We start from the raw sequence: 113,212 nt of genomic DNA, 5'->3' as shown, positions 1-113,212 counted from the left end.
AAAGTAAATCGCCTGGCCGTGCATCGCACCAACCTGCATATTTACGCAAATATCATCGGACCGGACGCGACAATCCTGGCATCCGCTTCGACGCTGGAAGCAGAAGTTCGTCAGGAGCTGGCAGGCAAATCCGGCAAGGGTGGCAATGCTGCTGCTGCCGCACTGGTTGGCAAGCGCGTTGCGGAAAAGGCGCTGAAGGCAGGAATTGCAGAAGTCGCATTCGACCGATCCGGTTTTCGCTATCACGGCCGCGTTAAAGCAGTCGCAGAAGCAGCCCGCGAAGCCGGTCTGAAGTTCTAAGGAAGAATCGTCATGGCAAAAATGCAAGCAAAGACGCCTCAGGGCGAAGAGCGCGACGACGGCATGCGCGAAAAAATGATTGCGGTTAACCGTGTGACCAAAGTGGTCAAGGGTGGCCGTATCATGGGTTTCGCAGCACTGGCAGTGGTCGGCGACGGTGATGGCCGTATCGGCATGGGCAAGGGCAAGTCGAAGGAAGTGCCGGTTGCAGTGCAGAAGGCGATGGAAGAAGCACGTCGCAAGATGATCAAGGTTACGTTGAAAAACGGTACCCTGCAGCACACCGTAACAGGCAAGCACGGTGCATCCTCGGTGATGATCTCGCCGGCAAAAGATGGTACCGGCGTGATCGCAGGCGGCCCGATGCGCGCAATCTTCGAAGTCATGGGCGTCACGAACGTCGTGGCCAAGTCGAACGGCTCGACGAACCCTTACAACATGGTTCGCGCCACGATCGATGGCTTGTCGAAGATGAATACTCCTTCCGAAATTGCAGCCAAGCGCGGCAAGTCGGTCGAAGAGATCCTTGGTTAAGGTGATTCGAATGGCTAACACAATCAAAGTCAAGCTGGTAAAGGGCCTGATCGGCACACGCCAGGACCATCGTGCAACTGTTCGTGGGCTTGGTCTGCGTCGTGTCAATTCCGTATCGGAACTGCAGGACACACCGTCTATCCGCGGCATGATCAACAAAGTGGCGTATCTCGTGAAAGTGGTGTCGTAAGCCTTGCGCTTGCGAACGGAGCAAATCATGGAATTGAATAACATTCAACCTGCGGACGGCGCAAAGCACGCTAAGCGTCGCGTCGGACGCGGTATCGGTTCCGGCCTGGGCAAGACAGCAGGCCGTGGTCACAAGGGTCAGAAATCTCGTTCGGGCGGCTTCCACAAGGTCGGCTTCGAAGGCGGTCAGATGCCGCTGCAGCGTCGTCTGCCGAAGCGCGGTTTCAAGTCACTCGCAACGCCTTACAAGGCGGAAGTTCGTCTCGGCGACCTGGAGAATCTTCCTGTCGCGGAAATCGATCTGCTCGCGGTAAAGCAGGCCGGCCTGGTATCCCAACTCGCTCGCGTCGTCCGTGTCATCAAGGCTGGCGAACTGACGAAGAAAGTCACGATCAAGGGCTTGATCGCGACTAAGGGTGCTAAAGCTGCAATCGAAGCCGCAGGTGGTTCGGTTGCGTAAGCGACCGATATGTCCGGAGCAATAATTGGCGACGACACCCCAACTCGCTAAAAGCGCTGCAAGCGGATTTCCATGGGGTCGCCTGTGGTTCCTGCTCGCTGCACTGGTAGTTTATCGAATCGGAGCGCACATTCCCGTCCCGGGAATCGATCCGACACAGTTGGCTGAACTGTTCAGACAAAACCAGGGCGGTATCCTGGGAATGTTTAACATGTTCTCCGGCGGTGCACTTTCTCGCTTTACCATCTTTGCATTGGGAATCATGCCGTATATCTCGGCATCGATCATCATGCAACTGATGTCCGTCGTTTCGCCTCAGCTTGAGGCGCTAAAGAAGGAAGGCGAAGCGGGCAGACGAAAGATTACCCAGTACACGCGCTATGGCACTCTCGTATTGGCAGCTTTCCAGGCGTTCGGCATTGCAGTTGCATTGGAGTCGCAGGCTGGTCTGGTCATTGAGCCGGGCCTAGCGTTTCGCTTGACGACTGCAATAACTCTGGTGACAGGGACGATGTTCCTGATGTGGCTTGGTGAGCAGATCACTGAGCGCGGGCTGGGAAATGGTATTTCGATCATCATCTTCGCAGGTATTGCGGCTGGCTTGCCAAGCGCAATAGGGGGCTTGTTCGAGTTGGTTCGCACCGGTTCGATGAGCGCATTGTCGGCGATATTGATTTGCGTAATCGTAGCGGCGGTGACTTACCTGGTTGTGTTCATTGAACGCGGTCAGCGAAAGATCCTCGTCAACTATGCCAAGCGGCAAGTCGGAAACAAGATCTACGGCGGACAAAGCAGTCATCTGCCGTTGAAGCTGAACATGGCGGGTGTAATTCCTCCGATTTTCGCTTCGTCGATCATCCTGTTTCCAGCGACGATTACCAGCTGGTTCACTTCGGGTGAAGCAAATAATGCATTTGTTCGCTTCCTGAAGGATCTCGCTGCTTCGCTGGCGCCAGGCGAGCCGATCCATGCCTTGCTGTATGCTGTCGCAATTGTGTTCTTTTGCTTCTTCTATACCGCTCTGGTATTCAATAGCAAAGAAACCGCGGACAACCTGAAGAAGAGTGGTGCATTCGTTCCAGGCATCCGCCCGGGTGATCAGACCGCCCGGTATATCGACAAGATTCTGATGCGTCTGACTCTTGTTGGTGCGGTGTACATCACACTGGTTTGCTTGCTGCCGGAGTTTCTGATCGCAAGGTGGAAGGTGCCTTTCTATTTTGGCGGCACTTCACTGCTGATTATCGTGGTCGTAACAATGGACTTCATGGCACAGGTTCAGAATTATGTGATGTCGCAGCAGTACGAGTCGCTTCTTCGCAAAGCGAATTTCAAGGGTGGCATCCCGACACGATAGTGACGCGATAGGCGACCCAGAAGAAGAGCGAAGCGAATGGCAAAAGACGATGTAATCCAGATGCAGGGGGAAGTTCTAGAGAATCTTCCCAATGCAACGTTTAGAGTCAAGTTGGAAAACGGGCACGTTGTTCTCGGACATATTTCCGGAAAAATGCGTATGAATTACATACGCATTCTTCCTGGCGATAAAGTCACAGTTGAATTGACACCGTACGATTTAAGCCGGGCACGAATCGTGTTCCGTACCAAATAAAGTAACCAGAACTGTAAGAAAGAGGGCGAAAATGAAAGTGCTCGCATCAGTAAAGCGGATCTGCCGCAACTGCAAGATCATCAAGCGCAAGGGCGTTGTTCGTGTAATCTGCACAGAACCGCGTCATAAGCAGCGCCAAGGTTAATTAACGTTATTGATCGAGGAATAACGAATGGCACGTATTGCAGGGGTCAACATCCCCAACCATCAACACACCGTTATCGGCTTGACAGCGATTTATGGAATCGGCCGTCCGCGCGCCGAAGACATCTGCACCAAGACGGGTGTTCCGACCACGAAGAAGGTCAAGGACCTGGACGATAACGAGCTGGAGAAGCTGCGCGACGAAATCGGCAAGTTTGTCGTTGAGGGAGACCTGCGTCGTGAAGTTTCGATGAGCATCAAGCGCCTGATGGACCTGGGTTGCTACCGTGGCATGCGCCATCGGAAAGGCTTGCCGGCTCGCGGCCAGCGTACCCGCACCAATGCGCGTACACGCAAAGGCCCGCGCAAGGCAGCTCAGTCGCTGAAGAAATAATTCAGCGCCGTTTGACTGGAAGTCGGATTCAAGGAAATCACCATGGCAAAAGCCCCGAATAACTCCGCTGCGGCACGCGTGCGGAAAAAAGTTAAAAAGAACGTTGCGGAAGGCATCGCGCATATCCACGCGTCCTTCAACAACACGATCATCACCATCACCGACCGTCAGGGCAATGCATTGTCCTGGGCGACATCGGGCGGCGCTGGCTTCAAGGGCTCCCGCAAGTCCACTCCCTTTGCAGCTCAGGTTGCAGCCGAAGCAGCCGGTAAGGTTGCTGTCGAGTGCGGCGTCAAGAACCTTGAAGTGCGTATCAAGGGTCCGGGCCCTGGCCGTGAATCCGCCGTTCGTGCACTGAACAACCTGGGCATTAAAATCACCCAGATTCAGGATGTCACGCCGGTTCCGCATAACGGTTGCCGTCCGCCGAAGCGTCGTCGTATCTAAATCGGTACCGACGCGTTACAATAGCAGGTTGCAATACATAGTATCGCCCGCCAGAAACTTTGGCGGGTTTTGTTCTTAAGACCACTGTCTGCCTTCCGCTGCGGCGAGATCAGACTAGCGCCTGCCGGGGTTTCTACCTCCGGTCCGGGGCGTCATTTACAAAAGGAAATTAACGTGGCACGTTATATCGGACCCAAAGCAAAACTCTCCCGCCGTGAAGGCACCGACCTGTTTCTTAAGAGCTCGCGCCGCTCGCTGGATTCCAAGTGCAAGCTGGACTCCAAGCCGGGTCAGCATGGTCGTACATCCGGTGCACGTACATCGGACTACGGTAATCAGCTGCGTGAAAAGCAGAAGGTCAAGCGTATGTACGGTATTCTCGAGCGCCAGTTCCGCCGTTACTTTGCCGAAGCGGACCGCCGCAAGGGCAATACCGGCGAGAACCTGCTGAAGCTGCTCGAATCCCGTCTGGACAATGTTGCCTATCGCATGGGCTTCGGTTCAACGCGCGCCGAAGCGCGTCAGCTGGTCAGCCACAAGGCGTTCACCGTCAATGGTGAAGTAGTCAATATTGCTTCCTACCAAGTCAGGGCAGGCGACGTCGTCGCGGTCCGCGAAAAGGCGAAGAAGCAGGCTCGTATCATTGAAGCGCTGTCGCTGGCAGAGCAGGGCGGCATGCCCTCCTGGGTTGCCGTCGACGCGAAGAAAATGGAAGGCACATTCAAATCGATGCCGGACCGTACCGAAATCGCCAATGACGTCAACGAATCTCTGATCGTTGAATTGTATTCCCGCTAATCGTTTTTCCCCCGCCCGCCTCGCTGAGAAGCGAGGCGGGTTTCTTTGTAATGCCATCAGCCTTATCGGTGTAACGAGCCGAGGGTATTGAAGAGGACATTTCATGCAAAACAGTCTGTTGAAGCCCCGTATCATTGAAGTTGAGGCACTTGGTGCCGGTCACGCAAAGGTCGTCATGGAGCCTTTCGAGCGCGGTTACGGCCATACGCTCGGCAATGCGCTGCGTCGCGTTCTGCTGTCGTCGATGGTTGGCTATGCGCCGACCGAAGTGACCATCGCCGGTGTCGTTCACGAGTATTCCTCGCTTGATGGCGTACAGGAAGACGTGGTCGACATGCTGCTCAACCTGAAAGGCGTGGTATTCAAGCTGCACAATCGTGACGAAGTCACGCTGACGCTGAAGAAGGATGGCGAAGGCGCGGTCTACGCTTCGGACATCGATCTGCCGCATGATGTCGAGCTGATCAATCCGGAACACGTGATTGCACATCTGACTGCCGGCGGCAAGCTCGATATGCAGATCAAGGTTGAAAAAGGCCGTGGATACGTTCCCGGCAACGTTCGCCGCCTGTCCGAGGACGCGAACAAGACTATTGGACGTATCATCCTCGATGCATCGTTCTCGCCGGTCCGCCGCGTTTCCTATGCGGTCGAGTCCGCTCGCGTGGAACAACGTACCGACCTCGACAAGCTCGTCATCAATATCGAGACAAACGGCGTCATTTCGCCTGAAGAGGCGATTCGCCAGTCGGCCCGCGTGCTGGTCGACCAGCTTAACGTGTTTGCCGCCCTGGAAGGCACGGAAGCGGCCGCCGAGGCGCCGTCGCGCGCTCCTTCGGTCGACCCGATCCTGTTGCGCCCGGTCGACGACCTCGAGCTTACAGTGCGTTCCGCGAACTGCCTGAAAGCCGAGAACATCTACTACATCGGCGATCTGATCCAGCGCAGCGAAAACGAACTGCTCAAAACGCCGAACCTTGGCCGTAAGTCGCTCAACGAGATCAAGGAAGTTCTCGCCTCGCGCGGTCTGACGCTCGGCATGAAGCTTGAAAACTGGCCGCCGGCAGGTCTGGAAAAGTAATTCCGGCCCCAAGGACAGCAGGGAGCGGTTATAATCCCGCTCCCGCTGTTCCAGCAGTAATTGGTACTTGCAACATTAATCATTACCGGCCCGCATTCGACAGAGATCGATTGATAGAAGAGCTGGATTCAAACTCAAACTGAAAGGAAATAACATGCGCCACCGTCACGGTCTACGCAAACTGAATCGTACTTCTTCCCACCGTCTGGCAATGCTCCGCAACATGACCGTCTCCCTGCTGCGTCATGAAGCGATCAAGACCACGCTGCCGAAAGCGAAGGAACTGCGCCGCGTCGTCGAGCCCATCCTCACACTGGGCAAGACCGACAACCTGTCGAACAAGCGTCTGGCATTCTCCCGCCTGCGTGACCGCGAGATCGTCCTCAAGCTCTTCGCCGAACTGGGCCCCCGTTATGCAAACCGCAACGGCGGCTACCTGCGTATCCTGAAGATGGGTTTCCGCCAGGGCGACAACGCACCGATGGCGTTCGTTGAACTGGTCGATCGTCCGGAAATCAGCGACGCAACCGAAGTGCAAACTGCAGAATAATCGCCGCCCTGCACAAGGGCTGAGCATTTGAAAAAGCCAGGCATGTCTACTGCCTGGCTTTTTGCATTGGGCTTTGCCGTTTGCCTTGCATGGACCTGTCCTGGCGCTTGAGCCGCCTTCAATGTCGTTTGGACGTTTGTGGCAAGATATGCGCTTTGTGTCAGAACCCGGCGCTGCATGCTCGATTCCTCCGATGTCCTTTCCGTGTCCGATCTCCGTAAGTCCTATGGCATGGGAAAGGCACGAGCGCTTGTCGTGGACGGTGTTTCCTTCTCGCTGCGGCGCGGGGAATGTTACGGTCTGCTTGGCCCGAACGGCGCGGGCAAGACAACGACCTTGCGGCTTTGTCTAGGCCTGACCGAGCCCGATAGCGGCGAGATACGATTAGTCGGATACCCGGTACCCAAACAGGCCCGTGCGGCCAGGGTGAGAGTCGGTGTCGTACCGCAAGGCGACAACCTCGACCCGGACTTCACGGTCGAGGAAAATCTACTGGTGTTCGGACGCTATTTTGGCCTGGCGGAAGACGTGATCAAGGCCCGCATTCCGAAATTGCTGGAATTCGCTAACCTGACCGCCAAGAGAACTGCCAACATCGGCGAGCTTTCCGGTGGCATGAAGCGCCGCCTTACGCTGGTGCGCGCGCTGGTGAATGATCCGGATCTCATCTTCATGGACGAGCCGACCACCGGCCTCGATCCACAAGCTCGCCACATGATATGGGATCGCCTGAAATCCTTGCTGAATGAGGGAAAGACCATTGTGCTCACCACCCATTTCATGGACGAGGCGGAACGCCTGTGTGATCGACTGGCGGTCATCGATCATGGCAAGCTGATCGCCGAAGGCGCTCCGCATGCATTGATCGCCGAACATATCGAGGCCGAAGTGGTGGAAGTGTACGGCGACGGCGCAATCGCCTGGGGCCGCTCTGACGGTATCCGGCATGCAGGACGAATGGAAATCAGCGGCGAAACAGTATTTTGCTATACCAATGATGCGAAAGGCTTGCTGGCCAGCCTGCATGGCGCCAGCGGCGTGCGCTATCTGCATCGCCCCGCGAACCTTGAAGACCTGTTCCTGAAGTTGACCGGACGCGAAATGAGGGATTGAAAACATGCCCTCCGCCCGTTACGCGCTGCCGGTCTGCTCGCTGCGCTTCATTCCGATCTGGAGGCGCAACCTCCTTGTTTGGAAGAAGCTGGCCCTGGCAAGCATACTTGGGAACATTGCCGACCCGTTGATCACGCTGATTGCGTTCGGCTATGGGCTGGGCAGCCTGTTGCAGTCGATTGACGGCGTACCGTACATTCAGTTTCTGGCATCCGGTTCGATCTGCATGTCGGTCATGATGGCTGCCTCCTTCGAAACCCTGTATTCGGCATTCTCCCGCATGCATGTGCAGAAAACATGGGAAGCCTTGCTGAATGCACCGCTGGCACTTGATGACGTAGTGCTTGCCGAAATGCTGTGGGCGGCGACCAAGGCATTGTTCTCCGGCGTGGCGATCCTTGGCGTGATTTTCCTGCTGGGAATCGGGCTGCACGGCAAGGTGTTCCTGGTATTGCCGCTGCTGTTTTTGATCGGAATCGCGTTCGCTTCCCTCGGACTGATCATTAATGCCATGGCAAAGGGTTACGATTTTTTCACTTATTATTTCACGCTCGTACTGACCCCGATGGTGTTCCTGTCGGGGGTGTATTATCCGGTAGCCCAGTTGCCGCCGTGGCTGCAGTGGTTTGCCCAGCTCCTGCCCCTGGGTGCGGCCGTCAGCCTGATCCGACCGCTGATTCTCGGCGAGTGGCCCGCCACACCTGCGGCTGACATCGGCGTGCTGCTGGCGTACAGTATTGCCGGCTTCTATATCGCCACGGTCCTGACCCGCCGGCGACTTCTCAAATAAAATCCAGATCGTGTCAATGCATTCCGCCAGCCAACAACCGCTATTGATTATCACGAACGTGCCCGACCAGGCCACGGCCAGGCGCATCGCCGGCGAACTGGTCGGCATGCGCACCGCCGCATGCGTGAACATCCTGCCCCCCATCCAATCTGTCTATCGCTGGGAAGGCAAGGTCGAGGATGCCGCGGAGATCGCAATCATGGTGAAATCGACGATGGACCGCTATGATGAAATCGAAACGGTGATCAGGCGCCTCCACCCGTATGAGGTGCCGGAAATCATTGCGCTGCCGATCCTGCACGGATTGCCTGCGTATCTACAATGGCTGGTTGCCGAAACAAGGAAGGATGTGGATGTCTGACTCGCTCTGCGCCAGCACGGCTTATCGCGCAATGACGCGCCTGTTCGTCATTGCGACCGCGTGGCTGTGCCTGTTGTTGCCTCATGTTGCACAGGCGGAAGACGACTTTCTGCCGCCGGAAAAAGCCTTCAAATTTGCGGCGAGGATGATCGATCCCGGCACTGCCGAAATCACCTTCACCATTGCGGATGGCTATTACATGTACCGCGAGCGCTTCGCGTTCAGCGCAACGGGCGCGCAGCTTGGCACACCCGTGATCCCGGATGGAAAAATCAAGTTCGACGAGACCTTCCAGAAAGACGTCGAGACCTATCGCAAGGCGGTTGCCATCACTCTTCCAGTGACTGCGGCCTCAAGTTTTAGTCTCAAGGTCATGTCGCAGGGTTGCGCCGATCAGGGTCTGTGCTATGCGCCGATGGAGTCGGTCGCCACGCTCTCGCCCGGCGGCGGAGGGTTGCTGTCCGCGATTCGCGGCGGTCAGGAGCAGGCTGCGATATCGATTGCGGGCGCACCACCGGCATTCCAGCCCGACGGCGAGACCGGGCGTATCGAAGCCGCGCTGCAAAGCGGCAACCTGCTTGGCATACTTCCGCTGTTCCTTCTGCTTGGACTGGGTCTTTCCTTTACGCCATGCGTGCTGCCGATGGTCCCCATCCTGTCATCGATCATCATTGGCGACGGCGGGCAGGTCAGCCGCGGCCGCGGCCTTGCGTTGTCGGTCGCCTATTCGCTCGGCATGGCGCTGATCTATACCGCGATGGGGATCGCCGCCGGACTCGCCGGCGAGGGACTTGCCGCGGCGCTGCAGAATCCATGGGTGCTCGGCGCATTCGCGCTGCTGATCGCCGTTCTTTCGCTGTCGATGTTCGATGTCTACCAACTGCAGGTGCCGGCCGCGATCCAGCAGCGCCTGAGCGCCGCCTCCGGGAAACAGGTGTCGGGCAGGTTCCTTGGCGTCTTCAGCATGGGAGCCATTTCCGCGCTGATCGTCGGCCCCTGCGTTGCCGCGCCGCTGGCGGGCGCGCTGCTCTATATCAGCCAGACCCGCAACGTCGTGATCGGCGGTAGCGCCCTGTTTGCGATGGCCATCGGCATGAGCGTGCCATTGCTGCTGGTCGGCCTGTCTGCCGGAACATTGCTGCCGCGCGCCGGCGCATGGATGCAGTCGGTCAAGCTGTTTTTCGGCATCCTGATGCTGGCCATGGCGCTCTGGATCATTGCACCGGTCACGCCCGGCTGGGTTCCCATGCTGGGCTGGGCGATGCTCGGCATCGGCTATGGCATTTACCTGCTTCGTGCCGCGAGGCACGGCTGGCGGGCGAAGCTGCTGGCACTGGTCTTCGCCGGCTTGGGCCTGGTGCAGCTGGTAGGCGTGGCCACCGGCGGCCGCGATGCGCTGGCACCGCTCGCCCACCTGGACGGAGAGGCCCGGCACACCAAGTTCGTCCGCGTGACTTCGCTGGCGGACCTGGATGCGGAAATCGCGAAGGCGGGCGGCAAGACCGTGATGCTCGACTTCTATGCCGACTGGTGCGTCTCCTGCAAGGAAATGGAGAAGCTGACTTTTTCGGATCCGCGCATCCAGGCAAGGTTTTCGGAAATGCTCCTGCTTCAGGCCGACGTCACGGCGAATAACGAGGACGACAGGCGCCTGCTCAAGCGCTTCAATCTTTTCGGACCGCCGGCCATTATTTTCTTCGACAAGCAGGGCCGCGAGATTTCCGGCGGCCGCGTGATCGGATATCAGAATGCCGACAAGTTTCTCGACGTCCTTGAAAAGGCGGGGAAACTTTAGTTTGGCCGGCATCGCATACGCATATTCGGTATGGTTATAAGAAACTGACAACTTTATTCTTGAGCAGCCGAACGCAACCCACTATAGTTAAGCGTTCAATAACTGACTGGGAGAACGACATGACATTACGGCTTGGCGATACCGCACCCGATTTCGAGCAGGATTCGTCCATCGGCAAGATCAAATTCCACGAGTGGGCGGGCGACTCCTGGGTGGTACTGTTCTCTCATCCGGCCGATTTCACCCCGGTCTGCACTACCGAACTCGGCCTGACGGCGAAGCTGAAACCGGAATTCGACAAGCGCAATGTCAAGGCCATCGCCTTGTCCGTCGACCCGGCTGACAAGCATGTGCAATGGATCAAGGATATCGAGGACACCCAGAAAACCGTCGTCGGGTTTCCCATCATTGCCGATGCCGACAAGTCCGTCGCGCAGCTGTACGACATGATTCATCCGAACCAGTCGGAAAGCGCAACGGTACGCTCGCTGTTCGTGATCGACCCGAAGAAGAAGGTAAGACTGATCATCACCTATCCGATGAGCACAGGCCGCAACTTCGATGAAGTGCTGCGCGTCATCGATGCGCTGCAGCTGACCGACGGCTACACGGTCGCCACGCCGGGCAACTGGAAGGACGGCGACGATGTGATCATCCCGCTGACTGTGCAGGATGAAGCGGTGATCAAGCAGAAGTATCCGAAAGGATATACGGCGCCGCGTCCCTACCTGCGCCTGACGCCACAGCCCAACAAGTAAGCCCGTCTGCCTGTGACCAGACGCAAAAAGTAAGAATCAGTTGGATATCAATTAAAAAGCGCTCCGGGGAGCGCTTTTTGCTGTCAGCGATGCTCGTCCGTCGCCTTGTCTTCGAGATAGCGCTTGCGGTGGAAGAAAAGAAGCAGGCCGGCAACGATGACCCCCATCAGCCCAATCGTGATCCAGAAGCCCAAGGCATCCTTCAGCAGCGGCATCTCATCGAAGTTCATGCCAAATATGCCAGTAATCAATGTCAACGGCATGAACAGGGCGGTAATGACGGTCAGAGTGCGCATGATTTCGCTGGTGCGGTGCGCCATCGCGGAGAAGTGAATCTGCACCGCCGATTCAATGCTCGCTTCCATCCGCTGGGCATGGGTGAGCACCCGGGTGATGTGTTCCATCACGTCGTTGATCCTCACCAGCAGCAGGTCCATGCCGCGGTTGGGAGCGCCCTCATCCTGTGTGTCGACGAGATAGTCGCGAAGCTCCTGCAACGCATCGCGCTGGCCTTCGCACAGGTGATCAAGCTTGCGCAGTTCGACGCGTGCGTCGAGCAGCGCCATCCAGTCATTGAAGCGGCTGCGCGGATTGAGCAGTGCACGCTGCCAGCGGTCGATCTGCCCGCTCAGCGGCTGGCGCAGCGCAAGGTACTGGTCCACCATGACATTGAGGAGCCGCAGCATGAGTTCCGCCGGCGATGACGGCAGCCGGGCAACATGGAGATTGCCATTGTTATTGCCATTGCCATTGCCATTGCCGCGCGCGCGCTGCTCCAGCAAACGTGCGCGTACCCCTTCGATGGTCCGGCTCTGCGATGCATGCACGGTGACCAGCGCGCCTTCCATCAGCATGAATGTCACCGGCCGGGTTGCCAGTTTGGTCAGTGCCGGAGGAATCTTCCGTGACTGCCCAGCGGCATCGGTGTCGATGCGCGCATCGCTGCTGCCATCCAGCGCGAGCTTGCGGAACACGACCATCGCGTACTCCTGGGTGGAGTCGAAATAGGAAGGATGATTCAGATTAATCGCATCGGTCAGGTGAAGGTCATAGACATGCACGTTCGTCATGCGCTCGATCGCATCGCGCCAGGCCTGGGTATCGGCCGTGACTTCTTCATGCGTCGCATCGATCCACAGGAAGCCGCCCGGAGGCATTTGCGCATTGGGATCAGCAAGCTGGGTAATACACGAAGGGGTAATGTGAAAGATTTCCATGCACGGACAGCGAATGTTGATCGTTAAGGCCAGGCGCAGCCGATGAAGCCCCGGGCGAGGAAATCGCGATGAAGCGGACCAGGAGACCGAATCGGGCAGGGAAAAGGCAGTGGAAGGGAGGCGAGGGCAGACCCGCATCGCCGCTTCTCCTGCCTTGCATGCAAGGGAAGCGCGGCAATGCCGGAGCCAGCCTCCCGCGGTTCCTCAGCTTTGCCGGAGGTGACGCGCAATATCCCGCGCGAAGTAAGTCAGGACACCATCCGCACCGGCTCGCTTGAAGGCCAGCATCGATTCCATCATCGCCTTGTCGTGATCGAGCCAGCCGTTCTGGGCCGCTGCCTTGATCATCGCGTATTCGCCGCTGACCTGATATGCGAACGTCGGCACCTTGAACTCGTCCTTGACGCGGCGCACGATGTCCAGATAAGGCATGCCGGGCTTGACCATGACCATGTCGGCGCCTTCCTCCAGGTCATGGGCGACTTCGCGCAGCGCCTCGTCGCTGTTTGCCGGATCCATCTGGTACGTCGCCTTGCTGCCCTTGCCGAGGTTCGCGGCCGAGCCGACCGCGTCGCGGAACGGGCCGTAGAAGGCCGACGCATACTTGGCCGAATACGCCATGATGCGCGTATGAATGCGCTGCGTCGCCTCGAGCGCATCGCGGATTGCGCCGATCCTGCCATCCATCATGTCGGACGGTGCCACGATATCGACGCCGGCATCGGCCTGGACCAGCGCCTGCTTGACCAGGATGGACGTGGTTTCATCGTTGAGCACATAGCCGTCCGCGTTCAATATGCCGTCCTGGCCATGGCTGGTGTACGGATCCAGCGCAACATCCGTCAAGAGGCCGAGTTCGGGAAAGCGCTGCTTGAGTTCACGTACGGCGCGCGGCACGAGTCCTTCCGGATTGATAGCCTCAATACCGTCCGGCGTCTTGATCGAGGGGTTGATCACCGGAAAAATCGCCAGCACGGGAATACCAAGCTCGACGCAGTCTTCCGCAACGGCGAGCAGCCGATCGATCGACAGCCGCTCGACTCCCGGCATCGATGCGACTTTCTCGCTCACATTCTTGCCTTCCTGAATGAAGACCGGATAAATCAGGTCGGATGGCGTAATGTGATTTTCGCGCATCAGCGCACGGGAAAACGCATCCTTGCGCATGCGCCGCATGCGAACGGCTGGAAAACGGGAATGAGAAAAGGAATAGGGCATAGGTAGAAGTTGCTTGAAAAAGATGCGTGGGGACGGTTTTCAAAAACCAGTGAATGAACAAACTTTATACGATTCGATGAAACTTTTTCGGCGGTCGTCCCCTCATAGCGATAGGTGTTCATTCACCTCCCGCTTCTCCTCCCTGAGCGGGGCCTATCGTGGCATAAGCGATAAGGCGTTACTGCCCTGGAGATCTTCCCCTTTCTCCAGGGTTTTTTTTGTCCGCACGCTCCGCTGCAATCCGCGCATTCAGCCTTCATCGTCTTCAGTGCTAGGGCTTTCGCCGGAATTCTCTTCCTGAGGCTCCGTATTTTCCAGGCCCAGCAATCCCTGAATCTTTTCGTCCGCTTCTTCCAGGCCGATGCGTTTCAATGCCGAAAACAGCTGTACGCTGAACGGGAAGGGCTGGCCCTGTTCATCCACATAACTGTTAAGCACCGTACGGGCAAGGCGCAATGCGTTGGTCGATTCGTTCCGGTTCAGCTTGTCCGCCTTGGTCAGCAGGCAGTGCACCGGCTTTCCGCTCGGAGCAAACCATTCCAGCATCTGGATATCGAGATCGGTGAAGGGGCGGCGCGAATCCATGATAAGCACCAGGGCGGCGAGCTGCTCGCGCCGCTGCACGTAATCGCCCAGCAGGTTTTGCCAGTGCAGCTTGGCATCGCCCGACACCTCGGCATAGCCGTAGCCCGGCAGGTCGACCAGCAGCGCGCGTATTTCCTCCACCTTGGTCGGGTCCTTGCGGTGCTGCGCAACATGGGCGCCGCCGATCGAGAAATAGTTGATGTGCTGGGTGCGTCCGGGCGTCTTCGAAGCGAAGGCAAGCTTTTTCTGATTGCAGAGGATGTTGATGGCGGTGGACTTGCCGGCATTGGAGCGGCCGGCGAAGGCGATTTCCGGAACTTGCGTCTTTGGCAAATCGCGAAGATGGTTCACCGTAGTGAAGAAACGGGCTTGCCAAAGTAGGGACATAGGGAAAATGAAAAGCTTGAAGAGCGGCAGAGAAAATGCAGCAAGGGAAGTAAAAACGGCAAAAACCTATTGTACAATAAGAGGTTATGTGTGTTGCGCCGCTGCGGTGCTGCCACGAAGGTATTTTGCGCTGCAGCGCCAGCGTGCCGCCCGCAACCATCGCTTCGATGTCTTGCCGGCGGGCGTGCAAGCGGGGTGCAGTCGCCGCCACTGGCCAGAATTTTAATATCAAGTCTCAGGGTGTTTGAATGAACCGTGCGTTTTTACCGTTTGTGAAGTCCTTGTTCGTCGCAATGCTGGCAGTCTCTTCGGTGGCTTATGCAGCGGAAGAGAAAAAGGCGCCTAAGGCCGATCCTGCCAAAGGGGAAGCAATCTACACCCAGGGCGATGCGTCCCGCAACGTCACGGCCTGCCTGGCCTGCCATGGCCCTGCCGGCAATTCCACCATTGCGCAGAACCCAAAGATTGCGGGCCAGCATCCGGAATACCTGGCCAAGCAGCTCGCCGATTTCAGGACGCCGCAGCGCAACAACCCGATCATGACGCCGATCTCGAAGGCGCTGAGCGATGAAGACATGAGGAACATCGCGGCCTACCTCGACAATCAGAAGCAGCAGCCGGGCGCCGCCCGCAACAAGGATACCGTCGAACTCGGCAAGAAGATCTATCGCGCCGGCATCGCGGAAAAGAATGTTCCCGCTTGCGCCGCCTGTCATGGCCCGAACGGCGCCGGCATTCCCGCCCAATTCGCACGCCTGGGCGGCCAGCACCAGGAATATACCGCCGCGCAGCTGACCGCCTTCCGCAGCGGTGCGCGTAACAACAGCGCGCAAATGACGACCATTGCCAAGCGCATGTCCGATGATGAGATTCAGGCAGTGTCCGACTATATCGCCGGCTTGAAATAAACAGAAAACACCTAAGCTAAAGAAGCAGGAAACAAGAAACGGAGGGGGTGGCGAATGCCGCCCCCTTTTCTTTTGTTTTGTTTTGATGTCTAAATATCCATGAGCACAAGCACCTCCGGGTTACAACTGAAAACAGAACGACGCTGGCTTGCCGACGCCGTCGAACTGATTTCATCCATGCGTTTTGCGATCAGCCTGCTGACCCTGATTTCGATTGCCTCGGTCATCGGCACCGTGCTCAAGCAGAACGAGCCCATGCCGAACTACGTCAACCAGTTCGGCCCGTTCTGGTTCGAGGTGTTCGGCAAGCTGGGCCTGTACAGTGTGTATTCGACCTGGTGGTTCCTGCTCATCATGGCATTCCTGGTCCTGTCCACGAGTCTGTGCATCATCCGCAACACGCCCAAGATGCTCAGCGACATGCGCAGCTGGCGCGAGAATGTGCGCGAACAGTCGCTGCGGAATTTCCATCACAAGGCGGAATGGAGCACCTCATTTCCGCTGACCGGTTTCGCGCAGCAACTCGCGCAGCGTATCGCGGCCGGCGGCTACAAGGTCAAGGTGGTGGGCAAGGACGGTGGCGTGCTGATCGCCGCCAAGCAGGGTGCCGCCAACAAGTGGGGCTATATCTTTGCGCATAGCGCGATTGTCATCATCTGCATCGGCGGCTTGCTCGATTCCGACCTGTCGATCCGCTTTCAGCAATGGTTCGGCGGCAAAACGGCGTTCGGAGGCGGTGGCATCATTGCCGATATTCCCGCGCAGCATCGTCTCGGTGTGGGCAATCCTTCGTTCCGCGGCAATACCTTCATTCCTGAAGGCGGCACTACCAATACCGCGATTCTTCCGCAGCAAAGCGGCGTCCTTGTGCAGGAGCTGCCGTTTTCGATCCAGCTGAAAAAATTTATCGTCGAACACTACTCGACCGGCATGCCCAAGCTGTTCGCCAGCGAGGTCGTGGTGCGCGATGCCGAGACCGGCAAGACGTTTGAAGCCACCATTAAGGTCAACGAGCCGCTGATCTACAAGGGCATCGCCATCTATCAATCCAGCTTCGACGACGGCGGCAGCCGGCTCAAGGTGACCGGCCATTCCATGCGAGGCGCGGAGTACCAGACCTTCGGCGTCACCGGCGAAGTCGGCAGTTCCACGGCCCTGGCCAGCGACAAGGGCTCCGAAACCACCATCGAGTGGAGCGGGTTCCGGCCGTTCAATGTGGAAAACATGGCGCAGCGCGGCCAGGATGTGCGTGCGGTCGATCAGTCCAAGAGCTTCAATGAAAAATTCGCGGCCGGCCTCGACAAGCAACTGGGATCGGCAGCAAAGGATCCCAACAACAAGGATCTGAAGAATGTCGGTCCAAGCGTGCAGTACAAGCTGCGCGACAAGAACGGGCAAGCCAAGGAATTCCACAACTACATGCAGCCGGTAGAAGTCGACGGCGCTTATGTGTTTCTTGCCGGAATGCGGGAAACGCCGAGCGAACCGTTCCGCTACCTGCGCATCCCTGCCGACGACGACGATACCGTTCAGGAATGGATGCGGCTGCGCGCGGCGGTGTTCAACGCCGGATTGCGCGAACAGGCCGCAAAGCGCTATGCGCAGCAGGCAATGCCGGAGCAGAAGGAAAACGCAGCCAACCTGCGCGAGCAGCTCGAGCGCTCCGCGCTGCGCGGCCTGGAAATCTTTGCGGGCGACGGGCGCGATAGCGGCTACATGGCCGTCTCGCGCTTCCTGGAAAGGGTGCCACCGGCGGAACAGGAAAAAGCCGCAGAAATTTTCATGAAAATTCTGAACGGCAGCATGTGGGAACTGTGGCAAGCTGCGCGTCTGAAGGATGGCCTCAAGGAAGTCACGGCAGATGAAAAGCACGGCCGCTTCCTGCAGCTGGCAACCAATGCCATTTCCGACGCATCATTCTATGCGGCGCCGGTCTACCTTCAGCTCAACGAGTTCGAGGAAATCAAGGCATCGGTGCTGCAGGTCACCAGGTCGCCCGGAAAGAACGTCGTGTATTTCGGCTGCCTGCTGCTCACGCTGGGCGTATTCTCGATGTTCTACATCCGAGAACGGCGCCTGTGGGTATGGCTGAAGCCGGACGAAGCCGGCGGCACGCACGCGCTGATGGCGCTGAGCGCCCAGCGCAAGACCCTGGATTTCGAAAAGGAATTCGAGACGCTCAAGACGCAGCTTGTGAAACCGAATTGAGTTAGCATCAAAACAAACAGGCAGGGCGTGCGAAGCGGTCACTTCGTTTTAAGCACCCCCGGCAATGCGTAAGCAATGTATGAAATGCGGCTCGCCGTGAACCGGAAAACCGGCATGGCAGGCGCTACGGAGAAAGCAATGGATCTGACACAGACACAAATCTATACGCCGCCGCCGGGCTATTTCCGGCGTTTGAGCATGGTCGACTGGGGCTATGCCGCCATCCTGCTGGCCGGGGCGCTGTTCGCGTTCAGCCGCTTCGCCGCCTACATGGATGTGTATGAAAAGGCGATCCTGCTGCTTTCGGCTCCCACATTCGCATGGCTGGGCTGGCAATGGAAGCCGGTCCGCTGGCTGATGGCGGTGCTGGCAATCCTCTCGCTGTTCGCCATTTCCCTGTATGGCGGCTCCCTGGAGGCCGCCAATGGCAAGTTTTTCCTCAAGTACGCGTTGTCGAGCCAGTCGGCGATCCTGTGGATGAGCACGCTGTTCTTCCTGTCGACCCTGTTCTACTGGGGCGGCCTGCTGGCCCGCGCGGACTTCGGCGGCGCGATCGGCAGCAAGCTCTGCTGGTCGGCAGTGATTCTCGGATTCACCGGCATGCTAGTACGCTGGTACGAGTCCTATCTGGTCGGCCCGGACATCGGGCACATCCCGATTTCCAACCTGTATGAAGTCTTCGTGCTGTTCTGCCTGATTACTGCCTTGTTCTACCTGTACTACGAAGAGCATTATGCAACCAGGCAACTCGGCGCATTTGTCATGCTGATCATTTCGGCGGCGGTCGGTTTTCTGCTGTGGTACACGATCAGCCGCGAAGCATCCGAAATCCAGCCCCTGGTTCCCGCACTCCAGAGCTGGTGGATGAAAATCCACGTGCCGGCCAACTTCATCGGCTATGGCACGTTCGCGCTGGCGGCCATGGTGGCCGTTGCGTACCTGCTCAAGACAAAAGGCATCCTGGCTGACCGCCTGCCGGCGCTGGAGGTGCTGGACGACGTTATGTACAAGGCGATCGCGGTCGGCTTCGCGTTCTTCACCATTGCCACCATCCTCGGCGCGCTGTGGGCGGCCGAAGCCTGGGGCGGCTACTGGTCCTGGGATCCGAAGGAAACCTGGGCGCTGATTGTCTGGCTCAACTATGCGGCATGGCTGCACATGCGCCTGATGAAGGGTCTGCGCGGGCAAGTCGCGGCATGGTGGTCGCTGGTCGGCCTGCTGATCACGACCTTTGCCTTCCTGGGCGTCAACATGTTCCTGTCGGGCCTGCATTCCTACGGTTCCCTTTAAGCGCAGCTTCAGAGTCCGTAGCGTCAGAGTCGCTTCCGGGAAGCCGATGAAATTGTTGTAAGGTTGTGTCTGTCCCAGAAGACAAAGCAGCGAGCCAAACCAACGTTTCATCCTTCTTACGGAGCAACCATGTTGATCAAACGCAGCCCGAATGGCATCGATATCCCGTTCGGCTCCGAAATTACGCCGCGTTCGGTATTCGAATCGCGGCGCAGCTTCATCAAGCAGCTCGCCGTCGGCAGCATAGCCGGCGGCGCCCTTGCCGAGATGGCCATGCGCGAGGCGTTCGCCCAGGCTCCCGGCGCGCAGAAGCTGGCTGCGAAAGCCAATCCGGCCTTCGTCATCATGGACAAGCCGACGTCCTACAAGGACGCCACCACCTACAACAACTTCTACGAGTTCGGCACCGACAAGGCGGATCCCGCCCAGAATGCCGGCTCCCTCAAGACGCGTCCCTGGACCGTCGCCATCGAAGGCGAGATCAAGAAACCGATGACGGTCGATCTCGACGGCCTGCTCAAGCTGGCGCCGCTGGAAGAAAGGATCTACCGGCTGCGCTGCGTCGAAGGCTGGTCGATGGTGATTCCCTGGGTCGGCTATTCCCTGTCGGAACTCATCAAGAAGGTCGAGCCCAACGGGAATGCGAAGTACGTGGAATTCATTACCCTGGCCGACAAGAAGCAAATGCCTGGCCTGCGCAGCCCGGTGCTGGAATGGCCGTATGTCGAAGGCTTGCGGCTGGACGAAGCAAACCACCCGCTGACGCTGCTGACGCTGGGCATGTACGGTGAAGTGCTGCCCAACCAGAATGGCGCACCGGTGCGCATCGTGGTGCCATGGAAATATGGCTTCAAATCGGCCAAGTCGATCGTCAAGATCCGCTTTACCAAGGACCAGCCCCGGACTGCCTGGAATCTGTCCGCGCCGCAGGAGTACGGTTTTTATTCCAACGTCAATCCCGACGTCGACCATCCCCGCTGGTCGCAGGGAAGCGAAAGGCGCATCGGCGAAGACGGCTTTTTTACCCGCAAGCGCAAGACCCTGATGTTCAACGGTTACAGCGACGTGGCGTCCCTTTACACGGGCATGGATCTCAAGAAATTTTTCTGAGAGCGCTTCGCCCGGGGAGACGGCGCCCCGGTTTGCAAACTCATTCCGACCGCGGCGGCTATCCGGCCGCCGCAAGGAGATTTCCGGCCATGTTCAATCCCGATTCCAGGCAAATCACCGTCATCAAGTGCGTCGTATTCCTGGCTTCGCTGCTGCCGCTCGCGCGCCTGGTAGGCTACGGCTTTACCGACCGCCTCGGCGCCAATCCGATCGAGTTCATCACCCGCAGCACCGGCGACTGGACCCTGTATTTTCTGTGCCTGACGCTGGCCGTCACGCCGCTGCGCCGCATCAGCCACTGGAACTGGCTGATCAAGCTGCGGCGCATGCTCGGCCTGTTCGCATTCTTCTACGCCGTCCTGCATTTCATGACCTTCTTCTGGTTCGATCATTTCTTCGAACTCGACGAGATGTTCAAGGATGTCGTGAAGCGGCCGTTCATCCTGGTCGGCTTCATTGCACTGCTTCTGCTGATCCCGCTTGCGGCGACCAGCACCAACGGCATGATCCGCAGGCTGGGCGGCAAGCGGTGGCAATGGCTGCATCGCCTGATCTACCTGGTCGGTCCGCTCGGCATCCTGCACTTCTGGTGGATGAAGGCGGGTAAGAACGATTTCGCAGAACCCACGCTGTTCGGCGCCATCATGGCGCTGCTGTTGCTGTCGCGGGTTTACTGGAACGTGGTCCAGCCCAGAATGCAAAAGCGCCGGTCGAAGCCGGCGCCGGTTTGAAGCTGCCGAGGAATGGCTTAGGGCAGCACGGATTCCAGCGCAAACAATTCGCTCGCGGCTTCGCGCTGGCGGATCAGATGCAGTTTGTCGCCGTCTACCATTACCTCGGCGGCACGGCCGCGGGTATTGTAGTTGGATGACATCGTCATGCCATAGGCACCGGCGGACATGATGGCCAGCAAGTCGCCCTGTTCGATGGCCAGGGCGCGTTCACGCGCCAGCCAGTCGCCGGATTCGCATACCGGGCCGACCACGTCATAGGTCTTGGGCGCGCCAGCGCGCTGAGTGACCGGCTGTACGCCGTGCCAGGCCTGGTACATTGCCGGGCGCATCAGGTCGTTCATCGCCGCGTCGACGATCGCGAAATTCTTGCCGTCGCCATGCTTCAGGTACTCCACCTGCGTGAGCAGCACGCCGGCATTGCCGACAATCGAGCGCCCGGGCTCGAACAGCACCTGGATCGGCGCACCCTGGTATCGGCGCTGGCGCCACTGGTCGACCTTCTGGAACAGGCGGGTCAGGTAATCGCCGACGGCAACCGGCTGGTCATTGTTGTAATTGATGCCGATGCCTCCGCCGATGTCAAAGTGATGCAGATGGATGCCTTCCTCGCTCAGCTGGTCGACCAGTTCGGTCAGGCGGTCAAATGCTTCCAGCAGCGGGGTATCATCCAGCAGTTGCGAGCCGATATGACAATCGATGCCGACCACGCGGATATGCGGGAGGCTGGCAGCCTTGCGATAGGTGGCTAGCGCCTCGTCGTAGGCGATGCCGAACTTGTTTTCCTTCAGTCCGGTCGAGATGTAAGGATGGGTCTTGGCATCGACATTCGGATTGACCCGCAGCGATACCGGCGCCTGTTTTCCGACTTCGCCGGCGACGTCATTGAGCCGCTGCAGTTCGGCTGTCGATTCCACGTTGAAGCAGAGAATGTCGTGCGACAGCGCGAGTCGCATTTCGTCCTGCGTCTTGCCAACGCCGGAAAAAATCACCTTGCGCGGATCGCCGCCGGCGGCGATCACGCGCAGCAGTTCGCCGCCGGATACGATATCAAACCCCGACCCCATCCGGCCGAGCAGGTTCAGCACCGCCAGGTTGGAATTCGACTTCACCGAATAGCACACCAGCGACGTCGATTCATCGCGGCCGTTGGCCTTGCATGCCTGCGCATAGGCGGAGAAATTCTCGACCAGCGCAGCCTTCGAATAGACATAGGTGGGGCTGCCGAACTGATTGGCGATCTCGGTCAGCGGCGTATTTTCGACGTGCAGCACGCCGTTCTTGTAGGCAAAGTAGGACATGGGAAGATGCAGCTTACTGGGAAGTGGATGGCAAGACTGGGACGGTCCGCGGCGCCGGCAAATCCGGCGTGGCTTGCGCAGGTTTGCTAGGCAGATACAACGGCCCTTTCTGACCGCAGGCGGCGAGAACGCAGGCCAGCGCGGCGAGCAGCATGAAATGGAAAGCGGACTTCACGATTAGAATCAGGGTTTGGGAAAATTCATTGGAGTGTAGCATGACAGAAACCGAATTCCTGGCATTGGCCGACCGGACGCTGACGCGTATAGAAACCGCGCTCGAAAATGCGGTGAACGAGACCGATCTCGACATCGAATGCAGTCGCAGCGGCAATGTGCTCGAGATCGAGTTCGTCGACAATGGCTCGAAAGTCATCGTCAACAGCCAGGCTGCCATGCATGAAATCTGGGTGGCGGCGAGATCGGGCGGTTTCCACTATCGCTATGTAGACGGCAGCTGGATCAATACGCGCGACAAGACGGAGCTGTTTGCGGCCTTGTCGAATATTGCCAGTGAACAGAGCGGTATTCCGCTGCAGCTGAGCGCTTGATACCGATTCCCGTTTAAGATCGAGCCGAAAGTACTGCCAAGAAAAAAGGCCGAAGCACATCATGCTTCGGCCTTTTGTTTGTTTTTTTACTTTGTTTTTTGCTTTCAATCCGTCCGGACCGATCAGAACAATTCGTTCTTCACTTCATCCTTGGGCTTTTCTTCTTCCTCCGCCGGCTTGTCGCTCAGGCCAAGACTGCGCACGCCCATCCCCGGCGGATTCTCCGCGTAGTAATAGTCGTTCGCCACCTGGATCACGCCTTCCGGCATCGGCTTTTCCTCCACCGGTACATCCTTCAGCGCCTTCTGCATGTAGCTGATCCAGATCGGCAGCGCCAGTCCGCCGCCGGTCTCCTTGTTGCCCAGGTTCTTGGGCTGATCGAAGCCGATCCATGCAACGCCGACCACCTTCGGCTGGTAGCCTGCGAACCAGGCATCGAAGGAGTCGTTGGTGGTGCCGGTCTTGCCGGCGATGTCAGGCCGTTTCAGGCTGAGTGCGCGGGTGGCGGTACCGAACTTGACGACATCCTTGAGCATGCTGTCCATCAGGAAGGCGTTGCGCTCGTCGATCACCCGGTTCGCCTCGTTACCGGCGCGTTCCGGGTTGACCTGCGAAAGTATGCGTCCGCTGTTGTCCGTAATGCGCGAAATGATGTAGGGACTGACCCTGTAGCCGCCATTGGCGAATACCGCGTATGCACCGGCCATCTGCAGTGGCGTCACCGCGCCCGCGCCCAGCGCCAGCGTCAGGTAGGGCGGGTTCTTTTCGGCTTCGAAGCCGAAACGGGTCGCATATTCCTGGCCATACTTCGCGCCGACCTTATGCAGGATGCGGATCGAAACCATGTTCTTCGATTTCGTCAGGCCCCTGCGCATGGTCATCGGGCCTTCATACTTGCCGTCGTAGTTCTTCGGCTCCCAGGCCTGTCCGCCGGTCTGGCCGGCATCGAAGACGATGGGTGCGTCGTTGATCAGCGTGGCGGGAGACAAGCCTTTCTCCAGCGACGCCGAATAGATGAAAGGCTTGAACGACGACCCCGGCTGGCGCCAAGCCTGTGTCACGTGATTGAACTTGTTGCGGTTGAAATCGAATCCGCCGATCAGCGCGCGTATCGAGCCGTCTTCGGTATTGGCGGCGACGAAGGCGGATTCGACTTGCGGCATCTGGGTGATGCTCCACACCTTGTTTTCCTGGGTCACGCGGATGATGGCGCCGCGCTTGACGCGCTTGTTGGGCGGCGCCTTGTCGCTCAGCAGATGCGCCGCGAAGGCGAGGCCCGGACCGCTGATCTCGATCTCCTCGCCCGATGACAGCATGGCCTTGACCAGCTTGGGCGACGCCTCCAGCACGGCCGCCGCGACGATGTCGTCGCTGTCGGGATGTTCCGCGAGCTCGACTTCGATCGCATCCTCCGCCTCATCCTTGGAAGAGGGAATCTCCATGTAGCCTTCCGGCCCCCGGTAGCCATGCCGCTTTTCGTAGTCCATTACGCCCCGGCGCAGGGCCAGGTAGGCGGCATCCTGATCGGCCTTGGTGATCGTGGTGTAGACATTCAGGCCGCGCGTATAGGTTTCTTCCTTGAACTGCTCGTACACCAGCTGGCGGGTCATCTCGGCCACGTACTCGGCATGGATGCCGAATTCGCTGCTCGACGTCTTGACCTTGAGGACCTGGTCCTTGGCCGTTTCATAGTCGTCCTGAGAGATGTAGCCAAGCAGCAGCATGCGCTGCAGGATGTATTGCTGGCGGATGCGCGCGCGTTTCGGATTGGCGACCGGATTGTAGGCCGAAGGTGCTTTCGGTAAGCCGGCCAGCATGGCCGCCTCGGCAATGGTGATGTCGGAAAGCTTCTTGCCGTAGTAGATCTGCGCGGCCGCGGAGAAGCCGTAGGCGCGCTGGCCCAGATAGATCTGGTTCATGTAAACCTCGAGGATCTGGTCCTTCGACAGGTTCTGCTCGATCTTCCAGGCGAGCAGGATTTCGTAGAGCTTCCGCTTGAAGGTCTGTTCGCTCGACAGGAAGAAATTGCGGGCTACCTGTTGCGTGATGGTCGAGGCGCCCTGCCTGGAACTGCTGGTCAGGTTGTGTAGAGCGGCGCGGGCAATGCCGACATAGTCGACGCCGCCATGATCGAAGAAGCGGTCATCCTCGATCGCCAGCACGGCCTTCTTCATGATGTCCGGCACATCGTTGATGCGTACCAGCGTGCGGCGCTCTTCGCCGAATTCGCCGATCAGCACATTGTCGGCGGAGAAGATGCGCAGCGGGATCTTCGGACGGTAGTCCGTAATGGCTTCCAGCGAAGGCAGATTTGGATAGGCCATCGACAAGGCAAAGCCGACGATCAATATGCCGACCACCAACAGGCCGAGCATGCCCGCACCTAGCTTGAGCATCAGGCGGAGAAGGAAATTGTTGTTGCCCTTGGGCGGCGTGTTGGGGGTGCCGCCTGCGGCATTTGATCGGGTCATGCGAAAAGAGGAGGCAAAAGTGGATCTTCAGATTATAGCTGTGGGAAACCGGAACCGATATTATTAAAATTTCAATTATTTGTTTCCGGAAATGTTATCCTTGGCGCGCACTGCGAAGACAGTAAGTGGGCAATTGGCAACGGATTTTGGTGTTACTCCATGGAAATTACTTTACACTTCGCAAGCCTTATTGCTAGGATTTAATGTAACGTTGGATGTTTATCACCTAAATATAGGTTTTTAAACACTTTTTTCGAAACATTACACCGTATTTCGCTGCTTCGACACCCAAGTAAGTGGTGCGTTCACGCAATAAACCACATTTTCGGGGAGAAAGACCCTTGGCCATAGATCTCGGACTCTTGCTTGGTAACAAAAATCCACCGCTGGTCGGACTGGATATCAGTACTTCGGGCGTGAAGCTCGTCGAATTGTCGGATGCGGGCAAGAATGAATATCGCCTGGAGCGCTTTGCGAGTGAACCGCTTCCGCGCGGCGCAGTCGTCGATGGCAATATTGAAAACATGGACCAGGTTTCCGAGGCCGTGCGCCGGGTCTGGAAGAAGAGCGGCACACGCGCCAGGCACGTGGCGCTCGGCATGCCGCCGGCAGCCGTGATCACCAAGAAGATTATCCTGCCCGCCGGACTTTCCGAGGACGAGCTCGAGGTTCAGGTCGAGAGCGAAGCCAATCAGTACATTCCGTTTGCGCTTGAGGAGGTCAGTCTAGACTTCGACGTGATCGGTCCGGCACAGAATGCGCCGGAAGATGTCGATGTCCTGATCGCCGCAACCCGCAAGGAAAAGGTCGAGGACCGTGTCGCGGTCGCCGAGTCCGCCGGCCTGAAGCCGCTGGTGATGGATATCGAGTCCTATGCGGCCAGGGCGGCGCTTGACCGGATCACCGCGCAACTGCCCAAGGGCGGCCAGGGGCAGATCGTGGCGCTGTTCCAGCTCGGCGCCCAAATCACGCATGTGTCGGTGCTGCAGGACGGACAGGCCATTTACGAGCGGGAGCAGCCTTTCGGCGGCAACCAGCTGACGCAGGATATCGTGCGCGCTTACGGACTGTCGTTCGATGAGGCCGAATCGAAGAAGCGCAGCGGCGACCTGCCCGAAGGTTATGAGCGCGAACTGCTCGAACCTTTCATGGAAAACGCCGCGCTGGAAATCACCCGCGCAATCCAGTTTTTCTTCACCTCCACGCCTTACACCCATATCGACCAACTCTTTCTTGCCGGCGGATGCGCGATCATTCCCGGCCTGGTGGAGCTTGTCGCCGAGCGGACCAAGATATCAAGCTCCGTTGTCAGCCCGTTCAAGGGCATGCAGCTTGCGGGCAACGTACGCGAAAAACAGCTGCGAGCCGAAGCGCCTTCCTACCTGGTGGCCTGCGGACTCGCGATGCGGAGATTTGACTGATGATCAAGATCAATCTGCTTCCTCATCGCGAGGAAAAGCGCAAGCAGCGCAAGGCCGCATTCCTGCGCATGCTTGCGCTGTCGGCCGTCATGGGGGCGACGATGGTGGTGGCCGCCGGCGGCATCATTGCGGCGCAGATCGCTAACCAGACCCAGCGCAACGATTTCATCAAGGCCGAAAATACCAAGCTCGACGGCCAGATCAAGGAAATCAAGACGCTCAAGGAAGAAATCGAGGCCCTCAAGGCTCGCCAGCAGGCCGTCGAGGACCTGCAGAGTGATCGCAACCAGCCTGTGTACCTGATGGACGAACTCGCGCGGCAGGTACCTGAAGGCATCTACCTGCGTTCGTTCAAGGAAGAGAACCAGCGCGTGGTGCTGATGGGGCATGCGCAATCCAACGAACGCGTGTCCGAACTGCTGCGCAACATCGGCAACAATTCGCCATGGCTGGAGCGCCCCGACCTGATCGAGATTCGCCTCGTCAGTCTCGGCCAGGGCAAGGATGCGAAAAAGGTGTACGACTTCACTGTCAACGTCGGCATCAAGCGCCCGCGCGACAAGGATGCCGCCGCCAACGGCGCAGCCAGCAGCGCCGCGGCCGCGGACGGCAAAGTCGACGGCACATCGACAAAAAAGTCCTGACGGGATAAAGCGATGACAGATCTGAAAAAACTTGCAGGGTCGGTAGAGGCGCAGTTCCGCGGCCTCAACGGCAGGCATCCGGGACAGTGGCCGCTCATACCCAGGCTGATGTGCGGCCTCGGCACCATCATCGCCGTCGGCATTCTCGGCTGGTTCCTCTACCTTAGCGGACAGATCGACGAGCTGACCCGGGGCGAGGAAGAAGAGGTCCGCCTGCGGGAAGAATATACCGTCAAGATCCGGCAGGCGGTCAATCTCAACGCCCTGCGCAAGCAAAAGGAGCAGGTCGGCGAATATGTCGCCACACTGGAGAAGCAATTGCCCAGCAAGGCCGAGATGGACGCGCTGCTCTCCGACATCAACCAGGCGGGATTGGGACGAGGGCTGCAGTTCGAGCTCTTCAAGCCCGGACAGGTGCTGGTCAAGGATTATTACGCCGAGCTTCCCATCGATATCAAGGTCGTGGGCAATTACCATGACGTTGGCTCCTTCACCAGCGACATCGCCAACCTGCCGCGTATCGTCACGCTCAACAAGATGAGCCTGGTTGCCGGCAAGGATGGCACGTTGACGCTGGAAGCGGTCGCCAAGACCTTCCGCTACCTCGACAAGGAAGAAATCGATGCCCAGCGCAAGGCTGCGCTCGAGAAGAAGAAGGCGAAGGGGGCGAAGAAATGACATCGAAACGCTGTCTTGCACGCAGTATTTCATTATTCCCGCTGTCCGTGCTGGCCGTGCTTGCCGGCTGCGGCGACGGCGGTGTGCAGGAAGTCAAGGCATGGATGGACGAGGCGCGACAACAGGCGCCGGTATCCGTGCAAAAGATTTCCGCGCCCAAGACCTTTGCACCCTTCGTCTATGCGGCGAAGGATGAAGTCGACCCTTACAGCCCGGTCAAGCTGTCGGCGGCATTGGCAAAACTGCAGGTCAACACAAACAGCGCCATCAAGCCCGATCTCGATCGCCGCAAGGACCCGCTGGAGAGTTATCCGCTCGACACCATCACCATGGTCGGTACGCTGCAGAAGCCAGGACTGAACTACGCGTTGCTGCAGGTGGACAAGTCGGTGTTCCAGGTCAAGGTCGGCAATTACATCGGCCAGAACTACGGCATGATCACGAAGATCGGCGAGACGGAAGTGGAACTGAAGGAAATCGTGCGCGACGCGGCCGGCGAGTGGACCGAACGCAAAGCCAAGCTAGAGTTGCAGGAGGATAAAAAATGAAGCCAGTGCAAAACCACCGCGGCGGGCCCGGCGCCATCGCGCAAAAAACGATGCGGCAATGCGCGATAGCATTCCTGGCTCTCCATGCCGGCCTGAGCTTCGCGCAGGAGAACGCCATCGAATCGATCAACGCCAACCAGCAGGGATCGAACATCATCGTCAAGGTGACCATGAAAAACCCTATCAGCAAGCCGCCGATCGGGTTTTCCATCACCAGCCCGGCGCGCATCGCCCTCGATTTCGCCGGCACCGCCAACGGCACAGGCAAGTCGGTGCAGGACATCGGCATGGGCGATGTCCGGAATGTCAATCTGGTGCAGGCCGGCGAGCGTTCGCGCCTGGTATTCAACCTGCTGCGTCCGCTGAACTACGCAACCTCGGTCGATGGCAAAACAGTCGTGGTGACCATCGACAGTTCGGGTGGAGTCGCCACGCCCGTGTCGGCGGCCGGCCTGCCGGTTCAGCGTCCCGCGGCGGCCGGCAAGCAAAACATCAAGGATGTCGATTTCCGCCGCGGCGCCAACGGCGAAGGCCGCATTGTCATCGATTTGCCGCCGGATCAGGTCGGCGTCGACGTGCGCCAGCAGGGGCAATCCATCATTGTCGACTTCCAGAAGGCGGGTCTGCCCGATGTGCTGCGCCGCCGCCTCGACGTGGCCGACTTCGGCACGCCGGTGCAAACCATCACGACCACGCCGCAGGGCGAAAACGTGCGCATGGTCATCGAGCCTAAGGGACTATGGGAGCATAGCGCCTACCAGAGCGACACCCAGCTGGTGGTCGAGGTCAAGCCGATCAAGGAAGATCCGAACAAGCTGGTGCAGGGCACGCAGGGCTATCGCGGCGAGCGCCTGTCGCTCAATTTCCAGAATGTCGAGGTACGCGCGGTGCTGCAGGTGATCGCCGATTTCACCGGCTTGAACATCATTACCAGCGATACCGTCAGCGGCAATCTGACCCTGCGCCTCAAGGACGTGCCATGGGACCAGGCACTCGACATCGTGATGCAGGCCAAGGGCCTCGACATGCGCAAGAACGGCACGGTGCTGTGGATCGCGCCCAAGGATGAACTGCTGACCAAGGAAAAGCTCGAACTCGAGCAGAAGGCCCAGATCGCCGAACTCGAACCCCTGAAGACGGAAACCTTCCAGCTGAACTACCAGAAGGCCGAGGCTTTCAAGCAGGTATTCGGCATCGATAATGCCGGCAGCGGCGACAGCAAGAATCGCATCCTGTCCAAGCGCGGCAGCGCGGTCATCGATCCCCGTACCAACCAGCTTTTCGTCACCGACATCTCGTCCAAGCTCGAGGAAGTGCGCAAGCTGGTGCAGAAAACCGACATCGCCTCGAAGCAGGTCCTGATCGAAGCAAGGATCGTCGAAGCCGATGACAAGTTCAGCCGCAACCTCGGCGCCAAGCTCGGCTTTTCCGACATGCGAGGCATCCGCGGCGGCAACGTCGGCTACGGGGTTGCCGGCAGCACCCGCGCGGCGCTCACCGGCAATTACCAGGGCGTGGGCGAACAGACGGGGCAGGCGGAGATCACCGACCAGAGCTATATTCCGAATACCCAGTTCGTGAACCTGCCCGCGGCCGGCATCAACGGCGCGAATCCCGGCAGCCTCGCGGTCAGCCTGTTCTCGGCGGCCGCAAACCGCTTCCTGAACCTCGAACTGTCGGCCCTCGAAGCCGATGGCAAGGGCAAGATCATTTCCAGTCCGCGCGTGGTCACGGCCGACCAGCTCAAGGCGCTGATCGAACAGGGCACCGAATTGCCCTATCAGGTCGCCACATCGAGCGGCGCGACATCCATCGCCTTCCGCAAGGCCAATCTCAAGCTGGAAGTCACGCCGCAGATCACGCCCGACGGCAACATCATTCTCGACGTGGATGTCAACAAGGACAGCGTCGGCGTCGAGACCCGTGCCGGCTTTGCCATCGACACCAAGCACGTCAAGACGCAGGTACTGGTCGAGAACGGCGGCACGGTGGTACTCGGCGGCATCTTCCAGCAGGTCGAGCGCACCAACGACACCAAGGTGCCCCTGTTTGGAGACATTCCGGTCGTGGGCAACCTGTTCAAGAGCACGGCGCGCACCAGCGACAAGACAGAACTACTCATCTTCATCACGCCGAAGGTCGTCGCAGAACGCATCTCGGCACGCTAATCCACAAACGATACAGGGAAGATTATGGGATCTTTTTTCAAGAACAAGATAGGCAAGTATCTCGCGCCCGCGGTGTACGGCATGTGCGCGGCCTTGCTGGTGGCTTGCGGCGGCGGCGGCGGGTCGCCGGGCAATACAAGTTTTGGCGGCGGAAGCGGCACAGGCTCCGGCTCGGGCTCCACAACGACAGCGGGCAAGATCACGCTGGTGCTTACCGATGCGGCAGGCGTCCAGAGCAATCTCGTTACCGGCTCCAATGCCTTGATCGTGAAGGCGACGGTGACCAACAGTACTGGCGTGCCCGTCAAGAACACCGTGGTGACTTTCGGCATCGAAGGCGATCTCGCTGTGCTTTCTCCCGCATCCGGTACAGCGCTGACCGACGACAATGGCGTCGCGCAGGTCAGCGTGAAATCGGCAGGCAAGGGCAGCGGCGCAACCAATGTGACCGCCAAGGCCATCGTCACCGGAACAACGGAAGTCACCGGCAAGACTGCCTTCTCGATCGGCGCGGCAGCCACTGCGACGCCCATCGCAATGGATTTCGTGTCCGCTGTTCCGAACGATAAATCCATCGTTATCAAGGGCGCCGGCGGCAATGGCCGCACCGAGGTGGCCCTGCTGACCTTCCGCGTGGTGGACGCATCCGGCAGCGGCGTGGCGAACTTGCCGGTCAGGTTTTCAACCCAGAGTGCGAGCCCGGTCACGCTGGCCTCGACTTCGGGTACGACCGACTCTAACGGTAACGTCACCGTTGCGGTCAACTCCGGTACGCAACCTACTACGGTAACCGTGCTGGCGACAGTGACTGGCACCTCAATCAGCAAGATTTCCGACACGGTAACGGTCACCACCGGCCAGCCGGTCCAGACAGCATTCTCGCTGTCGGCGGAAAAATTCTTCGTTGAAGGCATGAACGTTGACAATGTGACCAACAAAGTCATTGCACTGCTCGCAGACAGCAATGGCGGCGCAGTGGCGGATGGCACGCAAGTGGTGTTCACGACCGATGGCGGCGCGATCGTCGGCGACGGCGGCGCGCGCTGCCTGACCGTCAAGGGTGAGTGCAGCGTGACCTGGCGCAGCCAGAATCCGCGTCCGGCCAGCGGTCTCGTCACGGTTACGGCAACCGCTACCAATGCCACCGGCGTGCTGTCCGCAAGCCGCAGCTTCATCATGAGCAGCTCGTTTGCATCAATCAAAGTAAACTCGCCGGCAGTCACTCCGGCAGCGGACGGTTCGGTGAGCTTCGACTTTGGCGCCAGCTGTGCTCCAGTCACCATGGATGTCGAAATCAGCGATGATCTGAATAATCCCCTGCCCGAAAGCACAACGGTTGCCGCAGCTAACCCGACTAATGCTACAGTAACCGTCGCACCGGATGCCGTGAGATACGATAACCGTCCCCTGGTAGGCGGTGCAGGCGGTACCCGGCACAAGGTTACCGTCACGCCGGCAGGCTGCACAGGCACCGGCACTCAGAAGACCGGCGGATTCGACGTGACCGCAAAGACGCCGCTGCAAACGCCGTCCAACCTGCGTGTAAAATTTACTTATATGGGTTCGTAGAGGTGTAAAACATTAAGGCGTTCGTTTTTAGCAAAACGAACGCCCATCATTATGTCGGGAAACATTTTTCTAATCGGCCTCATGGGCGCCGGCAAGACCACGGTCGGCCGCGCCCTTGCCAGGCGACTGAACAAGCGGTTCATCGATTCCGATCATGAGATAGAGGCGCGCACAGGCGCCTCTATTCCTTTGATTTTCGAAATCGAGGGAGAGGCCAGCTTTCGCCATCGCGAATCGGAAGTCATCCGCGACCTGACCGGCCTGCAGGATATCGTCCTGGCGACAGGCGGCGGCGCGATCCTGAAACCGGAAAACCGGGAAGTTCTGCGAAGCCGCGGCACCGTGATCTACCTGCGTGCCAGCGTCAACAGCATCCTCCAGCGCACCAGCCACGACAAGAACCGTCCGCTGCTGCGCACCGCCGATCCGCGCGGGAAAATCGAGCAGCTGGCCCGCGAGCGGGAGCCGTATTACCTCGAACTGGCGCACCACGTGGTGGAAACCGGCCGTCCTAACGTACAATCTCTTGTACAAACGATCATCAATCAGCTGGGCCTTGCCGCCAGTCCGGGCGACAGCGCTGGCCAGAGCGAGGTCGTGCCGAACCAACCCAAATAAGATTCTTGCCATGACGCAGCGCAGCATGCCGATCACCTTGCAGGTCGATCTGGGCGAACGCAGTTATCCGATCGCGATCGGACAATCCCTTCTCGACGACGTCGACCTGGTCAGCCGCCATGTGCGCGGCAAGCGCGTGGCCATCGTCACCAATACCGTCGTCGGCCCGCTCTATCTCGATCGCCTGGCTCGCCAGCTTGCCGATGCGGGCAAGCAGGTCACGACCATCGTCCTGCCCGACGGCGAGGAAGAGAAGAACTGGGCCAGCCTGATGAAGGTGTTCGACGTGCTGCTGGCCGAGAAATGCGACCGCAAGACCACCCTGATCGCGCTGGGCGGCGGCGTCATCGGCGACCTGACCGGCTTCGCCGCCGCTTCCTACATGCGCGGCGTGCCCTTCATCCAGATCCCCACCACCCTGCTGTCGCAGGTCGATTCGTCGGTGGGCGGCAAGACCGGCATCAACCATCCGCTCGGCAAGAACATGATCGGCGCCTTCTACCAGCCGCAGGCGGTGATTGCCGATACCGGCACCCTCAATACGCTGCCGCCTCGCGAGCTATCCGCCGGCCTGGCGGAAGTCATCAAGCACGGCGCCATCATCGATCCGCCGTTCTTCGACTGGATCGAGGCGAACATGGCCAGGCTGGTGGCCAAGGATGCCGATGCGCTATCCCATGCGATCCGGCGCTCCTGCGAAATCAAGGCCGACGTGGTGCGGCAGGACGAGCGGGAAGGGGGCTTGCGCGCCATCCTGAATTTCGGCCATACCTTCGGCCATGCGATCGAATCCGGCCTGGGCTACGGCGAATGGCTGCATGGCGAGGCCGTCGGCTGCGGCATGGTGATGGCTGCCGACCTGTCGCGTCGGCTCGGCTTCATCGATGCCGGCACCCGTGCGCGTATCGCCTCCGTGGTGCAGGCGGCCGGCCTGCCGATTGATGCGCCCGACCTCGGCGAAGACCGCTGGCTGGAACTGATGGAAGTCGACAAAAAGAATGAAGGCGGCCAGATCAAGTTCATCCTGCTCAAGCCGCTGGGTACGTCAGTCGTCATGCCGGTGCCGAAGGAAGCCTTGCTGGCCACGCTGAAAGCCTGCGTCGGGCGATGAATTACGAAGCCCACCTCGCACCCTATGCCGCGCGCTCCGAGGCATCGCGAGGCCGGCGCTTTGCGGAGGCTGCGCCCGCGTCGCGCACCGAATTCCAGCGCGACCGCGACCGCATCATTCATTCGACGGCATTCCGCCGGCTGGAATACAAGACCCAGGTCTTCGTCAATCATGAAGGCGACCTGTTTCGCACGCGCCTGACCCACAGCATCGAAGTGGCGCAGATCGCCCGCTCGATCGCACGCAATCTGCAGCTCAATGAAGACCTGGTGGAGGCAATTTCACTCGCGCACGACCTTGGACATACTCCTTTCGGCCACGCCGGCCAGGAAGCCCTGAACGACTGCATGAAGGCCTACGGCGGCTTCGAGCATAACCTGCAGAGCCTGCGCGTGGTGGACGACCTGGAAGAGCATTACGGCGCCTTCAACGGCCTGAACCTGATGTTCGAAACCCGCGAAGGCATACTCAAGCATTGCTCGTTGACGAATGCATCCAAACTGGGCGATGTGGGCATGCGTTTCATCGAAAAGAAGCAGCCCTCGCTGGAAGCGCAGCTGGCCAATCTCGCGGATGAAATCGCCTACAACAATCATGACATCGACGACGGCCTGCGTTCCGGCCTGCTGACCACCGCGCAGCTCGATGAAGTGGATTTCTATGCGCGCCACCGCCGGGAAGTCGAAATGGCCTATCCCGGCATCACGGGCCGGCGGGCGATCCATGAAACCATACGGCGCATGATCAATGCGCTCATCGTCGACCTGATCGATACGTCGCAGGAAGGCATTGCCCAGGCGGGAATCAGGTCCATCGATGATGTGCGCAACGGCGCGCCGCTGATTCGCTTTTCCGGCGCCATGGAAAAGGAAGCGGCTCAGCTCAAGCGTTTCCTGCGCCTCAATCTCTACCAGCATTACCAGGTGAACCGCATGACGAGCAAGGCGCGCCGCATCGTGCGCGACCTGTTCGACGCCTTCATGCAGGAGCCGCGCCTGCTGCCGCCGGATTACCAGGTGCCGCGCGGGGAAGGCAATGGTGCTCGGGATGATACGGAGCAGACGCAGGCGCGCAAGGTGTCCGACTATATCGCCGGAATGACCGACCGCTACGCGATGCGTGAGCATCGCCGTTTGTTCACGGTCGGCGAGATCTAGCCTCGTTCTTAACTCAGCTCACGCAGCGGATGCGCATGCGGCGGCCAGGCCGGCGCGAAGAAGCGCTCGACCATCGCCGCATCGACCTCGTCCAGCGAAGCTGGTTGCCATTTCGGCGCATTGTCCTTGTCGATGACAACCGAACGTATGCCTTCGAGCACCTCGCCGTTCTCGAAACTGCGCCGGACCATCGTCCGCTCCATGCGCAGGCATTCCGCAACGCTCAGTGCAGCTCCACGCCGCAGCTGCTCCAGGGTCACGCACATCATCAGCGGCGAACGCTTGCGCATGACCGACAGCGTCTTCTGCGCAAAGGCATCGTCATCGCCTGCCAGCGATGCGGCGATGGCTTGCACCGTATTGCCCGCGAAGTGCCGGTCCATGCTGCCACGCTGTGCGGCGAGCGTGCTTGCCGCGGGTTCGGCCTGGGCCTGGAATGGGGCAGCGAACTCCAGGATGGCATGGCGCAGGTCCGCTGCCTGACTCGACGACACCATGTCCACCAGGGTACCCAGTTCCGATGACGGTACGTACACATCCGCCAGTCCCGCATGCAATGCATCGGCCGCGCCGATGACCTCGCCAGTGACGCCGAGATAGGCGCCGATCTGGCCGGGGCAGCGCGACAGGAAATAGCTGCCGCCGACATCGGGGAAAAGCCCGATGTTCACTTCGGGCATGGCCATTTTCGTGCGTTCGGTGACGACGCGCATGCGGTTGCCTTCACCGCCCTGGGCAATACCCATGCCGCCGCCCATCACGATGCCGTCCATGATGGCGATATAGGGCTTGGGATAGGTATGGATCAGGTGGTTGAGCGCGTATTCCTCGGTGAAGAAATCCTCGAGCAATGCGCTGCCCGCAAGCGGCGTGCTGCGTCCGGCCTCGTGAAAGAAGCGGATATCGCCGCCGGCGCAGAATGCCTTTTCGCTGCTGCTGCGGATCAGCACCGCGCGTACTGCAGCATCGCCGCGCCAGGCAAGCAGCGCCTGCGTGATGGCGCGCACCATCTCCAGCGAAAGCGAGTTCAATGCCTTGGGACGATCCAGCGTAATGATGCCGATGTGATTGGTAATGGCCGTGCGGACGAAGTCTGTCATGGGATAGGATGATCAACGGTGATGAACGGTCGAATTCCCGGGCGTCAGTGAGCCCGGAGAAGGGCAGGGATATTGTATCGGCGATGCCGATTGTCCGCAGTCGCCGGCCTGACAGTTGACGCCATTCCTGACGCCATGAGCCTCCCGCCGCTTGCGGCCGTGCCAGCAAAAAGGGCGCCGAAGCGCCCTTGATCGAGTGGCTTGCCGGTGTGCGGCAAGGGACCCCCCGGTTCCTTATTCAGCAGCCTGAGCTTCAGCAGGCATGCGCTTGATGGCTTCGCATTGATGGTCCTGCAGCTTGGTCTTGTACTTCAGCACCTGGCGATCCAGCTTGTCCATCAGCGTATCGATCGCCGCATAGACGTCCTGTGCAAAACTCTCGACATGAATGACGTTTCCCCTTAGGCGCAGGTTGACTTCGGCGCGTTGCCGCTTGTCTTTTTCAGAGGGCTTTTCAACCCCGAGGATGACTGCAATATCAATGACATGATCGAAATGCCGGATTATCCTGTCCAGTTTCGTCTCCACGTATTCGCGGATGGCAGGGGTCAGATCGAGGTGATGTCCACTGATTATGAGATTCATACAGCGCTCCTATGATTGGCGTCGCTGGAGGTTCGCAACGTGCCCGCGGCGGTCACGCCGGAACACAGCAACATCGGTACTACGATGACAACTATAGAGATTTGCGCAGATTAACGGGAGGAATTTTCAAGGCTTCCCGGTATTTCGCGACGGTGCGCCGTGCGACCACCATGCCCTGTTCCCCCAACATGTCCGCAATTTTGCTATCTGAAAAAGGATTCTTGGGGTCTTCTGCTCCTATCAATTGTTTGATCAGGGCCCGTATCGCAGTGGAGGAGGCTTCGCCCCCGGCTTCCGTTGCAACGTGGCTGCCGAAGAAATACTTCAACTCAAACATTCCATGCGGGGTGAGCATGTATTTTTGTGTTGTTACCCGAGAGATAGTGCTCTCGTGTAAACCCAGTGTATCAGCAATTTCGCGCAAGACAAGGGGGCGCATGGCGACCGCGCCATGCGAGAAGAAATTGCGCTGGCGGTCGACGATGGCCTGTGCCACGCGCAGGATGGTGTCGAAGCGCTGGCGCATGTTCTTGATCAGCCACTTCGCCTCCTGCAGTTGCGAGGAGAGTGATCCCTCACCTTTGCTCTGCTTGAGGATGTTCGCATATAGCGCATTGACCCGAAGGCGTGGCATCACTTCATGATTGAGCATTACCTGCCAGCCGTTCTTGGTCTTCTTGACGATCACGTCGGGCACCACGAAGTCCGACGCATCGGACGCATACAGCGCGCCCGGATGCGGATTGCAGCTCTTGATCACATGCTGTGCCTCGCGCAGGTCCTCTTCGTCGCAGTCCAGCGCCTTCTTCAGCTTGTTGAAATCGCGCTGCGCAAATAGCTGCAGATACTGTTCGACGATCTCGAGCGAGCGGCGCCGTGTGACCAGCGGCACCTTCGGCATGCGGCGGATCTGGATCGCGAGGCATTCGGACGCATTGCGCGCACCGACGCCGGCCGGATCGAAACTCTGCAGCAGCTTGAGCGCCACGTTGAGTTCATCAAGTTCGATTTCCAGCTCTTCCGGCAGGCGCGCATGGATCTCTTCCAGCGGTTCTTCCAGGTAACCGTTGTCGTTCAAGGCATCGATGAGGAGTTCCACCAGCGCGCGGTCGCGCGGTTCCCTGACGGTGACGCGCATCTGTTCCAGCAGGTGCTCGCGCAGCGTGGTTTCGTGCGCTTCCAGCTGCGGCCGTGCGTCGTCGTCTTCCGGCGCCTTCGATGTGCGCGCGACATCGTCGAAGCTCCATTCGCTGTCCGATGCGGAACCGCCTTCGCCGCCTTCGCCATTGTCGGCGCCGCCTTCATAGGCGCCTTCGGGTTCGTCGCGCGTGGAGGAGGATGCCTCGCCCGGCGGCGCCTCATTGCTGCTGCTTGACCCGGGGGCGCTGATGGCGCCGTCGGCGAGCAGCCGCACGGAGTGATCCAGGGGATCATCCACGCGTTCGAGCATGGGATTGTCCGAGAGGATCTGTTCCAGCTCCTGATGCAGCTCGAGCGTCGACAGTTGCAGCAATCGGATCGACTGCTGCAACTGCGGTGTCAGCGCGAGGTGTTGCGATACGCGAAGTTGGAGAGTCTGTTTCATACCTGTCTGATTCTTCCCTACATCCGGAAGTGTTCGCCCAAATACACGCGCCGCACGGACTCATTGGCAATGATGTCATCCGGGCGGCCGCTTGCCAGTACCGAGCCTTGATTGATGATATAGGCACGGTCGCAAATGCCAAGTGTTTCCCGCACATTGTGGTCGGTGATCAATACGCCGATGCCACGCTCTTTCAGGAAGCGCACGATGCGCTGGATTTCAATGACGGCGATCGGATCGACACCGGCAAACGGCTCATCCAGCAGAACGAAGCGCGGATTGGTCGCCAGCGCGCGCGCAATTTCCACGCGCCGCCGCTCGCCGCCCGACAGCGACAGCGCCTGGTTTTCGCGCAGCCGCTCGATCTGCAGTTCCGACAGCAGCGTATTGAGCCGCTTGTCGATCGCTTCCTTGCTCAGCGGCTTGTTGTCCACCCGCTGCAGTTCCAGCACCGCGCGGATATTGTCTTCCACCGTCAGCTTGCGGAACACCGATGCTTCCTGCGGCAGATAGGACAGGCCCAGCGTCGCGCGCCGGTGAATCGGCATGCGCGAAATCGCCACGCCGTCGAGATCGATCTCGCCCGCGTCCGACGGCACCAGGCCGACGATCATGTAGAACGAAGTTGTCTTGCCGGCGCCGTTCGGGCCCAGCAGCCCGACCACCTCGCCGCTTTCCACCTGCAGGGACACGTCATGCACCACCTGGCGGGTGCCGTAGCTTTTCTGCAAGCCGCGAACGACCAATGTGCTTGCCATGCTATTTGCCCTTTGTTTCGGTTCGCGGCTGTATTACCGCCTTAATGCGGCCGCCGCCCGGCTTCGTCTCGCCGCTCGGCGTATTGTTGACGGTAAAAAACTCCGCGCGGCTGTCATAGGAAATGAATTCGCCTTCGACTTCATCCATGACCTTGGTTCCTTCGAGGCGCCGCATCTTCGCCCGCGAAAACAGCTTCACGATTTCTGTCTTGCCGTTGTATTCAATGCGCTCGGCCTGGCCTTCCATCCACTGGTCGGGCCCGCCGTCGCGCTTCTGGCGGAATGTCGCCAGGCCGCCCGGCGGCGCCAGCAGCGTTGCATACTGATAACCGGCCGGATCCTGCGTGACGGTCAGTTTGTATGCCTTCATGATCAGCGTGCCCCGCGTCAGGATGACATTGCCGGTAAAGGTATTGATCTGCTTGACGTCGTCGTAGGCCATCTGGTCGGCCTCGACATTCGTCGGTTTCTCGGAATCCGCCTTCTCCGCGTGCACGCCGCCGGCGGCGGTTATACCCAGCATCAGCAGCAACCACAAAAATCGTTTCATCGGAGATCTCGGAACAGTAGCATCAAGTTATATCGAATCAGCGTTGCGGAGCTTGATACGTGCCATGAACATTGCTCGACAATTGCAGCTCCCGCGTCGCATTGTTGGCAAGCATGCCGGTGCCGGTGAGCACGGATTGCCCGACGGCGATTTTCACCGGCTTGTCGGTCTTGACGATATCGTCGTCCGGCAACACCAGCATGTATTCGGAACGCACCTGCATGGCTTGGGCATCGGCGGTGGCGGGGCGGTCCAGCCTCACATTGTCGTACATGTGGATCTGGCTGTTGTCGCTGTTGACGGTGGCGCGGTCGGCGCGAACCACCATCGGACCGCGGCCGTTTTCCTTGCCGACGCTGTTGATGACGGGAAGCGCGATATCGTAGGAATCGTCCTGCGGATTGTGCGTCATCTTGGCCCCGGAGAAGTGAAACTGCGCCTTGCCTGTCTTGCCTATCTTCACGTAGCTGAAGTTTTCCACGTAAAAATCCGGTTCCTTGCGTTCGGCGGCGGGCATCGCCTCCTCGCCCGCCCGGCGCATGACTTCGAACAGCCAGAAGCTGCCGAGGGCGAGCGCAATCAGCGGCGCAATGATCGCCACCATGCGGAAACGAAAACCGCCCGGCGAGCGTTTCATGCCAGATACGGCGCAATGGCCGCCGCATAGTTGCCCTGCGCCTGCAGGATGAAATCGCACAGTTCCCGCGCGGCTCCCCGCCCGCCTTGCGCCTGCGTCACGTAATGCACGCGGGACCGCACTTCCGCATGGCCGTTGGGCACGCTGGCGGCGAAGCCCACGCGCAGCAGGATCGGCAGGTCGATCACGTCATCGCCGACGAAGCCGCAGGCGTCGGCCGCAATGCCGGTCTGCGTCAGCAACTGCTCGAACGCGGTGCGCTTGTCGTGCACGCCCTGGAACAGGTGTTCGATGCCGAGGTCGCCGGCGCGGCGCGCCACCAGCGCCGACTTGCGCGCGCTGATGATGGCGGTCGCCACGCCCGAGGCCTGCAGCAGCTTGATGCCATGGCCGTCGAGCACATTGAAGGTCTTGATCATTTCGCCATCGGCGCCGTAGTGCAGGCTGCCGTCGGTCAGGATGCCGTCGACATCGAAAATCATCAGCCGGACCTTCGCGGCCCGGGATGCGGCTTGTTCATCCATCAGATCACCTTGGCCCGTGTCAGGTCATGGATATGCAGCGCGCCGACCAGCATGCCGTCGGCATTGGCGACGAGCAACTGATTGATGCGATGCTGTTCCATCAGTTCCACCGCTTCCACCGCGAGCTGGTCGGGATTGATGGTGCGCGGATTGGCATGCATGACATCGGCCATTTTCAGCTTGCTCAGGTCCTGGGCTGCCTCGATCAGGCGGCGCAGGTCGCCGTCGGTGAAAATGCCGATCACATGATGACGATCGTCGACGATCGCCGTCATGGCCATGCCTTTCTTCGTGATTTCCAGCAGCGCCGTGGGCAGCGGCACATCGGCCTTCACCGCGGGCACCGCCTCGCCGCTGCGCATCACATCACGTACGTGGGTCAGCAGGCGCCGTCCCAGCGCGCCGCCGGGATGGGAGCGGGCGAAATCCTCTTCGCGGAAGCCGCGCGCATCGAGCAGCGCCACCGCAAGCGCATCACCCAGGGCCAGCGTCGCCGTCGTGCTGGCGGTCGGCGCCAGGTTGAGGGGGCAGGCTTCCTTGTCGACATGCGCGTTGAGATGAACGTCGGCCAGCTGCGCCAGGCGCGACTGCGGATTGCCGGTAATGGCGATCAGCTTGGCGCCCATGCGCTTGATGATGGGGATGATGGAAATGAACTCGGCCGCCTCGCCGGAATAGGAAATGGCGATGACCGCATCGTTGTCCGTGATCATGCCGAGATCGCCGTGCAGCGCTTCGGCCGCATGGACGAAGAGCGCCGGCGTGCCGGTGGAGGCGAGGGTGGCCGCGATCTTGCGGGCGATATGGCCCGACTTGCCGATGCCCGAGACGACGACGCGTCCGGAGCAGTTCAACAGCAGGCCGACCGCGTTGATGAAGCTGTCATCACCCGGGCGGGAAAACCGTTCTTTCAACACCAGCAAGGCATCGGCTTCGATCTGCAGCGTATCGCAGCCCAGTGCAAGCGCCCTTCGGGCGGTCTCTGCATCAAAAGCTTTCGGCAGGGTTTTTGCATCGGTTACACTCATGCCGGAAGTATAAACGAATTAGCAAAGCAAAAAATCTGCCAGTTCAAACAATAATTTTTGTTTTGAGCGGGCTCAAGCCGGCTCCCTGCAGGGCAAAACTTTTTCGGCTTGCATGCGCTGAACGATCGGCAACATGCGTTGTCCTGCTTTGTCCCGGTTTGCCTTGCCTGATTCCGCCGGGCTTCGCAAGTCCGCCCAGACAGCTGCAGGAGCTTGCAGGACATTGCAATGCCGCCGCTTCGGCATCGATGCGAACTCTTGCCGGCTTGTAGCCGACCACCTTGTTTCAAAAACGATAAAAAAGAATGCATTCGGCTCTTGAACTCACCCTGATTCTGCTCAGCACCGCGGTGCTCGGCGTAGTCGCCTTCCGCATGCTCCACCTGCCGCCCATGCTGGGTTATTTGCTGGTCGGTATCGTCATCGGCCCGCACGGCCTCGGCCTGGCCAGCGAAAACGCCACGACGCATACGCTGGCCGAATTCGGCGTGGTGTTCCTGATGTTTTCCATCGGCCTCGAATTTTCGCTGCCCAAGCTGTCGGCGATGCGGCGTACCGTGTTCGGCCTGGGCATGGCCCAGGTGTTGCTGACCATCGCCGCGACCATGCTGTTCGGCTGGGTCATGGCCCGCCTGCTGCCGCAGGTCATCGATATCAGCTGGCGCGCCGCCTTCGCGCTGGGCGGCGCGCTGGCCATGTCGTCGACGGCGATCGTATCCAAGATGCTCACCGAGCGGCTCGAACTGGAAAGCGAGCATGGCCGCCAGATTTTCGGCATCCTGCTGTTCCAGGATCTCGCGGTGGTGCCGCTGCTGATCCTGGTGCCCGCGCTGGCCAGCAATACCGACGACCTGATGTCGACCCTGCTGCTGGCGGCAATGAAGGCGGGCATCGTGCTGGTGCTGCTGCTGGTCATCGGCCAGCAGCTCATGCGCGGCTGGTTCCGCATCGTGGTCAAGCGGCGCTCGCAGGAACTGTTCATGCTCAACCTGCTGCTGATTACGCTGGGCTCGGCATGGATCACCGAAAAGGCGGGACTGTCGCTGGCGCTGGGCTCTTTCGTCGCCGGCATGCTGATATCCGAGACCGAATACAAGCACCAGGTGGAGGAGGACATCAAGCCCTTCCGAGACGTGCTGCTGGGCCTGTTCTTCATTTCCATCGGCATGCTGCTCAATGTGCGGCTGGTCCTGGAAAACTGGTGGCTGGTGCTGCTGCTGCTGACCGGACCGGTGCTGCTGAAATTTGCCCTGATCGCGGCGCTGGCCAAGCTCACCGGCGTCTCCACCGGCGTCGCGCTGCGCACCGGCCTGGGACTGGCGCAGGCGGGCGAGTTCGGTTTCGTGCTGCTCAACCAGGCCGGCGGGCTGCAGCTGATGGACCCGCTCATCATTCAGCTGATCCTGGCTTCCATGGTGCTGTCGATGCTGGTCGCGCCTTTCATCATCGACAAGTCGGATGCAATCGTCATGAAACTGTCCGCCAACGAGTGGATGATGCAGTCGCTGGCGCTGACCCAGATCGCCAGCCGCACGATGACGGTCCAGAAGCATGTGGTGATCGCCGGCTTCGGCCGCAGCGGCCAGAGCCTGGCCAAGCTGCTGGAAGAGGAAGGCATCGCCTACCATGCGCTCGACCTTGACCCGGACCGCGTGCGCGAAGCCCAGGCGGCTGGCGCGAACGTGTCCTATGGCGACGCGGCGCGCCGGGAAAGCCTGGTCGCCGCCGGCATCCATCGCGCCGCCGCACTGGTGATCACCTACGCCAGCACGCCGTCGGCGTTGAAGGTCCTGCATTTCGCGCACGACCTGGCGCCGGCCCTGCCGGTCATCGTCCGCAGCCATGACGACAGCGATCTCGACAAACTGCGCGAAGCGGGCGCGGCCGAAGTCGTGCCCGAAGCGATCGAAGGCAGCCTGATGCTGGCATCGCATGCTCTGGTGATGCTGGGCATTCCATTGCGTCGCGTGGTCCACCGGGTGCAGGCCGCGCGCGACGAGCGCTATGCGTCGCTGCGCGGCTACTTCCATGGCGCCAGCGATGCGCCCGACGATGCCGAGCATTTGCATGTGCGGCTGCATTCCGTCAATCTTGGTGAAGGCGCCAGGGCGGTCGGCAAGTCGCTGGCCGCGCTCAGGCTTGCCGAGCTTGGCGCGGAAGTCACCATCGTGCGGCGCGGAAAAAGCCGCATCGAGATCACGCCGGACACCGTGCTGCAGGCCGGCGATATCGTGGTCCTGCGAGGCACCACCGATGGCGTCGCCAGGGCGGAAGACCACTTGCTGAAATAGCCCTTCATCGCTGTTCGCCGGCAGTCGCGCATGCGATGCGATCTGCCGGCCTCCATCGAATTTCCCCTGAAAAACACCGGTACGCATATCTGGCTACAATGCCTGGGGTATTCGCGTCATCGAAGGTTTTTCATGCAAGTGCAAGTGCTAGAGCGCATTCTCGGCATCATACTGCCGGTCTTCATCATCATCGCGGTCGGCTACGGCTATGCCCGCCTGCGCGGCGAACGTGTCCGGGCGGACATGCTGTCGGTGAACCGCGTCAGCATGGATGTGCTCTGTCCGCTGCTGATCTTCAGCGCGCTGGCGGCAAAGGATTTCGACCTGGCGCGCAGCGGACTGCTGATACTTGCCGGCGTCATCATCTCGCTGGGGTCCGGCTTGATCGCATGGCCGGTGGCACGCCTGCTCGGTTACGACGCGCGCACCTTCGTGCCGCCGATGATGTACAACAACTGCGGCAACATGGGCCTGCCGCTTGCCGCGCTGGCATTCGGCAATGCCGGACTGGCCGCCGCCGTGGCCCTGTTCATGGCCTGTAACCTGATCTATTTCTCGGTCGGCATCAAGATCATCGAAAGCGGCCGCAACCAGCGCACGCCGTTCTGGAAATTCCTGCTCAGTCCGATGATGCTTGCCATGGCCGTCGGCATGCTGTTCGCGATCTTTCGCATTTCCCTGCCGGCGCCGCTGATGACCGCCCTGAAGATGCTGGGCGATGCCTGCATTCCCATCATGCTGTTCGCGCTCGGCGTGCGCATGCTCGATATCAATTTCAAGAGCTGGCATATCGGTCTGGTCGGGGCCATCGTGTGCCCGGTGAGCGGATTGATCGTCGCATGGCTGCTGGACCAGGTGCTGTCGATGAACGACATGCAGCGCGGCCAGATGTATTTGTTCGCGGCATTGCCGCCTGCCGTGTTCTGCTTCATGGTGGCGGAGCAGTACAAGCAGGAGCCTGACAAGGTGGCTTCGATCGTGTTGCTGGGGAATGTGGCTGCGCTGGCTTTTGTGCCGGTGGGGTTGTGGATGGGGTTGCCGGCTGCTTCGGGCTGAGGTTGGTAAGGATAGTGCCGGCCTCCGCACCTGCACAAAGGACTTTTGCTCGGAGAATGCTTGAACGTTGTGCTCTCTGTGGAAGCTTGCTTTGCCGGGACTGGCCCCGGCGGGCCACTTACTTTCTTTGCTTCGCCAAAGAAAGTAAGCAAAGAAAGGGGGCCGCCGAGGTGCGACCCCGCTGCCGCCGCCCTTCAGGGTTCCCAAAAGTATCTGAGGCAAAGCGGGAGGCGCAGAAACTCGCCTTCGGCTCGGACATCTGCGCCTCTTGTCCACTTTGCCTCAGATACTTTTGGCGTCGTCAGAAGGGGAAAATTCACAGCCTCTTCGTATTGAGTTGGCCAGTCTGGTTTCGAATCGTTTTGGCGATAGGTGCTGCAATGCCTGCATGCTGAGACAGCAAGGGTCTTACGGACGATAAGCCCGACCAAGTCGAATCAAAGAGGCTGTGAATCCCCCTTCTGACGACGCCAAAAGAGTGAAGTGCCAGGCGGATAAGAAGCGCGGACTGTCTGAGCCGAAGGCGAGTTTCCGCGCTTCCCGCCTGGTGCTGCGCTCTTTTGGGAACCCCGAAGGGGCGACGGCAGCGGGGTCGTTTTCTTGCCTACTTCTTTGTCGACACAAAGAAGTAGGTGGCCCGCCGGGGCCAGTCCCGGCAAAGCAAGTCTTCACGGAGAAGCCAACGTCCCAACCATCTCCAGACAACAACCACTTTGTGCAGGCACGGAAGCCTGCACTACCCATACTTCTCCAAGACTATTGCGTCGCCAGCACCTCGAAGCCGTCGCCAGGCAGCGCGGCATCATCGATGGACGTAATCACAACATCGCTCACCCGCGCACCCGGCGGACCGCGCCGCGACCACGCGACCATCTGCTCGACCGCCTCGGGCGCGCCGCGCACGGCCGCCTCCACCGAACCGTCGACCCGGTTGCGCACCCAGCCCGACAGCCCGAGCTCGCGCGCCTGCATGGCGAACGAAGCCCGGTAGCCGACGCCCTGGACCAGGCCGCTGATGCGCAGATGCCTCGCCGTCATTTCTTCTTCAGCATCGGAGCCAGATACTTGCCGGTGAAGCTGGCAGGCGTCTTCGCCACGTTTTCCGGCGTGCCGCTGGCGATGATCTGCCCGCCGCCGGCGCCGCCCTCCGGCCCCAGGTCGACGACCCAGTCGGCTGTCTTGATCACGTCGAGATTGTGCTCGATGATCACGACGGTATTGCCCTGGTCGCGCAGGCGGTGGATCACCTTCAGCAGCAGGTCGATGTCGTGGAAGTGCAGGCCGGTGGTCGGCTCGTCCAGAATATAGAGCGTGCGACCGGTGTCGCGCTTGGACAGTTCCAGCGACAGCTTCACGCGCTGGGCCTCGCCGCCAGAGAGCGTGGTCGCGCTCTGGCCGAGGCGGATGTAGCCGAGGCCGACGTCGAGCAGGGTCTGCAGCTTGCGCGCCACCACCGGCACCGGCTTGAAGAATTCATGCGCTTCCTCGACCGTCATCTCCAGCACTTCATGGATGCTCTTGCCTTTGTACTGCACTTCCAGGGTTTCGCGGTTGTAGCGCTTGCCATGGCAGACGTCGCAAGGCACGTACACGTCCGGCAGGAAGTGCATCTCGACCTTGAGCACGCCGTCGCCCTGGCAGGATTCGCAGCGGCCGCCCTTGACGTTGAACGAGAAGCGCCCGGCCGAGTAGCCGCGCTCCTTGGAGGTCGGTACGGTGGAGAACAGGTCCCGGATCGGCGTGAAGAGGCCGGTGTAGGTGGCCGGATTGGAACGCGGCGTGCGGCCGATCGGCGCCTGGTCGACGGCGATCACCTTGTCGAAATGCTCCAGCCCGGAAATCGATTCGTAAGGCGACGGTTCGGCCTGCGAGCCGTACAGGTGGCGCGACGCCGCGTGATACAGGGTGTCGTTGATCAGCGTCGACTTGCCCGAGCCGGAGACGCCGGTGATGCAGGTCAGCAGGCCGACCGGCAGTTCCAGCGTCACGTTCTTCAGGTTGTTGCCGGTGGCGCCGGTGATGACCAACTGGCGCTCGGGATCGGACGGCGTGCGCTTTTTCGGCACGTGGATCGCCAGCGTGCCGTTGAGGTATTTCGCGGTGAGCGATTTCTTGCTTTTCAGGATGTCGGACAGCGGGCCGCGGGCGATAATCTCGCCGCCATGAACGCCGGCGCCGATCCCCATGTCGACCACATAGTCGGCGCAGCGGATCGCGTCTTCGTCATGCTCGACCACCAGCACGCTGTTGCCGATGTCGCGCAGGTGCTGCAGCGTCGCGATCAGGCGGTCGTTGTCGCGCTGGTGCAGGCCGATCGACGGCTCGTCCAGCACATACATCACGCCGGTCAGGCCGGAGCCGATCTGCGAGGCCAGGCGGATGCGCTGCGCCTCGCCGCCGGACAGCGTGTCGGCGCTGCGCTCGAGCGACAGGTAATCGAGGCCGACGTTGTTCAGGAATTTCAGGCGCGAGACGATTTCCTTGATGATGCGATCGGCGATTTCCTTCTTGGAGCCGGTCAGCTTCAGCTTTTCGAAAAACTCCAGCGTTTCGCGCAGCGGTGTGGCCGCCACTTCGTAGATCGCGCGCTCCTGCTTGCCGTTGCCCACCTTGACATTGCGCGCCTCGACGCGCAGGCGCGCGCCTTCGCAGGCCGGGCAAGCCTTCTGGTTGATGAACTTGGCGAGTTCTTCCTTGACCGCCATCGAATCGGTTTCCCGGTAGCGGCGCTGCAGGTTGTTGACCACGCCTTCGAAGGTATGCTCGCGCACCACCGAGCGGCCGCGTTCGTTCACATAGGTGAACGGCACGGTCTGCCGGCCGGAACCGTAGAGCACCACCTGCTGGGCCGAAGCCGCCAGCTTTTCGAACGGCGTGTCGACATCGAAGCCGAAATGCTCGGCCAGGCTCGACAGCATCTGGAAATAGAACTGGTTGCGGCGGTCCCATCCCTTGACCGCGCCGCTGGCGAGCGACAGGTTGGGGAAAGCGACGATGCGCTTCGGGTCGAAGAACTCGATATGGCCGAGGCCGTCGCACTCCGGGCAGGCGCCCATCGGATTGTTGAAGGAGAACAGGCGCGGCTCGAGTTCCTGCAGCGAGTAGCCGCAGGTGACGCAGGCGAATTTGTTCGAATACAGATGCTCCTTGCCGCCGTCCATCTCGAGCGCAAGCGCGCGTCCGTCGGCCAGCCGCAGCGCGGTCTCGAAGCTTTCGGCGAGGCGCTGCTTGATGTCGGCCTTGACCTTGACGCGGTCGATCACGACATCGATGGTGTGCTTCTCTGTCTTTTTCAGTTTCGGCAGATCGTCGACTTCATAAATCTTCGCGGCGTGGGTGCCGCTCTGGATGCGGAAGCGCACGAAGCCGTGGGCCTGCATCTGCTCGAACAGATCCACATGCTCGCCCTTGCGGTTGGCCACCACCGGCGCGAGGATCATCAGCTTGGTGTCTTCCGGCATTGCCAGCACGGCATCGACCATCTGCGACACCGATTGCGCCGCCAGCGGATTCTCAGGATGCTGGGGGCAGTAGGGTGTTCCGACCCGCGCATACAGCAGGCGCAGATAATCGTGGATCTCGGTGACGGTGCCGACGGTCGAGCGCGGGTTGTGCGAGGTCGCCTTCTGCTCGATCGAAATCGCCGGCGACAGGCCCTCGATCATGTCGACATCGGGCTTTTCCATCAACTGCAGGAACTGGCGCGCATAGGCCGACAGCGATTCGACGTAGCGGCGCTGGCCCTCCGCATACAGGGTGTCGAAAGCGAGCGATGATTTTCCGGAGCCGGACAGGCCGGTGATGACGATGAGCTTGTTGCGGGGGAGTTCGAGATTGATGTTTTTCAGATTGTGCGTACGCGCACCGCGGATTCTTATTTCTTCCATGAACTGCTTTCCAGTTAGGGCTTGTTCCAGACGACTTGTCGAACTGCAATAGTGAGACGGCGGACAAACAAGGCACTGCGACCCGACAGGAGCGGCTTGCTTGATGTGGTGCTAGTGGCGCTGCGGAATTCCGCACCTGCGCCTGCATGCGTTGGCTGGGCATGAAAAAGCCATCGCGCGGCAGGCTGATCACAGCTAGTGCCGGGCGATGTTTAAACCTCAACAACCCTGGGCCTGTCGGGCTTTATACGGGTCAACCTGCTACTATAGCGGGTTTTAAAGTCCGTCGTATCTTCTGGATTCCTGCCGTGAGCACCGTGTCAGCTACCTCTCCCGCCGACGACATCAGCACCCGCATGACCCCGACCGAAATTCGTGCCAGCTTGTCATTGGCCTCGATCTTCGCGTTGCGCATGCTGGGCATGTTCCTCATTCTTCCCGTGTTTGCCGTGCATGCGAAAACACTGCCTGGCGGTGACAATGCCGCACTGGTCGGCCTTGCCATGGGCATCTACGGATTGACGCAATCCTTCGGACAGATTCCATATGGGGTCGCTTCCGACAAATACGGGCGCAAGCGCATAATAATTATCGGGCTTGTCCTTTTCGCCATTGGTTCTTTCATCGCCGCCGCGGCCGACACTCTGTTCTGGGTCACCGTCGGCCGCGCGATCCAGGGCGCCGGCGCCATTTCCGCCGCGGTCACCGCCTTCATCGCCGACACCACGCGCGAGGAACACCGGACCAAGGCCATGGCGATGGTCGGCGGTTCCATCGGGCTGACCTTCGCGTTCTCGCTGATTGCCTCGCCGGTGATGTACAGCCTGATCGGCATGGGAGGCCTGTTCGCGCTGACCGGCGTGCTGTCCATCCTTGCCATCCTGGTGGTGCTGTACGTGGTGCCTGAAGCGCCGGTCATGACGGTGGTCGAGCGCGTGCCGTTTTCCGCGATCCTGGCCGACAAGGAACTGATGCGCCTGAACTACGGCGTGTTCGCCCTGCACCTGACCCAGATGGCGATGTTCGTGGTGATACCCGCGGCGCTGGTGGAATACACGGGCCTGCCCCTGGCCGCGCACTGGAAGGTCTATCTGCCGGTAGTGCTGCTGTCCTTCGCGCTGATGCTGCCGCCGGTCTTCGCCGGCGAGCGGCGCGGCATGATGAAGCATGTGTTCCTCGGCGCGGTCGCGCTGATGCTGCTGGTGCAGGTCGGACTGTGGCTGTTCATGTCGCACGGCGGAGCCCACTGGACGCTGCTGGTCGGATTGTTGTTGGCGTTTTTCGTGTCTTTCAATATTCTTGAGGCTTGCCAGCCGTCCCTGGTGTCGCGCATCGCACCGCCGGCGGCCAAGGGCTCGGCGCTGGGCGTCTACAACACCCTGCAGGCGCTCGGACTGTTCTGCGGCGGGGCGCTCGGCGGCTGGCTGATGCAGAATGCCGGCGCCTCATCCGTGTTCGCCGTGGGTGCGGTGCTCACTGTTGTCTGGCTTATAATTGCCGCCAGCATGAGGAACCTGCCGCGCCGCGGCAGAGCGGTCTCGTCCCGCGAGGGTGCCTGAGGCTGCCTGAGGCGGACACCCGGCGCTATCGCTTTGCATGTGCATTGCATGTCGATCAATCACGATCATTATTGAGTCAGTCAGCTTGAGGAGAAATTTATGGCATCGGTCAACAAGGTCATCATCGTCGGCAACCTGGGGCGCGATCCGGAAACGCGCTACATGCCCAATGGCGATGCGGTCACCAACATCGCGGTCGCGACCACCGAAAGCTGGAAGGACAAGAACAGCGGCGAAAAGAAGGAATTGACCGAGTGGCACCGGATCACCTTCTACCGCAAGCTGGCCGAGATCGCCGGCCAGTACCTCAAGAAGGGTTCGCAGATCTACGTCGAGGGCCGCCTGCAGACCCGCAAGTGGACCGACAAGGACGGCGTCGAGCGCTACACCACCGAAATCATCGCCGATACCATGCAGATGCTGGGCAGCCGCCAGGGCATGGGCGGCGGCGCATCGATGGACGACGATTACGGCAGCAGCGCTCCGGCGCCGCGCCAGAGCGGCCCGGCTTCGAACGCAGGCAATGGCGGCGGTGGAAGCGGAGGCGGTGCCTCCCGCGGCGCCAGCCGTCCGGCGCCCAACTTCAGCGACATGGATGACGATATCCCGTTCTAAACTGCGGTTTCAACAATTTGTCGCATTCGCCACAAAAGCCCCGAAATGGGGCTTTTTTCTTGTAAATCATCAACTTGCCGCAGTTTTTGCAATATTTACTGCAAGTTTTTATGGGCACGTGAAATTTCCCGCCTACAATTTGTTAAGATGTTGCAACAAGCGGCCTAAACAAGGCTGATTCCTTATCGACGAAGACAAGGTCGATTGAAAGCTTCTTATAAAGACTAGCGTTTAACCATGTTTTCCATGCGCCGCGACCGGACCGAACTTGCCGCACAGGTACAGCTTGAAAGCCTCATGGAGGCGGCTGGCGATGCGGTGTTCCGGCTCGATGCCAAGGGCACGATTCTTCATGCGAGCCAGCGCGCCGGCGAACTGATGTCGCCGGGGGAAAGCCTGGCCGGGCAACGGCTCGAAGATTTCGTGATGCCGGCGGACCGGCCTGTGGTCGGCATGGTGATTTCCCAGGTCACCGGTTCCGGCAAGCCGGGCAAGGTCAATGTGCGCCTCAAGACCCTGTCGGCCTCGCTCTGGGTCGAATTGCAGGTCACTGCCTACACCGGCGCCGATGGCCAGCCGGAACTGCTGGCGGTGGGGCGCGACATCTCCGGCCAGCAGGCCACCGAGGAGCGGCTGCGCCACATGGCCACCCATGACGCCTTGACCGGCCTGCCCAACCGTTCGCTGCTGTCCGACCGCATCCGCATGGCCATCGCCCAGTCGCGCCGCACCGGGCGCGGGTTTGCCGTGCTGGCGCTGGACCTGGACGGATTCAAGAAAGTCAACGACGCGCTCGGCCATCCGGTCGGCGATGCCTTGCTGCGGGTGGCCGCGTCGCGCCTGGCCGAGACCATGCGCGACGTTGATACGCTGGCGCGCGTCGGCGGCGACGAGTTCGTGGCGGTGCTGCCCGGCGCCATCTCCGAGGCGGAAATCCAGATCATTGCCCGCCGCATGATCTCCACCATGCAGCTGCCCTTTGAAATCCAGGGGCATACGCTGTATGTCGGCACCTCGATCGGCGTGGCGGTGTTCCCGGAACACGGCGACAGCGAAGTCAAGCTGCTCGCGCATGCCGATACCGCGATGTACCGCGCCAAGGAAACCGGCAAGGCGCGCTGCGTCATCTACAACCACGAAAAATTCACCCAGCCGGAACATGACGTCTCGATGGAGGCGGCAATGTTCCAGGCGGTGCGCGACGGCGAATTCCTGCTGCATTACCAGCCCATCGTCGATGCCCGCAGCCGCCAGATCATGGGATTCGAGGCACTGATGCGCTGGGCCAGGCCGGGGCAGGGCATGGTATCGCCGTCGCAGTTCATCCCGATGGCCGAAAGCAACGGCCTGATCAACCTGCTCGGCGCCTGGGCGCTGAAGTCCGCCTGCGTGCAAATCAAGCGTTTCGAGGAAATCGCCGGCCGGCCGCTGTATGTCTCGGTCAACGTCAGTCCGCGCCAGTTCCGCAACGATCAGTTCCTCGACATCATGGACGAAGCGATGGCCTTGTCCGGGCTGGACGGCCAGCAGCTGCTGCTGGAAATCACCGAAGGCATCCTGATGTCCGACCCCGAGCATGCGGAAGCGCTGCTGCACGCGATGACCGCGCGCAACGTTCGCATCGCGATCGACGACTTCGGCACCGGCTACTCGTCGCTGGCCTATCTGAAGCGCTTCCCCATCGCCACTCTCAAGATCGACCGCGCATTCATCAAGGACGTGCCGACCTCGGTCAAGGATGTCGCCATCTGCAACGTGGTACTGAGCCTGGCCAGCCATCTCAACCTGAGCACGGTGGCCGAAGGCGTGGAAAACGAGGAGCAGCTCGAATTTCTCGCCGCCCATGGCTGCGGCCTGATCCAGGGCTACCATACCGGACGTCCTCTGCTGCCGGATGACATCATCGCCCTGCTCAAGTCGCAGCAGACCTCTCGTCAGGCTAGCCCGAAGCCGGCCGCAATGCCGGCCGCAATGCCGGCTGCGGCCATGCAATAGCGGGACCGACTCCATGAATGCACCCATGCAACACGAGCCGGTCAATGCCGACAAAACGATGGAACTGCTGTGGTCGCGCGTGCGCCAGCGCGGCGACCTGCCCGGTTTCTCCAAGGTCGTGAGCGCGATTCTCGGCGCCATGCGCGGCGATGACGACCGCGAATTCAACATGACGCGCACGGTCCTGCAGGACCCGGCGCTGACGCAGAAGGTCCTGCGGCTTGCCAACAGCGCCATGTATTCCGTCTTCGGGCAGGGCATCAATACCGTGTCCAAGGCGGTGATGGTGCTGGGAACCGAAGCGATCGGACATCTGGCCCTGGGCCTGAAACTGGTGGATGGGTTGTCGGCCGCTTCCTCGAACTCGGCCAATGCCCGCGCCGAAATGCAGAAGTCGGTGCTCGCCGGCCATATCGCGCGCCAGCTGGCGTCCTCGGCCAGCTCGCGCGACGCCGAAGAAGCGGTGGTGTGCTCGATGCTGCATTCGCTCGGCCGCATGATGGCCACCTTCTACTTGGCCGACCGCTGGCAGCTGCTCCTCGACTACTGCGCCCGCACTGGCGCCGATGAAGAGACCGGCGCTCGCGCGGTCCTGGGCCTGGGTCTGGACGAAATCGGCCGGCGCGCTGCCCGCCACTGGGGGCTGCCCGCCACGGTCGTCGAAACCATGCACGACATGCCGGCCAGGAAGCCGGATGAGCCGCTCGATCACAAGGATTGGCTGGTGGCGATGTCGACCGTCTCGACACGCTGCTCCAGCCTGCTGGCTTCCACCGACGACAATGCCGATATCGACGCACAGATCGCGGCCCTGGCCGCGGACTATGCCGACATGCTCGGCATCGATTCCTCCCAGATGCTGTCGGCATTCGATGCCGCGCAGCGGAAGGCGGCCACCGAAGACGCCGTCGTCGTGCGCCAGCGCCGCCGCACGGATCCGCAGCCTGCGGCCGAACCCGTTTCCGAACCCGAGCCCGAGCCGGTGAAGGCCGGCAAACCGGCCGATGCGGCCGCACTGCTCTTGCGAGGCGTGGCCGACATGCGCGGCACGCTGCCGGCGGCCACTTCAGGGCAGCTGCTCACCATGGCACTGGAGACTGTGCACCAGGGACTGGCCTTCAGTCGGACCATTGCCTTTCTGCGCGACCGGGAAAAGTCCCGCTATGCGGCGCAAATCTATTTTGGCGAAGGCGTGCAGGACCTGCTTGCGCGGCTCGTGTTCGGCGATGCCTACCAGCCGGATGTATTCCATGCCGCCCTGGCCAACGACAAGATGATTTTCGTCGAAAACGCGCAGAATTCCGCGTTCGCCAGCAAGCTGCCGCGCTGGTGGCGCGAAGCCTTGCCGACCGTGCGCAGCTTCACGGTGCTGCCTCTCACGCTGAACCGGCAGCCGATCGGCTTCATTTACGGCGATTGGGACATGGACAGGCCGCCGGCCAGGATTGAGCAGGCCGAAGTGGTGCCGTTGAACGAATTGCGCACGCTGGTCGTGCGCGGGCTGGAGCGGCGCCGTGCAGCCGAGCCGGCGTGGACCCGCAATATTCTGTAATGACGGTGTGGGCGGGCGGAATCGGTCTTGTCATCGCCTTCACAAATACCTTCGCTTGAGCCTGCATCTTCTTCCTGAGAAGAATCAATGCGGGAGGAACGCATGCGCGCCAAGCTATTGCAACTTCAACCACTCCGCCCGCGCAAGCGTACAGGCATGACTGGCTCAACATCTCCGCAAGCGCACATTTCTCCGAATTCCGCCATTACCGTCCTTCTCAATGCGCACGCAGGCGACACGAACGCCGAGGCTTTCCGCAAGGAAGTAGCGGATGCGCTCGCCGGTGCCGGAGCGTCGTTCCGGGTGCTTGCAATGACGCCGGGGAAGGAATTCCTCGCCGCTGCGCGACAAGCCGTACGGGAGGCGAAGGACAACGACGGCATCGTCGTCGCGGCTGGGGGCGACGGCACAATCAATACCGTGGCGGCGCTTTGCTGCGAGCATGATGTCAAGATGGGAATCATTCCGGCCGGTACCTTCAACTATTTCGCGCGCGACCTGTCCATACCCACGGATGCGGCGGAAGCGGCCCGTGTCTTGCTTGAGGGCAGGATCGAACGTGTTTCCGTCGGCTACATCAATGACCGCATCTTCCTGAACAACGCAAGCTTTGGGCTATACAGCAAGCTGATCCGGCATCGGGAAGAAGTGAAATCGAAATTCGGCCGTTTCCGCATCGTGGCGGTACTCGCCGCGCTGGTTTCACTGCTGCGCGGCCAGAAGCCCTTTGCCATTGCCCTGCATGTCAAAAAGGAGTCGCTGGTACGGAAAACCTCCATGGTATTTGTCACCAATAACCTGATGCAGCTGGCGCACATCGACAGGGAATTCGCGCAGCAGACGCCGGAAGACGGCATGGCCGTATTCGTGATGCGGCCGACCACCAGGCTGGACATGTGCCGGCTGATCCTGCGCGGGGCGATGCGCAATCTGGCCAGCGACTCCAATCTGGAAACCTTCTGCACCGACCGCTTCGACGTGGAAAGCCGCCGCAAGGCCGTCGATGTGGTCGTGGACGGGGAAATCGTCAAGTGCCGCACGCCGCTGTCGTTTCGCGTCGCCCGGGAATCGCTGCAAGTCATCGTGCCCGCCAGGACTGCCGCATGACCCTGATCGTCCACTTGTCCGATACCCACTTCGGCACCGAAGTGCCGGCGGTCATCAATGCCCTGCGCGAGACCGTGGCCGCACGCAGGCCGGACCTGGTCATCGTATCCGGCGACATTACCCAGCGTGCCCGGCGCGGCGAGTTTGAAGCCGCCCGGCAGTTCTTCGCCTCGCTGCCGGTGCCGGCCCTGCTGGCCATTCCGGGAAATCATGACATTCCACTGTACGATCTGCTGGCCCGCGGATTCTTCCCCTACCGCAATTATTGCGCTGCGCTCGGACGCCAGAGCGGTACCTGGTTCGGCAATGACGTCGCCGTCTTCGGATTCAACAGCACCAGTCCGCTGCGGCATACCCGCGGCAAGCTGTCGCCGGATCACTTCAGCCGGATGCTGAAGGAGGCACCGCAGGCGGCGAGCACCGGCATTCGCATCGCCTGCGTGCATCAGCCCTTGCACACGGCCTGGATGCAGGATGCGCACGAGCGTCTGATCGATGCGGAGGCCGCCGCCGGACAGTTTTCCACGCACGGTTTCGATCTGGTGCTGAGCGGCCATGTCCACGTGCCCTACATTGCAACCACCCGCGACAGCTTTCCGGGCCTGGGGAGGCATTTCATCCTGAGCGGGGCAGGCACGGCGACCTCGCACCGCACCCGCCCGGGCGCCCCCAACTCCTTCAATTTCATCGAAACCCGGGCTCACGGCGATGACATCGAAGTCGACATCACGCTGTGCCGCTTCGATGAGGAAAAACGGGAATTCTCGGCAAATCCGGCGTACCGCTTCCAGCGGGCCGGCGACGGCTGGAAAGAAGTGTCCTGACCTGGTGCGATAAAATGCGCCCACCGGCCGCATCCGCATGGCCCAACGACCGATCACCATGGCACGACTTCCGCGTCTCGTTGTCCCTAATCAGCCGCATCACATCCTGCAGAACGGCATCGACGGCCAGCCGGTTTTCCGCGACGCCGCGGATCACACGCAATTCCTCGGCTGGCTGCGCGAAGCGGCGCGGCACTTCAAGGTGGCGGTGCATGCCTATGCGCTGCTGCCGTCGCAGCTGCAGCTGCTGGCTTCGCCATCCGACAGCACCGGCCTGGCGCGCATGATGCAATGGGTGGGCAGGCACTATGTCCCTTATTTCAATGCGAAATACCAGCGCGCCGGTACGCTCTGGCAGGGCCGTTACAAGGCAACCGTCATCGATTCGGAAAACTATTTCCTGACCTGCAGCCAGTACATCGAGCTGAGCCCGGTCAGGCTTGGCCTCGTGGGCAGTCCGGTCGATTACCCCTGGTCCAGCCATGCCCATCACTTGGGGATGCGCTCGGATCCTCTTATCCATGACCATCCGCTTTTCTGGGCGTTGGGCAACACGCCGTTCGACCGCGAAGCCGCTTACCGCAACCTGATCGATCAAGGCTTGAGCGAAAGCCAGTGGCTTGCGCTGGAAACGGCAATCGCCAAGGGCTGGCCGCTGGGCTCGGAAAAATTCCTGAACATGCTTGCCAAGCAGGCAAGCCGCAGGGTCAGTCCAGCCCGCAGGGGAAGGCCGGCCAAACCCAAGGCCGAGACCGAACCGGCCTAGACATCACTCAAAAACTGTCATCAAGACAATGACTTAGCGCCCAAAAACCGGCCGTTTTCACTCTGTCCCTATTTATTTTGGTGCAAATCCAGTGAAATGGTTAATTTGACTCCGACCCCATTTTATTTCATTTGATCTATCTATTGCGCTGCACTATCCTTCTGCTTCAATACCCAAAAGTCGCGGAGAATTCTTTATGCAAGCGCAAGGTCTATACGATCCGTCCAATGAACATGATGCCTGCGGCGTCGGTTTCATCGCTCATATCAAGGGCAAGAAAAGCCATTCCATCGTCGAGCAGGGTCTGCTCATCCTGAAAAATCTTGACCACAGGGGCGCCGTCGGCGCCGATCCGCTGATGGGCGATGGCGCGGGCATTCTGATCCAGATTCCCGACCAGTATTACCGCGAAGAAATGGCGAAGCAGGGCGTTGCGCTGCCCCCTCCCGGCGAATATGGCGTCGGCATGGTCTTCCTGCCCAAGGAAAATGCTTCCCGCATCGCTTGTGAACAGGAAATCGAGCGCGCCGTCACCGCCGAAGGCCAGGTCGTCCTCGGCTGGCGCGATGTGCCGGTCGATTTCGATATGCCGATGTCGCCCACCGTGCGCGCCAAGGAACCGGTGATCCGCCAGATCTTCATCGGCCGCGGCGCCGACATCATGGTGACCGATGCCCTCGAGCGCAAGCTGTACGTCATCCGCAAATCGTCCGGCCACGCGATCCAGGCGCTCAACCTGATCCACGGCAAGGAATTCTTCGTGCCTTCGATGTCGGCGCGCACCGTTGTATACAAGGGCCTGCTGCTGGCCGACCAGGTCGGTGTCTACTACAAGGACCTGCAGGATGCGCGCTGCGTGTCCGCGCTGGCCCTGGTTCACCAGCGTTTCTCGACCAACACCTTCCCCGAGTGGCCGCTGGCCCACCCCTACCGCCTGATCGCCCACAACGGCGAGATCAACACCGTCAAGGGCAACTTCAACTGGATGCGCGCGCGCGAAGGCGTGATGAAGTCCGCGGTGCTGGGCGACGACCTGAAGAAGCTGTTCCCGCTGATCTACGAAGGCCAGTCCGACACCGCCTGCTTCGACAACGCGCTCGAACTGCTGCTGATGGCAGGCTATCCGCTGGCCCAGGCAATGATGATGATGATCCCGGAAGCCTGGGAAAACCACACATTGATGGACGACAACCGCCGCGCCTTCTATGAATACCATGCCGCGATGATGGAGCCGTGGGACGGCCCGGCCGCAATGGCCTTCACCGACGGCCGCCATATCGGCGGCACGCTCGACCGCAACGGCCTGCGTCCTGCCCGCTATATCCAGACCGATGACGACTTCGTCGTCATGGCGTCCGAATCCGGAGTGCTGCCGATCCCGGAATCGAAGATCATCAAGAAATGGCGCCTGCAGCCAGGCAAGATGTTCCTGATTGACCTCGACGCCGGCCGCATCATCGACGACAAGGAACTGAAGGACACCTACGCCAACGCCAAGCCGTACAAGCAGTGGATCGATTCGGTGCGCATCAAGCTCGACGAACTCGACGCCGAGCCGGCCGAGATCAAGGCTGAAATTCCGCTGCTGGACCGCCAGCAGGTGTTCGGCTACACCCAGGAAGACCTGAAGTTCCTGATGGCGCCGATGGCATCCGCCGGCGAGGAAGCCGTCGGTTCGATGGGCAACGACTCGCCGCTGGCCGTCATGTCCAACAAGAACAAGACGCTCTACAACTACTTCAAGCAGCTGTTCGCACAGGTCACCAACCCGCCGATCGATCCGATCCGCGAAGCGATGGTCATGTCGCTGGTGTCCTTCATCGGCCCGCGCCCGAACCTGCTCGACACCAACAACATCAACCCGCCGATGCGGCTGGAAGTGTCGCAGCCCATCCTCGACTATTCGGACATCGCCAAGCTGCGCAACATCAGCCGGCACACCGGCGGCAAGTTCAAGTCGCATGAGCTCAACATCTGCTACCCGGTCGCCTGGGGCAAGGAAGGCATCGAAGCGCGCCTGGCATCGCTGTGCGCGAAAGCCGTCGATGCCGTCAAGTCGGGCCACAACATCCTGATCATCTCGGACCGCAAGTTCGACTCGGAACAGGTTGCGATCCCGGCGCTGCTGGCGACATCGGCGATCCACCTGCACCTGGTCAGCAAGGGCCTGCGCACCTCGACCGGCCTGGTCGTGGAAACCGGTTCCGCCCGCGAAACCCACCATTTCGCGCTGCTCGCCGGCTACGGCGCGGAAGCCATCCACCCATACCTGGCGATGGATACCCTGTGCGAAATGGCCCAGGGCCTGCCGGGTGCGCTGTCGCCTGAAAAAGCGATCTACAACTTCCAGAAGGCGGTCGGCAAGGGCCTGATGAAGGTCATGTCCAAGATGGGCATCTCGACCTACATGTCCTACTGCGGCGCGCAGATCTTCGAAGCCATCGGCCTCAACAAGGCGCTGGTCGACAAGTACTTCAAGGGCACCGCGTCCAACGTCGAAGGCATCGGCGTGTTCGAAGTGGCCGAGGAAGCGCTGCGCCTGCACAAGCTGGCATTCTCGAATGACCCGGTGCTGGCCAACGCGCTCGACGCCGGCGGCGAATATGCATTCCGCGTGCGCGGCGAAGACCACATGTGGACGCCGGACGCGATCGCCAAGCTGCAGCACTCGACCCGCTCGAACAATTTCAACACCTACAAGGAATACGCGCAGATCATCAACGATCAGTCCAAGCGCCACATGACCTTGCGCGGCCTGTTCGAATTCAAGATCGATCCGTCGAAAGCCATCCCGCTGGATGAAGTCGAACCGGCGAAGGAAATCGTCAAGCGTTTCGCCACCGGCGCGATGTCGCTAGGCTCGATCTCGACCGAAGCGCACGCCACGCTGGCCATCGCGATGAACCGTATCGGCGGTAAGTCCAACACCGGCGAAGGCGGCGAGGACGAGAACCGCTATCGCATGGAATTGAAGGGCATCCCGATCAAGAAGGGCGAGACGCTCGCTTCCGTGATCGGCAAGGACCGCGTCGAAGTCGACCTGCCGCTGATGGCCGGCGATTCGCTGCGTTCCAAGATCAAGCAGGTGGCATCGGGCCGTTTCGGCGTCACCACCGAATACCTGACATCCGCCGATCAGATCCAGATCAAGATGGCGCAGGGCGCGAAGCCGGGCGAAGGCGGCCAGCTGCCGGGCCACAAGGTCTCCGAGTACATCGCCAAGCTGCGCTTCTCGGTGCCGGGCGTCGGCCTGATCTCGCCGCCGCCGCACCATGACATCTACTCGATCGAAGACCTGGCGCAGCTGATCCATGACCTGAAGAACGCCAATCCGAAGGCATCGATCTCGGTCAAGCTGGTGTCCGAAGTCGGCGTCGGCACGATTGCCGCCGGCGTCGCCAAGGCCAAGGCCGACCATGTCGTGATCGCCGGCCATGACGGCGGCACCGGCGCGTCGCCGCTGTCCTCGGTCAAGCATGCCGGTTCGCCGTGGGAGCTCGGCCTGGCCGAAACCCAGCAGACCCTGGTGCTCAACCGCCTGCGCAGCCGCATCCGCGTGCAGACCGACGGCCAGATCAAGACCGGCCGCGACGTCGTCATCGGCGCGCTGCTCGGCGCCGACGAATTCGGCTTCGCCACCGCGCCGCTGGTCGTCGAAGGCTGCATCATGATGCGCAAGTGCCACCTCAATACCTGCCCGGTCGGCGTTGCGACCCAGGATCCGGTGCTGCGCGCCAAGTTCCAGGGCAAGCCGGAACACGTGGTCAACTACTTCTTCTTCGTCGCCGAGGAAGCCCGCCAGATCATGGCGCAGCTGGGCGTGCGCAGCTTCAATGAGCTGATCGGCCGCGCCGACCTGCTCGACAAGTCGAAGGCCGTCGCCCACTGGAAGGCCAAGGGCCTGGACTTCAGCCGGATCTTCTACCAGCCCGAAGTACCGGCCTCCGAGCCGCGCTACCAGGTCGAGGAGCAGGATCACGGTCTCGAGAACGCGCTCGACCATAAACTGATCGCGCAGGCGAAGGCAGCATTGGAAAAGGGCGAGAAAGTGTCCTTCATTTCGCCGGTCCGCAACCGCAACCGCACCGTCGGCACCATGCTGTCGGGCGAGGTCGCCAAGCGCTACGGCCACGAAGGCCTGCCGGACGACACCATCCATATCCAGCTGCAAGGCACCGCCGGCCAGTCCGCGGGGGCATTCCTGGCGCACGGCATCACGCTCGACCTGGTCGGCGAAGGCAACGACTATGTCGGCAAGGGCTTGTCGGGCGGCCGCATCATCGTGCGTCCGAACACCGAGTTCCGCGGCTGGGCTGTCGACAACATCATCGTCGGCAACACCGTGCTGTACGGCGCCATCGCCGGCGAAGCTTTCTTCAACGGCGTGGCCGGCGAGCGTTTCGCGGTGCGCAACTCCGGCGCCGTCACCGTCGTCGAAGGCACCGGCGACCATGGCTGCGAATACATGACCGGCGGCACCGTGGTCGTGCTGGGCGCAACCGGCCGCAACTTCGCTGCCGGCATGTCGGGCGGCGTGGCCTACGTCTATGACCCGGACGGCGAGTTCGCCAAGAAGTGCAACATGTCGATGGTCGCACTGGATCCGGTGCTGTCCGCCGCCGACCAGGAAGCCAAGATCGACAAGTCGGTCTGGCATGCCGCCACCCGCGGCGGCGAAAAGCAGGCCGACGAGGCGATCCTGAAGGGCCTGATCGAACGCCACTTCAAGTACACCGGCAGCACGCGCGCGCGCAACCTGCTCGATGACTGGGCCAATGCTCGCAACAAGTTCGTCAAGGTCTTCCCGACCGACTACAAGCGGGCGTTGGGCGAAATGCATGCCGCCGCCCAGGCGAAGGAAAAGGTCGCAGCGTAATCAACATATTTGCTGTTTTGTCCCTTCTCCCTGGCGGAGGAGGTTAGGTAGAGGAATGTCTGTCGTCTCAACTCTGAATGACGGCAGACGCTTCCCGGCCCGAAGCGCCCCGCCAATCGCGGGAGCGCCAGGGAGACAAGAAAAAACACTCAAGGAACATCATGGGAAAAGTCACCGGTTTTCTGGAATTCCAGCGCTTGCAGGAAGCAAGCGAAGCCCCCGTCGCACGCAAGAAGCATTACAAGGAATTCGTCGTTCATCTGAGCGACGCCGAAGCCAAGGTACAGGGCGCGCGCTGCATGGATTGCGGCATCCCGTTCTGCAACAACGGCTGTCCGGTCAACAACATCATTCCCGACTGGAATGACCTGGTTTACCACGGCAATTACAAGGAAGCGCTGGACAACCTGCACTCCACCAACAACTTCCCGGAATTCACCGGCCGCATCTGCCCGGCGCCCTGCGAGGCCGCCTGCACGCTCGGCATCAACAATGATCCGGTTGGCATCAAGTCGATTGAGCATTTCATCATCGACAAGGGCTGGGAAAACGGCTGGGTCGTGCCGCAGATCCCGAGCACCAAGACCGGCAAGAAGGTCGCGGTTGTCGGCGGCGGTCCCGCCGGCATGGCAGCCGCCCAGCAGCTGGCGCGCGCCGGCCATGACGTGACCCTGTTCGAAAAGAACGACCGCATCGGCGGCCTGCTGCGCTATGGCATCCCCGACTTCAAAATGGAAAAGTCGCACATCGACCGTCGCGTCGAGCAGATGAAGGCCGAAGGCGTGACTTTCCGCACCGGCGTCTTCGTCGGCAAGGACTTTCCTTCCAATGTCTACAACTGGGCCAAGGAAACCATTTCCCCCGACCAGCTGAAGAAGGATTTCGATGCGGTCGTGATCACTGGCGGCGCGGAAAACCCGCGCGACCTGCCGGTTCCCGGCCGCGAGCTCAAGGGCGTCCACTTCGCGATGGAATTCCTGCCGCTGCAGAACAAGGTCAATGCGGGCGACAAGGTCAAGGACCAGATCATGGCGACCGGCAAGCATGTGGTCGTGATCGGCGGCGGCGATACCGGTTCCGACTGCGTCGGCACCTCCAACCGCCACGGCGCCGCTTCGGTGGTGCAGTTCGAATTGCTGCCCCAGCCTCCCGAAGAGGAAAACAAGCCGCTGGTCTGGCCGTACTGGCCGACCAAGCTGCGCACCTCCTCGTCGCACGAAGAAGGTTGCGAGCGCGACTGGGCGGTGGCCACCAAGCGTCTGGAAGGCAAGAACGGCAAGGTCGAGAAGCTGATCGCTGCCCGCGTCGAATGGAAGGACGGCAAGATGCAGGAAGTGCCGAATTCCGAGTTCGAGCTCAAAGCCGACCTGGTGCTGCTGGCCATGGGCTTCGTCTCGCCGGTGCAGCAGGTGCTGGATGCCTTTGGCGTCGACAAGGACAGCCGCGGCAATGCCAAGGCCACGACCGACGGCGACAACTGCTACAAGACTTCGGTCGACAAGGTCTTCGCCGCGGGCGACATGCGCCGCGGCCAGTCGCTGGTGGTCTGGGCGATCCGCGAAGGCCGCCAGTGCGCGCGCGCCGTCGACGAATACTTGATGGGCTCGTCGGTCCTGCCGCGATAAGCTGTTTTTATTGCAAGAAGCCTGCCAGATCGCACGATTTGGCAGGCTTTTTTGTTGGTTTTTCAGCCGTGCTTGGGTTAAGCCAAAAGTGCGATTGCCATTTCTGCACTACAATCGCACCTTTGCGTAAAAAAATTCCGCTGTGCCTAATCTTGTCGAAATCCGCGATCTGCATTTTGCCTATGGACCGCGAACTATCCTCTCCGGACTGCATATGGATTTCCCCCGGGGGAAGGTGGTCGCCGTCATGGGCGGCTCCGGCTCGGGCAAAACCACGATCCTGCGCCTGATCGGCGGGCAGATTTCCCAGCAGCGCGGCACGGTTGCCGTCGCCGGCGAGGCCATCGACCCGCGCAACAGCAAGGCGCTCTATCAGCAGCGCCGCAAGATGGGCATGCTGTTCCAGCACGGCGCGCTGTTCACCGATCTGTCGGTCTTCGAAAATGTCGCCTTCCCGCTGCGCGAGCATACCCGCCTGCCGGAAGACATGATCCGCGACCTGGTCCTGATGAAGCTGCATGCGGTCGGCCTGCGCAACGCGGCGCAGCTCAAGCCTTCCGAGATTTCCGGCGGCATGGCGCGCCGGGTGGCGCTGGCGCGGGCAGTTGCGCTCGATCCGCAGCTGATCATGTACGACGAACCCTTCGCCGGGCTCGATCCGATCTCGATGGGCGTGACCGCCAACCTGGTCCGCCGCCTCAACGATGCGCTGGGCTCGACTTCGATCGTGGTATCGCACGACGTGCATGAAACCTTCAACATCGCAGACCACGTCTACTTCCTGTCGCAGGGAAAAATCGTCGCGCACGGCACGCCGGAACAGATGCGCTCTTCGGACGACCCATATGTAAGGCAGTTCGTGCATGCCCAGGCGGATGGCCCGGTGCCTTTCCATTACCCTGGCCGCTCGCTGGCGGAAGATCTGCAATTGGGAGACCGCCGATGATAGTCAATGCGGTATCGGCTGTCGGCCGCTGGGTACGGGAATCGATTTCCAATGTCGGCTTCGCGACGCGCTCCTTCTTTTCCGTGCTGCTGGCATCGGCGGGCTTGTGGCGGCGCCCGAGGCTGATCACGGACCAGATTCATTTCATCGGCAATTACTCGCTGGTGATCATCGCGGTATCCGGCCTGTTCGTCGGTTTCGTGCTCGGGCTGCAGGGGTATTACACCCTGAACCGCTACGGTTCGGAACAGGCGCTGGGCTTGCTGGTGGCGCTGTCGCTGACGCGCGAACTGGGGCCGGTAGTGACGGCCCTGCTGTTCGCCGGACGCGCCGGCACTTCGCTGACCGCCGAAATCGGGTTGATGAAAGCCGGCGAGCAATTGTCGGCGATGGAAATGATGGCGGTGAATCCGATGGAGCGCGTGGTCGCGCCGCGCTTCTGGGCAGGGGTCATTGCGATGCCGATCCTGGCGGCGATCTTCAGCGCCGTCGGCATTCTGGGCGGCTATATTGTCGGCGTACAGATGATCGGCGTCGATGAAGGCGCGTTCTGGTCGCAGATGCAGGCTGGCGTCGATATCTGGAAAGACATCGCCAATGGCGTGATCAAAAGCGTGGTGTTCGGTTTTGCGGTAACGTTTGTTGCATTGTTCCAGGGCTATGAAGCCAAACCGACGCCGGAAGGGGTGGCGCGTGCGACGACGCGCACCGTGGTCATCGCGTCCCTGACCGTGCTGTGGCTGGACTTCCTGCTCACCGCCCTCATGTTCGATTGAATATCGGATTTCCGAAACCGCGGCAGGCAACGACGTCAACTTCGCCAACTGGGGAAGTCGGCGAGAAGACAAAGAACATTTTTATTGACGCGAAACCATACAAGTGGTTTTGCAGCCTATAGTGTGAGTATGTAGTCATGCAACGTAAATCATTGGACCTCTGGGTCGGCATTTTTGTCTTGTTGGGTGCGGCGGCGCTTGTGTTTCTGGCATTGAAGGCCGGAAACATGAGCTCCATCTCATTTGCTCCCACCTATACGGTTGTAACCCGGTTCGACAATATCGGCGGCCTCAAGCCGCGCGCGCCGGTCAAGAGTGCCGGCGTGGTGGTGGGGCGGGTGGCCGATATCCGATTCGACGACAAGACTTTCCAGGCCCACGTAACACTAAGCCTGGAAAGCACTTACAAGTTTCCCAAGGACAGTTCAGCCAAAATCCTGACATCCGGCTTGCTTGGCGAACAATATATCGGTCTGGAGCCAGGCGGGGATACCAACAACCTGGCAGCCGGCGACCGTATCAAAATGACACAATCCGCGGTGGTGCTGGAAAACCTGATCAGTCAGTTTCTCTATAGCAAGGCGGCGGAAGGAAAGGAAGGCGAATGACAATGAAGGCCGCACTATCAATAAAAACAAGCCTGGTTGCCATGGCACTCGTCTTATCCGGCTGCGCGACCACCAACCCCCAGGATCCGTTTGAAGGTTTCAACCGGGCCATGTTCACGTTTAATGACAAGGTGGATCAGGTGGCTGTCAAGCCGGCGGCCGAGGTGTACAGCAATGTGGTGCCGCAATTCGTGCAGATCGGTGTCGGCAATTTCTTCGGCAATCTCGGCGACGTCTGGACTGCAATCAACAATTTCCTTCAGGGCAAGGTAGAGGACGGTTTTTCCGATGTCATGCGGGTTGCCGTCAACTCCACTTTCGGTTTCGCCGGCGTACTCGATATCGGCTCCGAAGCCGGCCTGACCAAGCACAGGGAAGATTTCGGCCAGACGCTCGGCAAATGGGGCGTCAAGTCCGGTCCCTATGTCGTGCTACCCATCTTCGGATCTTCCACGCTGCGCGATACCGCTGCAATGCCGGTGGACATGGGTGCCGATCTCTGGAGTTATTACGATCCGGTGCGCTGGCGCAATGCCGGCTCCATCGTTCGCTTGGTGGACTTGCGCGCGAGCGTTCTCGATGCTTCCAATCTGGTCGAAGAAGCGGCGCTCGATCGTTATGTATTCGTGCGGGATGCTTACCTGCAGCGCAGGCAGAGCAAGGTGTACGACGGCGATGCTCCAAGCTCGAAATACGAACATGATGTCGGCCCGACCGAGGCCATCGACGAATCCGCAGGCAAGAATTTGCCTGCCTCCGCGTCGGAACCGGCTACCGGACCGGTTGTCAAACTGGAAAAAAATGAGGGTGCGGGCACCATGCCCGTCGCGGAAACAAAACAATAATACGGTTGGTTGGTATGCCTATCCGGCCTGTCGTGCGTTTCCCGAATTGCGGCGCGGCGTTCGCGCCGCCGAATACCGATGATCAATTTCCAATTGCTCTACTGCCAATTGCATTGCTGCTAATTGTCTAATTCATTCAGGAATTTATGAAACTGCTTAAGACTTTATTTGCCATCGCCAGCCTGACGATCGGTACGCTCGGCTTTGCGCCGGCTGCCTCGGCCCAGGAGGCGCCCGACGCGCTGGTCAAGCGCATCAGCCAAGAAGTCCTTGAAACCGCCAAGAGCGACAAGGATATTCAGGGCGGAAACCAGAAAAAAGTGCTCGACCTGGTGGAATCCAAGATTCTTCCCCACGTCGACTTTCAGCGCATGACCGCGCTGGCAGCCGGCCGTTTCTGGCGCGAAGCCACGCCGGAACAGCAGAAGCAGTTGACCAACGAGTTCCGTTCGCTGCTGATCTATACTTATTCCGGCGCCATTTCCCAGGTCAAGGATCAGAAGCTCGAGTTCAAGCCACTGCGCGCCGACGCGGCCGATACCGAAGTCGAGGTCCGTTCCCAAGTCCTGCAGCCGCGCGGCGGCGATCCGATCCAGCTGAACTACCGCCTCGAAAAATCGCCGAGCGGCTGGAAGATCTATGATGTGAACGTGCTCGGCGCCTGGCTGGTCGAGACTTACAAAGGCAACTTCGCCTCCGAAATCAACAAGGGCGGCATCGACGGCCTGATCAAGACGCTGTCGGACAGGAACAAGCGCCTTGCCGCAAGCGCCGCGAAAACCGCCAAGTCCTGATTCCGATACCGATCCATCCAATCCATCCATGTATCAGCCTACCCCGACGCTGACCGTCAATAACGCGCAGACCGTGCTTGAAGCCGGTTTGCGCGCGATCGCCGAAGGCCAGACCGAGATCGACCTGGGCGGCCTGTCCGTGGTCGATTCGGCCGCGGTGGCCACCATGCTGGCATGGCAGCGCGCCGCGCAGCGTGCCGGCAAGCCGCTTGCCTTCCGCAATCCCACCGCCAGCCTGAAAAGCCTGATCACGCTGTACGGCGTCGACGAGCTTGTTTCCGTCGCCCGCGCCGGCGAACATCAAGGCGATCTCGCCCATCATTGACGGTCCGCCCGCCGACCCGTCGATCCGTCCCTGTTCCGGCTTCCTGACCGGAAATCCAATATAATCAAGGGTTCCGCCAAAGCTTGCGTCGCCGAGCGCGCAAGCGGGCCCTCCCGATAAAGTGACCTAGCCGCCATGGCTGCAGCTCTTCAAATCGTCAATGTCGAAAAACGCTACAAGTCCCTTCAGGCGCTTGGCGGCGTTTCCCTGTCCATCGAACCGGGAGAATTCTTCGGCCTGCTGGGCCCGAACGGTGCGGGAAAGACAACCCTGATCTCCATCATCGCCGGCCTCAACCGCGCCGATTCCGGCACGGTATCAATCCATGGCCATGATGTCGTCAAGGACTACCGCGAAGCCCGCAAGCGGCTCGGGGTGGTGCCGCAGGAACTGGTGTTCGATCCGTTCTTCACGGTGCGCGAAACGCTGCGCATGCAGTCCGGCTATTTCGGCCTGAAGAAGAACGACGACTGGATCGACGAAGTGATGGCCAACCTGGACCTGACCAACAAGGCCGACACCAACACCCGCGCGCTGTCCGGCGGCATGAAGCGGCGCGTGCTGGTGGCCCAGGCCTTGGTGCACCGTCCGCCGGTGATCGTACTCGATGAGCCGACCGCGGGCGTCGATGTGGAGTTGCGCCAGACTCTGTGGAAATTCATTTCCCGCCTCAACCGCGAAGGCCATACCATCGTCCTCACCACGCATTACCTGGAAGAGGCGCAGGCCCTGTGCAACCGCATCGCCATGCTCAAGGCAGGCAGGGTGGTGGCGCTCGATTCCACGTCCGCATTGCTCAGGCGCATCTCGGGCTCGCAGCTGATCGTGCACCTGGCGAGCGGCAGCCTGCCGGATTCCCTCAAGCCGCTGGTGTCGCACCCTGACGAACTCATCGCCGGCGGCAAGTACACGCTGCGTGTCAACGACTACACCGAGGTCGAGCCGATACTGGCCAGGCTGCGCGAGGCCGGCGCCGTCATCGACGACATGCACCTGCAGCAGGCCGACCTGGAAGACGTGTTCATCCAGATCATGGAAGGGGAGAAGTGATGACCGGCTTCCAGACCCTGTTCTACAAGGAAATCCTGCGTTTCTGGAAAGTCGCGACCCAGACCATCACCGCGCCCATCCTGACCGCCATGCTCTACCTGCTGATCTTCGGCCATGTGCTGGAAGACCATGTGCAGGTGTATCCGGATGTGCGCTATACCGCCTTCCTGGTGCCCGGCCTGGTGATGATGAGCGTGCTGCAGAATGCGTTCGCCAACAGTTCCTCGTCGCTGATCCAGTCCAAGATCACCGGCAACCTGGTGTTCGTGCTGCTGCCGCCTCTGTCGCACTGGGACCTGTTCGCCGCCTATGTGCTGGCGGCCGTGGTGCGCGGCCTGGCCGTCGGCGCCGGCGTGTTCCTGATCACCACCTGGTTCACCGACCTCAGCTTCTTCGCGCCGTGGTGGATTGCCATCTTCGCCCTGCTGGGCGCCGCCATCCTCGGTACCATGGGCCTGATCGCCGGCATCTGGGCGGAGAAGTTCGACCAGCTCGCGGCCTTCCAGAATTTCCTGATCATGCCGGCAACCTTTCTGTCGGGCGTGTTCTATTCCATCCATTCGCTGCCGGTTTTCTGGCAGACGGTATCGCACTTCAATCCGTTTTTTTATATGATTGACGGCTTCCGTTACGGCTTCTTCGGCAAGTCCGACGTCGATCCATTGTTCAGCTTTTCCATTGTCAGCGTGTACTTCGCGCTGCTCGCGGGATTCGCGATCCGCATGCTCAAGCGCGGATACAAGCTGCGTCACTAAGACTAAGCATCACCAAGACCGTCAGGTCAACCAGGTCACAAAGGGAAGACCATGCTACCTACACCCGAGCTTGTCAAAACTTACATCGCCGCCGGCCTCGACTGCACCCACCTTGAGGTGGAAGGCGACGGCCAGCATTTCAACGCAGTGATCGTCTCCGATGCCTTCGCCGGCAAGCGCCTTATCCAGCGCCACCAGCTGGTGTATGCGGCGCTGGGCGACCGCATGCGCGAAGAAATCCATGCACTGTCGATGAAGACTCTCACACCTGAAGAATTCCAGAAATAATGGACAAGCTCCTCATTACCGGGGGCAAGCGCCTGTCCGGGGACATCACCATTTCCGGCGCCAAGAATGCGGCGCTGCCCATCCTTTGCGCCGGCCTGCTGACGGCCGACACGGTGCAGCTGTCCAACGTGCCGCATTTGCAGGACGTCAACACCATGCTCAAGCTGCTGCGCCAGATGGGGCTGCGCGTCGAGCAGGACGGCGACCGCTATTCCCTCAATGGCGGGGCCATCGACAAGTGCGAGGCGCCCTATGAAATGGTGAAAACCATGCGCGCATCGATCCTGGTGCTCGGCCCGTTGCTGGCGCGTTTCGGCGAAGCCAAGGTGTCGCTGCCCGGCGGCTGCGCGATCGGCTCGCGCCCGGTTGACCAGCACATCAAGGGCCTGCAGGCGATGGGCGCCGACATCAGCATCGAGGCCGGCTACATTCATGCCAAGGCCAGGAAGTTGAAGGGCGCGCGCATCGTCACCGACATGATCACCGTCACCGGCACCGAGAACCTGCTGATGGCGGCAACCCTTGCCGAAGGCGAGACCGTGCTGGAAAACGCGGCGCGCGAACCGGAAGTCACCGACCTCGCCAATCTGCTGGTGGCGATGGGCGCGAAGATCGACGGCATCGGCACCGACCGCCTGGTGGTACAGGGCGTCGACAAGCTGCATGGCGCATCGCACACCGTGATCGCCGACCGCATCGAGACTGGCACCTTCCTGTGCGCGGTCGCGGCGGCCGGCGGCGACGTCACGCTGAGGAACACCCGCAGCGACATCCTCGAAGTGGCCATCGACAAGCTGCGCGAAGCCGGCGCCGTCATCACCACCGGCCCCGACTCGATCCGGGTGCAGATGTCGGCGCGTCCGAAGGCCGTCAGCTTCCGCACCATCGAATATCCCGGCTTCCCGACCGACATGCAGGCCCAGTTCATGGCGCTCGACTGCATCGCCGAAGGCAGCAGCCGCGTGACCGAGACCATCTTCGAGAACCGTTTCATGCACGTGCAGGAACTCAACCGCCTCGGCGCCTCGATAGAAATCGACGGCCATACCGCGATCGTGCAGGGTGTCGACAAGCTGGTCGGCGCGCCGGTGATGGCAACCGACCTGCGCGCCTCCGCTTCGCTGGTGATCGCGGCGCTGGCGGCGCAAGGGCAGACGCTGGTCGACCGCATCTACCACCTCGACCGCGGCTACGACCGCATGGAAGTCAAGCTGTCTGCGGTCGGCGCCAACATCGAGCGGGTCAAGTAAATGAGCCGGCAACTGACACTCGCACTCTCCAAGGGCCGCATTTTCGAAGAAACCCTGCCGCTGCTGGAGGCGGCCGGCATCAAGGTCACCGAAAACCCGGAAAAGTCGCGCAAGCTGATCCTGCCGACCACCGATCCCGACGTTCGCGTCATCATCGTGCGCGCCTCCGACGTGCCGACCTATGTGCAGTACGGCGCGGCCGATTTCGGCGTGGCCGGCAAGGATGTGCTGCTCGAGCATGGCGGCGAAGGGCTGTACCAGCCGATCGACCTCAACATCGCCAAGTGCCGGCTGTCGGTCGCCGTGCCCGCCGGCTTCGACTACGCCAGCGCGGTGCGCCAGGGCGCGCGCCTGCGCGTGGTCACCAAGTATGTCAAGTGCGCTAGCGAACACTTCGCCGCCAAGGGCGTCCACGTGGACCTGATCAAGCTCTACGGCTCGATGGAGCTGGGCCCGCTGGTCGGCCTGTCGGATGCCATCGTCGACCTGGTCAGCACCGGCAGCACGCTGCGCGCCAACAACCTGGTCGAGGTCGAACACATCCTCGACATCTCTTCGCGCCTGGTGGTCAACCAGGCCGCATTGAAACTCAAGCGCGAGCGCCTGCAGCCCATCCTGGAGGCCTTCGAGCAAGCCTCGGCAAGCCAAGCCCCGAAAGCGGCATGACACCATGACCATCCAGATCCGCAAACTCGATTCCAGCGTTCCCGATTTCAAGGCCCGGCTGTCCGCCGTGCTCGCGTTCGAAGCCAGCGAGGATGAAGCGATCGACCGCGCCGCCGCGCAGATCCTCGCCGACGTCAAGGCCCGCGGCGATGCCGCCGTGCTCGACTACACCAATCGCTTCGACAAGCTGGAAAGCGGCAGCGTCGCCAGCCTGGAAATCGGCAAGGATGAGCTGCGCGCCGCCCTCGAATCGCTCGCACCCGAGCGCCGCAATGCATTGCAGACCGCCGCCGACCGCGTGCGCGCCTATCACGAGCGGCAGAAGGCCGAAACCGGCAGCGACGGCTTCACCTACACCGAAGCCGACGGCACCGTGCTCGGCCAGAAGGTCACGCCGCTCGACCGGGTAGGCATCTACGTCCCCGGCGGCAAGGCCGCCTATCCGTCGTCGGTGCTGATGAACGCGATCCCGGCCAAGGTGGCGGGCGTGCAGGAAGTCATCATGGTGGTGCCCACGCCCAACGGCGTGAAGAATGAACTGGTGCTGGCCGCCGCCGCCATCGCCGGCGTCGACCGCGTCTTCACCATCGGCGGCGCGCAGGCCGTCGGCGCGCTGGCCTACGGCACCGCCACCATTCCGCAGGTCGACAAGATCGTCGGACCCGGCAATGCCTATGTCGCCGCCGCCAAGCGCCGCGTGTTCGGCATCGTCGGCATCGACATGATCGCCGGCCCGTCGGAAATCCTGGTGCTGTGCGATGGTTCCACCGATCCCGACTGGGTGGCGATGGACCTGTTCTCCCAGGCCGAGCATGACGAACTGGCACAATCCATCCTGGTCTGCCCGGACGACGCCTATATCGCGAAGGTCGAGGCCAGCATCAATCGCCTGCTCGACGGCATGCCGCGCAAGGACGTGATCCGCACCTCGCTCACCAACCGCGGCGCGCTGGTCAAGGTGCGCGACATGGACGAGGCCTGCGAGATCGCCAACCTGATCGCGGCCGAACACCTGGAGATCTCGGCGGAACAGCCGCAGCAGTGGGCCGACAAGGTGCGCCATGCGGGCGCCATGTTCCTCGGGCGCTTTTCCTCGGAATCGCTGGGCGACTACTGCGCCGGCCCCAACCATGTGCTGCCGACCTCCCGCACCGCGCGTTTCTCCTCGCCGCTTGGCGTCTACGATTTCCAGAAGCGTTCCAGCATCATCCACGTCAGCGAAGCCGGCGCGCAGACGCTGGGCAGGATCGCCGCCGAGCTCGCCTACGGCGAAGGCCTGCAGGCACATGCCGGCTCGGCCGAGTACCGGCTCAAATGAGGGCGTCGGAACCGCGGCGCGGTGCGGCTTTTGCGGGCGCATTGCTCGGTGAACGGCAATGACGTCCTGGCTCAATACCGTCCATTGCGAAGACGCGCTGCAGGGCCTGGCCCGCATTCCCGACGCCAGCATCGACCTGCTGATCGCCGATCCGCCCTACGGCCTGGGCAAGGATTACGGCAACGACTCCGACAAGCTCGATGCCGAAGCCTACCTGCAATGGACCGAGCAGTGGGTCGATGCGGCGCTGCCGAAGCTCAAGCCCAACGGCAGCTTCTATATCTTCCTGACCTGGCGCTATTCGCCGGAAATCTTCGTCATGCTGAAAAAGCGCATGACCATGATCAACGAGATCATCTGGGACCGGCGCGTGCCGTCGATGGGCGGCAGCACCCGCCGCTTTTCCTCGGTGCATGACACCATCGGCTTCTTCGCCAAGGCGCGCGATTATCATTTCGACCTCGACGCGGTACGCATCCCGTATGATGCCGAAACCAAGAAGGCCAGGTCGCGTTCCATCTTCGTCGGCGCCAAGTGGCTGGAAATCGGTTATAACCCGAAGGACGTCTGGAGCGTGTCGCGGCTGCACCGCGAGCACCGCGAACGGGCCGATCATCCGACGCAAAAGCCGCTGGAAATCATCGAGCGCATGATCAAGGCGTCCTGTCCGCCCGACGGCATCGTGCTCGATCCCTTCATGGGCAGCGGCACGACCGCGGTGGCGGCCAGGCGCTGCGGCAGGAATTTCGTTGGCTTCGAACTCAATGCCGGCTATTGCGAACTGATCGATTCCCGTCTCGCGGCGCTGGACGACAAGGTCGCATGAAGCAAGCCATGAATCAAAACAGTTGCGGCAGGCAGCTCGCCGCTTTTCCGAGATCGAGATAAAAACACCATGTCCCTGATCGACACCATCATCCGAGCCGACGTGCGCGCGCTGGCGGCTTACCATGTGCCGGACTCCGCCGGCTTCGTCAAGCTCGACGCCATGGAAAACCCGTACACGCTGCCCGAACACCTGCGCGCCGAACTCGGAAAACGCCTCGCCGAAGTGGCGATGAACCGCTATCCGGTGCCGTCCTACAGCGAGCTCAAGCATAAGATCTGCACCGGCCTCGGCGTGCCCGCCGGCTACGACGTGGTGCTCGGCAACGGCTCCGATGAATTGATATCCATGCTGTCGGTCGCCTGCGCCAAGCCGGGCGCCAAGGTGCTGGCGCCGACGCCGGGCTTCGTCATGTATGCGATGTCGGCCAGGTTTGCCGGCATGGAATTCGTCGGCGTGCCGCTGAAGGCGGACTTCAGCCTCGACAAGCCGGCCATGTTGGCCGCGATTGCCGAGCACAAGCCCGCCATAGTCTACCTTGCCTATCCCAACAATCCGACCGGCAACCTGTTCGATGAAAGCGATATGGTCGACATCATCCGGGCGGCGCAGGATTGCGGCCTAGTGGTTGTGGACGAGGCCTACCAGCCGTTCGCGCAGGCGAGTTTCATGCCGCGCTTGCCGGAATTTGCTAATCTGGTAGTCATGCGCACCGTGTCCAAGCTGGGTTTGGCCGGCATCCGGCTCGGTTACATGTCGGCCGCCAGCGAACTGCTGGTCGAACTGGACAAGGTCCGCCCGCCGTACAACGTCAACGTACTGACCCAAGCCGCCGCCGAATTCGTGCTCGACCATGTCGATGTGCTCGATGCGCAGGCGGCCAGCTTGCGGGAAGAACGCGCGCGCCTGTCGGTCGCGCTGAGTGTGCTTCCGGGAATCGAAGTATTCCCGTCGGCAGCGAATTTCCTGCTGGTGCGCATCAACCATGAAAAAGTAAACGGCAATGATGTTTTTTCTGCATTATTAGATCGTAAGGTTTTGATCAAAAATGTCGGTAAAATGCACCCATTGCTCGAAAACTGCTTGCGGATCACCGTCAGCACCGCCGAAGAGAACCGCCTGCTGCTCGATGCCGTGATGGCATCGCTGGCTCCATAAATTTTAGTCATCATTCACATGTCCACGCCCCGCGTTGCAGAGGTCACCCGCAATACCAACGAGACGCAGATCCGCGTCGCGATCAACCTCGACGGTACCGGTCAGCAAAAGCTCAATACCGGTGTTCCTTTCCTTGACCACATGCTCGATCAGATCGCCCGCCACGGCTTGATCGATCTCGACATCGAAGCCAAGGGCGACCTGCACATCGATGCCCACCATACGGTCGAAGACGTCGGCATCACGCTGGGACAGGCCTTCGCCAAGGCCATCGGCGACAAGAAGGGTATCCGCCGCTACGGCCATGCCTATGTGCCGCTCGATGAAGCGCTGTCGCGCGTCGTGGTCGATTTCTCCGGGCGTCCCGGCATCGAATTCCACGTGCCGTTCAAGCGCTCGATGATCGGCGCGTTCGATGTCGACCTGACCCATGAATTCTTCCAGGGCTTCGTCAATCATGCGCTGGTCACATTGCACATTGATAATCTGCGCGGCGAAAATGCGCACCATCAGTGCGAAACCGTATTCAAGGCTTTCGGCCGCGCACTGCGCATGGCCGCCGAACTCGATCCGCGCGCTGCGGGAACGATTCCCTCGACCAAGGGCAGCCTGTAACGACTCAAGCGGGTAAAACGAATAAGCGGCGCAGGGCGTCGATTGATATTTCAGATATGAACAAGATCGTTGTTGTGGATTACGGCATGGGCAACCTGCGCTCGGTGGCGCAGGCGCTGCGCCATGTCGCGCCGGAAGCCGACGTGCGCATTTCCGGCGAACTCGCCGACATCCGTGCCGCCGACCGCCTGGTGCTCCCCGGGCAGGGCGCGATGCCTGACTGCATGCGCTGCCTGCGCGAATCCGGCCTGCAGGAAGCCGTGATCGAATCGACCCGCACCAAGCCCCTGCTGGGCGTGTGCGTCGGCGAGCAGCTGCTGTTCGACCTGAGCGAGGAAGGCAATACGCCGGGCATCGGCCTGATCCCGGGAAAAGTCGTGCGCTTTCGCCTTGACGGCATGCTGCAGGAAGACGGATCGCGCTTCAAGGTGCCGCAAATGGGCTGGAACCGGGTCCGGCAGACGCTGTCCCATCCGCTGTGGAATGGCATTGCTGACAACAGTTATTTCTACTTCGTGCACAGTTACTATGCGCAGCCGGCGGAAACAGCTCATACTGCCGGCGAGACCGACTACGGCGCACCCTTTGCATGCGCGGTCGCCAAAGATAATATATTCGCTACCCAGTTTCATCCGGAAAAGAGCGCTGCCGCAGGTTTGCAGCTTTACAAGAATTTCGCGCACTGGAATCCCTGATTCCAGAGAAGTTGTTTCTTTGTTTCGGTTTCAGCATCACTTTCATCAACCCACTCCATTACACATGTAGCCATGCTGCTCATACCTGCCATCGACCTCAAGGACGGTCATTGCGTGCGCCTGAAACAGGGCGATATGGAACAAGCCACCGTGTTTTCCGAAGATCCCGCCGAGATGGCGCGGCACTGGTTGATGCAGGGTGCGCGCCGGCTGCACCTGGTCGACCTGAACGGCGCCTTCGCCGGCAAGCCGAAGAATGAAGCGGCGGTGAAATCCATCATCCAGGTCGTGCGCGAGTTTGCGCTCGAGAACGACACGGACGAGATTCCCATCCAGCTGGGCGGCGGCATTCGCGACCTCGACACCATCGAGCGTTATCTTGACGACGGCCTGTCCTACATCATCATCGGCACCGCCGCGGTGAAGAATCCGGGCTTCCTGCACGACGCCTGCAGCGCCTTCCCCGGCCAGATCATCGTTGGCCTCGACGCCAAGGACGGCAAGGTCGCCACCGACGGCTGGAGCAAGCTGTCCGGGCATGAAGTCATCGACCTGGCCAAGAAATTCGAGGACTATGGCTGCGAAGCCATCGTCTACACCGACATCGGCCGCGACGGCATGATGGCCGGGGTCAACATCGACGCCACTGTCAAGCTGGCCCAGAGCATGACCATTCCCGTGATCGCCTCCGGCGGCGTGCACAACATCAAGGATGTGGAAGCCTTGTGCGCTGTGCAGGATGAAGGCATCGAGGGCGTGATCTGCGGCCGTTCCATCTATGAAGGCACGCTCGACCTGCGCGCCGCCCAGGAGCGCGCCGACGCTCTGAGCGGCATCGAGGAAGAGACGGAAGAAGAGTAAGCATGTCCCTTGCAAAACGCATCATCCCCTGTCTCGACGTCACCGCCGGCCGTGTGGTCAAGGGCGTCAATTTCGTCGAGCTGCGCGATGCCGGCGACCCGGTCGAGATCGCCCGCCGCTATGACGAGCAGGGCGCCGATGAACTGACCTTTCTTGACATCACCGCCACCTCCGACGGGCGCGACCTGATCCTGCACATCATCGAGGCGGTGGCGTCGCAGGTCTTCATTCCGCTGACGGTGGGCGGCGGCGTGCGCACCGTCGAGGATGTGCGCCGCCTGCTCAACGCCGGCGCCGACAAGATCAGCATCAACAGCACCGCGATCTCCAATCCGCAGATGGTGGCCGATGCCGCGCAGAAGTACGGCTCGCAATGCATCGTGGTGGCGATCGACGCCAAGCGCAAGGCTGAAGGTGGCTGGGAAGTGTTTTCCCACGGCGGCCGCAAGGCCACCGGCCTGGACGTGGTCGAATGGGCGAAAAAGATGGAAAGCCTGGGCGTCGGCGAAATCCTGCTGACCAGCATGGACCGCGACGGCACCAAGAGCGGCTTCGATCTCGACCTGACGCGCGCCGTCTCGGATGCGATCTCGATCCCGGTGATCGCCTCGGGCGGCGTTGGCGGCCTGAAGGATCTCGCCGACGGCATCCAGGTCGGCAAGGCCGATGCGGTGCTGGCGGCCAGCATTTTCCATTACGGCCAGCATACCGTGCAGGAAGCGAAGAAATTCATGTCCGGCCAGGGCATCCCGATGAGGCTGGCATGAGCTCGGCCGGCAAATGGCTCAACAAGGTGAAATGGGACGAGCAGGGGCTGGTTCCCGTCATCGCCCAGGAAGTTGGCAGCAATGATGTGCTGATGTTTGCCTGGATGAACCGCGATGCCCTGGCGAAGACGGTCGAACTCGGCGAGGCCGTGTACTGGAGCCGCTCGCGCAAGAAACTGTGGCACAAGGGTGAAGAGTCCGGCCACACGCAGAAGGTGCACGAGATTCGCCTCGACTGCGACGAGGATGTCGTGCTGCTGAAGGTCGAGCAGGTCGGCAAGATCGCCTGCCATACCGGACGGCATTCCTGCTTCTTCCAGAAATTCGAGGGCGACGCCAACGGCGGCGACTGGCAATCGGTCGATGCCGTCCTCAAGGACCCCGGCACCATTTACAAATAAGACATGCCAGGCCGCATGCAGCCAGGCATGATGGCATGGCGGCCGGTCAACGAAACCGATCACATCAACCGACACACAGCGGAATATCCGTCCTCCTGCAATGAGTGAAATCCTGAAACGCGTCGCCGATGTCATCGAGTCGCGCAAGATCGCAAATGGCGGCGACCCCGAAAAGTCCTATGTCGCTCGCCTGTTTTCCAAGGGCGATGATGCCATCCTGAAAAAAATCGGCGAAGAAGCCACGGAAACCGTGATGGCGGCAAAGGATGCCCGCGCCGGCGGCGATGCATCCAAGGTACTCTATGAATGCGCCGACCTCTGGTTCCATTCGATGGTGCTGCTTGCGCAATTCAACCTGAAACCGCAGGATGTGATCGACGAGCTTGCCCGTCGCGAAGGATTGTCCGGCATCGACGAAAAGGCTGCCCGGACCGAATGATCGATGACGTTGCCGTAAATACTTGTTCAATCATCCGCCATAGCTAACGGGAAATATCATGACCGACTGTATTTTCTGCAAGATCGCTGCCAAGCAGATTCCAACGAAAGCCATCTATGAAGACGACGATCTGATCGCCTTCCATGACATCAATCCCGCTGCTCCGGTGCATTTTTTAATTGTCCCGAAACAACATATTGCTACACTGGCTGACTGCAGTGAAAGTCATGCCGCGTTGTTGGGTAAAATGATGCTGTTGGCGCCGAAGCTCGCGAAGGAACAGGGCTGCGGTTACGAAGCTGCAGACGGCAGTATTGGCACCGGCGGATTCAAGACGCTGTTCAATACCGGACCCGACGGCGGACAGGAGGTGTACCATCTCCATCTGCATGTCATTGGCGGTCCGCGTCCCTGGCGCGGCCAGCGGTGAACCGGATCCGGCGGCAAGAAAGTATGCAACAGTATGAATGAGGACGCGCGCGTCCATTAGGAGAAAGCAATGGGTTCATTTAGCATCTGGCATTGGCTGATCGTTCTGGTGGTGGTCATGCTGATCTTCGGTACCAAGAAAATCAGCAACATGGGCTCCGACCTCGGCAAGGCCGTCAAGGGGTTCAAGGACGGCGTCAAGGGCGACGAGGAAAAAGCCGCCGCCGACAAGGCGACGATCGACGTCGAAGCGAAGGAAAAGAAAAGCTGATCACGGGCTTGACGACGACGGGCATGGAGCTCGACTCCATGCCGCGAATGCCAATACCGCCAGCTTCCCATCATGATTGATCTTGGTCTTTCCAAACTTGCGTTGATCGGCGTGGTTGCCCTGGTCGTTGTCGGACCCGAGCGCCTGCCGAAAGTCGCGCGCATGGCCGGCACGCTGTTCGGCCGCGCGCAGCGCTACATCAACGAAGTCAAATCCGAAGTCAGCCGCGAGATCGAACTCGACGAACTGCGCAAGATGCAGAAGGAAATGCAGGAGGCGGCGACCAGCGTCGAGGAGACGATCGCGCAGAATGTCGCCGACATGCAGAGCGACGTACAGGAAGCGCTCTCCAATCCCCTGCTCGAACCGTCGACGCCGGATCAGATCGGAGTGAAAGCCAAGGATTTTCGCAAGAAAAAACTGGCTCGCACTTCGGCGGTTCCATCCTGGTACAAGAAGCAGAGCGGACGCCGCACCCATGTCATGTCCGGAGCGGCGCGGGTTGCAAAGTTTCGGCCTGCGGCAGCGCGCAAGTCCACTGCTTCATTTCACGACTGAGCCTTCAAGCATGCCGATCCGATCCAAACACCAGGGTCTTGCAGCATCCCAGACCGGGCTTCCGTTTAGTCGCGGCAGGGTTCGCAACGAACTTGGCCGCTAACCAATGCGTATTACATTTGCATAACACCTCCGTATGATCAACGACGACGACACGGCTGGTGCCGGAGATACCTTCATTTCGCATCTGGTTGAATTGCGCAACCGGGTGATGAGGGCATCCATTGCGATCATTATCGTTTTCCTTTGCCTGATGCCATGGGCGGGCAACATCTACGACCTGCTGGCCATGCCGATGATGGTTGCGCTTCCGGAAGGCAGCAAAATGATTGCGACCGGCGTCATCACGCCGTTCCTGATCCCGGTGAAGGTGACGCTGCTGCTTGCCTTCCTGATCGCCTTGCCGGTCGTGCTCTACCAGGCATGGGCCTTCATTGCACCCGGCCTGTACACCCACGAGAAGAAGTTGGTTGCACCGCTGGTGGTGTCGTCATCGCTGCTGTTCCTCGCCGGCGTCGCCTTCTGTTATTTCTTCGTGTTCGGCATGGTCTTCAAGTTTGTCAATGAATTCGCGCCGAAGTCGATCAACGTCGCCCCTGATATCGAAAGTTATTTCGGATTCGTGATGACGCTGTTCATCGCATTCGGCGTCACCTTCGAAGTGCCGATCGTGGTTATCGTGCTGGTACGCATGGGGCTGGTCACGGTGGAAAAGCTCAAGGAAGTACGCCCCTACGTGATCGTCGGCGCATTCGTCGTCGCTGCCGTGGTGACGCCGCCAGATGTCATGAGCCAGTTGCTGCTCGCGATACCGATCTGCCTGCTGTACGAGGTCGGCCTGCTGATCGCACCAGCCTTTGCCCGCGCGACGAGAGCGCCCGAAGAGGTCAGCGATCAGGCGTGAGATGTTGTTTGCATGCGCGCGATGAAAAAAGGCCGGCATTCGCCGGCCTTTGTTTTTCCCTGAGACCTATTTCCCGGATACCTATTTGGCTTGCCGCAGCCAATGCACGAGGGGATAAGCATCCTTGAAACCGGATACGATCTCCTTGCCGAGATCGGCGGGAATGCTCTTCTTCAAGCTGCTTTCTTTCCAGACAATGAAACTCTTGTGCTTGATGTACTCGATGTGCGGCACGTCGGGATCGAAGCCCTTCGGCGGTCTGGACAGTTTTCCTTCATCCTGGAGGTCGCCGTAGGTTTCCCTTAATTTCCGGTTCTTCAACACCTTGGAAAATCCCGCCGCATCTGCGATCACATGCTGGCGGATCGCACGCAGACGATCGGAAGGCGGCATGTACTCTCCGCCGGCAACCAGCAGCACGCCCTGTGCATCGACATGAAAATAATAGGCCGGGCCGCCCCCCTGGCTGGGTTTCTTCAGGCCGCTCGCCGTGATCGCCGCTGAAAATGTCGTCTTGTACGGGCTCTTGTCCTTGGAAAACCGCATGTCGCGGTTGATGCGAAACAGCGCTTTTTTCGGATTGCAGCCCGCCACTTCCGGATCGAACTTCACGATCTGGGGAATCATGCCGGACACCAGTTCAAGAAACTCGGCGCGCAGGATGTCATAGCGCGGCTTGTTCATGACGAACCAGGCGCGATTATTATTTTCGCCCAGCTCGGAAAGAAATTGGATCAGGTCGCGTGTATGCATAAAGGCTCGGTTGAAGAGAGACGGCTACTCCTGGTCCTCGCGCTTGGGCTTCGGCCGCTTGCCGACGGTGACATCAATCGTCGATTCCTGGGACTTGCGCATTACCGTCATCCTGGCCTTGTTACCCGGAGTGAGCTGCGCGATCAGGTTCAGCATGTCGGTCGTGTCGCTGACCGGCTTGCCTTCGACGGCGACGAGAATATCGCCCGGGCGCATGCCCGCCCTGTCCGCCGGACCGCCCTTGAGCACGCCTGCGATGATGACGCCGGACTTGCGGGTCAGGCCGAAGCTTTCAGCCAGCTCGGGCGTGATGTCCTGCGGCTCGACGCCGATCCAGCCGCGCACCTTTTGTCCCGTTGCAATGATGGACTCCATCACGTCCTTCACCGTGGTGACCGGAATCGCGAAGCCGATGCCCAGGGAGCCGCCGCTGCGCGAATAGATCGCCGTATTGATGCCCAGCAGGTTGCCGCTTGAATCGATCAGCGCACCGCCTGAATTGCCCGGGTTGATTGCGGCATCGGTCTGGATGAAGTTTTCGAAGGTGTTGATGCCAAGATGATTGCGTCCGAGCGCCGACACGATCCCCATGGTGACGGTCTGGCCGACGCCGAACGGGTTGCCGATGGCGAGTACCACGTCGCCGACGCGAGCCTGATCGGCGTTGCCGAGGGTGATGGCGGGCAGGTTCGGCAGGTCGATCTTCACCACCGCGAGGTCGGTTTCTGGGTCGGTGCCGACCACCTTGGCCACTGCCTTGCGGCCGTCCGCCAGTGCGACCTCGATTTCATCGGCGGTCTCGATGACATGGTTATTCGTCAGCACATAGCCTTGCGGACTGATCACCACGCCGGAGCCCAGGCTGAATTGCCTGTCTTCCTGCTGGTCGCCGAAGAAGCGGCGGAACAGCGGATCATCCATGAAAGGCGTCTTGGGCTGGCGCGCGCCCTTGGTGGTAAAGATGTTTACCACGGCAGGCATCGCGCGCCTTGCCGCTTCCCGATAGGAATCCTGCGCTGGCGCAGCAGCCGGCGCCTGGAGAATCTGGGCCGGGGAGGTGGTCACGTGCTGGCCGCGGCCGGCGCCGAGCAGGCTGATGGCCCATTCCGGCTTCAGGCTCGCTACAATAAACCAGAGCGCCAGGCCGACAGTAACGGTTTGGGCGAACAATAGCCAGAGACGTCGCATATTAAGGATAACGATGATGCGTAAGACGATAAGTAGAGACCAGCTCGCAAAACATCTGGAGCAAACGCTCGATATTAACCGTTTTCGCGACTATTGCCCAAATGGCTTGCAAGTCGAGGGGCGCAGCGAGATCGGCAAGATCGTCACTGGCGTAACCGCCAGCCTGGCCCTGCTGGAAGCGGCCGCCGATGCCGGCGCTGACGCCGTCATCGTGCATCACGGTTATTTCTGGAAAGGCGAGGATGCGCGCGTGATCGGACCCAAGCACCGGCGGCTCAAGTTGCTGCTGTCGCATGAACTCAACATGTTTGCCTATCACCTGCCGCTCGACATGCATCCGGAATTCGGCAACAACGTCCAGCTGGCGCAGCGCCTGGGGCTGTCGCCGGATGGCCGCTTCGGCGATGACAGCCTCGGATGGCTGGGCGTCGCGCAGGATGTCAGTCTGAAAACCGCCGGCGACTTGGCGCGTCATGTCGGTACGCGGTTGAATCGCGAGCCGCTGCTGATCGGCGACCCGGAGCAGCCGCTCGGTCGCATCGGCTGGTGCACCGGAGCGGCGCACGGCATGCTGGGAAATGCCATCGCCGCGGGTGCGACCCTCTTTCTGAGCGGTGAAATCTCAGAACCGACCGTGCATCTCGCGCGTGAAACCGGCGTTGCCTATATGGCATGCGGGCATCACGCGACCGAGCGTTACGGGGTGCAGTCGCTAGGCGAGCATCTGGCGAGCCGGTTCGACATCGAGCATGAATTCATCGATGTCGACAATCCCGTATGACCGCATTGCCCCGCAATAAACCGAAAGTAGGTCATTCCAATCGGAAGATGAAGGTATGATTACGCTAGGTGAGGAGTAATTATGCAAGAAGAAACATCGCGCCATCCAATCGGCGTAATGATCGTGGAGGACGATGCAGTCACACGCAAGGCGCTGTCGCTGGCAATCGAGTCGGAGCCGAAGCTCAGGCTGCTTGCCGCGCTCGAAAGCGTGAAGGCCGCGTTGACATGGCTCGAGGTGAATGTGCCCGAAGTACTGATGACCGACCTGGGCCTTCCCGACGGCTCGGGGCTCGAAGTCATTCATGCATGCACCAGCCGGCATCCGCAGACCGACATCATGGTGGTCACCATGTCGAGCGACGAGGCCAATGTGCTGGCATGCATTGAGGCCGGCGCCTCAGGCTATGTGCTCAAGGATGCCGGCAAGACCGACATCGCTCGCGCCGTGCTCGATCTGCGTTCCGGTGGCGCACCCATGAGCCCCGCGATTGCGCGCATGGTGCTGGCCAAAGTCCGCGGCGGCAATAAGCCGGTTGTGGCCAGAGAGCAGGACCCCGCGACCAGTCTGACCAAGCGCGAGTCGGCGATCCTGGACCTGATTGCCCGTGGCGACAGTTATGGTGAAGTCGCCAAGCTTCTTTCCGTTTCCGTCGGTACCGTGCAGACGCATATCAAGAACATCTACGGCAAGCTGGCGGTTCATTCCCGCGGTGAAGCCGTTTTCGAGGCTCACCGCCGGGGCCTGCTGCAGATAGGGCAGCCCCGCGTCCACAAGTGATTCCCAAGCCAGGCCGGTACGGCCATTCCCCGACGAGCTGAGGAATGGCTGCGCGCCTGCGCCTGAGCTGTGCCTATTTTTTCAGCGAATCGCGGATTTCTCTCAGCAGCAGGACGTCTTCAGGCGTCACTGCCGCGGCCGGTTCGGCCTCCGGCTCCTTGCGCTTGGCCTTGTTGAGAATCCGGATCATCTGAAAAATGATGAAAGCCAGTATCAGGAAGTTCAGCAGGATAGTCATGAAATTTCCGTAAGCCAATACTGCACCCGCTTTCTTTGCCTCGACCAGCGTAAGTGCCGTGCCCTGGCCATTGAGCGGCAGGTAGTAATTGGAGAAATCCAGGCCGCCGACCAGTCGGCTGACCACCGGCATGATCACATCCTGGACCATCGAATCGACAATCTTGCCGAACGCGCTGCCGATGATGACTCCCACGGCCAGATCGATCACGTTCCCCTTGATTGCAAAGGCTTTGAATTCCTGCAGCATTCCCATCGATTTTCCTTTCTTGTTTCATATAGTCGTCGGTGATGGACGCGCATGCCCGGATTTTCCCGTAGTTGCACGCCTCCCTGCGTCATTCTTGCAGAAAATGAACGCTTTCCGAAGGCGATGAACACTGTCTTTCGTACGCTCTTCTGTGTACTCCAAACAAAAAGTTCCCGTAATTTGCGCGAGGAAAAAGGGTTTCCCTTTAATTCAGTTCCGGCGTCCGTTATAATCTAAGGTTGCTAGAAGTTTCGTACAGATTTCGTATTTATAATGATTGGGGTTGGTATGAGTAACGAAAAGCAGGTCGATTCCGGTCGGCGTGGCTTGCTTGCCGCGACATGCGCGGTAGGCGGGGTGGCCGGACTGGCCACAGCGGGGGCATTTGTCTCCACCTTCCAGCCGTCCGAGCGCGCAAAAGCCGCCGGTGCTCCGGTTGAAGTCGATATCACCGGCCTTGCTCCAGGGGAGCTGAGAACCGTGGAATGGCGCGGCAAGCCCGTATGGATTCTCAAGCGCTCGCCGGAAATGGTCGAATCGCTCAAGAAAACCGATGCCGAAGTGGCCGATCCCAAGTCGGAACGCAATCCCGAAGAACTCACGCCCGAATACGCCCGCAACGAATACCGCTCGCGCAAGCCGGACATCCTGGTCGCCGTCGGTATCTGCTCGCATCTCGGCTGCTCGCCGACCACCAAGCTTCAGCCCGGACCGCAGCCATCCCTTCCCGACAACTGGCAGGGCGGCTTCCTCTGCCCGTGCCATGGCTCGACCTTCGACCTGGCGGGACGGGTATACAAGAACGTGCCTGCTCCTGACAACCTGGAAGTGCCGCCGCACATGTATGTCGGCGACACCAAGCTCGTGATCGGCAAAGACGAGAAAGGCGAAGCATAATCATGGCGACACAACAAAAACCGACCGGCACGCCCGTTCCCCTGTCAGGCAAGGCGCTGGCATGGATCGATGAGCGTTTCCCGCTGTCATCGACGTGGAAGGCGCACATCTCCGAGTATTACGCGCCGAAGAATTTCAACTTCTGGTACATGTTCGGCTCGCTGGCGCTGCTGGTGCTCGTGATCCAGATCGTGACCGGCATTTTCCTCGTCATGCACTACAAGCCGGATGCCAATCTCGCATTTGCATCGGTCGAGTACATCATGCGCGACGTGCCCTGGGGCTGGCTGGTGCGCTACATGCACTCCACAGGCGCATCGGCTTTCTTCGTCGTCGTCTATCTGCACATGACAAAGGCGCTGCTGTACGGTTCCTATCGCAAGCCGCGCGAACTGCTGTGGCTGTTCGGCGTCGGCATCTTCCTGTGCTTGATGGCCGAAGCCTTCTTCGGCTACCTGCTTCCCTGGGGACAGATGTCCTACTGGGGCGCGCAGGTGATCGTCAACCTGTTCGGCGCAATTCCGTTCATCGGCCCCGACCTGTCGCTCTGGATCCGCGGCGACTACGTGGTGTCCGACGCAACGCTGAACCGCTTCTTCTCGCTGCATGTGATCGCGATCCCGCTGGTGCTCATCGGCCTGGTCGTTGCTCACATCGTCGCCCTGCATGAAGTGGGCTCCAACAACCCGGACGGCGTCGAAATCAAGAAGCACAAGGATGCAAACGGCGTTCCGCTCGACGGCATTCCCTTCCATCCTTATTACACGGTGCATGACGTCTTCGGTGTTGCGATCTTCCTGATCGTGTTCAGCGCCGTGGTGTTCTTCGCTCCGGAAATGGGCGGCTACTTCCTCGAGTACAACAACTTCATTCCTGCCGATCCGCTGAAGACGCCTCCGCACATCGCACCGGTCTGGTACTTCACGCCGTTCTACTCGATTCTGCGCGCAACCACATCGCAGTTCATGTATGCGCTGGAGCTCGGCGTCATCGCCTACGTCGCCCTGGTCGTGCTCAAGTCCCGTCTTGCAAGCCCGATCAAGATGGCGGTCGCCGTCATCGGCGCTGTCGTCGTCATCGCGATGTTTATCTTCGACGCGAAGTTCTGGGGCGTGGTGCTCATGGGTGTGTCGGTGCTTATCCTGGCCGCGCTGCCATGGCTCGATCATTCGCCGGCAAAGTCGATCCGCTACCGTCCGACCTGGCATGGCTATGTCTACCTGGTGTTCGGCATCGCCTTCCTGGCACTCGGCTATCTTGGCGTCCAGGCACCGACTCCGATCGGTACGCTGGTTGCCCAGATCTGCACCTTCATCTACTTCGGCTTCTTCCTGCTGATGCCGTGGTGGAGCACGATGGGCAGCTTCAAGCCCGTGCCGGACCGTGTCACATTCCAGCCGCACTAAGCCGCAAAAAGGGATAACAGAACCATGAAATTGTTGAAGAAATTCATTGCGGTCCTGGCGTTCGTGCCGGCAATGGCGATTGCCGCCGAAGCGACTTTTCCGCTGGACTCGGCGCCCGACCGGACGACCGACCTGGCGGCATTGCAGAACGGCGCCAAGCTGTTCGTCAATTACTGCCTGAACTGCCATTCGGCATCGGCGATGCGCTACAACCGCCTGCGTGATATCGGCCTGACCGATGAACAGATCAAGAACAATCTCCTGTTCACTTCGGAAAAGGTCGGCGACCTGATGTCGATATCGATGCCGGCAAAGGATGCCAAGACCTGGTTCGGCGCCGTTCCGCCCGACCTGTCCGTGATCGCGCGGGCAAAGTCCTCCAGCGCGGGATCCGGCCCCGATTGGCTGTATACCTACCTGCGCACGTTCTACAAGGACGATAGCCGCCCGACAGGCTGGAACAACCTCGTTTTTCCCAACGTCGGCATGCCGCATGTCATGTGGGAAATGCAAGGTGTGCGCGCAGCCAAGTTCGTTGAGGAAAAAGATCCGCACGACGCTTCCAAGGTCGTTCACAAGTTTGCCGGTTTCGAGCAGGTGAAGCCGGGTACCGTGTCTTCGCTCGACTTCGACAACGCAACCGCCGACCTCGTCTCGTATCTGAGCTGGATGGGCGAGCCAGCGCAGAACAGCCGCAAGCGTCTGGGCGTGGTGGTACTGCTATTCCTCAGCTTTTTCCTGCTGCTGGCATGGCGCCTGAACGCCTCATATTGGAAAGACATCAAATAGCAATATGCGGCCCGTCGGTCCAAAAAGGCCGGCGGGCGTTAATTCTGGGGTGAGCCGTCCGACGTCTCACCCTTTTGTTTCTAAGGAACTACAAAATGATGGTTCTCTATTCGGGCACAACCTGCCCCTTTTCCCAGCGTTGCCGTCTCGTCCTGTTCGAGAAAGGCATGGATTTCGAAATCCGCGACGTCGATCTGTTCAACAAGCCGGAAGACATTTCGGTGATGAACCCGTACGGTCAGGTGCCCATTCTCGTGGAACGCGACCTGATTTTGTACGAGTCCAACATCATCAACGAGTACATCGATGAGCGCTTTCCCCACCCGCAACTGATGCCGGCCGATCCGCTGATGCGCGCGCGCGCGCGCTTGATGCTGTTCAATTTCGAGAAGGAATTGTTCGTTCACGTGCATACGCTGGAAAACGACAAGTCCAAGGGCTCGGAAAAAGTGCATGAGAAGGCGCGTGCCGAAATCCGGGATCGCCTGACAACGCTTGCTCCCTTGTTCCTGAAGAACAAATACATGCTCGGCGACGAATTCTCGATGCTCGACGTAGCTGTGGCACCGCTACTGTGGCGTCTCGATCACTACGGCATCGAACTATCCAAGACGGCTGCGCCTCTGATGAAGTACGCAGAGCGCATCTTTTCGCGTCCTGCCTACATCGAAGCACTGACGCCCTCTGAAAAGGTAATGCGCCGCTGATGGGAGTGCGCCATCCGCCGGCACCGGCATGTGGCGCATTTGCATTCCCGGCCAGGAAGCCATGTCCGAAATCTCTACAAAACCCTATCTGCTGCGCGCGATATACGAATGGTGTACCGACAATGGGTACACGCCTTATCTCGCCGCCGCAGTCGACGCGCAGACACGCGTGCCGCGCGAGTTCGTCAAGAATGGTGAAATCGTCCTGAACATCAGCTTCACCGCGACGAGCGGATTGAAGATGGAAAACGATGTCATCAGCTTCAATGCGCGGTTCGGCGGCGTCTCTCGTGAAATCGTGGTTCCGGTCGACAACGTCGTTGCCATCTATGCCCGTGAAAATGGCCAGGGCATGGCATTCGAGGTATCCAGTCTGCCCGCGCGCGATGAAGAGCCGCAGGTAGCCGACGATGCGCCGAAAGGTCCCGCACTGTCCGCCGTACCGTCGGGGAATGACGACCCGGTCGCGCCGACGGAAAGCTCCGACCCCGATGACAACAACGAGCCGCCAAAAAAAGGCGGAAGGCCTACCCTAACTCGCATCAAATAGCGTATAATTCGGGTCTTCAAGTTTTCGCCGGCTTAGCTCATTTGGTAGAGCAGTTGACTTGTAATCATCAGGTGGCCAGTTCGAATCCGGCAGCCGGCACCAGTAAAAAACCCGTGAATAGAAATATTCACGGGTTTTTTCATTTCAGAATGCTTTTCATGGTTTCGCATTCGATTCCGGCATCCCCATGCGAAGCAGGGATGCCGCAAGCCTGCTTCAGGATTTCAGCAGGCCTTGCAATTCGCCGGATTCATACATCTCCGTCATGATGTCCGATCCGCCGACGAACTCGCCTTTCACATACAGCTGAGGAATGGTCGGCCAGTTCGAGAATTCCTTGATGCCCTGGCGCACATCCGCATCCTCCAGCACGTTGACAGTGACGATATTGTCGACACCGCACGCTTTCAGGATTTGAATAGCGCGGCCGGAAAAGCCGCACTGCGGAAACTGCGCCGTGCCTTTCATGAAAAGCACCACCTGGTTCTGTGTCACGGTGTCTTTGATCCAGCTCTGTACGTCGCTCATGGTATGACCTCTGCAGATTGAAGATGGCTCCATTATAGGGAAAACCCGGCCCGCCGGCAGGCAATGCATGGCAGCGTGGCATGCGTCACCGCGCGCTCCTTTACCGCGAAGCGGCGGCGTCATTCAGGGCAAGCGCCCAGCCCGAAAGGGCCGGATGCAATGCTGCCGAAGTCGCAAGCGGACTAATCAGGCTTTCAGCTTGGCAAACGCGGCGGCCATCGCATTGTTGCCGACGGGCTGCGCACGCTGCTGATGTTGATGCTGGCCCAGGCGCTTGGCATCGGTGCGGTCCGCGCGCTGCTCCGGGCGCGCGCCAGAGGGCTGGGGCGAGTCGCTCAGGCGCATGGTCAATGCGATGCGGCGCCGCTTCTCGTCGACTTCCAGCACCTTGACCTTCACCACCTGTCCCGCCTTCACCACGGTATGCGGGTCGCGCACGAAGGTGTTCGACAGTGCGGATATATGGACCAGGCCATCCTGGTGAACGCCGATATCGACAAAGGCGCCGAATGCCGCTACGTTGGTCACCACGCCTTCGAGAATCATGTCGGGACGCAGGTCCTTGATATCCTCGACACCTTCCTTGAATGTTGCTGTGGTGAACTCGGGACGAGGGTCGCGGCCCGGCTTTTCGAGTTCCTTGAGGATGTCGGTGATGGTGGGAACGCCGAACTTGTCATCGGCATATTTCGCCGGTTGTATGGTTTTGAGAAGCTTGCCGTCGCCGATCACGCCCTTGACATCTTTTTTGATGTCGGCAAGGATGCGCTCGACCACGGGATACGATTCCGGGTGTACCGCCGATGCATCCAGCGGATTCTCGCCATTCATGATGCGCAGGAAGCCTGCCGCCTGTTCGAAGGTCTTGTCGCCAAGACGCGGCACGGCCCGTAGGGCGGCACGTGAAGTAAACATGCCTTTCATGTCGCGGTAATTCACGATGCTCTGCGCCACGCTGGTATTGAGTCCCGACACGCGGGCCAGCAGCGGGGCGGACGCGGTGTTCACGTCCACGCCGACCGCATTGACGCAATCCTCGACCACCGCATCCAGCGAACGGGCCAGCTGCGTCTGCCCGACATCATGCTGGTATTGTCCGACGCCGATCGACTTCGGATCGATCTTGACCAGCTCGGCCAGCGGATCCTGCAGGCGCCGGGCGATCGACACCGCGCCGCGCAGCGATACATCCAGTTCCGGCAATTCGCGCGACGCGAATTCCGATGCGGAATACACGGAAGCGCCCGCCTCGGACACGACGATCTTGGTGAGATTGAGTTCGGGATTCTGCTTGATCAGGTCTTGCGCCAGCTTGTCGGTTTCCCGCGAAGCGGTGCCGTTGCCTATCGAAATCAGGGCCACCTGGTGTTTCCTGGCAAGCTGCGCCAGCGTATGGAGGGAACCGTGCCAGTCGTTGCGCGGCTGGTGCGGATAGATCGTCGCGGTATCGACCACCTTGCCGGTCGCATCGACCACGGCAACCTTGACGCCGGTGCGCAGTCCCGGGTCCAGGCCCATGGTGGCGCGCGGGCCGGCCGGCGCGGCCAGCAGCAGGTCCTTGAGGTTGCGGGCGAACACATTGATCGCTTCGACTTCCGCGCGTTCGCGCAATGCCGTCATCAATTCGGTTTCGAGGTGCATGAAGGTCTTCACGCGCCAGGTCCAGCGCACGGTATCAGCGAGCCATTTGTCCGCCGGGCGGCCCTGGTTGCTGATGCCGAAGCGGACCGCGATCCTGCCTTCGCAGGGATTGTGCGGCGCATCCCATTTCGGCTTTTCCTCTTCGGAATCGAGGCGCAGCGTCACATTCAGGATTTCCTCGCGGCGTCCGCGGAACAATGCCAGCGCGCGATGGGAGGGAATGGTGCTGAGCGTTTCGGAATAGTCGAAGTAATCCGAGAACTTGGCGCCGGCATCTTGCTTGCCCTCGACCACTTTCGATTCGACCACGCCGTGTTCGGTCAGGTATTCGCGCAGCGCCTGCAGCAGCGTCGCATCCTCGGCGAAGCGCTCCATCAGGATCTGGCGAGCGCCGTCCAGCGCGGCCTTCGCATCCGGCACGCCGGGGTTGTCGCCGTTGTCGGTGCTGAACGCCGGCTTCAGGTACTTCGCCGCTTCCTCCTCGGGATTGAGCGACGGATCGCCGAGCAGCGCATCGGCCAGTTCGGTCAGTCCGGCTTCGGCGGCGATCTGCGCCTTGGTGCGGCGCTTCGGCTTGTACGGCAGATAAAGATCCTCGAGCCGGGTCTTGTCTTCGGCATGCGTGATCGCATCGAGCAACTCGGGCGTCATCTTTCCCTGCTCGTTGATCGAGGCAATGATGGCCGCGCGGCGGTCTTCGAGTTCGCGCAGATAGCGAAGCCGTTCTTCCAGCAGGCGCAACTGCGTATCGTCCAGGCCGCCGGTCGCTTCCTTGCGGTAGCGCGCGATGAAGGGCACGGTTGCGCCTTCGTCCAGCAGGGCGACGGCGGCGGCAACCTGTGCCGGCTTGGCGGCAAGTTCAATGGCGAGGCGTTGTTCAATCGAAGGCAGCATGGGATTCAGATAAGAAGAAAAACAAGCGGATGATGATACGCAAATTATGCAGGAGCGCCAGTCTTGACAGGCCGAAAATGCAGGAGCGCGACAGCGCATGAGCCTGCTTGCAGAAATATCAAGCCGGGTATCACCCCGGAAGCCGGCCGCCGCTCACGCGTTCGATGCCGGCGAGGTCGCGCCAGCTTTGCACCGACTCGAAGCCGCGTTCGGCAAGCAATGCGCGGACGGCTCGCGCCTGGTCGTAGCCGTGCTCCATCAGCAGCCATCCATGCGGCTGCAGGTGCGAAGGCGCGTCCCGCACGATGCTGCGCAGGGCGCTCAAGCCATCCGCATGATCGGTGAGCGCGTCCACCGGTTCGAAGCGGAGGTCGCCCTGCGACAAATGCGGATCGTGCGCAACGATATACGGCGGATTCGATACGACCAGGTCATGGCGCACGCCATCACGCAGCGCGGCATACCAGTCGCTGTGAAGGAAGCGGACGGCGCAGCCATGGCGTTGGGCGTTGCCGCGCGCAATTTCCAGCGCGGCTGTACTGGCGTCTAGCGCCGTGACCTCAACATCCGGTCGGGTGTGCGCAATAGCAATTGCGATTGCGCCGGTGCCGGTGCCGAGATCGAGCACGCGTCCATTCGACGGCAGTCTTTCCAGTGCCAGTTCGACCAGCAATTCGGTTTCCGGGCGCGGAATCAGCACGTCCGGCGTGGTGCGCAAGGCAAGGCCGAAAAATTCGCGCTCGCCGGTGATGTAGGCAATCGGCTCGCCGCCGATGCGGCGCCGGAACAGCACGGTCAGTCGGGCGGCTTCCTCATGGTCAAGCACGCGGTCGGACTGGGTAATCAGTTGCACCCGGGTTAGCGCGAGGCCATGGCAAACGAGAATCCTGGCATCGACCGCATCGATCGGCGGCCGGTTCAGAAGCGCGCCGATTGCCGTGCCGGGCGCAATCGAAAATGCGGAAGGCTTGGAATCGGAGGAGGGGGAGGGCATGGATGAGAGCCGGGCGGCCAGCGACGATCGGCGATCGGTTACTCAGCGGCTCTGCCGTAGCGCGGCCCAGATCAGCAGCACGGCAAGAATCGCGAACCAGATCAGCGACCATTGCGGAATCGACAAACCGATGATCGGTTCGTATTCGGCGCTGCACAGTCCATCGGCCTTGAACAGGAAAGGCATCAGTTCGGCGGTGAAGATCTTGTTGAGCGATGTTTCAAGCGGATCGATGCCGCAGGAGACCGCGGGATGGGCCTTCACCCACAGATGCCAGCCCGCGATGCCACCGCCGACCAGCGCCGCCAGCGCCGCCAGCAATGCTCCTGCCTTGGTAGCGGCACGCGGCAGCGCAGCGAAGATAAAGCACAGCAGACCGACCGTGACGAAGGCGTAGCGCTGCAGCACGCAAAGCGGGCAGGGCAGCATTTCCTTCACGTGCTGCAGATACAGGGCATAGGCAACCAGGGCAAAGCATATAACGCCGGCAGCAACTAGGACAGGTTTGGATGTTCTCATCTAGACAATGTTGTAAGTTGGTAATGCCATGTGACTAACATGGCGTCTGATAGTTCCAGGGCGCAACTATGCGAGGCGCCTCATGTGCAGGTGCATTATGCCTTGCAAGCGTTCAAGTTTCCTCGGCCAGCGTCGCCAGCAATTCCGCCTGGTGCTCGGCCATCAGCGCATTGGTCAGTTCTTCCAGATCGCCATCCATGATGAAGTCGAGCTTGTAGAGCGTGAGGTTGATGCGGTGGTCGGTCATCCTTCCCTGCGGGAAATTGTAGGTGCGGATGCGTTCGCTGCGGTCGCCGGAGCCGATCAGCGATTTACGCGTGGCGGCTTCCTTGGCTTGCTGTTCGCGCAGCTGCACATCCTTGATGCGCGCCGCGAGAACCTTCAGCGCCGAGGCCTTGTTCTTGTGCTGGCTGCGGTCGTCCTGGCATTCGACCACGATACCGGTTGGGAAGTGGGTGATGCGGATCGCGGAGTCGGTCTTGTTGATGTGCTGTCCGCCGGCGCCGGAGGCGCGGAAGGTATCGATGCGGATGTCGGCGGGATTGATGTCGACATCGGACACCTCGTCGGCTTCCGGCATCACGGCCACCGTGCATGCCGAGGTATGGATGCGCCCCTGGGTCTCGGTGGCCGGCACCCGCTGCACGCGGTGGCCGCCGGATTCGAATTTCAGCTTCGAATAGGCGCCATGGCCGACCAGGCGCACGATCACTTCCTTGTAGCCGCCGATTTCCGATGCCGATTCCGATACCATTTCGACCTGCCAGCGGTTACGCTCGGCATAGCGGGTGTACATGCGCAGCAGGTCACCGGCGAACAGCGCCGCTTCGTCGCCGCCGGTGCCGGCGCGAATCTCCAGGTAGATGTTGCGCTCGTCGTTTGGGTCCTTGGGCAGCAGCATTTTCTGCAGGTCGATTTCCGCCTGCTCGATGCGCACCCTGGCCGCGGTGATCTCTTCCTGGGCGAGTTCCTTCATGTCGGGATCGGCCAGCATGTCCTGCGCCGTCCTGATATCTTCGCCGGCCTGCACGTAATCCCTATACAGCGCCACCAGCGGACCGAGTTCGGCATGTTCGCGGGTGAGCTTGCGGTATTGATCCATGTCGGCGGTGACGCCTTCCTGCATCAGCAGGCTGTTCACTTCCTCGAGCCGCTCGGTGAGCTGGTCGAGTTTTGCAAGCATTGAAGGTTTCATAAGCGTGGCTCTGGTGAATTCGAATCTTGAAGGGGCGCCTGGGTGCGGCTTGCGGGGAGGTGGCGGGCACTGCATCGCCGATGCCTGCGAATCGGGGATCCGCGTTCGGCGAATCCGCAGGCCGGAAAGCGCCGCTAGCGCTTGGTGCGGAAGATCTGCGGCAGCAATGCCGCAAGACGGGCGCGCTCATCGCCCTGCGCGTTATGCAATGCCTGCTGCGGGCCGTGCAGAAATTTTGCGGTCAGCCCCTTGGACAGCGCTTCCAGCACCGCATCGATGTCCTCGCCCTTGGCGAGCAGTTTCCTGGCGCGATCGAGCTCGGCCAGGCGCATCGCCTCGCTACTTTCATGCAGGTTGCGGATCAGCGGCACGACGGCGCGGGTGTCGATCCAGTGCATGAAGGCCTGGACCCGGTTCTCGATGATGGCTTCGGCCTGCGCCACCGCGGCCTGGCGGTTTTCCATGCCGGTCTGCACCGCGGAGCCAAGGTCGTCGACCGTGTACAGGAAGACATCGTCGAGGCGGCTGACTTCGGGCTCGATGTCGCGCGGCACGGCAAGATCCACCATGAACATAGGCTTGTGGCGCCGTGCCTTGATCGCGCGCTCCACCATGCCCAGGCCGATGATAGGCAGCGACGAGGCGGTGCTGGAGACCACGATGTCGAACTGCGCGAGTTGATCCGGCAGATCGGCAAGGCGGATGGCGCGGCCGCTGAAACGGTGCGCCAGCGACTCGCCGCGCTCCAGCGTGCGGTTGGCGATGGTCAGTGACTTCGGGTTCTGGGCGGCAAAGTGGGTTGCGCAAAGCTCGATCATTTCGCCGGCGCCGATGAACAGCACGTTCTGCTCGGACACGGTATCGAAGATGCGCTGCGACATGCGCACCGCGGCGGCGGCCATCGACACGCTGTGCGCGCCGATCTCGGTCGTGGTGCGCACTTCCTTCGCAACCGCGAACGTGCGCTGGAACATCTGGTGCAGATAGGTGCCGAGTCCGCCGGCTTCGTCGGCCTTGCGCACCGCATCCTTCATCTGTCCCAGGATCTGCGCTTCGCCGAGCACCATGGAATCGAGGCCGGATGCCACCCGGAATGCATGGCGCACCGCGTTGTCCTGCGGCAGCGTGTACAAATAAGGACGAAGTTCGGAATAGGAAAGCTTGTGGTATTCGGCCAGGAAACGCGCAGTGGCGTCGATCGCCGCTTCCACCCCGCCGGCGATGTCGCTGGCGGCATAGAGCTCGGTGCGGTTGCAGGTCGAGAGGATGGCGGCTTCGTCGCTGGCACCGGCGGCCGTTTCACGCCCGAACCATGCGCGTGCCGACGCAACCGCCTGCCCGATCTGATCCGCGGGAAAGGCGACCTTTTCGCGCAAAGAGACCGGCGCGGTGGTGTGGTTGAGACCGACTGCGAGAAGCTGCATGAATGGCGTGAAGCTGAAAATCCTGTGCCGCTATTATAGCCTGTTGCACCCCTGCACAAGGTTGTTGACAAAAGCGTATCGGAGCTCGCCGGGCTGCTGCATCAATGCCGTTTCCGCAACTAGCGGGGTGGCGGACGCAGCAACTCTTCGAGACGGTATCCATAGCTATAGACCGGCACAAGCCTGAATCCGTTCTCGGGACGCAATCCGAGCTTGGCCCTTACCCGCGAGACATGGGTATCCATGGTGCGCGACGGAAGGTCGGAGTCGCGCGACCAGACGGCATCCTTGATGAAGGTCCGCGACAGCGGGCGGTCGAGATTGCGGAAGAACAGCAGCGCGAGTTCGAATTCCTTCTGCGTCAGGTCGAGCGTTTCGCCGTTGCGCGTCACGCGCGCGCGCCGCGGCTCGAAGCAATACGGGCCGAATACCGACTCATCCTCGACCTCCTGCGCCGGGTAAGCGCGGCGCAGCAATACCTCGATCCGCAGTGCGAGTTCATTGCGGCGTACCGGCTTGACGAGATAGTCGGCGGCGCCTGCCGCGACAGCTGCAAGCGCTTCTTCGATGCGGTTTCGTTCCGTCAGCGCGAGAACGGGCAGGGCAGGTGAATGTTCCCGCAGTTGTTGCAGCAGCCCCGCGCCATTGCCATCCTGCCAGTCAATGAGGCACACATGCATGTCTTCCGTAGAACCTGAACCAGAGTCCCCGTGCGCCGAGTCAAGCTGCATGCAGTCATGCCCTGCGCCTGAAAGCGTGGCAGCTATGGTTTCGGCCAGTGCGGAGTCTTTTGTGTGGAATGCAATGCGCATGTTCTGCGGCAGCGAGTCTAAAGCTCGCATTGTAGGCTTCATGGGCTCGAAGGCAACATGCATCAGGGCATTGGCCTTCGTCCACCATTTCTGAAAATCCGAGGCGCGGAGGTGCTGTTGAAAGAAGAAAGGGCACCGCAAAAGAAAAAGGGCCCAGCCGAAGCTGAGCCCTGAATCTTGGTGGCCCGGGGCGGAATCGAACCACCGACACAAGGATTTTCAATCCTCTGCTCTACCGACTGAGCTACCAGGCCAAGAAGTCCGCAAGTATAGCAAGGATCTGAGAATTTACAAGTGCCTGAGGAAAAAACCGTTTCAAGCCAGCGGCTATAATGGCCCAAGGCGAGGCGCGCGGCGTTCATGCGCCTGCATTTGTTTCGAACGGATTCTGCTTTATGCAAATACAAAGCGATGTTTGTGTGATCGGCAACGGCGCGGTCGGCAAGGCTGCCGCGCTTGGCTTTGCCCAGGCCGGCCTGAGCGTGAGCCTGCTGGCGCCGCCGGAGCCTGCAGGCGTGGGTGCGGGCGCGGCCGAAGACGGCTGGGATGTGCGCGTCTATGCATTGAATCATGTCGCCAATGAACTGCTGGCCTCGCTCAAGGTATGGAGCGCGATGGATGCTTCGCGCATTGCCGCGGTGGATGCCATGATCGTGAAGGGCGACGGCGCGCAAGCCGGACAGCTCGACTTCGATGCCTTCGGCGCGCGCACCGGCGCGCTGGCCTGGATCGTCGAGGACAGCAATCTCAACAAGGCGCTGGATGCGGCAATGAAGTTCGCGCCCGACACGCGCATCGTCACCGGGCGGGCAAGCCGCCTTCAGTTGAATCTCGACGTGGCCAGGGTCGAGCTCGACAATGGCGACGTCCTCGCCGCATCGCTGGTGGTGGGTGCCGACGGCGCGCAATCCTGGGTGCGCGGCCAGTGCGATATCGGACTCGATTACCGCAGCTACGGCCAGCAGGCGGTCGTCGCCAACTTCGAATGCGAACGGCCGCACCAGGGCGCGGCCTATCAATGGTTTACCTCAGACCAGGGCATCGTGGCGCTGCTGCCTTTGCCCGGCAATCGAACCTCGCTGGTGTGGTCAGCGCCGGAGGCGTTGGCGCAGAGCCTGGTGGCCGGTTCCGCCTCCGAACTGGCCGAACGCGTGGGAGCCGTGAGCGGCCATGCACTGGGTGCACTGCGGCCAGTGCAGCCGGAAGTGGTCAAGGCCTTTCCGCTGCGGCTGATGCGTCCGCATGCGATCACCGCGCCGAGGGTCGCGCTCGTCGGCGATGCCGCCCATGTCGTGCATCCGCTTGCGGGCCACGGCATGAATCTCGGTTTCGCCGATGTGGTGGGTCTGCTCAAGGCGGTTTCTCAGCGCGAATCGCACAGGGATTGCGGCGACGAGCGGGTGCTCGGACGCTATGCGCGCTCGCGCAAGGAGGATATCCTGCTGATGCTGGCGGCAACGGACGGCCTCGAGCGCCTGTTCTCCAGCACGCTGGAGCCGGTGCGGATGGTACGAAATATTGGATTGAACCTGGTCAACAAATTGCCGGTCTTAAAGCGAGCCCTGATTTCCCATGCGATGGGAAAGCGCACGCAATAAGTGGTGATATAAGCGGACGTAACGGACGTAACAAGCAGTCTGAAAAATTGCAGAAGGAAGACACAACATCATGATCACATTGACCAGACTGGCTGCAGCCGCGCTGCTGTGCCTCACCGCCACCGCGGCATCCGCCCAGACCAGCAGCGGCCCGGAAGCGGCCATCAAGAAATCGCTGGAGCCGCGCCTCGGCGAAGGCATCAAGGTGGATTCGGTCATCAAGACGCCTTACGGCGGACTGTATGAAGTGCGCATCGGCGGCGACATCTTCTATACCGACGCCAAGGGCGAATACCTGTTCATCGGCCGCGTCGTCGACACGAAGACGATGCAGGACCAGACCAAGGCCCGCGTCGATGAAATCAACAAGATCAAGTTCTCCGAACTTCCGCTCGATGCGGCGATGAAGATGGTCAAGGGGAACGGCAAGCGCGTGATCGCAGTCTTCGAGGATCCCAACTGCGGTTACTGCAAGCGCTTCCGCCAGACGCTCAACGAGATGGACAACGTGACGGTGTATACCTTCATGTACAACATCCTGTCGGAAGACTCGGTGACCAAGTCGCGCAACATTTGGTGTTCGGCCGACCGCGTCAAGGCATGGGATGACTGGATGTTGAACGGCAAGGCCGCTCCGCCTGCGCCGGCCAACTGCACCGCTCCGCACGAGAAGGTGTTCGCGCTCGGGCAGAAATACAAGGTGACCGGCACGCCGACGGTATTCTTCGCTGACGGCACCCGCATCCCGGGCGCGGTCGACCTCAAGGCACTGGAAAGCAAGCTGGCGTCGATCAAGTAAGCGCGCACGTCGGCTGCCCAAGTCGGCATGTCGTCAAGACATCAGCCAATGGCACGTATCCCTGCGGGAACGTGCCATTTTTCATGGCCGGACACGCTTCAAGCCATCGAACTATAATCAATTCGACAAATACTGGAGACAGCCATGTTCAATGCCATTTTGCTCAACAAGAATGATGACGGATCGACAGATGCGAAATTGACTCAGCTCGACGAGGCGCAACTGCCGGCCGAAGGCGACGTGACGGTGCGCGTCGAGTATTCCACCATCAACTACAAGGACGGCCTTGCGATCACGGGCAAATCGCCGGTCGTGCGAAAGTGGCCGCTGGTGCCAGGCATCGACGGCGCCGGCGAAGTCATCGCTTCCTCGCATCCGGACTGGAAGGAGGGCGACCCCGTCATTCTCAATGGCTGGGGCGTGGGCGAAGTGCACATGGGTTGCCTCGCGCAACAGGCCAGGCTCAAGGGCGACTGGCTGATCCGCCGTCCCGCCAGCATCTCGGCACGCAATGCGATGGCCATCGGCACCGCCGGCTACACGGCGATGCTGTGCGCGATGGCGCTGCAGGAGAAGGGCGTCGGCAAGGACAGCGGCGAGATACTGGTGACCGGCGCTTCCGGCGGCGTCGGCAGCGTGGCCATCGCCATCCTGTCGGCCTGGGGCTACCGCGTTGTCGCCTCGACCGGCAAGGCCTCCGAAGCCGATTACCTGAAAGCGCTCGGCGCGGCGGACATCATCGACCGCGCGGAACTGTCCGCGCCCGGCAAGCCACTGCAGAAGGAACGCTGGGCGGGGGTCGTCGATTCGGTCGGCTCGCATACGCTGGTCAATGCATTGGCGCAGACCCGCTACGGCGGCGCGGTCGCGGCCTGCGGGCTCGCGCAGGGCCTCGACCTTCCGGGCTCGGTGGCGCCCTTCATCCTGCGCGGCATTTCGCTGCTCGGCATCGATAGCGTGATGGCGACGAGAGAAAAGCGGGAGGCGGCATGGCAGCGCCTGGCGAGCGACCTGCCTCTCGACAAGCTGGAACAAATGATCGAGGAAATCGGACTCGAAGAAGCATTGCCCCGCGCGCGCGACATCATCGAAGGCAAGGTGCGCGGAAGGCTGGTAGTGGATGTCAACCGCTGAACGTCGTCCGTCGGCGGCAACCGCCGGCATTTTGTTGGCCGGAGGCCGGGGCAGGCGATTCGACCCGAGCGGCAGGCGCGACAAGCTGCGGCAAGCCTTGCCGCAGGGCGAAGCAGTCGCCGTGGCCGCCGCCAGAAACATGCTCTCGGTCTTGCCGACCGTGGTTGCCGTCGTGCGCCACGATAATCCGGAGCTGGCACTGCAGCTGCAGCAGGCAGGTTGCGCCGTCAGCCTATGCGCCGCATCCGACCGGGGCATGGCGGCTTCGCTGGCGCACGGCCTGACGCAGGCCTGGGATGCCACTGCATGGATCATCGCGCTGGCCGACATGCCCTATGTAAGGACATCGACCATCGAGGCGGTGCGCGACGCGCTGGACCACGGTGCCGATATCGCCGTGCCGGTATGGAACGGCCGGCGCGGCAACCCGGTGGGCTTCGGGCGCCTGCATCTGGATGCCTTGATGCGGCTGCAAGGCGACGAAGGCGCGCGCAGCTTGCTCAAAACATGGCCCGTGGTCGAAGTGCCGGTGCACGATGCCGGCATCGCCCGCGACGTCGATACACCGGACGATCTGCTTGCCGGGGGCGAACCGCAGGCACTTGCCCGCTAATGACAGCGATTGCACCGCCGTCGATACGGTGCGGATACCGTACACTATGCGGCTTCGAACCTTGCTCATGACCGCATGAATACCCACTTCGTCAACCGGCGCCTTGCGCATTTGCTCGGTTACGCCGGCCTCGCTCCTTTCGTGCTGCTGACGCTGGGCGCATGGGTCGTGCATAGCGACTGGCTCGCTGATTTCATCCGCGGCCAGCTCGCCTATGGGATTGCCATCCTGTCCTTCCTGGGCGGCATCCACTGGGGCGCGGTCATGATGTCGGGCGAGCTGACCATGGATCAAAGCCGCAAGGCACTGATCTGGAGCGTTATCCCCGCGCTCATCGCCTGGTTTTCCACCATGATGGGCGGCTTCGGTTTCGCCATGCTGATGGCAGGCTTCATCGCCGCCTATCAGGCCGACAAGCGCCTGTTCGCATGGTACCGGTTCGAACCGTGGGTCCTGCAACTGCGCCTGAAACTCACCGCCGTCGTCGTGGTCATGCTGATGCTCACCGTCATCGCAGCCAACGTCAAAGGATAAGGTCAAAGGAAAAATACCAGCATGAGAAACGCAATCAACTACATCATCACTCCCAAGGATCCGGCAGCGCATCTGTTCGAGGTGACGCTGACCGTCGACAAGCCGGCGCCCGAGGGGCAGATATTCTCGCTGCCGGCATGGATACCTGGCAGCTACATGATCCGCGAATTCGCCCGCAACATCGTGCGCATCTCCGCCGAGGCGCGCGACGGGCAGGTGCCGCTGACCAAGCTCGACAAGCATACCTGGCAGGCGGCGCCCTGCAGCGCCCGCCTCGTGCTGACGTATGAAGTGTATGCCTGGGACCTGTCGGTTCGGGCCGCGCATCTTGACCAGACCCATGGCTTCTTCAATGGCACCAGCGTATTCCTTGCCGTGCATGGGCAGGAAGAATTGCCGCACGTGGTCGATATCCGCCGTCCCGAAGGCGACGAGTACAGGGGCTGGCGCGTCGCCACCGCGATGCCGGAACTAAAGGCCAGGCGCTACGGCTTCGGCACCTATATCGCAGCCAATTACGATGAGCTCATCGATCATCCGGTCGAGCTCGGCACCTTCGCGCTCGCCACGTTCAAGGCGCACGGCGTGCCGCACGATATCGTGTTCACCGGCCGCATTCCCAACCTGGACCTCGCACGCCTCTGCAATGACCTGAAGAAGGTGTGTGAAGCGCAGATCGCGCTGTTCGAGCCGAAGACGCGGCGCGCGCCGATGGACCGCTACGTGTTCATGACCATGGTGGTCGGCGATGGCTATGGCGGCCTCGAGCATCGTGCGTCGACCGCGCTGATCTGTTCGCGCGCGGACCTGCCCGTGGTCGGGCAGAAGGAAGCAACCGACGGCTATCGCACCTACCTCGGCCTGTGCAGCCATGAGTACTTCCATACCTGGAACGTCAAGCGCATCAAGCCTGCCGTGTTCGCGCCCTACGACCTGCGCAGCGAAGGCTATACCTCGCTGCTGTGGCTGTTCGAGGGATTCACCAGCTACTACGACGACCTGATGCTGGTGCGCAGCGGCCTGATGGACGAGAAGCAGTATTTCAAGACGCTGTCCAAGACCATCAACGGCGTGTTGCGCGGCAGCGGGCGCACCAAACAGAGCGTGGCCGAGTCCAGCTTCGATGCCTGGGTCAAGTACTACCGGCAGGACGAGAATGCGCCCAATGCCATCGTCAGTTACTACGCGAAGGGATCCCTGGTCGGATTGGGGCTCGACCTGACGATACGCGAACAGACCAATGGCCGCAAATCGCTGGACGATGTCATGCGCACCTTGTGGCAGCGCTATGGACGCGATTTCGACAGTTTCGGACAAGGCCTTGCCGAGACCGAGGCCCTGGGCCTGTTCGAGGAAGTCACGGGCGTCAAGCTGAAGAAATTCTTCGACCGCTATATCCACGGTACGGAGGATCTGCCGTTCGACAAGCTGTTGGCGCCTTATGCGGTCGACGTGACGGACAACCGCAAAAGCGCCAAGCCCAGCCTCGGCATCCGCACGACCCGCGAAGGCAACGATTGCAAGCTGGCGAATGTCCATGAAGGCGGACCGGCCCATGCGGCGGGCATGTCGGCCGGTGATCTCCTGATCGCGGTCGACGGATTGCGCGTGAACGCGGGCAATCTCGACGCGGTGTTGGCCCGTTACCGGGCCGGAGATGCGGTCCTTCTGCATGCGTTCCGGCGTGATGAACTGATGGCCTTCAATGCCGTACTGGTCCAGGGCGACGCGCCGCAGGTGACCCTCGAAGCGCAGGACAAGCCCTTGCCCCAGGCCCGCAAGCGGGCGAAGTGGCTGTCGGCAGCCTGAACCTCGGCTCTGACGACAGTAGCCATTCGACATTGCCGGAGCACTTCGCTGCCGGCAATGTCGACCGCATTTTCATTTTTCCATTAGCCATCACAGCGCTGTCTGCCGCGAGAGCTGATCTCCGCGCGATTCTTCTCGGCGTGCATTGCGCGCCGCGCCGCTTCTTTTCCCAATTTCACTGTCCTGCCGGCAAATGCAACTTGCCCGGCTTGCATCACTCTATTTCAACACGCCGCGCAGCATGGTTCGCTTGATTGTGCACTGCACGGCTTCCTGTCAAGAAAGGACGATGCAATGACGAGCAGCTTCAGAAAAGGCGACAAGGTCGAATGGCATTCATCGCAAGGCACCGTGCATGGAACGGTGCTGCAGAAACTGACCGAACCGACCGACATCAAGGGACACCATGTCGCGGCCTCGCCGGACGAGCCGCAGTACCTGGTGCGCAGCGACAAGACGGGAGCGGAAGCCGCGCACAAGGCCGATGCACTCAAGAAGGCACACTGATCAAGGAACAAGGAGAAAGCATGAGAATGCAGAACGACAGCTGGGTGCAGCGCACCCTGATTTCAGGCACGGTATCCGGAGTCGCCACCGCGCTTGCCGCATCCGTCGCCGGCAAGCGCGATGCCGAATCGTATGCGGCACCGCTCAATGCCACCAGTCATATCCTCTGGGGCGACGAAGCCGCGCAACATGACGAGCCATCGCTGAAATATACGGTCACCGGCTTTCTCCTCACGCACGCCTCGGCCATCTTCTGGGCGTCGATCTACGAGAAATGGTTTGCGCCGCGCGAAGAGGACGGAAATGCATCGCCGCTGCAGCCGCTGATCGGCGCAGCCGTCGTCACGGCGGGAGCTTACGTCACCGATTACTACCTGGTGCCGAGACGCTTCACCCCCGGCTACGAAAAGCGGGTTTCGGGGAAGTCGCTGACGGCGATCTACGGCGTGCTGGCGCTGGGTCTGGCGGCACGCGCCCTGATGGCCAGGCGCGACAATGATCACCAATGGCAGCAGCCGTGGCAAGAAGGGCGGCAACTGCAGCAGCAGGACTATTGAGCCACTGCTGGATTCAGGCAAACAGCCGCTGCAATTCCGCGCCGGGATTCTCGGCGCGCATGAACGCCTCGCCCACCAGGAAGGCATGCACGTTCGCGTCGCGCATCTGCCTGACGTCGTCCGGCGCGAGGATGCCCGATTCGGTCACGACCAGCCTGTCGGCCGGGATGCGCGGCAGCAGGCCGATCGTTGTCTGCAGCGATGTCTCAAAGGTGCGCAGGTTGCGGTTGTTGATGCCGACCATGCGGGTCTTCAGCTTCAGCGCCGCATCCAGCTCATCGCCGTCGTGCACTTCCACCAGCACGCCCATGCCGAGCTCATGGGCACAGGCTTCCAGTTCCGCCATCAGGCCGTGGTCGAGCGCCGCGACGATCAGCAGGATGCAGTCCGCACCCCATGAGCGTGCTTCATATACCTGGTAAGGATCGATCATGAAATCCTTGCGCAGCACGGGAATGGTGCAGGCGGCCCGCGCCTGCTGCAGGTATTCGGGCGTGCCCTGGAAGAACTGAACATCGGTCAGCACAGACAGGCAAGCCGCGCCATGCTCGGCATAGCTTGCCGCAATCTCCGCCGGCCGAAAGTCGGCGCGAATCACGCCTTTCGACGGCGACGCCTTCTTCACTTCCGCGATCACGCCGGCATCGCCGGCGGCGATCTTCGCCCGCAGGCTGGCTTCGAAGCCGCGCAGCCCGCTGCGCGCCGCGTTATCGCTTTCGACGTCGCGGCGCAGGCTTGCCAGGTCGCGCTGCTTCTTCGCGGCGGCGACTTCGTCTCTTTTGACGTCGAGGATGTTGTTGAGAATGTCCGACATGATGGCTGGATGCGTGGGTCAGGTTTAGGCTTGGGCTTGAGTTTAAGCTTGTGACGCAGCAGCGCCGAGCTGCTGCGTCACTTGCACGAATTGCTGCAGCTTGTTGCGCGCCGCGCCCGACGCCAGCGCCTCGCGCGCCTTCTGCAGGCCGTCGCCGATCGAGGGAGCCACGCCTGCCGCATACAGCGCGGTGCCGGCGTTGAGGACGACGATGTCGCGCACCGGCCCAGGCGTATTGTCGAGTGCCTCCAGCACCTTCTGCTTGGATTCCTCCGCGCCCGAGACTTTCAAATTGCGGCTGGCCACCATTTGCAGGCCGAAGTCTTCCGGATGGATTTCATACTCGCGAACTTCGCCGTTGACTAGTTCGCCGACCATGGTGCCCGCACCCAGCGATACCTCATCCATGTTGTCGCGTCCCCACACCACGATGGCGTGCTTGGCGCCGAGGCGCTGCAGCACGCGCACCTGGATGCCCACCAGGTCGGGGTGGAACACGCCCATCAGGATATTGGCGGCGCCGGCCGGATTGGTCAGCGGCCCGAGAATGTTGAAGATGGTGCGCACGCCCAGTTCCTTGCGGACCGGCGCGGCATGCTTCATGGCCGCATGGTGGTTCGGCGCGAACATGAAGCCGATGCCGGTTTCCTCGATCGACTGGGCCACCAGTTCTGGCTTGAGATTGATATTGACGCCCAGCGCTTCGAGCACGTCGGCGCTGCCGGATGACGAAGAAACGCTGCGCCCGCCGTGCTTGGCCACCCGCGCGCCGGCGGCGGCGGCCACGAACATCGATGCGGTGGAAATGTTGAAGGTATGCGCGCCGTCGCCGCCGGTGCCGACGATGTCGAGCAGATTATCGGTATCCCTGGCCGGCACCTTGGTCGCGAATTCGCGCATGACCTGCGCCGCCGCGGCGATCTCGCCGATGGTTTCCTTCTTGACGCGCAGGCCCATGGTGAGGGCGGCGATCATCAGCGGCGACATCTCGCCCGACATGATCCTGCGGAACAGCGAGAGCATTTCGTCGTGGAAGATCTCGCGATGCTCGATGCAGCGCAGCAGCGCTTCTTGCGGGGTAATGGGCATGGCGGTTGCTCCTCGTCAGACGGTCAGGAAATTCTTCAGCAGGGCATGGCCATGCTCGGACAGGATGGATTCGGGATGGAATTGCACGCCCTCGACCTGGAATTCCTTGTGGCGCACGCCCATGATCTCGCCGTCGTCGGTCCATGCGGTCACTTCCAGGCAGTCCGGAAGCGATTCGCGCTCGATGGCCAGCGAGTGATAGCGGATCACGGTATAGGGATTGGGCAGGTCCTTGAAGACGCCCACGCCGGTATGGTGAATCACCGAGGTCTTGCCATGCATGACCTGCTTGGCGCGGATCACCTTGCCGCCGAATGCCGCACCGATTCCCTGGTGGCCGAGGCAGACGCCGAGGATGGGCAGCTTGCCCGCGAATTCCCTGAGCACCGGCACCGAGACGCCGGCTTCGTTCGGCGTGCAGGGGCCGGGCGAAATGCAGATGCGGTCCGGCTTCATGGCCACGATCTGGTCCAGCGTGATTTCATCGTTGCGGAAGGTACGCACGTCCTCGCCCAGTTCGCCGAAGTATTGCACCAGGTTGTAGGTGAAGGAGTCGTAGTTATCGATCATCAGCAACATGTCAGAACTCCCCGTCCAGTCCGTCTTGCACCTGCTCGGCCGCACGCAGCACGGCGCGCGCCTTGTTTTCGGTTTCCTGCCATTCCATCTCCGGTATCGAATCGGCGACCACGCCGGCCGCCGCCTGCACATACAGCGTGCCGTCCTTGATCACGCCCGTGCGGATGGCGATGGCCAGGTCCATTTCTCCGCCGAAGGACAGGTAGCCGCAGGCGCCGCCATAGATGCCGCGCTTGACCGGCTCGAGTTCGTCGATGATTTCCATCGCCCGCACCTTCGGCGCGCCGGACAGCGTGCCGGCGGGGAAGGTGGCCTTCAGTACGTCGAGATTGGACAGCTCGGGCTTGAGAATGCCTTCGACATTGGAAACGATGTGCTGCACATGCGAATATTTTTCGATCACCAGCTTGTCGGTCACCTGCACACTGCCGGTCTCGGCGATGCGGCCTATGTCGTTGCGCGCCAGGTCGATCAGCATCACGTGTTCGGCAATTTCCTTCGGATCGGCCAGCAGTTCTGTGGCCAGCTGCGCATCCTTGTCCGGCGTGGCGCCGCGCGGACGCGTTCCCGCCAATGGGCGGATGGTGACCTTGCGCCGGTTGTCATTGGTCTGCTCGTTGCGCACCAGGATCTCGGGCGAGGAGCCGACGATGTGCATGTCGCCGAAGTTGTAGAAATACATGTACGGCGAAGGATTCAGCGAGCGCAGCGCGCGGTACAGCGACAGCGGCGAATCGACATAGGATTTCTTCAGGCGCTGGCCGATCTGCACCTGCATCAGGTCGCCGGCCATGATGTATTCCTTCGCCTTGTCCACCGCCTTCAGGTAATCGGCCTTGGCGAACTCGCGCACCGTGTCGGTGCGAACCGATGCCGAGGTGACAGGCGCATCGACCGCGCGGCGCAGCATCGCGCGCAGGTCCTTCAAGCGCTGGCGTGCCTTCGAATACGCTTCCGGCTGCGTCGGATCGGCGTAGACAATGAGGTAGAGCTTGCCCGACAGGTTGTCAATGACGGCCAGCTCCTCGGTGACCAGCAACTGTATGTCGGGCAGGCCCAAGTCGTCTTTTGGCGCCGTGTGCGCGAGGCGGTGCTCGATATTGCGTACCGTGTCGTAGCCGAAATAGCCCGCCAGTCCGCCGCAGAAGCGCGGCATGCCGGGGCGGACGGCCGCCTTGTAGCGCGACTGGAATGCAGTGATGAATTCCAGCGGATTGCCCTCGTGCGTCTCGATCACTTCACCGTTCTTGACGATTTCGGTCCTGCTGCCGTAACTGCGCATGAGCGTCGTGGCCGGCAGGCCGATGAAGGAATAGCGGCCGAAACGCTCGCCGCCGACGACGGATTCGAGCAGGAAGGTATTGCGCCCGGCGTTCTGGGTCTGGGCGAGCTTCAGGTAGAGCGTGAGCGGCGTTTCGAGATCGGCGAAAGCTTCGGCGATGAGCGGAATGCGGTTGTAGCCTTGCGTGGCCAGCGATTTGAATTCGAGTTCGGTCATGTTTCTCTCCGGGCGCTATTGTAGATCGAGAGCGCAATAGCGGGGTGAAAGTGCAAAAACGTTGCTGACTGATCAAGGATCAAGCTCGGGAGACGAGCGGTCAGCGGCGATCGGGGTCAGTTGGACCAGGATTGCCAGCGTCGCCACAGCCAGGCCTCAAACAGGCCCGGTGAGGTTGCGTTACGTTTTTTGCCGAGAAACATTATGGATGTGGTGATTGCAGTTTTTATTGGGACAGACAATTGGCTGCTTCGAGCAGCGTGGAAACTATACCATCGGAATCGACATCGTGTATAGATTCGCCATGATTGTAGCCATAGGGGACGTTCAGCACCCTGCATCCGGCCGCGCGGGCGGCCTGCGCATCATTCGACGAATCGCCGATGGCGACCACGTGTTCCGGCCGCAGGCCGAAATCCTCGCAGACCGTCAGCAAAGGAAGTGGGTCCGGTTTCTTCTTCGGCAGCGAATCGCCGCCGTAGACGAGATCGAAGTAGCCATGCAGTCCGGTCTTTTCGAGCAGCGGCAGCGCGAAAGCGATAGGCTTGTTGGTGACGCAAGCCAGGCGCAGGCCCTTCTTTTGCAGCGCAGCCAGTCCTTCGTGCACATCCGGATAAAGGCTCGAGTACTGGCCGTTGATGGCGATGTAATGCGCGTGATACGAGGCGAGGGCTTGCGCGAAATGCGTTTCCACCTCAGCCGCCGCGTAATCGACGCTTAATACCTGCCGCATCAGGTTTTCCGTTCCCTTGCCCACGAAACGGGTGATGGTCTCGATATCGAGCGGCCTCAGTCCGAGATCGCTGCGCATGCGGTTGATTGCCACATGGAAGTCGGGCGCGGTATGCACCATGGTTCCGTCGAGATCAATGATGGCGGCACGAATGCCGCTCAAGGTCGGCTGCTGCACGCTCATGCCTGTGCCAGCTGGGTGCGCATAGCGTCGATGACTGCCTTGTAATCGGGCTTGCCGAAAATCGCCGATCCCGCGACAAAGGTGTCGGCGCCGGCACGCGCAGCTTCGGCGATGTTCTCGATTTTGATCCCGCCATCGACCTCGAGCATGATGTCGCGGCCCGATTCATCGATGCGGCGGCGGACATCTGCAATCTTCTTCAATGCCTCGGGAATGAAGGACTGGCCGCCGAAGCCTGGATTGACGGACATGATCAGAACGATATCGATCTTGTCCATCACATGGTCGAGATAATGCAGCGGGGTGGCCGGGTTGAACACGAGGCCGGCCTTGCAGCCGTTGTCGCGGATTAGCTGCAGCGAACGATCGATGTGTTCCGAGGCTTCCGGATGGAAGGTGATGATATTGGCACCGGCCTTGGCAAAGTCGGGAATGATGCGATCGACGGGCTTGACCATCAGGTGAACATCAATGGGAACCTGGACGTGCGGGCGGATTGCTTCGCATACCAGCGGGCCGATCGTCAGATTCGGGACATAATGATTGTCCATCACGTCGAAATGGATGATGTCGGCGCCGGCAGTGACGACGTTGCGGACTTCCTCGCCCAGGCGGGCGAAGTCGGCGGAAAGTATGCTGGGGGCGATGCGGTAGGTAGGCATGACAAGCAATAATGAAAAGGATGCGCTATTTTACCCGCACGTCCGCCTGCGCCGCATGGTCAATGGTCACGAATAGCCGGCGCCTGAGAATACCAAGCCGATGCCGCATGTTGACAAAAACTACAAGGAAATATCATGGCCGCCTATGAATTCACGATTTCGGTACGCACCCAGTATCTCGCCGAGCAGTCGGAGCCCGAGCGTTCGAATTACGTATTTGCCTATACGATTACCATCAAAAACACAGGTACGATCCCAGCGCAACTGATTTCCCGTCACTGGATCATAGTCGATGGCAACAATCGCACCGAGGAAGTGCGCGGGCTTGGTGTCGTCGGTCACCAGCCGCTACTGGCTCCCGGCGCCCAGTTCGAATACACCAGCGGCACCGTGCTCGCAACGCCGCACGGCTCGATGAAAGGCACCTACTTCTGTGTTGCCGAAGATGGCGAAAAATTCGAGGCGCCAATACCGGAATTCATTTTGTCGTTGCCTCGTACGCTGCACTGATTTACTGTTGCTTACTGTTGAGCATCATCCTTCCGCTGCTCTGATTTAGCGGGTGGCTGATCTGGCTTGCGCCCATGGAACATCGTCCACCATACAATAAAGACCAGCAGAAACAGGGCAACGCCCGCTTCAAGCATCAATAGCCACATATTCTTATCCCAATGTCTGTAATTCGCACAAGTTTAACTTTATCCGTCATTGCGGTCATGACCGCGCTCGCCGCCTGCACCACCGTTCCTTCCGAAACCGCGTCGAGGCAACCGGCCTCGCCCCCGCCAGCAGTACAGAAACCCGTTGCTCCGCCGGCCACGAAGGAGGCGTCGCCGCAAGAAGTATTGCGGCCGACCGTGTTTTCCGCCATACCCGGCTGGGACAAGGATAAGTTGCGGGAAGCGTGGCCGGCATTCATGGCTTCCTGCGAGGCGCTGATAAAGCGTCCCGACTGGAAGGAGCCGTGCACTGTGGCGCGCGACGTCGACGCCTCCAGTGAAAAAAACATACGTGTTTTCTTTGAGTCTTTTTTCGTTCCGAACCAAGTGGTCAATGCCGACGGCACGTCCAATGGGCTCGTGACCGGGTATTACGAACCGATCTTGAACGGGGCTCGCAAGCGCGGAGGCGTGTATCAGACCCCGTTGCATCGGACCCCGGATGATATGCTCACGATCGACATGTCCTCCGTCTATCCTGAACTGAAAAATATGCGCTTGCGCGGCAGGGTGGTTGGCAACCGCATCGTGCCCTACATGACGCGTGCCGAGATGCTGCAGTCCGGCGCATTGAGCGGCAAGGAACTGGTATGGGTGGACGATCCCATTGAGGCTTTCTTCCTGCAGGTCCAGGGATCAGGCCGCGTGAAGATTGCGGAAAGCAAGGAGACTATCCGGGTTGCCTATGCCGACCAGAACGGACATCCCTACAAATCCATCGGCCGATATCTGGTTGACAAGGGCGAGCTCACTCTCGATCAGGCGTCTGCGCAAAGCATCAAAGCCTGGTATGCAGCGAATCCGTCGCGGCAGAACGAATTGCTCAATGCAAACCCGAGCTACGTCTTCTTCAAGGAAGAGAAAATCTCGGATAGCTCGAAGGGTCCCAAGGGTGCCCTCGGCGTGCCGCTGACGGCGGAGCGTTCGATTGCGGTCGATCCTCAGCATGTTCCGCTCGGCGCGCCTGTGTTTCTTTCCACAACACAGCCGCTGGCAAATACGCCGATCCAGCGCCTGATGATGGCGCAGGATACCGGGGGAGCCATCCGCGGCGCCGTCAGGGCGGACTTTTTCTGGGGGCTCGGCAAGCCAGCGGGTGAAAAAGCCGGCAAGATGAAACAGCAAGGCTTCATGTGGGTCTTGCTGCCGAAGACCCCGGTCTCCCAGGCGGCAAAGCAGTGAGCCGGTTCCAAGCCATGACGGTTTGATATCAAGAAGAGTATGAGCTGAGAGACAGCAGAAAACTTTCTGCAAAAAGCTTGACGCAAATCGAGAGATTGGCCATAATCTCGTTTCTCTGCTGCTGACGAACAAAACGCTTCGACAGCACTGCGACGGAAAGAATAAGTTCTGTTGCGAG

Annotated in this window: 115 protein-coding genes, 2 tRNA genes and 1 pseudogene (1 of these 118 cut by a window edge); 85 read left to right on the top strand and 33 right to left on the bottom strand. The window is 60.6% G+C overall.

Translation table 11 applies throughout. The features are described 5' to 3' along the window. The 17 genes from rplR to RY831_RS20560 all read left to right on the top strand — a co-directional run. Positions 1-300: the 3' portion of a 50S ribosomal protein L18 gene (gene rplR / locus RY831_RS20640; protein WP_326508257.1), read on the top strand. The gene continues 63 nt to the left of window position 1, outside the view; 300 of the gene's 363 nt are visible here — the last part of the coding sequence; its start codon lies beyond the left edge, outside the window; it ends in the stop codon at positions 298-300. 12 nt (positions 301-312) lie between these two features. Next, entirely contained in the window at positions 313-834 is a 522-nt protein-coding gene (gene rpsE, locus RY831_RS20635; RefSeq protein WP_057289739.1) for a 30S ribosomal protein S5, read from the top strand. 10 nt (positions 835-844) lie between these two features. Beyond that, entirely contained in the window at positions 845-1,024 is a 180-nt protein-coding gene (rpmD, locus tag RY831_RS20630) for a 50S ribosomal protein L30 (protein ID WP_326508256.1), read from the top strand. A 27-nt stretch (positions 1,025-1,051) separates the two neighbouring features. Beyond that, positions 1,052-1,483 (top strand): 50S ribosomal protein L15, encoded by a 432-nt coding sequence (gene rplO, locus RY831_RS20625; protein ID WP_326508255.1) that lies wholly within the window; start codon positions 1,052-1,054, stop codon positions 1,481-1,483. A 25-nt stretch (positions 1,484-1,508) separates the two neighbouring features. Then, positions 1,509-2,840: a preprotein translocase subunit SecY gene (secY, locus tag RY831_RS20620; protein ID WP_326508254.1), complete on the top strand. Its 1,332-nt coding sequence runs from the start codon at positions 1,509-1,511 to the stop codon at positions 2,838-2,840. A 36-nt stretch (positions 2,841-2,876) separates the two neighbouring features. Continuing rightward, positions 2,877-3,095 carry a translation initiation factor IF-1 gene (gene infA / locus RY831_RS20615; protein ID WP_010812378.1) on the top strand — a complete coding sequence of 73 codons (219 nt, stop codon included), beginning with the start codon at positions 2,877-2,879 and terminating at the stop codon, positions 3,093-3,095. A 31-nt stretch (positions 3,096-3,126) separates the two neighbouring features. Beyond that, the gene (gene rpmJ, locus RY831_RS20610; protein ID WP_014004415.1) at positions 3,127-3,240 is read left to right on the top strand and encodes a 50S ribosomal protein L36; all 114 of its coding nucleotides are present in this window, start codon (positions 3,127-3,129) and stop codon (positions 3,238-3,240) included. A 27-nt stretch (positions 3,241-3,267) separates the two neighbouring features. Further along, positions 3,268-3,633 (top strand): 30S ribosomal protein S13, encoded by a 366-nt coding sequence (rpsM, locus tag RY831_RS20605; protein ID WP_326508253.1) that lies wholly within the window; start codon positions 3,268-3,270, stop codon positions 3,631-3,633. A 42-nt stretch (positions 3,634-3,675) separates the two neighbouring features. Then, positions 3,676-4,080, top strand: coding sequence for a 30S ribosomal protein S11 (gene rpsK / locus RY831_RS20600; protein ID WP_326508252.1), 405 nt, complete (start codon positions 3,676-3,678; stop codon positions 4,078-4,080). Positions 4,081-4,254: 174 nt separating this feature from the next. Next, positions 4,255-4,878 carry a 30S ribosomal protein S4 gene (gene rpsD, locus RY831_RS20595; RefSeq protein ID WP_326508251.1) on the top strand — a complete coding sequence of 208 codons (624 nt, stop codon included), beginning with the start codon at positions 4,255-4,257 and terminating at the stop codon, positions 4,876-4,878. 103 nt (positions 4,879-4,981) lie between these two features. After that, a complete protein-coding gene (locus RY831_RS20590; protein WP_151632723.1) occupies positions 4,982-5,959 on the top strand; it encodes a DNA-directed RNA polymerase subunit alpha in 978 nt (325 codons plus the stop codon). A 154-nt stretch (positions 5,960-6,113) separates the two neighbouring features. Beyond that, on the top strand, positions 6,114-6,509 hold the full coding sequence (gene rplQ / locus RY831_RS20585; RefSeq protein ID WP_326508250.1) for a 50S ribosomal protein L17: 396 nt from the start codon (positions 6,114-6,116) through the stop codon (positions 6,507-6,509). Between the two features lie 177 nt (positions 6,510-6,686). Then, on the top strand, positions 6,687-7,622 hold the full coding sequence (locus RY831_RS20580) for an ATP-binding cassette domain-containing protein (protein WP_437126304.1): 936 nt from the start codon (positions 6,687-6,689) through the stop codon (positions 7,620-7,622). Between the two features lie 4 nt (positions 7,623-7,626). Then, entirely contained in the window at positions 7,627-8,412 is a 786-nt protein-coding gene (locus RY831_RS20575) for an ABC transporter permease (protein ID WP_326508249.1), read from the top strand. A gap of 43 nt (positions 8,413-8,455) precedes the next feature. After that, entirely contained in the window at positions 8,456-8,773 is a 318-nt protein-coding gene (gene cutA / locus RY831_RS20570) for a divalent-cation tolerance protein CutA (protein ID WP_326508248.1), read from the top strand. After that, on the top strand, positions 8,766-10,568 hold the full coding sequence (gene dsbD / locus RY831_RS20565; protein WP_326508247.1) for a protein-disulfide reductase DsbD: 1,803 nt from the start codon (positions 8,766-8,768) through the stop codon (positions 10,566-10,568). Before cutA ends, dsbD begins: the two co-directional genes overlap by 8 nt. Positions 10,569-10,687: 119 nt before the next feature. Then, positions 10,688-11,326 carry a peroxiredoxin gene (locus RY831_RS20560; protein ID WP_326508246.1) on the top strand — a complete coding sequence of 213 codons (639 nt, stop codon included), beginning with the start codon at positions 10,688-10,690 and terminating at the stop codon, positions 11,324-11,326. 83 nt (positions 11,327-11,409) lie between these two features. On the opposite strand, the gene RY831_RS20555 is transcribed toward RY831_RS20560, so the two are convergent. The 3 genes from RY831_RS20555 to yihA all read right to left on the bottom strand — a co-directional run bounded on the left by RY831_RS20555 (position 11,410) and on the right by yihA (position 14,733). Then, positions 11,410-12,543 (bottom strand): magnesium transporter CorA family protein, encoded by a 1,134-nt coding sequence (locus RY831_RS20555; protein WP_326508245.1) that lies wholly within the window; start codon positions 12,541-12,543, stop codon positions 11,410-11,412. A gap of 204 nt (positions 12,544-12,747) precedes the next feature. Next, the gene (hemB, locus tag RY831_RS20550; RefSeq protein ID WP_326508244.1) at positions 12,748-13,761 is read right to left on the bottom strand and encodes a porphobilinogen synthase; all 1,014 of its coding nucleotides are present in this window, start codon (positions 13,759-13,761) and stop codon (positions 12,748-12,750) included. A 249-nt stretch (positions 13,762-14,010) separates the two neighbouring features. Continuing rightward, on the bottom strand, positions 14,011-14,733 hold the full coding sequence (yihA, locus tag RY831_RS20545; protein WP_326508243.1) for a ribosome biogenesis GTP-binding protein YihA/YsxC: 723 nt from the start codon (positions 14,731-14,733) through the stop codon (positions 14,011-14,013). 248 nt (positions 14,734-14,981) lie between these two features. On the opposite strand from yihA, the gene RY831_RS20540 reads away from it, so the two are divergent. The 5 genes from RY831_RS20540 to msrQ all read left to right on the top strand — a co-directional run bounded on the left by RY831_RS20540 (position 14,982) and on the right by msrQ (position 20,980). Next, complete coding sequence (locus RY831_RS20540) at positions 14,982-15,641, top strand: c-type cytochrome (RefSeq protein ID WP_326508242.1); 660 nt, start codon at positions 14,982-14,984, stop codon at positions 15,639-15,641. Positions 15,642-15,740: 99 nt separating this feature from the next. Then, complete coding sequence (locus RY831_RS20535) at positions 15,741-17,849, top strand: cytochrome c biogenesis protein ResB (protein ID WP_326508241.1); 2,109 nt, start codon at positions 15,741-15,743, stop codon at positions 17,847-17,849. 138 nt (positions 17,850-17,987) lie between these two features. After that, positions 17,988-19,139, top strand: coding sequence for a c-type cytochrome biogenesis protein CcsB (gene ccsB / locus RY831_RS20530; protein WP_326508240.1), 1,152 nt, complete (start codon positions 17,988-17,990; stop codon positions 19,137-19,139). 129 nt (positions 19,140-19,268) lie between these two features. Continuing rightward, positions 19,269-20,249, top strand: coding sequence for a protein-methionine-sulfoxide reductase catalytic subunit MsrP (gene msrP / locus RY831_RS20525; protein ID WP_326508239.1), 981 nt, complete (start codon positions 19,269-19,271; stop codon positions 20,247-20,249). A gap of 89 nt (positions 20,250-20,338) precedes the next feature. Then, positions 20,339-20,980 (top strand): protein-methionine-sulfoxide reductase heme-binding subunit MsrQ, encoded by a 642-nt coding sequence (gene msrQ / locus RY831_RS20520; RefSeq protein ID WP_326508276.1) that lies wholly within the window; start codon positions 20,339-20,341, stop codon positions 20,978-20,980. 17 nt (positions 20,981-20,997) lie between these two features. Here the strand turns inward: msrQ and lysA are convergent, their stop codons facing one another. Together lysA and lptM are read right to left on the bottom strand one after the other, a co-directional pair. After that, positions 20,998-22,281 (bottom strand): diaminopimelate decarboxylase, encoded by a 1,284-nt coding sequence (lysA, locus tag RY831_RS20515; protein ID WP_326508238.1) that lies wholly within the window; start codon positions 22,279-22,281, stop codon positions 20,998-21,000. A 13-nt stretch (positions 22,282-22,294) separates the two neighbouring features. Next, a complete protein-coding gene (lptM, locus tag RY831_RS20510) occupies positions 22,295-22,435 on the bottom strand; it encodes an LPS translocon maturation chaperone LptM (protein WP_326508275.1) in 141 nt (46 codons plus the stop codon). Positions 22,436-22,496: 61 nt separating this feature from the next. Here lptM and cyaY point away from each other — a divergent pair, with 61 nt between their 5' ends. Continuing rightward, positions 22,497-22,829: an iron donor protein CyaY gene (cyaY, locus tag RY831_RS20505; RefSeq protein WP_326508237.1), complete on the top strand. Its 333-nt coding sequence runs from the start codon at positions 22,497-22,499 to the stop codon at positions 22,827-22,829. A 122-nt stretch (positions 22,830-22,951) separates the two neighbouring features. Here the strand turns inward: cyaY and RY831_RS20500 are convergent, their stop codons facing one another. Next, positions 22,952-25,300, bottom strand: a complete 2,349-nt coding sequence (locus tag RY831_RS20500; protein ID WP_437126303.1) for a penicillin-binding protein 1A — start codon at positions 25,298-25,300, stop codon at positions 22,952-22,954. 341 nt (positions 25,301-25,641) lie between these two features. Here RY831_RS20500 and RY831_RS20495 point away from each other — a divergent pair, with 341 nt between their 5' ends. From RY831_RS20495 to RY831_RS20455, 8 genes and pseudogenes are all read left to right on the top strand, one after another. Continuing rightward, complete coding sequence (locus RY831_RS20495; protein ID WP_326508236.1) at positions 25,642-26,721, top strand: pilus assembly protein PilM; 1,080 nt, start codon at positions 25,642-25,644, stop codon at positions 26,719-26,721. Further along, entirely contained in the window at positions 26,721-27,365 is a 645-nt protein-coding gene (locus RY831_RS20490; RefSeq protein ID WP_326508235.1) for a PilN domain-containing protein, read from the top strand. The genes RY831_RS20495 and RY831_RS20490 overlap by 1 nt, the downstream gene beginning before the upstream one ends. 12 nt (positions 27,366-27,377) lie before the next feature. Beyond that, positions 27,378-28,043, top strand: coding sequence for a type IV pilus inner membrane component PilO (locus tag RY831_RS20485; RefSeq protein WP_326508234.1), 666 nt, complete (start codon positions 27,378-27,380; stop codon positions 28,041-28,043). Further along, positions 28,040-28,591: a pilus assembly protein PilP gene (locus tag RY831_RS20480; RefSeq protein WP_326508233.1), complete on the top strand. Its 552-nt coding sequence runs from the start codon at positions 28,040-28,042 to the stop codon at positions 28,589-28,591. Before RY831_RS20485 ends, RY831_RS20480 begins: the two co-directional genes overlap by 4 nt. 50 nt (positions 28,592-28,641) lie before the next feature. Then, positions 28,642-30,759, top strand: coding sequence for a type IV pilus secretin PilQ (locus tag RY831_RS20475; protein ID WP_326508273.1), 2,118 nt, complete (start codon positions 28,642-28,644; stop codon positions 30,757-30,759). 24 nt (positions 30,760-30,783) lie between these two features. After that, a complete protein-coding gene (locus RY831_RS20470; protein WP_326508232.1) occupies positions 30,784-32,328 on the top strand; it encodes an Ig-like domain-containing protein in 1,545 nt (514 codons plus the stop codon). 51 nt (positions 32,329-32,379) lie between these two features. Further along, positions 32,380-34,057, top strand: a pseudogene (gene aroKB, locus RY831_RS33430) (bifunctional shikimate kinase/3-dehydroquinate synthase AroKB). Continuing rightward, a complete protein-coding gene (locus RY831_RS20455; RefSeq protein WP_326508229.1) occupies positions 34,054-35,214 on the top strand; it encodes a deoxyguanosinetriphosphate triphosphohydrolase in 1,161 nt (386 codons plus the stop codon). The pseudogene aroKB and the gene RY831_RS20455 overlap by 4 nt, the downstream one beginning before the upstream one ends. Before the next feature lie 8 nt (positions 35,215-35,222). On the opposite strand, the gene RY831_RS20450 is transcribed toward RY831_RS20455, so the two are convergent. The 8 genes from RY831_RS20450 to RY831_RS20415 form a co-directional block, all read right to left on the bottom strand. Further along, positions 35,223-36,314 (bottom strand): enoyl-CoA hydratase/isomerase family protein, encoded by a 1,092-nt coding sequence (locus RY831_RS20450; protein ID WP_326508228.1) that lies wholly within the window; start codon positions 36,312-36,314, stop codon positions 35,223-35,225. Positions 36,315-36,548: 234 nt separating this feature from the next. Beyond that, positions 36,549-36,899 (bottom strand): ribosome hibernation-promoting factor, HPF/YfiA family, encoded by a 351-nt coding sequence (hpf, locus tag RY831_RS20445; protein ID WP_326508227.1) that lies wholly within the window; start codon positions 36,897-36,899, stop codon positions 36,549-36,551. Positions 36,900-36,990: 91 nt separating this feature from the next. Then, positions 36,991-38,484, bottom strand: a complete 1,494-nt coding sequence (locus tag RY831_RS20440; protein WP_326508226.1) for an RNA polymerase factor sigma-54 — start codon at positions 38,482-38,484, stop codon at positions 36,991-36,993. Between the two features lie 17 nt (positions 38,485-38,501). Beyond that, positions 38,502-39,242, bottom strand: coding sequence for an LPS export ABC transporter ATP-binding protein (gene lptB / locus RY831_RS20435; protein ID WP_326508225.1), 741 nt, complete (start codon positions 39,240-39,242; stop codon positions 38,502-38,504). A 1-nt stretch (position 39,243) separates the two neighbouring features. Next, on the bottom strand, positions 39,244-39,792 hold the full coding sequence (lptA, locus tag RY831_RS20430) for a lipopolysaccharide transport periplasmic protein LptA (protein WP_326508224.1): 549 nt from the start codon (positions 39,790-39,792) through the stop codon (positions 39,244-39,246). 37 nt (positions 39,793-39,829) lie between these two features. Next, positions 39,830-40,429 (bottom strand): LPS export ABC transporter periplasmic protein LptC, encoded by a 600-nt coding sequence (lptC, locus tag RY831_RS20425; RefSeq protein ID WP_326508223.1) that lies wholly within the window; start codon positions 40,427-40,429, stop codon positions 39,830-39,832. Next, positions 40,426-40,953: a KdsC family phosphatase gene (locus RY831_RS20420; RefSeq protein ID WP_326508222.1), complete on the bottom strand. Its 528-nt coding sequence runs from the start codon at positions 40,951-40,953 to the stop codon at positions 40,426-40,428. The genes lptC and RY831_RS20420 overlap by 4 nt, the downstream gene beginning before the upstream one ends. Next, positions 40,953-41,981: a KpsF/GutQ family sugar-phosphate isomerase gene (locus RY831_RS20415; protein WP_326508221.1), complete on the bottom strand. Its 1,029-nt coding sequence runs from the start codon at positions 41,979-41,981 to the stop codon at positions 40,953-40,955. The genes RY831_RS20420 and RY831_RS20415 overlap by 1 nt, the downstream gene beginning before the upstream one ends. Before the next feature lie 305 nt (positions 41,982-42,286). Here RY831_RS20415 and RY831_RS20410 point away from each other — a divergent pair, with 305 nt between their 5' ends. Both RY831_RS20410 and RY831_RS20405 read left to right on the top strand, forming a co-directional pair. Continuing rightward, entirely contained in the window at positions 42,287-44,272 is a 1,986-nt protein-coding gene (locus RY831_RS20410) for a monovalent cation:proton antiporter family protein (RefSeq protein ID WP_326508220.1), read from the top strand. Between the two features lie 138 nt (positions 44,273-44,410). Beyond that, positions 44,411-45,328: an AEC family transporter gene (locus tag RY831_RS20405; RefSeq protein WP_326508272.1), complete on the top strand. Its 918-nt coding sequence runs from the start codon at positions 44,411-44,413 to the stop codon at positions 45,326-45,328. Positions 45,329-46,084: 756 nt separating this feature from the next. Here RY831_RS20405 and RY831_RS20400 read toward each other — a convergent pair. Both RY831_RS20400 and uvrA read right to left on the bottom strand, forming a co-directional pair. Beyond that, positions 46,085-46,366 carry an acylphosphatase gene (locus RY831_RS20400; protein WP_326508219.1) on the bottom strand — a complete coding sequence of 94 codons (282 nt, stop codon included), beginning with the start codon at positions 46,364-46,366 and terminating at the stop codon, positions 46,085-46,087. After that, positions 46,363-49,215 carry an excinuclease ABC subunit UvrA gene (uvrA, locus tag RY831_RS20395; RefSeq protein ID WP_326508218.1) on the bottom strand — a complete coding sequence of 951 codons (2,853 nt, stop codon included), beginning with the start codon at positions 49,213-49,215 and terminating at the stop codon, positions 46,363-46,365. Before uvrA ends, RY831_RS20400 begins: the two co-directional genes overlap by 4 nt. A gap of 356 nt (positions 49,216-49,571) precedes the next feature. Here uvrA and RY831_RS20390 point away from each other — a divergent pair, with 356 nt between their 5' ends. From RY831_RS20390 to tatC, 33 genes are all read left to right on the top strand, one after another. After that, complete coding sequence (locus RY831_RS20390) at positions 49,572-50,774, top strand: MFS transporter (protein WP_326508271.1); 1,203 nt, start codon at positions 49,572-49,574, stop codon at positions 50,772-50,774. A 99-nt stretch (positions 50,775-50,873) separates the two neighbouring features. After that, positions 50,874-51,389, top strand: coding sequence for a single-stranded DNA-binding protein (ssb, locus tag RY831_RS20385; protein WP_326508217.1), 516 nt, complete (start codon positions 50,874-50,876; stop codon positions 51,387-51,389). Positions 51,390-51,626: 237 nt separating this feature from the next. Next, the gene (locus RY831_RS20380) at positions 51,627-53,384 is read left to right on the top strand and encodes a putative bifunctional diguanylate cyclase/phosphodiesterase (RefSeq protein WP_326508216.1); all 1,758 of its coding nucleotides are present in this window, start codon (positions 51,627-51,629) and stop codon (positions 53,382-53,384) included. Positions 53,385-53,397: 13 nt separating this feature from the next. Then, positions 53,398-54,936 (top strand): HDOD domain-containing protein, encoded by a 1,539-nt coding sequence (locus tag RY831_RS20375; protein ID WP_326508215.1) that lies wholly within the window; start codon positions 53,398-53,400, stop codon positions 54,934-54,936. A 156-nt stretch (positions 54,937-55,092) separates the two neighbouring features. Then, positions 55,093-56,043 carry a diacylglycerol/lipid kinase family protein gene (locus RY831_RS20370; protein WP_326508214.1) on the top strand — a complete coding sequence of 317 codons (951 nt, stop codon included), beginning with the start codon at positions 55,093-55,095 and terminating at the stop codon, positions 56,041-56,043. After that, positions 56,040-56,867, top strand: coding sequence for a metallophosphoesterase family protein (locus RY831_RS20365; RefSeq protein WP_326508213.1), 828 nt, complete (start codon positions 56,040-56,042; stop codon positions 56,865-56,867). The genes RY831_RS20370 and RY831_RS20365 overlap by 4 nt, the downstream gene beginning before the upstream one ends. Positions 56,868-56,925: 58 nt before the next feature. After that, positions 56,926-57,633 (top strand): transposase, encoded by a 708-nt coding sequence (locus tag RY831_RS20360; RefSeq protein ID WP_326508212.1) that lies wholly within the window; start codon positions 56,926-56,928, stop codon positions 57,631-57,633. A 196-nt stretch (positions 57,634-57,829) separates the two neighbouring features. Continuing rightward, positions 57,830-62,509, top strand: coding sequence for a glutamate synthase-related protein (locus RY831_RS20355; RefSeq protein WP_326508211.1), 4,680 nt, complete (start codon positions 57,830-57,832; stop codon positions 62,507-62,509). A 161-nt stretch (positions 62,510-62,670) separates the two neighbouring features. Then, the gene (locus RY831_RS20350; RefSeq protein ID WP_326508210.1) at positions 62,671-64,134 is read left to right on the top strand and encodes a glutamate synthase subunit beta; all 1,464 of its coding nucleotides are present in this window, start codon (positions 62,671-62,673) and stop codon (positions 64,132-64,134) included. Positions 64,135-64,276: 142 nt separating this feature from the next. Then, the gene (locus RY831_RS20345; RefSeq protein ID WP_326508209.1) at positions 64,277-65,080 is read left to right on the top strand and encodes an ABC transporter ATP-binding protein; all 804 of its coding nucleotides are present in this window, start codon (positions 64,277-64,279) and stop codon (positions 65,078-65,080) included. Continuing rightward, entirely contained in the window at positions 65,077-65,856 is a 780-nt protein-coding gene (mlaE, locus tag RY831_RS20340) for a lipid asymmetry maintenance ABC transporter permease subunit MlaE (protein WP_326508208.1), read from the top strand. Before RY831_RS20345 ends, mlaE begins: the two co-directional genes overlap by 4 nt. 137 nt (positions 65,857-65,993) lie before the next feature. After that, entirely contained in the window at positions 65,994-66,464 is a 471-nt protein-coding gene (mlaD, locus tag RY831_RS20335) for an outer membrane lipid asymmetry maintenance protein MlaD (protein ID WP_326508207.1), read from the top strand. Further along, positions 66,461-67,309 (top strand): MlaA family lipoprotein, encoded by an 849-nt coding sequence (locus RY831_RS20330; protein WP_437126302.1) that lies wholly within the window; start codon positions 66,461-66,463, stop codon positions 67,307-67,309. The genes mlaD and RY831_RS20330 overlap by 4 nt, the downstream gene beginning before the upstream one ends. A 146-nt stretch (positions 67,310-67,455) precedes the next feature. Further along, positions 67,456-68,103: an MlaC/ttg2D family ABC transporter substrate-binding protein gene (locus RY831_RS20325; RefSeq protein WP_326508206.1), complete on the top strand. Its 648-nt coding sequence runs from the start codon at positions 67,456-67,458 to the stop codon at positions 68,101-68,103. 28 nt (positions 68,104-68,131) lie between these two features. After that, positions 68,132-68,428 carry an STAS domain-containing protein gene (locus tag RY831_RS20320; RefSeq protein WP_326508205.1) on the top strand — a complete coding sequence of 99 codons (297 nt, stop codon included), beginning with the start codon at positions 68,132-68,134 and terminating at the stop codon, positions 68,426-68,428. 135 nt (positions 68,429-68,563) lie between these two features. Further along, a complete protein-coding gene (locus RY831_RS20315; protein WP_326508204.1) occupies positions 68,564-69,478 on the top strand; it encodes an ABC transporter ATP-binding protein in 915 nt (304 codons plus the stop codon). Then, entirely contained in the window at positions 69,478-70,233 is a 756-nt protein-coding gene (locus RY831_RS20310) for an ABC transporter permease (RefSeq protein ID WP_326508269.1), read from the top strand. The genes RY831_RS20315 and RY831_RS20310 overlap by 1 nt, the downstream gene beginning before the upstream one ends. Before the next feature lie 51 nt (positions 70,234-70,284). After that, complete coding sequence (locus RY831_RS20305; protein ID WP_326508203.1) at positions 70,285-70,521, top strand: BolA family protein; 237 nt, start codon at positions 70,285-70,287, stop codon at positions 70,519-70,521. Continuing rightward, positions 70,521-71,771 (top strand): UDP-N-acetylglucosamine 1-carboxyvinyltransferase, encoded by a 1,251-nt coding sequence (gene murA / locus RY831_RS20300; protein WP_326508202.1) that lies wholly within the window; start codon positions 70,521-70,523, stop codon positions 71,769-71,771. Before RY831_RS20305 ends, murA begins: the two co-directional genes overlap by 1 nt. Further along, the gene (gene hisG / locus RY831_RS20295) at positions 71,772-72,437 is read left to right on the top strand and encodes an ATP phosphoribosyltransferase (protein ID WP_326508201.1); all 666 of its coding nucleotides are present in this window, start codon (positions 71,772-71,774) and stop codon (positions 72,435-72,437) included. Between the two features lie 4 nt (positions 72,438-72,441). After that, the gene (hisD, locus tag RY831_RS20290; protein ID WP_326508200.1) at positions 72,442-73,755 is read left to right on the top strand and encodes a histidinol dehydrogenase; all 1,314 of its coding nucleotides are present in this window, start codon (positions 72,442-72,444) and stop codon (positions 73,753-73,755) included. A 58-nt stretch (positions 73,756-73,813) separates the two neighbouring features. Next, positions 73,814-74,581 carry a DNA-methyltransferase gene (locus RY831_RS20285; protein WP_326508199.1) on the top strand — a complete coding sequence of 256 codons (768 nt, stop codon included), beginning with the start codon at positions 73,814-73,816 and terminating at the stop codon, positions 74,579-74,581. Positions 74,582-74,650: 69 nt separating this feature from the next. Beyond that, positions 74,651-75,739, top strand: a complete 1,089-nt coding sequence (gene hisC / locus RY831_RS20280; RefSeq protein WP_326508198.1) for a histidinol-phosphate transaminase — start codon at positions 74,651-74,653, stop codon at positions 75,737-75,739. An 18-nt stretch (positions 75,740-75,757) separates the two neighbouring features. Further along, positions 75,758-76,354: an imidazoleglycerol-phosphate dehydratase HisB gene (gene hisB / locus RY831_RS20275; RefSeq protein WP_326508197.1), complete on the top strand. Its 597-nt coding sequence runs from the start codon at positions 75,758-75,760 to the stop codon at positions 76,352-76,354. Between the two features lie 56 nt (positions 76,355-76,410). Beyond that, the gene (hisH, locus tag RY831_RS20270) at positions 76,411-77,049 is read left to right on the top strand and encodes an imidazole glycerol phosphate synthase subunit HisH (protein ID WP_326508196.1); all 639 of its coding nucleotides are present in this window, start codon (positions 76,411-76,413) and stop codon (positions 77,047-77,049) included. Between the two features lie 72 nt (positions 77,050-77,121). Next, positions 77,122-77,910, top strand: a complete 789-nt coding sequence (hisA, locus tag RY831_RS20265; RefSeq protein WP_326508195.1) for a 1-(5-phosphoribosyl)-5-[(5-phosphoribosylamino)methylideneamino]imidazole-4-carboxamide isomerase — start codon at positions 77,122-77,124, stop codon at positions 77,908-77,910. A 2-nt stretch (positions 77,911-77,912) separates the two neighbouring features. Then, positions 77,913-78,677 carry an imidazole glycerol phosphate synthase subunit HisF gene (gene hisF / locus RY831_RS20260; protein WP_326508194.1) on the top strand — a complete coding sequence of 255 codons (765 nt, stop codon included), beginning with the start codon at positions 77,913-77,915 and terminating at the stop codon, positions 78,675-78,677. Beyond that, on the top strand, positions 78,674-79,078 hold the full coding sequence (gene hisI, locus RY831_RS20255; protein WP_326508193.1) for a phosphoribosyl-AMP cyclohydrolase: 405 nt from the start codon (positions 78,674-78,676) through the stop codon (positions 79,076-79,078). Before hisF ends, hisI begins: the two co-directional genes overlap by 4 nt. 100 nt (positions 79,079-79,178) lie before the next feature. Beyond that, entirely contained in the window at positions 79,179-79,517 is a 339-nt protein-coding gene (locus RY831_RS20250; RefSeq protein ID WP_326508192.1) for a phosphoribosyl-ATP diphosphatase, read from the top strand. A gap of 58 nt (positions 79,518-79,575) precedes the next feature. After that, complete coding sequence (locus RY831_RS20245) at positions 79,576-79,947, top strand: histidine triad nucleotide-binding protein (RefSeq protein ID WP_326508191.1); 372 nt, start codon at positions 79,576-79,578, stop codon at positions 79,945-79,947. A 69-nt stretch (positions 79,948-80,016) separates the two neighbouring features. After that, positions 80,017-80,217 (top strand): Sec-independent protein translocase subunit TatA, encoded by a 201-nt coding sequence (tatA, locus tag RY831_RS20240; RefSeq protein ID WP_326508190.1) that lies wholly within the window; start codon positions 80,017-80,019, stop codon positions 80,215-80,217. A 72-nt stretch (positions 80,218-80,289) separates the two neighbouring features. Beyond that, the gene (tatB, locus tag RY831_RS20235) at positions 80,290-80,775 is read left to right on the top strand and encodes a Sec-independent protein translocase protein TatB (protein WP_326508189.1); all 486 of its coding nucleotides are present in this window, start codon (positions 80,290-80,292) and stop codon (positions 80,773-80,775) included. Positions 80,776-80,911: 136 nt separating this feature from the next. Then, positions 80,912-81,679, top strand: coding sequence for a twin-arginine translocase subunit TatC (gene tatC / locus RY831_RS20230; RefSeq protein WP_326508188.1), 768 nt, complete (start codon positions 80,912-80,914; stop codon positions 81,677-81,679). Between the two features lie 81 nt (positions 81,680-81,760). Here the strand turns inward: tatC and RY831_RS20225 are convergent, their stop codons facing one another. Continuing rightward, positions 81,761-82,432 carry a DUF2461 domain-containing protein gene (locus tag RY831_RS20225; protein ID WP_326508187.1) on the bottom strand — a complete coding sequence of 224 codons (672 nt, stop codon included), beginning with the start codon at positions 82,430-82,432 and terminating at the stop codon, positions 81,761-81,763. A gap of 24 nt (positions 82,433-82,456) precedes the next feature. Beyond that, entirely contained in the window at positions 82,457-83,620 is a 1,164-nt protein-coding gene (locus RY831_RS20220; protein ID WP_326508186.1) for a Do family serine endopeptidase, read from the bottom strand. 16 nt (positions 83,621-83,636) lie between these two features. Here RY831_RS20220 and RY831_RS20215 point away from each other — a divergent pair, with 16 nt between their 5' ends. Further along, positions 83,637-84,401, top strand: coding sequence for a Nif3-like dinuclear metal center hexameric protein (locus tag RY831_RS20215; RefSeq protein WP_437126306.1), 765 nt, complete (start codon positions 83,637-83,639; stop codon positions 84,399-84,401). Positions 84,402-84,482: 81 nt separating this feature from the next. After that, positions 84,483-85,181: a response regulator gene (locus RY831_RS20210; RefSeq protein ID WP_326508184.1), complete on the top strand. Its 699-nt coding sequence runs from the start codon at positions 84,483-84,485 to the stop codon at positions 85,179-85,181. Between the two features lie 73 nt (positions 85,182-85,254). Here RY831_RS20210 and mscL read toward each other — a convergent pair whose 3' ends face one another. After that, on the bottom strand, positions 85,255-85,674 hold the full coding sequence (mscL, locus tag RY831_RS20205) for a large conductance mechanosensitive channel protein MscL (RefSeq protein WP_326508183.1): 420 nt from the start codon (positions 85,672-85,674) through the stop codon (positions 85,255-85,257). 282 nt (positions 85,675-85,956) lie between these two features. Between mscL and petA the strand changes: the two genes are divergently transcribed. From petA to RY831_RS20175, 6 genes are all read left to right on the top strand, one after another. Next, a complete protein-coding gene (gene petA, locus RY831_RS20200) occupies positions 85,957-86,565 on the top strand; it encodes a ubiquinol-cytochrome c reductase iron-sulfur subunit (protein WP_326508182.1) in 609 nt (202 codons plus the stop codon). Between the two features lie 2 nt (positions 86,566-86,567). Next, positions 86,568-87,971, top strand: a complete 1,404-nt coding sequence (locus RY831_RS20195; RefSeq protein ID WP_326508181.1) for a cytochrome b — start codon at positions 86,568-86,570, stop codon at positions 87,969-87,971. A 24-nt stretch (positions 87,972-87,995) separates the two neighbouring features. Then, entirely contained in the window at positions 87,996-88,760 is a 765-nt protein-coding gene (locus RY831_RS20190; RefSeq protein WP_326508180.1) for a cytochrome c1, read from the top strand. Positions 88,761-88,855: 95 nt separating this feature from the next. Next, the gene (locus tag RY831_RS20185) at positions 88,856-89,467 is read left to right on the top strand and encodes a glutathione S-transferase N-terminal domain-containing protein (protein WP_119769585.1); all 612 of its coding nucleotides are present in this window, start codon (positions 88,856-88,858) and stop codon (positions 89,465-89,467) included. A gap of 61 nt (positions 89,468-89,528) precedes the next feature. Beyond that, the gene (locus RY831_RS20180; protein ID WP_326508179.1) at positions 89,529-90,017 is read left to right on the top strand and encodes a ClpXP protease specificity-enhancing factor; all 489 of its coding nucleotides are present in this window, start codon (positions 89,529-89,531) and stop codon (positions 90,015-90,017) included. A gap of 26 nt (positions 90,018-90,043) precedes the next feature. After that, a tRNA-Thr gene (locus RY831_RS20175) sits at positions 90,044-90,119 on the top strand. Positions 90,120-90,233: 114 nt separating this feature from the next. Here the strand turns inward: RY831_RS20175 and grxD are convergent. From grxD to RY831_RS20135, 8 genes are all read right to left on the bottom strand, one after another. Then, positions 90,234-90,545: a Grx4 family monothiol glutaredoxin gene (gene grxD / locus RY831_RS20170; RefSeq protein WP_326508178.1), complete on the bottom strand. Its 312-nt coding sequence runs from the start codon at positions 90,543-90,545 to the stop codon at positions 90,234-90,236. 186 nt (positions 90,546-90,731) lie between these two features. Further along, the gene (locus tag RY831_RS20165; RefSeq protein WP_326508177.1) at positions 90,732-93,080 is read right to left on the bottom strand and encodes a Tex family protein; all 2,349 of its coding nucleotides are present in this window, start codon (positions 93,078-93,080) and stop codon (positions 90,732-90,734) included. Between the two features lie 130 nt (positions 93,081-93,210). Further along, positions 93,211-94,074: a peptide chain release factor N(5)-glutamine methyltransferase gene (gene prmC, locus RY831_RS20160; RefSeq protein ID WP_326508176.1), complete on the bottom strand. Its 864-nt coding sequence runs from the start codon at positions 94,072-94,074 to the stop codon at positions 93,211-93,213. Positions 94,075-94,116: 42 nt separating this feature from the next. Next, positions 94,117-94,593 carry a disulfide bond formation protein B gene (locus RY831_RS20155; RefSeq protein ID WP_326508175.1) on the bottom strand — a complete coding sequence of 159 codons (477 nt, stop codon included), beginning with the start codon at positions 94,591-94,593 and terminating at the stop codon, positions 94,117-94,119. A gap of 112 nt (positions 94,594-94,705) precedes the next feature. Next, positions 94,706-95,788: a peptide chain release factor 1 gene (gene prfA / locus RY831_RS20150; protein WP_326508174.1), complete on the bottom strand. Its 1,083-nt coding sequence runs from the start codon at positions 95,786-95,788 to the stop codon at positions 94,706-94,708. Positions 95,789-95,922: 134 nt separating this feature from the next. Beyond that, the gene (gene hemA / locus RY831_RS20145) at positions 95,923-97,212 is read right to left on the bottom strand and encodes a glutamyl-tRNA reductase (protein WP_326508173.1); all 1,290 of its coding nucleotides are present in this window, start codon (positions 97,210-97,212) and stop codon (positions 95,923-95,925) included. 119 nt (positions 97,213-97,331) lie between these two features. Further along, positions 97,332-98,024: a response regulator transcription factor gene (locus RY831_RS20140; protein WP_326508268.1), complete on the bottom strand. Its 693-nt coding sequence runs from the start codon at positions 98,022-98,024 to the stop codon at positions 97,332-97,334. 178 nt (positions 98,025-98,202) lie between these two features. Next, positions 98,203-98,278, bottom strand: a tRNA-Phe gene (locus RY831_RS20135). A gap of 141 nt (positions 98,279-98,419) precedes the next feature. On the opposite strand from RY831_RS20135, the gene RY831_RS20130 reads away from it, so the two are divergent. The 9 genes from RY831_RS20130 (at position 98,420) to RY831_RS20090 (ending at position 105,575) form a co-directional block, all read left to right on the top strand. After that, positions 98,420-99,622, top strand: coding sequence for a UbiH/UbiF family hydroxylase (locus RY831_RS20130; RefSeq protein WP_326508172.1), 1,203 nt, complete (start codon positions 98,420-98,422; stop codon positions 99,620-99,622). Positions 99,623-99,692: 70 nt separating this feature from the next. Further along, positions 99,693-100,421 carry a DsbC family protein gene (locus RY831_RS20125; RefSeq protein WP_326508171.1) on the top strand — a complete coding sequence of 243 codons (729 nt, stop codon included), beginning with the start codon at positions 99,693-99,695 and terminating at the stop codon, positions 100,419-100,421. 144 nt (positions 100,422-100,565) lie between these two features. After that, positions 100,566-101,555 (top strand): acrylyl-CoA reductase (NADPH), encoded by a 990-nt coding sequence (gene acuI / locus RY831_RS20120; RefSeq protein WP_326508170.1) that lies wholly within the window; start codon positions 100,566-100,568, stop codon positions 101,553-101,555. Further along, positions 101,542-102,168: a nucleotidyltransferase family protein gene (locus tag RY831_RS20115; protein ID WP_326508169.1), complete on the top strand. Its 627-nt coding sequence runs from the start codon at positions 101,542-101,544 to the stop codon at positions 102,166-102,168. Before acuI ends, RY831_RS20115 begins: the two co-directional genes overlap by 14 nt. A gap of 75 nt (positions 102,169-102,243) precedes the next feature. Beyond that, positions 102,244-102,702 (top strand): DUF3429 domain-containing protein, encoded by a 459-nt coding sequence (locus RY831_RS20110; RefSeq protein ID WP_326508168.1) that lies wholly within the window; start codon positions 102,244-102,246, stop codon positions 102,700-102,702. Between the two features lie 21 nt (positions 102,703-102,723). Next, positions 102,724-104,511: a M61 family metallopeptidase gene (locus RY831_RS20105; protein ID WP_326508167.1), complete on the top strand. Its 1,788-nt coding sequence runs from the start codon at positions 102,724-102,726 to the stop codon at positions 104,509-104,511. After that, positions 104,493-104,765, top strand: coding sequence for a hypothetical protein (locus RY831_RS20100; RefSeq protein ID WP_326508166.1), 273 nt, complete (start codon positions 104,493-104,495; stop codon positions 104,763-104,765). Before RY831_RS20105 ends, RY831_RS20100 begins: the two co-directional genes overlap by 19 nt. A 40-nt stretch (positions 104,766-104,805) precedes the next feature. Further along, positions 104,806-105,018 (top strand): hypervirulence associated TUDOR domain-containing protein, encoded by a 213-nt coding sequence (locus RY831_RS20095; protein WP_326508165.1) that lies wholly within the window; start codon positions 104,806-104,808, stop codon positions 105,016-105,018. 20 nt (positions 105,019-105,038) lie between these two features. Beyond that, complete coding sequence (locus tag RY831_RS20090) at positions 105,039-105,575, top strand: hypothetical protein (RefSeq protein WP_326508164.1); 537 nt, start codon at positions 105,039-105,041, stop codon at positions 105,573-105,575. A gap of 13 nt (positions 105,576-105,588) precedes the next feature. Here RY831_RS20090 and trpC read toward each other — a convergent pair whose 3' ends face one another. The 6 genes from trpC to rpe all read right to left on the bottom strand — a co-directional run bounded on the left by trpC (position 105,589) and on the right by rpe (position 111,133). Then, positions 105,589-106,389, bottom strand: a complete 801-nt coding sequence (gene trpC, locus RY831_RS20085) for an indole-3-glycerol phosphate synthase TrpC (RefSeq protein WP_326508163.1) — start codon at positions 106,387-106,389, stop codon at positions 105,589-105,591. 42 nt (positions 106,390-106,431) lie between these two features. Beyond that, on the bottom strand, positions 106,432-107,478 hold the full coding sequence (trpD, locus tag RY831_RS20080; RefSeq protein ID WP_326508162.1) for an anthranilate phosphoribosyltransferase: 1,047 nt from the start codon (positions 107,476-107,478) through the stop codon (positions 106,432-106,434). 15 nt (positions 107,479-107,493) lie between these two features. After that, complete coding sequence (locus tag RY831_RS20075) at positions 107,494-108,057, bottom strand: aminodeoxychorismate/anthranilate synthase component II (protein ID WP_326508161.1); 564 nt, start codon at positions 108,055-108,057, stop codon at positions 107,494-107,496. A gap of 1 nt (position 108,058) precedes the next feature. After that, positions 108,059-109,555, bottom strand: coding sequence for an anthranilate synthase component I (trpE, locus tag RY831_RS20070; protein WP_326508160.1), 1,497 nt, complete (start codon positions 109,553-109,555; stop codon positions 108,059-108,061). A gap of 226 nt (positions 109,556-109,781) precedes the next feature. Next, positions 109,782-110,471, bottom strand: coding sequence for a phosphoglycolate phosphatase (locus RY831_RS20065; RefSeq protein ID WP_326508159.1), 690 nt, complete (start codon positions 110,469-110,471; stop codon positions 109,782-109,784). Next, positions 110,468-111,133, bottom strand: coding sequence for a ribulose-phosphate 3-epimerase (rpe, locus tag RY831_RS20060; RefSeq protein WP_326508158.1), 666 nt, complete (start codon positions 111,131-111,133; stop codon positions 110,468-110,470). The genes RY831_RS20065 and rpe overlap by 4 nt, the downstream gene beginning before the upstream one ends. A gap of 135 nt (positions 111,134-111,268) precedes the next feature. Here rpe and apaG point away from each other — a divergent pair, with 135 nt between their 5' ends. Both apaG and mltA read left to right on the top strand, forming a co-directional pair. Further along, positions 111,269-111,643, top strand: coding sequence for a Co2+/Mg2+ efflux facilitator ApaG/CorD (apaG, locus tag RY831_RS20055; protein ID WP_326508157.1), 375 nt, complete (start codon positions 111,269-111,271; stop codon positions 111,641-111,643). Between the two features lie 161 nt (positions 111,644-111,804). Further along, the gene (mltA, locus tag RY831_RS20045; protein ID WP_496196644.1) at positions 111,805-113,034 is read left to right on the top strand and encodes a murein transglycosylase A; all 1,230 of its coding nucleotides are present in this window, start codon (positions 111,805-111,807) and stop codon (positions 113,032-113,034) included. Positions 113,035-113,212 lie beyond the last annotated feature (178 nt).

This window comes from Noviherbaspirillum album (assembly GCF_035916955.1).
In the GTDB taxonomy this organism is placed as follows: Bacteria; Pseudomonadota; Gammaproteobacteria; order Burkholderiales; family Burkholderiaceae_D; genus Noviherbaspirillum; species Noviherbaspirillum album.
This window is presented reverse-complemented; position numbering and strand designations above follow the sequence as displayed.

Bases quoted from the DNA above. Each gene is read 5' to 3' on its own strand.
- rpsE (WP_057289739.1), top strand. From the start codon at position 313: ATGGCAAAAATGCAAGCAAAGACGCCTCAGGGCGAAGAGCGCGACGAC.
- rpmD (WP_326508256.1), top strand. From the start codon at position 845: ATGGCTAACACAATCAAAGTCAAGCTGGTAAAGGGCCTGATCGGCACA.
- rplO (WP_326508255.1), top strand. From the start codon at position 1,052: ATGGAATTGAATAACATTCAACCTGCGGACGGCGCAAAGCACGCTAAG.
- infA (WP_010812378.1), top strand. From the start codon at position 2,877: ATGGCAAAAGACGATGTAATCCAGATGCAGGGGGAAGTTCTAGAGAAT.
- rpmJ (WP_014004415.1), top strand. From the start codon at position 3,127: ATGAAAGTGCTCGCATCAGTAAAGCGGATCTGCCGCAACTGCAAGATC.
- rpsM (WP_326508253.1), top strand. From the start codon at position 3,268: ATGGCACGTATTGCAGGGGTCAACATCCCCAACCATCAACACACCGTT.
- rpsK (WP_326508252.1), top strand. From the start codon at position 3,676: ATGGCAAAAGCCCCGAATAACTCCGCTGCGGCACGCGTGCGGAAAAAA.
- RY831_RS20590 (WP_151632723.1), top strand. From the start codon at position 4,982: ATGCAAAACAGTCTGTTGAAGCCCCGTATCATTGAAGTTGAGGCACTT.
- rplQ (WP_326508250.1), top strand. From the start codon at position 6,114: ATGCGCCACCGTCACGGTCTACGCAAACTGAATCGTACTTCTTCCCAC.
- RY831_RS20580 (WP_437126304.1), top strand. From the start codon at position 6,687: ATGCTCGATTCCTCCGATGTCCTTTCCGTGTCCGATCTCCGTAAGTCC.
- RY831_RS20575 (WP_326508249.1), top strand. From the start codon at position 7,627: ATGCCCTCCGCCCGTTACGCGCTGCCGGTCTGCTCGCTGCGCTTCATT.
- dsbD (WP_326508247.1), top strand. From the start codon at position 8,766: ATGTCTGACTCGCTCTGCGCCAGCACGGCTTATCGCGCAATGACGCGC.
- RY831_RS20560 (WP_326508246.1), top strand. From the start codon at position 10,688: ATGACATTACGGCTTGGCGATACCGCACCCGATTTCGAGCAGGATTCG.
- RY831_RS20555 (WP_326508245.1), bottom strand. From the start codon at position 12,543: ATGGAAATCTTTCACATTACCCCTTCGTGTATTACCCAGCTTGCTGAT.
- hemB (WP_326508244.1), bottom strand. From the start codon at position 13,761: ATGCCCTATTCCTTTTCTCATTCCCGTTTTCCAGCCGTTCGCATGCGG.
- yihA (WP_326508243.1), bottom strand. From the start codon at position 14,733: ATGTCCCTACTTTGGCAAGCCCGTTTCTTCACTACGGTGAACCATCTT.
- RY831_RS20540 (WP_326508242.1), top strand. From the start codon at position 14,982: ATGAACCGTGCGTTTTTACCGTTTGTGAAGTCCTTGTTCGTCGCAATG.
- RY831_RS20535 (WP_326508241.1), top strand. From the start codon at position 15,741: ATGAGCACAAGCACCTCCGGGTTACAACTGAAAACAGAACGACGCTGG.
- ccsB (WP_326508240.1), top strand. From the start codon at position 17,988: ATGGATCTGACACAGACACAAATCTATACGCCGCCGCCGGGCTATTTC.
- msrP (WP_326508239.1), top strand. From the start codon at position 19,269: ATGTTGATCAAACGCAGCCCGAATGGCATCGATATCCCGTTCGGCTCC.
- msrQ (WP_326508276.1), top strand. From the start codon at position 20,339: ATGTTCAATCCCGATTCCAGGCAAATCACCGTCATCAAGTGCGTCGTA.
- lysA (WP_326508238.1), bottom strand. From the start codon at position 22,281: ATGTCCTACTTTGCCTACAAGAACGGCGTGCTGCACGTCGAAAATACG.
- lptM (WP_326508275.1), bottom strand. From the start codon at position 22,435: ATGCTGCTCGCCGCGCTGGCCTGCGTTCTCGCCGCCTGCGGTCAGAAA.
- cyaY (WP_326508237.1), top strand. From the start codon at position 22,497: ATGACAGAAACCGAATTCCTGGCATTGGCCGACCGGACGCTGACGCGT.
- RY831_RS20500 (WP_437126303.1), bottom strand. From the start codon at position 25,300: ATGACCCGATCAAATGCCGCAGGCGGCACCCCCAACACGCCGCCCAAG.
- RY831_RS20490 (WP_326508235.1), top strand. From the start codon at position 26,721: ATGATCAAGATCAATCTGCTTCCTCATCGCGAGGAAAAGCGCAAGCAG.
- RY831_RS20485 (WP_326508234.1), top strand. From the start codon at position 27,378: ATGACAGATCTGAAAAAACTTGCAGGGTCGGTAGAGGCGCAGTTCCGC.
- RY831_RS20480 (WP_326508233.1), top strand. From the start codon at position 28,040: ATGACATCGAAACGCTGTCTTGCACGCAGTATTTCATTATTCCCGCTG.
- RY831_RS20475 (WP_326508273.1), top strand. From the start codon at position 28,642: ATGCGGCAATGCGCGATAGCATTCCTGGCTCTCCATGCCGGCCTGAGC.
- RY831_RS20470 (WP_326508232.1), top strand. From the start codon at position 30,784: ATGGGATCTTTTTTCAAGAACAAGATAGGCAAGTATCTCGCGCCCGCG.
- RY831_RS20455 (WP_326508229.1), top strand. From the start codon at position 34,054: ATGAATTACGAAGCCCACCTCGCACCCTATGCCGCGCGCTCCGAGGCA.
- RY831_RS20450 (WP_326508228.1), bottom strand. From the start codon at position 36,314: ATGACAGACTTCGTCCGCACGGCCATTACCAATCACATCGGCATCATT.
- hpf (WP_326508227.1), bottom strand. From the start codon at position 36,899: ATGAATCTCATAATCAGTGGACATCACCTCGATCTGACCCCTGCCATC.
- RY831_RS20440 (WP_326508226.1), bottom strand. From the start codon at position 38,484: ATGAAACAGACTCTCCAACTTCGCGTATCGCAACACCTCGCGCTGACA.
- lptB (WP_326508225.1), bottom strand. From the start codon at position 39,242: ATGGCAAGCACATTGGTCGTTCGCGGCTTGCAGAAAAGCTACGGCACC.
- lptA (WP_326508224.1), bottom strand. From the start codon at position 39,792: ATGAAACGATTTTTGTGGTTGCTGCTGATGCTGGGTATAACCGCCGCC.
- lptC (WP_326508223.1), bottom strand. From the start codon at position 40,429: ATGAAACGCTCGCCGGGCGGTTTTCGTTTCCGCATGGTGGCGATCATT.
- RY831_RS20420 (WP_326508222.1), bottom strand. From the start codon at position 40,953: ATGGATGAACAAGCCGCATCCCGGGCCGCGAAGGTCCGGCTGATGATT.
- RY831_RS20415 (WP_326508221.1), bottom strand. From the start codon at position 41,981: ATGAGTGTAACCGATGCAAAAACCCTGCCGAAAGCTTTTGATGCAGAG.
- RY831_RS20410 (WP_326508220.1), top strand. From the start codon at position 42,287: ATGCATTCGGCTCTTGAACTCACCCTGATTCTGCTCAGCACCGCGGTG.
- RY831_RS20400 (WP_326508219.1), bottom strand. From the start codon at position 46,366: ATGACGGCGAGGCATCTGCGCATCAGCGGCCTGGTCCAGGGCGTCGGC.
- uvrA (WP_326508218.1), bottom strand. From the start codon at position 49,215: ATGGAAGAAATAAGAATCCGCGGTGCGCGTACGCACAATCTGAAAAAC.
- RY831_RS20390 (WP_326508271.1), top strand. From the start codon at position 49,572: ATGACCCCGACCGAAATTCGTGCCAGCTTGTCATTGGCCTCGATCTTC.
- ssb (WP_326508217.1), top strand. From the start codon at position 50,874: ATGGCATCGGTCAACAAGGTCATCATCGTCGGCAACCTGGGGCGCGAT.
- RY831_RS20380 (WP_326508216.1), top strand. From the start codon at position 51,627: ATGTTTTCCATGCGCCGCGACCGGACCGAACTTGCCGCACAGGTACAG.
- RY831_RS20375 (WP_326508215.1), top strand. From the start codon at position 53,398: ATGAATGCACCCATGCAACACGAGCCGGTCAATGCCGACAAAACGATG.
- RY831_RS20370 (WP_326508214.1), top strand. From the start codon at position 55,093: ATGACTGGCTCAACATCTCCGCAAGCGCACATTTCTCCGAATTCCGCC.
- RY831_RS20365 (WP_326508213.1), top strand. From the start codon at position 56,040: ATGACCCTGATCGTCCACTTGTCCGATACCCACTTCGGCACCGAAGTG.
- RY831_RS20360 (WP_326508212.1), top strand. From the start codon at position 56,926: ATGGCACGACTTCCGCGTCTCGTTGTCCCTAATCAGCCGCATCACATC.
- RY831_RS20355 (WP_326508211.1), top strand. From the start codon at position 57,830: ATGCAAGCGCAAGGTCTATACGATCCGTCCAATGAACATGATGCCTGC.
- RY831_RS20350 (WP_326508210.1), top strand. From the start codon at position 62,671: ATGGGAAAAGTCACCGGTTTTCTGGAATTCCAGCGCTTGCAGGAAGCA.
- mlaE (WP_326508208.1), top strand. From the start codon at position 65,077: ATGATAGTCAATGCGGTATCGGCTGTCGGCCGCTGGGTACGGGAATCG.
- mlaD (WP_326508207.1), top strand. From the start codon at position 65,994: ATGCAACGTAAATCATTGGACCTCTGGGTCGGCATTTTTGTCTTGTTG.
- RY831_RS20330 (WP_437126302.1), top strand. From the start codon at position 66,461: ATGACAATGAAGGCCGCACTATCAATAAAAACAAGCCTGGTTGCCATG.
- RY831_RS20325 (WP_326508206.1), top strand. From the start codon at position 67,456: ATGAAACTGCTTAAGACTTTATTTGCCATCGCCAGCCTGACGATCGGT.
- RY831_RS20320 (WP_326508205.1), top strand. From the start codon at position 68,132: ATGTATCAGCCTACCCCGACGCTGACCGTCAATAACGCGCAGACCGTG.
- RY831_RS20315 (WP_326508204.1), top strand. From the start codon at position 68,564: ATGGCTGCAGCTCTTCAAATCGTCAATGTCGAAAAACGCTACAAGTCC.
- RY831_RS20310 (WP_326508269.1), top strand. From the start codon at position 69,478: ATGACCGGCTTCCAGACCCTGTTCTACAAGGAAATCCTGCGTTTCTGG.
- RY831_RS20305 (WP_326508203.1), top strand. From the start codon at position 70,285: ATGCTACCTACACCCGAGCTTGTCAAAACTTACATCGCCGCCGGCCTC.
- murA (WP_326508202.1), top strand. From the start codon at position 70,521: ATGGACAAGCTCCTCATTACCGGGGGCAAGCGCCTGTCCGGGGACATC.
- hisG (WP_326508201.1), top strand. From the start codon at position 71,772: ATGAGCCGGCAACTGACACTCGCACTCTCCAAGGGCCGCATTTTCGAA.
- hisD (WP_326508200.1), top strand. From the start codon at position 72,442: ATGACCATCCAGATCCGCAAACTCGATTCCAGCGTTCCCGATTTCAAG.
- RY831_RS20285 (WP_326508199.1), top strand. From the start codon at position 73,814: ATGACGTCCTGGCTCAATACCGTCCATTGCGAAGACGCGCTGCAGGGC.
- hisC (WP_326508198.1), top strand. From the start codon at position 74,651: ATGTCCCTGATCGACACCATCATCCGAGCCGACGTGCGCGCGCTGGCG.
- hisB (WP_326508197.1), top strand. From the start codon at position 75,758: ATGTCCACGCCCCGCGTTGCAGAGGTCACCCGCAATACCAACGAGACG.
- hisH (WP_326508196.1), top strand. From the start codon at position 76,411: ATGAACAAGATCGTTGTTGTGGATTACGGCATGGGCAACCTGCGCTCG.
- hisA (WP_326508195.1), top strand. From the start codon at position 77,122: ATGCTGCTCATACCTGCCATCGACCTCAAGGACGGTCATTGCGTGCGC.
- hisF (WP_326508194.1), top strand. From the start codon at position 77,913: ATGTCCCTTGCAAAACGCATCATCCCCTGTCTCGACGTCACCGCCGGC.
- hisI (WP_326508193.1), top strand. From the start codon at position 78,674: ATGAGCTCGGCCGGCAAATGGCTCAACAAGGTGAAATGGGACGAGCAG.
- RY831_RS20250 (WP_326508192.1), top strand. From the start codon at position 79,179: ATGAGTGAAATCCTGAAACGCGTCGCCGATGTCATCGAGTCGCGCAAG.
- RY831_RS20245 (WP_326508191.1), top strand. From the start codon at position 79,576: ATGACCGACTGTATTTTCTGCAAGATCGCTGCCAAGCAGATTCCAACG.
- tatA (WP_326508190.1), top strand. From the start codon at position 80,017: ATGGGTTCATTTAGCATCTGGCATTGGCTGATCGTTCTGGTGGTGGTC.
- tatB (WP_326508189.1), top strand. From the start codon at position 80,290: ATGATTGATCTTGGTCTTTCCAAACTTGCGTTGATCGGCGTGGTTGCC.
- tatC (WP_326508188.1), top strand. From the start codon at position 80,912: ATGATCAACGACGACGACACGGCTGGTGCCGGAGATACCTTCATTTCG.
- RY831_RS20225 (WP_326508187.1), bottom strand. From the start codon at position 82,432: ATGCATACACGCGACCTGATCCAATTTCTTTCCGAGCTGGGCGAAAAT.
- RY831_RS20220 (WP_326508186.1), bottom strand. From the start codon at position 83,620: ATGCGACGTCTCTGGCTATTGTTCGCCCAAACCGTTACTGTCGGCCTG.
- RY831_RS20215 (WP_437126306.1), top strand. From the start codon at position 83,637: ATGCGTAAGACGATAAGTAGAGACCAGCTCGCAAAACATCTGGAGCAA.
- RY831_RS20210 (WP_326508184.1), top strand. From the start codon at position 84,483: ATGCAAGAAGAAACATCGCGCCATCCAATCGGCGTAATGATCGTGGAG.
- mscL (WP_326508183.1), bottom strand. From the start codon at position 85,674: ATGGGAATGCTGCAGGAATTCAAAGCCTTTGCAATCAAGGGGAACGTG.
- petA (WP_326508182.1), top strand. From the start codon at position 85,957: ATGAGTAACGAAAAGCAGGTCGATTCCGGTCGGCGTGGCTTGCTTGCC.
- RY831_RS20195 (WP_326508181.1), top strand. From the start codon at position 86,568: ATGGCGACACAACAAAAACCGACCGGCACGCCCGTTCCCCTGTCAGGC.
- RY831_RS20190 (WP_326508180.1), top strand. From the start codon at position 87,996: ATGAAATTGTTGAAGAAATTCATTGCGGTCCTGGCGTTCGTGCCGGCA.
- RY831_RS20185 (WP_119769585.1), top strand. From the start codon at position 88,856: ATGATGGTTCTCTATTCGGGCACAACCTGCCCCTTTTCCCAGCGTTGC.
- RY831_RS20180 (WP_326508179.1), top strand. From the start codon at position 89,529: ATGTCCGAAATCTCTACAAAACCCTATCTGCTGCGCGCGATATACGAA.
- grxD (WP_326508178.1), bottom strand. From the start codon at position 90,545: ATGAGCGACGTACAGAGCTGGATCAAAGACACCGTGACACAGAACCAG.
- RY831_RS20165 (WP_326508177.1), bottom strand. From the start codon at position 93,080: ATGCTGCCTTCGATTGAACAACGCCTCGCCATTGAACTTGCCGCCAAG.
- prmC (WP_326508176.1), bottom strand. From the start codon at position 94,074: ATGCCCTCCCCCTCCTCCGATTCCAAGCCTTCCGCATTTTCGATTGCG.
- RY831_RS20155 (WP_326508175.1), bottom strand. From the start codon at position 94,593: ATGAGAACATCCAAACCTGTCCTAGTTGCTGCCGGCGTTATATGCTTT.
- prfA (WP_326508174.1), bottom strand. From the start codon at position 95,788: ATGAAACCTTCAATGCTTGCAAAACTCGACCAGCTCACCGAGCGGCTC.
- hemA (WP_326508173.1), bottom strand. From the start codon at position 97,212: ATGCAGCTTCTCGCAGTCGGTCTCAACCACACCACCGCGCCGGTCTCT.
- RY831_RS20140 (WP_326508268.1), bottom strand. From the start codon at position 98,024: ATGCGCATTGCATTCCACACAAAAGACTCCGCACTGGCCGAAACCATA.
- RY831_RS20130 (WP_326508172.1), top strand. From the start codon at position 98,420: ATGCAAATACAAAGCGATGTTTGTGTGATCGGCAACGGCGCGGTCGGC.
- RY831_RS20125 (WP_326508171.1), top strand. From the start codon at position 99,693: ATGATCACATTGACCAGACTGGCTGCAGCCGCGCTGCTGTGCCTCACC.
- acuI (WP_326508170.1), top strand. From the start codon at position 100,566: ATGTTCAATGCCATTTTGCTCAACAAGAATGATGACGGATCGACAGAT.
- RY831_RS20115 (WP_326508169.1), top strand. From the start codon at position 101,542: ATGTCAACCGCTGAACGTCGTCCGTCGGCGGCAACCGCCGGCATTTTG.
- RY831_RS20110 (WP_326508168.1), top strand. From the start codon at position 102,244: ATGAATACCCACTTCGTCAACCGGCGCCTTGCGCATTTGCTCGGTTAC.
- RY831_RS20105 (WP_326508167.1), top strand. From the start codon at position 102,724: ATGAGAAACGCAATCAACTACATCATCACTCCCAAGGATCCGGCAGCG.
- RY831_RS20095 (WP_326508165.1), top strand. From the start codon at position 104,806: ATGACGAGCAGCTTCAGAAAAGGCGACAAGGTCGAATGGCATTCATCG.
- RY831_RS20090 (WP_326508164.1), top strand. From the start codon at position 105,039: ATGAGAATGCAGAACGACAGCTGGGTGCAGCGCACCCTGATTTCAGGC.
- trpC (WP_326508163.1), bottom strand. From the start codon at position 106,389: ATGTCGGACATTCTCAACAACATCCTCGACGTCAAAAGAGACGAAGTC.
- trpD (WP_326508162.1), bottom strand. From the start codon at position 107,478: ATGCCCATTACCCCGCAAGAAGCGCTGCTGCGCTGCATCGAGCATCGC.
- RY831_RS20075 (WP_326508161.1), bottom strand. From the start codon at position 108,057: ATGTTGCTGATGATCGATAACTACGACTCCTTCACCTACAACCTGGTG.
- trpE (WP_326508160.1), bottom strand. From the start codon at position 109,555: ATGACCGAACTCGAATTCAAATCGCTGGCCACGCAAGGCTACAACCGC.
- RY831_RS20065 (WP_326508159.1), bottom strand. From the start codon at position 110,471: ATGAGCGTGCAGCAGCCGACCTTGAGCGGCATTCGTGCCGCCATCATT.
- rpe (WP_326508158.1), bottom strand. From the start codon at position 111,133: ATGCCTACCTACCGCATCGCCCCCAGCATACTTTCCGCCGACTTCGCC.
- apaG (WP_326508157.1), top strand. From the start codon at position 111,269: ATGGCCGCCTATGAATTCACGATTTCGGTACGCACCCAGTATCTCGCC.
- mltA (WP_496196644.1), top strand. From the start codon at position 111,805: ATGTCTGTAATTCGCACAAGTTTAACTTTATCCGTCATTGCGGTCATG.